General features: G+C 72.9%; 94 protein-coding genes, 1 tRNA gene and 2 pseudogenes. 35 read left to right on the forward strand and 62 right to left on the reverse strand.

The window, feature by feature from the left end; translation table 11 throughout:
- Positions 1-811 precede the first annotated feature (811 nt).
- A complete protein-coding gene (gene trpS, locus AC6I72_RS13950) occupies positions 812-1807 on the forward strand; it encodes a tryptophan--tRNA ligase (protein ID WP_498001075.1) in 996 nt (331 codons plus the stop codon).
- 33 nt (positions 1808-1840) lie between these two features.
- On the opposite strand, the gene proC is transcribed toward trpS, so the two are convergent.
- The 4 genes from proC to AC6I72_RS13970 all read right to left on the reverse strand — a co-directional run bounded on the left by proC (position 1841) and on the right by AC6I72_RS13970 (position 4679).
- The gene (proC, locus tag AC6I72_RS13955) at positions 1841-2650 is read right to left on the reverse strand and encodes a pyrroline-5-carboxylate reductase (RefSeq protein WP_037850395.1); all 810 of its coding nucleotides are present in this window, start codon (positions 2648-2650) and stop codon (positions 1841-1843) included.
- A gap of 89 nt (positions 2651-2739) precedes the next feature.
- Positions 2740-3531, reverse strand: a complete 792-nt coding sequence (locus AC6I72_RS13960; protein ID WP_498001077.1) for a class I SAM-dependent methyltransferase — start codon at positions 3529-3531, stop codon at positions 2740-2742.
- Positions 3532-3631: 100 nt separating this feature from the next.
- Positions 3632-4150, reverse strand: coding sequence for an EamA/RhaT family transporter (locus AC6I72_RS13965; RefSeq protein WP_498001080.1), 519 nt, complete (start codon positions 4148-4150; stop codon positions 3632-3634).
- Positions 4151-4358: 208 nt separating this feature from the next.
- A complete protein-coding gene (locus tag AC6I72_RS13970) occupies positions 4359-4679 on the reverse strand; it encodes an SH3 domain-containing protein (RefSeq protein ID WP_498001081.1) in 321 nt (106 codons plus the stop codon).
- 185 nt (positions 4680-4864) lie between these two features.
- Here AC6I72_RS13970 and AC6I72_RS13975 point away from each other — a divergent pair, with 185 nt between their 5' ends.
- Positions 4865-7045, forward strand: coding sequence for a serine/threonine-protein kinase (locus tag AC6I72_RS13975; protein WP_498001083.1), 2181 nt, complete (start codon positions 4865-4867; stop codon positions 7043-7045).
- Positions 7046-7202: 157 nt separating this feature from the next.
- Here the strand turns inward: AC6I72_RS13975 and ilvD are convergent, their stop codons facing one another.
- The 3 genes from ilvD to AC6I72_RS13990 form a co-directional block, all read right to left on the reverse strand.
- Positions 7203-9056 (reverse strand): dihydroxy-acid dehydratase, encoded by a 1854-nt coding sequence (gene ilvD / locus AC6I72_RS13980; RefSeq protein ID WP_498001084.1) that lies wholly within the window; start codon positions 9054-9056, stop codon positions 7203-7205.
- A 216-nt stretch (positions 9057-9272) separates the two neighbouring features.
- Complete coding sequence (locus AC6I72_RS13985; RefSeq protein ID WP_498001085.1) at positions 9273-10097, reverse strand: sugar phosphate isomerase/epimerase family protein; 825 nt, start codon at positions 10095-10097, stop codon at positions 9273-9275.
- A 108-nt stretch (positions 10098-10205) separates the two neighbouring features.
- Entirely contained in the window at positions 10206-11138 is a 933-nt protein-coding gene (locus AC6I72_RS13990) for a Ppx/GppA family phosphatase (RefSeq protein WP_498001086.1), read from the reverse strand.
- An 85-nt stretch (positions 11139-11223) separates the two neighbouring features.
- Between AC6I72_RS13990 and AC6I72_RS13995 the strand changes: the two genes are divergently transcribed.
- Positions 11224-12042: a DUF3109 family protein gene (locus AC6I72_RS13995; protein WP_498001088.1), complete on the forward strand. Its 819-nt coding sequence runs from the start codon at positions 11224-11226 to the stop codon at positions 12040-12042.
- 247 nt (positions 12043-12289) lie between these two features.
- Here AC6I72_RS13995 and AC6I72_RS14000 read toward each other — a convergent pair whose 3' ends face one another.
- On the reverse strand, positions 12290-14032 hold the full coding sequence (locus tag AC6I72_RS14000) for a BACON domain-containing protein (protein ID WP_498001089.1): 1743 nt from the start codon (positions 14030-14032) through the stop codon (positions 12290-12292).
- A 232-nt stretch (positions 14033-14264) separates the two neighbouring features.
- On the opposite strand from AC6I72_RS14000, the gene radA reads away from it, so the two are divergent.
- Together radA and disA are read left to right on the forward strand one after the other, a co-directional pair.
- Positions 14265-15674, forward strand: a complete 1410-nt coding sequence (radA, locus tag AC6I72_RS14005) for a DNA repair protein RadA (RefSeq protein WP_498001090.1) — start codon at positions 14265-14267, stop codon at positions 15672-15674.
- Between the two features lie 82 nt (positions 15675-15756).
- Complete coding sequence (gene disA, locus AC6I72_RS14010) at positions 15757-16881, forward strand: DNA integrity scanning diadenylate cyclase DisA (protein WP_037850414.1); 1125 nt, start codon at positions 15757-15759, stop codon at positions 16879-16881.
- Between the two features lie 189 nt (positions 16882-17070).
- Here the strand turns inward: disA and AC6I72_RS14015 are convergent, their stop codons facing one another.
- Positions 17071-17919, reverse strand: a complete 849-nt coding sequence (locus AC6I72_RS14015; protein ID WP_498001091.1) for a hypothetical protein — start codon at positions 17917-17919, stop codon at positions 17071-17073.
- A gap of 457 nt (positions 17920-18376) precedes the next feature.
- On the opposite strand from AC6I72_RS14015, the gene AC6I72_RS14020 reads away from it, so the two are divergent.
- From AC6I72_RS14020 to cseC, 5 genes are all read left to right on the forward strand, one after another.
- The gene (locus AC6I72_RS14020) at positions 18377-19306 is read left to right on the forward strand and encodes an iron-sulfur binding domain-containing protein (protein WP_498004686.1); all 930 of its coding nucleotides are present in this window, start codon (positions 18377-18379) and stop codon (positions 19304-19306) included.
- A gap of 326 nt (positions 19307-19632) precedes the next feature.
- Positions 19633-20172: a SigE family RNA polymerase sigma factor gene (locus AC6I72_RS14025; protein ID WP_037850418.1), complete on the forward strand. Its 540-nt coding sequence runs from the start codon at positions 19633-19635 to the stop codon at positions 20170-20172.
- Positions 20160-20846, forward strand: coding sequence for a hypothetical protein (locus AC6I72_RS14030; RefSeq protein WP_498001092.1), 687 nt, complete (start codon positions 20160-20162; stop codon positions 20844-20846). Before AC6I72_RS14025 ends, AC6I72_RS14030 begins: the two co-directional genes overlap by 13 nt.
- A 271-nt stretch (positions 20847-21117) precedes the next feature.
- Complete coding sequence (cseB, locus tag AC6I72_RS14035) at positions 21118-21819, forward strand: two-component system response regulator CseB (protein WP_037850421.1); 702 nt, start codon at positions 21118-21120, stop codon at positions 21817-21819.
- Positions 21708-23180, forward strand: a complete 1473-nt coding sequence (gene cseC, locus AC6I72_RS14040) for a two-component system sensor histidine kinase CseC (protein WP_498004688.1) — start codon at positions 21708-21710, stop codon at positions 23178-23180. The genes cseB and cseC overlap by 112 nt, the downstream gene beginning before the upstream one ends.
- A 111-nt stretch (positions 23181-23291) precedes the next feature.
- Here the strand turns inward: cseC and AC6I72_RS14045 are convergent, their stop codons facing one another.
- Complete coding sequence (locus tag AC6I72_RS14045) at positions 23292-24884, reverse strand: MDR family MFS transporter (RefSeq protein ID WP_498001093.1); 1593 nt, start codon at positions 24882-24884, stop codon at positions 23292-23294.
- Between the two features lie 154 nt (positions 24885-25038).
- Here AC6I72_RS14045 and AC6I72_RS14050 point away from each other — a divergent pair, with 154 nt between their 5' ends.
- Entirely contained in the window at positions 25039-25635 is a 597-nt protein-coding gene (locus AC6I72_RS14050) for a TetR/AcrR family transcriptional regulator (RefSeq protein ID WP_498001094.1), read from the forward strand.
- Positions 25636-25816: 181 nt separating this feature from the next.
- Here AC6I72_RS14050 and AC6I72_RS14055 read toward each other — a convergent pair whose 3' ends face one another.
- A complete protein-coding gene (locus AC6I72_RS14055) occupies positions 25817-26395 on the reverse strand; it encodes a M23 family metallopeptidase (protein ID WP_498001096.1) in 579 nt (192 codons plus the stop codon).
- Between the two features lie 504 nt (positions 26396-26899).
- On the opposite strand from AC6I72_RS14055, the gene AC6I72_RS14060 reads away from it, so the two are divergent.
- Complete coding sequence (locus AC6I72_RS14060; RefSeq protein ID WP_498001098.1) at positions 26900-29950, forward strand: NACHT domain-containing protein; 3051 nt, start codon at positions 26900-26902, stop codon at positions 29948-29950.
- A 101-nt stretch (positions 29951-30051) separates the two neighbouring features.
- Here the strand turns inward: AC6I72_RS14060 and AC6I72_RS14065 are convergent, their stop codons facing one another.
- On the reverse strand, positions 30052-32577 hold the full coding sequence (locus tag AC6I72_RS14065; protein ID WP_037850435.1) for an ATP-dependent Clp protease ATP-binding subunit: 2526 nt from the start codon (positions 32575-32577) through the stop codon (positions 30052-30054).
- A gap of 441 nt (positions 32578-33018) precedes the next feature.
- Here AC6I72_RS14065 and AC6I72_RS14070 point away from each other — a divergent pair, with 441 nt between their 5' ends.
- Entirely contained in the window at positions 33019-33651 is a 633-nt protein-coding gene (locus tag AC6I72_RS14070) for an SCO3374 family protein (protein ID WP_498001100.1), read from the forward strand.
- Between the two features lie 22 nt (positions 33652-33673).
- Here the strand turns inward: AC6I72_RS14070 and AC6I72_RS14075 are convergent, their stop codons facing one another.
- The 10 genes from AC6I72_RS14075 to AC6I72_RS14120 all read right to left on the reverse strand — a co-directional run bounded on the left by AC6I72_RS14075 (position 33674) and on the right by AC6I72_RS14120 (position 42592).
- Complete coding sequence (locus AC6I72_RS14075; protein ID WP_498001102.1) at positions 33674-34012, reverse strand: histone-like nucleoid-structuring protein Lsr2; 339 nt, start codon at positions 34010-34012, stop codon at positions 33674-33676.
- A gap of 263 nt (positions 34013-34275) precedes the next feature.
- Positions 34276-34833, reverse strand: a complete 558-nt coding sequence (locus AC6I72_RS14080; protein ID WP_051812175.1) for an amino-acid N-acetyltransferase — start codon at positions 34831-34833, stop codon at positions 34276-34278.
- 9 nt (positions 34834-34842) lie between these two features.
- Positions 34843-35397, reverse strand: a complete 555-nt coding sequence (locus tag AC6I72_RS14085; RefSeq protein ID WP_498004689.1) for a BlaI/MecI/CopY family transcriptional regulator — start codon at positions 35395-35397, stop codon at positions 34843-34845.
- A gap of 139 nt (positions 35398-35536) precedes the next feature.
- A complete protein-coding gene (locus AC6I72_RS14090; RefSeq protein ID WP_498001104.1) occupies positions 35537-35728 on the reverse strand; it encodes a hypothetical protein in 192 nt (63 codons plus the stop codon).
- A gap of 54 nt (positions 35729-35782) precedes the next feature.
- A complete protein-coding gene (locus AC6I72_RS14095) occupies positions 35783-36604 on the reverse strand; it encodes a hypothetical protein (protein WP_498001106.1) in 822 nt (273 codons plus the stop codon).
- 230 nt (positions 36605-36834) lie between these two features.
- The gene (locus AC6I72_RS14100) at positions 36835-37632 is read right to left on the reverse strand and encodes a type III pantothenate kinase (protein ID WP_366725354.1); all 798 of its coding nucleotides are present in this window, start codon (positions 37630-37632) and stop codon (positions 36835-36837) included.
- Between the two features lie 8 nt (positions 37633-37640).
- Positions 37641-38618 carry a carboxylating nicotinate-nucleotide diphosphorylase gene (nadC, locus tag AC6I72_RS14105; RefSeq protein WP_498001108.1) on the reverse strand — a complete coding sequence of 326 codons (978 nt, stop codon included), beginning with the start codon at positions 38616-38618 and terminating at the stop codon, positions 37641-37643.
- 5 nt (positions 38619-38623) lie between these two features.
- The gene (locus AC6I72_RS14110) at positions 38624-40357 is read right to left on the reverse strand and encodes an L-aspartate oxidase (protein WP_498001109.1); all 1734 of its coding nucleotides are present in this window, start codon (positions 40355-40357) and stop codon (positions 38624-38626) included.
- On the reverse strand, positions 40354-41382 hold the full coding sequence (gene panC / locus AC6I72_RS14115; RefSeq protein ID WP_498001111.1) for a pantoate--beta-alanine ligase: 1029 nt from the start codon (positions 41380-41382) through the stop codon (positions 40354-40356). Before panC ends, AC6I72_RS14110 begins: the two co-directional genes overlap by 4 nt.
- A gap of 253 nt (positions 41383-41635) precedes the next feature.
- On the reverse strand, positions 41636-42592 hold the full coding sequence (locus AC6I72_RS14120) for a Rossmann-like and DUF2520 domain-containing protein (protein ID WP_498001113.1): 957 nt from the start codon (positions 42590-42592) through the stop codon (positions 41636-41638).
- Between the two features lie 160 nt (positions 42593-42752).
- Between AC6I72_RS14120 and AC6I72_RS14125 the strand changes: the two genes are divergently transcribed.
- Positions 42753-44057 (forward strand): threonine aldolase family protein, encoded by a 1305-nt coding sequence (locus AC6I72_RS14125; protein ID WP_498001115.1) that lies wholly within the window; start codon positions 42753-42755, stop codon positions 44055-44057.
- A gap of 37 nt (positions 44058-44094) precedes the next feature.
- Here AC6I72_RS14125 and AC6I72_RS14130 read toward each other — a convergent pair whose 3' ends face one another.
- Entirely contained in the window at positions 44095-44358 is a 264-nt protein-coding gene (locus AC6I72_RS14130; protein WP_498001116.1) for a hypothetical protein, read from the reverse strand.
- Positions 44359-44539: 181 nt separating this feature from the next.
- On the opposite strand from AC6I72_RS14130, the gene AC6I72_RS14135 reads away from it, so the two are divergent.
- Both AC6I72_RS14135 and AC6I72_RS14140 read left to right on the forward strand, forming a co-directional pair.
- Positions 44540-45646 (forward strand): DUF5937 family protein, encoded by a 1107-nt coding sequence (locus tag AC6I72_RS14135; protein WP_037850464.1) that lies wholly within the window; start codon positions 44540-44542, stop codon positions 45644-45646.
- A gap of 73 nt (positions 45647-45719) precedes the next feature.
- Positions 45720-46723, forward strand: a pseudogene (locus AC6I72_RS14140) (IS5 family transposase).
- 81 nt (positions 46724-46804) lie between these two features.
- Here AC6I72_RS14140 and AC6I72_RS14145 read toward each other — a convergent pair.
- The 3 genes from AC6I72_RS14145 to AC6I72_RS14155 all read right to left on the reverse strand — a co-directional run bounded on the left by AC6I72_RS14145 (position 46805) and on the right by AC6I72_RS14155 (position 49487).
- Positions 46805-47437, reverse strand: coding sequence for an AAA family ATPase (locus AC6I72_RS14145; RefSeq protein WP_498001118.1), 633 nt, complete (start codon positions 47435-47437; stop codon positions 46805-46807).
- A 31-nt stretch (positions 47438-47468) separates the two neighbouring features.
- Positions 47469-48140 (reverse strand): response regulator, encoded by a 672-nt coding sequence (locus AC6I72_RS14150; RefSeq protein ID WP_037850468.1) that lies wholly within the window; start codon positions 48138-48140, stop codon positions 47469-47471.
- A 141-nt stretch (positions 48141-48281) separates the two neighbouring features.
- Positions 48282-49487 carry a sensor histidine kinase gene (locus AC6I72_RS14155; RefSeq protein ID WP_037850470.1) on the reverse strand — a complete coding sequence of 402 codons (1206 nt, stop codon included), beginning with the start codon at positions 49485-49487 and terminating at the stop codon, positions 48282-48284.
- Positions 49488-49605: 118 nt separating this feature from the next.
- On the opposite strand from AC6I72_RS14155, the gene AC6I72_RS14160 reads away from it, so the two are divergent.
- Complete coding sequence (locus AC6I72_RS14160; protein WP_498001119.1) at positions 49606-50685, forward strand: SAM-dependent methyltransferase; 1080 nt, start codon at positions 49606-49608, stop codon at positions 50683-50685.
- Here the strand turns inward: AC6I72_RS14160 and AC6I72_RS14165 are convergent.
- A complete protein-coding gene (locus tag AC6I72_RS14165; protein ID WP_366725343.1) occupies positions 50650-51801 on the reverse strand; it encodes an NADH-quinone oxidoreductase subunit D in 1152 nt (383 codons plus the stop codon). The two genes, AC6I72_RS14160 and AC6I72_RS14165, sit on opposite strands and share 36 nt — an antisense overlap.
- A 31-nt stretch (positions 51802-51832) precedes the next feature.
- Here AC6I72_RS14165 and AC6I72_RS14170 point away from each other — a divergent pair, with 31 nt between their 5' ends.
- Both AC6I72_RS14170 and AC6I72_RS14175 read left to right on the forward strand, forming a co-directional pair.
- Positions 51833-52336: a PH domain-containing protein gene (locus AC6I72_RS14170; protein WP_498001121.1), complete on the forward strand. Its 504-nt coding sequence runs from the start codon at positions 51833-51835 to the stop codon at positions 52334-52336.
- A gap of 86 nt (positions 52337-52422) precedes the next feature.
- Positions 52423-53958: a PH domain-containing protein gene (locus AC6I72_RS14175; RefSeq protein WP_498004690.1), complete on the forward strand. Its 1536-nt coding sequence runs from the start codon at positions 52423-52425 to the stop codon at positions 53956-53958.
- 255 nt (positions 53959-54213) lie between these two features.
- Here the strand turns inward: AC6I72_RS14175 and AC6I72_RS14180 are convergent, their stop codons facing one another.
- Positions 54214-55470: a coiled-coil domain-containing protein gene (locus AC6I72_RS14180; RefSeq protein ID WP_498001122.1), complete on the reverse strand. Its 1257-nt coding sequence runs from the start codon at positions 55468-55470 to the stop codon at positions 54214-54216.
- 235 nt (positions 55471-55705) lie between these two features.
- Complete coding sequence (locus tag AC6I72_RS14185; protein WP_498001123.1) at positions 55706-56830, reverse strand: alpha/beta hydrolase; 1125 nt, start codon at positions 56828-56830, stop codon at positions 55706-55708.
- 203 nt (positions 56831-57033) lie between these two features.
- On the opposite strand from AC6I72_RS14185, the gene AC6I72_RS14190 reads away from it, so the two are divergent.
- The 6 genes from AC6I72_RS14190 (at position 57034) to AC6I72_RS14215 (ending at position 62355) form a co-directional block, all read left to right on the forward strand.
- Positions 57034-58872: a phosphatidylglycerol lysyltransferase domain-containing protein gene (locus tag AC6I72_RS14190; RefSeq protein ID WP_498001125.1), complete on the forward strand. Its 1839-nt coding sequence runs from the start codon at positions 57034-57036 to the stop codon at positions 58870-58872.
- A 247-nt stretch (positions 58873-59119) separates the two neighbouring features.
- Positions 59120-60031 carry a dihydropteroate synthase gene (gene folP / locus AC6I72_RS14195; protein ID WP_498001126.1) on the forward strand — a complete coding sequence of 304 codons (912 nt, stop codon included), beginning with the start codon at positions 59120-59122 and terminating at the stop codon, positions 60029-60031.
- Complete coding sequence (locus AC6I72_RS14200) at positions 60028-60531, forward strand: nuclear transport factor 2 family protein (RefSeq protein WP_498001128.1); 504 nt, start codon at positions 60028-60030, stop codon at positions 60529-60531. Before folP ends, AC6I72_RS14200 begins: the two co-directional genes overlap by 4 nt.
- A gap of 248 nt (positions 60532-60779) precedes the next feature.
- On the forward strand, positions 60780-61139 hold the full coding sequence (folB, locus tag AC6I72_RS14205; protein ID WP_037850491.1) for a dihydroneopterin aldolase: 360 nt from the start codon (positions 60780-60782) through the stop codon (positions 61137-61139).
- Complete coding sequence (gene folK, locus AC6I72_RS14210; RefSeq protein ID WP_037850493.1) at positions 61136-61747, forward strand: 2-amino-4-hydroxy-6-hydroxymethyldihydropteridine diphosphokinase; 612 nt, start codon at positions 61136-61138, stop codon at positions 61745-61747. The genes folB and folK overlap by 4 nt, the downstream gene beginning before the upstream one ends.
- Positions 61748-61866: 119 nt before the next feature.
- A complete protein-coding gene (locus AC6I72_RS14215) occupies positions 61867-62355 on the forward strand; it encodes a DUF3180 domain-containing protein (RefSeq protein ID WP_498001130.1) in 489 nt (162 codons plus the stop codon).
- Positions 62356-62398: 43 nt separating this feature from the next.
- On the opposite strand, the gene folE is transcribed toward AC6I72_RS14215, so the two are convergent.
- The 7 genes from folE to dacB form a co-directional block, all read right to left on the reverse strand.
- Positions 62399-63004 (reverse strand): GTP cyclohydrolase I FolE, encoded by a 606-nt coding sequence (gene folE / locus AC6I72_RS14220; protein ID WP_498001132.1) that lies wholly within the window; start codon positions 63002-63004, stop codon positions 62399-62401.
- A gap of 107 nt (positions 63005-63111) precedes the next feature.
- Complete coding sequence (ftsH, locus tag AC6I72_RS14225; protein WP_498001133.1) at positions 63112-65151, reverse strand: ATP-dependent zinc metalloprotease FtsH; 2040 nt, start codon at positions 65149-65151, stop codon at positions 63112-63114.
- Positions 65152-65347: 196 nt separating this feature from the next.
- The gene (gene hpt, locus AC6I72_RS14230) at positions 65348-65908 is read right to left on the reverse strand and encodes a hypoxanthine phosphoribosyltransferase (RefSeq protein ID WP_360971411.1); all 561 of its coding nucleotides are present in this window, start codon (positions 65906-65908) and stop codon (positions 65348-65350) included.
- Positions 65909-66028: 120 nt separating this feature from the next.
- On the reverse strand, positions 66029-67243 hold the full coding sequence (tilS, locus tag AC6I72_RS14235) for a tRNA lysidine(34) synthetase TilS (RefSeq protein WP_498001135.1): 1215 nt from the start codon (positions 67241-67243) through the stop codon (positions 66029-66031).
- A 193-nt stretch (positions 67244-67436) separates the two neighbouring features.
- Positions 67437-68570, reverse strand: a complete 1134-nt coding sequence (locus AC6I72_RS14240; RefSeq protein WP_498001136.1) for a zinc-dependent metalloprotease — start codon at positions 68568-68570, stop codon at positions 67437-67439.
- A gap of 3 nt (positions 68571-68573) precedes the next feature.
- On the reverse strand, positions 68574-68729 hold the full coding sequence (locus AC6I72_RS14245) for a hypothetical protein (RefSeq protein ID WP_498004879.1): 156 nt from the start codon (positions 68727-68729) through the stop codon (positions 68574-68576).
- Positions 68730-68821: 92 nt separating this feature from the next.
- On the reverse strand, positions 68822-70456 hold the full coding sequence (gene dacB, locus AC6I72_RS14250) for a D-alanyl-D-alanine carboxypeptidase/D-alanyl-D-alanine endopeptidase (protein WP_498001137.1): 1635 nt from the start codon (positions 70454-70456) through the stop codon (positions 68822-68824).
- A gap of 79 nt (positions 70457-70535) precedes the next feature.
- On the opposite strand from dacB, the gene AC6I72_RS14255 reads away from it, so the two are divergent.
- Both AC6I72_RS14255 and AC6I72_RS14260 read left to right on the forward strand, forming a co-directional pair.
- The gene (locus AC6I72_RS14255) at positions 70536-71027 is read left to right on the forward strand and encodes an inorganic diphosphatase (RefSeq protein ID WP_018568890.1); all 492 of its coding nucleotides are present in this window, start codon (positions 70536-70538) and stop codon (positions 71025-71027) included.
- Between the two features lie 120 nt (positions 71028-71147).
- A complete protein-coding gene (locus tag AC6I72_RS14260) occupies positions 71148-72944 on the forward strand; it encodes a threonine/serine exporter family protein (protein WP_498001139.1) in 1797 nt (598 codons plus the stop codon).
- A gap of 22 nt (positions 72945-72966) precedes the next feature.
- Here AC6I72_RS14260 and AC6I72_RS14265 read toward each other — a convergent pair whose 3' ends face one another.
- Both AC6I72_RS14265 and AC6I72_RS14270 read right to left on the reverse strand, forming a co-directional pair.
- Positions 72967-74040 (reverse strand): DedA family protein, encoded by a 1074-nt coding sequence (locus AC6I72_RS14265; protein WP_498001141.1) that lies wholly within the window; start codon positions 74038-74040, stop codon positions 72967-72969.
- A gap of 235 nt (positions 74041-74275) precedes the next feature.
- A complete protein-coding gene (locus AC6I72_RS14270) occupies positions 74276-75076 on the reverse strand; it encodes a MerR family transcriptional regulator (protein ID WP_498001143.1) in 801 nt (266 codons plus the stop codon).
- Between the two features lie 138 nt (positions 75077-75214).
- On the opposite strand from AC6I72_RS14270, the gene AC6I72_RS14275 reads away from it, so the two are divergent.
- Positions 75215-76498 carry an ion channel protein gene (locus AC6I72_RS14275; RefSeq protein ID WP_498001145.1) on the forward strand — a complete coding sequence of 428 codons (1284 nt, stop codon included), beginning with the start codon at positions 75215-75217 and terminating at the stop codon, positions 76496-76498.
- 95 nt (positions 76499-76593) lie between these two features.
- On the opposite strand, the gene AC6I72_RS14280 is transcribed toward AC6I72_RS14275, so the two are convergent.
- The 3 genes from AC6I72_RS14280 to AC6I72_RS14290 all read right to left on the reverse strand — a co-directional run bounded on the left by AC6I72_RS14280 (position 76594) and on the right by AC6I72_RS14290 (position 79933).
- A complete protein-coding gene (locus AC6I72_RS14280) occupies positions 76594-77235 on the reverse strand; it encodes a PadR family transcriptional regulator (RefSeq protein WP_498001146.1) in 642 nt (213 codons plus the stop codon).
- 82 nt (positions 77236-77317) lie between these two features.
- A complete protein-coding gene (locus AC6I72_RS14285; protein ID WP_498001148.1) occupies positions 77318-78778 on the reverse strand; it encodes an aldehyde dehydrogenase family protein in 1461 nt (486 codons plus the stop codon).
- Between the two features lie 330 nt (positions 78779-79108).
- Entirely contained in the window at positions 79109-79933 is an 825-nt protein-coding gene (locus AC6I72_RS14290) for a Sco1979 family transcriptional regulator (RefSeq protein WP_051812224.1), read from the reverse strand.
- A gap of 350 nt (positions 79934-80283) precedes the next feature.
- Here AC6I72_RS14290 and AC6I72_RS14295 point away from each other — a divergent pair, with 350 nt between their 5' ends.
- Positions 80284-80784: an ATP-binding protein gene (locus AC6I72_RS14295; RefSeq protein WP_498001150.1), complete on the forward strand. Its 501-nt coding sequence runs from the start codon at positions 80284-80286 to the stop codon at positions 80782-80784.
- 195 nt (positions 80785-80979) lie between these two features.
- On the opposite strand, the gene AC6I72_RS14300 is transcribed toward AC6I72_RS14295, so the two are convergent.
- Entirely contained in the window at positions 80980-81249 is a 270-nt protein-coding gene (locus AC6I72_RS14300; protein ID WP_037850527.1) for a DUF397 domain-containing protein, read from the reverse strand.
- Between the two features lie 382 nt (positions 81250-81631).
- Here AC6I72_RS14300 and AC6I72_RS14305 point away from each other — a divergent pair, with 382 nt between their 5' ends.
- Both AC6I72_RS14305 and AC6I72_RS14310 read left to right on the forward strand, forming a co-directional pair.
- Positions 81632-82168, forward strand: coding sequence for a hypothetical protein (locus AC6I72_RS14305; RefSeq protein WP_498001151.1), 537 nt, complete (start codon positions 81632-81634; stop codon positions 82166-82168).
- Between the two features lie 102 nt (positions 82169-82270).
- Complete coding sequence (locus AC6I72_RS14310) at positions 82271-82804, forward strand: DUF4232 domain-containing protein (RefSeq protein WP_498001152.1); 534 nt, start codon at positions 82271-82273, stop codon at positions 82802-82804.
- Between the two features lie 218 nt (positions 82805-83022).
- Here the strand turns inward: AC6I72_RS14310 and AC6I72_RS14315 are convergent, their stop codons facing one another.
- Positions 83023-84252: a DUF2786 domain-containing protein gene (locus AC6I72_RS14315; RefSeq protein WP_498001154.1), complete on the reverse strand. Its 1230-nt coding sequence runs from the start codon at positions 84250-84252 to the stop codon at positions 83023-83025.
- Between the two features lie 155 nt (positions 84253-84407).
- On the opposite strand from AC6I72_RS14315, the gene AC6I72_RS14320 reads away from it, so the two are divergent.
- Positions 84408-85172 carry a Clp protease N-terminal domain-containing protein gene (locus tag AC6I72_RS14320; RefSeq protein ID WP_498001155.1) on the forward strand — a complete coding sequence of 255 codons (765 nt, stop codon included), beginning with the start codon at positions 84408-84410 and terminating at the stop codon, positions 85170-85172.
- A gap of 55 nt (positions 85173-85227) precedes the next feature.
- On the forward strand, positions 85228-86922 hold the full coding sequence (locus tag AC6I72_RS14325) for a bifunctional 3'-5' exonuclease/DNA polymerase (protein WP_498001156.1): 1695 nt from the start codon (positions 85228-85230) through the stop codon (positions 86920-86922).
- A 132-nt stretch (positions 86923-87054) separates the two neighbouring features.
- Here AC6I72_RS14325 and AC6I72_RS14330 read toward each other — a convergent pair whose 3' ends face one another.
- On the reverse strand, positions 87055-87954 hold the full coding sequence (locus tag AC6I72_RS14330) for a glycosyltransferase family 2 protein (protein ID WP_498001157.1): 900 nt from the start codon (positions 87952-87954) through the stop codon (positions 87055-87057).
- Between the two features lie 260 nt (positions 87955-88214).
- Here AC6I72_RS14330 and AC6I72_RS14335 point away from each other — a divergent pair, with 260 nt between their 5' ends.
- A complete protein-coding gene (locus tag AC6I72_RS14335; RefSeq protein WP_498001159.1) occupies positions 88215-89174 on the forward strand; it encodes a D-2-hydroxyacid dehydrogenase family protein in 960 nt (319 codons plus the stop codon).
- A gap of 98 nt (positions 89175-89272) precedes the next feature.
- Here AC6I72_RS14335 and AC6I72_RS14340 read toward each other — a convergent pair.
- The 11 genes from AC6I72_RS14340 to bldG form a co-directional block, all read right to left on the reverse strand.
- Positions 89273-89346, reverse strand: a tRNA-Thr gene (locus tag AC6I72_RS14340).
- Between the two features lie 108 nt (positions 89347-89454).
- A complete protein-coding gene (locus AC6I72_RS14345; protein WP_498001161.1) occupies positions 89455-91128 on the reverse strand; it encodes an alpha/beta hydrolase in 1674 nt (557 codons plus the stop codon).
- A gap of 311 nt (positions 91129-91439) precedes the next feature.
- Positions 91440-92645 carry a DNA polymerase III subunit delta' gene (locus AC6I72_RS14350; RefSeq protein WP_498001162.1) on the reverse strand — a complete coding sequence of 402 codons (1206 nt, stop codon included), beginning with the start codon at positions 92643-92645 and terminating at the stop codon, positions 91440-91442.
- A 464-nt stretch (positions 92646-93109) separates the two neighbouring features.
- Positions 93110-96535 carry a dTMP kinase gene (gene tmk, locus AC6I72_RS14355; RefSeq protein WP_498001164.1) on the reverse strand — a complete coding sequence of 1142 codons (3426 nt, stop codon included), beginning with the start codon at positions 96533-96535 and terminating at the stop codon, positions 93110-93112.
- A gap of 179 nt (positions 96536-96714) precedes the next feature.
- Positions 96715-99552: a type I DNA topoisomerase gene (topA, locus tag AC6I72_RS14360; RefSeq protein ID WP_498001165.1), complete on the reverse strand. Its 2838-nt coding sequence runs from the start codon at positions 99550-99552 to the stop codon at positions 96715-96717.
- A gap of 267 nt (positions 99553-99819) precedes the next feature.
- On the reverse strand, positions 99820-100017 hold the full coding sequence (locus tag AC6I72_RS14365) for a hypothetical protein (RefSeq protein ID WP_498001167.1): 198 nt from the start codon (positions 100015-100017) through the stop codon (positions 99820-99822).
- 311 nt (positions 100018-100328) lie between these two features.
- Positions 100329-101873: a DUF7059 domain-containing protein gene (locus AC6I72_RS14370; protein ID WP_498001168.1), complete on the reverse strand. Its 1545-nt coding sequence runs from the start codon at positions 101871-101873 to the stop codon at positions 100329-100331.
- Positions 101874-102045: 172 nt separating this feature from the next.
- A complete protein-coding gene (locus AC6I72_RS14375) occupies positions 102046-102660 on the reverse strand; it encodes a small secreted protein (protein ID WP_498001170.1) in 615 nt (204 codons plus the stop codon).
- A gap of 317 nt (positions 102661-102977) precedes the next feature.
- On the reverse strand, positions 102978-105386 hold the full coding sequence (locus AC6I72_RS14380; protein WP_498001171.1) for a sodium-translocating pyrophosphatase: 2409 nt from the start codon (positions 105384-105386) through the stop codon (positions 102978-102980).
- A gap of 736 nt (positions 105387-106122) precedes the next feature.
- Entirely contained in the window at positions 106123-106548 is a 426-nt protein-coding gene (locus tag AC6I72_RS14385) for an ATP-binding protein (RefSeq protein WP_498001172.1), read from the reverse strand.
- Between the two features lie 106 nt (positions 106549-106654).
- Positions 106655-106996 carry an anti-sigma factor antagonist BldG gene (gene bldG, locus AC6I72_RS14390; RefSeq protein WP_009189842.1) on the reverse strand — a complete coding sequence of 114 codons (342 nt, stop codon included), beginning with the start codon at positions 106994-106996 and terminating at the stop codon, positions 106655-106657.
- 81 nt (positions 106997-107077) lie between these two features.
- Here bldG and AC6I72_RS14395 point away from each other — a divergent pair, with 81 nt between their 5' ends.
- A complete protein-coding gene (locus tag AC6I72_RS14395; RefSeq protein WP_498001174.1) occupies positions 107078-109564 on the forward strand; it encodes a DEAD/DEAH box helicase in 2487 nt (828 codons plus the stop codon).
- 24 nt (positions 109565-109588) lie between these two features.
- Here AC6I72_RS14395 and AC6I72_RS14400 read toward each other — a convergent pair.
- From AC6I72_RS14400 to ssd, 7 genes and pseudogenes are all read right to left on the reverse strand, one after another.
- Positions 109589-109933: pseudogene (locus AC6I72_RS14400) on the reverse strand (Rv3654c family TadE-like protein); the annotation flags it as partial.
- On the reverse strand, positions 109930-110304 hold the full coding sequence (locus AC6I72_RS14405) for a TadE family type IV pilus minor pilin (RefSeq protein WP_498004691.1): 375 nt from the start codon (positions 110302-110304) through the stop codon (positions 109930-109932). The pseudogene AC6I72_RS14400 and the gene AC6I72_RS14405, both read right to left, overlap by 4 nt.
- Before the next feature lie 52 nt (positions 110305-110356).
- A complete protein-coding gene (locus tag AC6I72_RS14410; protein ID WP_037850569.1) occupies positions 110357-110557 on the reverse strand; it encodes a DUF4244 domain-containing protein in 201 nt (66 codons plus the stop codon).
- Positions 110558-110731: 174 nt separating this feature from the next.
- On the reverse strand, positions 110732-111667 hold the full coding sequence (locus AC6I72_RS14415; protein WP_498001175.1) for a type II secretion system F family protein: 936 nt from the start codon (positions 111665-111667) through the stop codon (positions 110732-110734).
- Positions 111664-112557, reverse strand: a complete 894-nt coding sequence (locus AC6I72_RS14420; protein WP_498001176.1) for a type II secretion system F family protein — start codon at positions 112555-112557, stop codon at positions 111664-111666. The genes AC6I72_RS14415 and AC6I72_RS14420 overlap by 4 nt, the downstream gene beginning before the upstream one ends.
- 5 nt (positions 112558-112562) lie before the next feature.
- The gene (locus AC6I72_RS14425; RefSeq protein WP_498001177.1) at positions 112563-113828 is read right to left on the reverse strand and encodes a TadA family conjugal transfer-associated ATPase; all 1266 of its coding nucleotides are present in this window, start codon (positions 113826-113828) and stop codon (positions 112563-112565) included.
- Positions 113825-114928, reverse strand: a complete 1104-nt coding sequence (gene ssd / locus AC6I72_RS14430) for a septum site-determining protein Ssd (RefSeq protein WP_498001178.1) — start codon at positions 114926-114928, stop codon at positions 113825-113827. Before ssd ends, AC6I72_RS14425 begins: the two co-directional genes overlap by 4 nt.
- Positions 114929-115343 lie beyond the last annotated feature (415 nt).

The following is a 115343-nucleotide window of genomic DNA, read 5'->3' on the forward strand; positions in this document are numbered from 1 at the left end:
GAGAAGGAATGTTCTCCCGGTTCACAGCGTCCTCGCTGTGTTTTTTCAAAGGAACCTCGACCATCGGATGATTCCGACGGACGGGGTATCAACATATCTGGCGTTGACTTTTGGCACGCTGTTGAGTTCTCAAGGAACGGACGCTTCCTTTGTACTCACCCTCTCGGGCTTTCCTCCGGGCGCTTCCCTTCGGTCTTGCGTTTCCGACTCTATCAGATCTTTCCGATCCGATTTCCTCGGTGCTTTCCAGGTTCCCGCTCCGCTTTCGCTTCGCGTTTCCCTTTCCGGCGGTTCCGACTCTATCAGATCCTTTTCGGCCTGACCCCCAGTCAGCGGGGTTCGTCTTCCCGGCCCTTGGGCCGTTCTGACGAGTGAGACTTTAGCGGATTCCGTGCTCCCGAGCGAATCGGGGGCTGCGTTCTCGCGAACGCGGATTCCTCATTCCGTAAATACGCACGACAATGCACGACGGCAGACAGACTGAAACGACTGTCGTCGAGTAGTGAAGAGGACTTGCGGAGTGGCTGCCCGGGGACCGACCGGAGTCGGCTCTCACGTCGGACAACTCGAAGTACCTTACGGACCCCGGCGGGGCGTGTCAACTCATGGCCGCGGAGGCCCCGGGGGCGTACGCTGTTCGTCATGACTACGCGTACGTACAACCAGCAGTGGTGGCCCGCCTGACGGCGGCCGCGCTCACGTACGCAACACAACGGCCGCCGCCTCGGCGGCCGTTCTCGTTTCTCCCTCCAGGGGCTCCGGGGGCCGGGCCGGCCGGGGACGGCGGTCTCGACCGAGAGATGGAGTGGAGATGACACGGGTCTTCAGTGGGGTCAAGCCGACCGGGCACCTGACGCTCGGGAACTACCTGGGCGCCATGCGGCAGTGGGCCGAGGTCGACCAGCACCGGGCGGACGCGCTGTTCTGCGTCGTCGACCTGCACGCTCTGACCGTGGACCACGACCCCGCGCGCGTGCGCAGGCTGAGCCGGCAGGCGGCGACGCTGCTTCTGGCGACCGGCCTGGATCCCGAGCGGTGCACCGTGTTCGTGCAGAGCCACGTGGACGAGCACGCCCGGCTGTCCTACCTGCTGGAGTGCGTGGCCACCGACGGCGAGATGCGGCGGATGATCCAGTACAAGGAGAAGTCCGCGCGCGAGCAGGGGCGGGGCGGGAGCGTGCGGCTGTCGCTGCTGACGTACCCGGCGCTGATGGCCGCCGACATCCTGGCGTACGACACGGACGAGGTGCCGGTCGGCGACGACCAGACGCAGCACGTGGAACTGGCGCGGGACCTGGCCGTGCGCTTCAACCACCGCTACGGGCACACGTTCGTGGTGCCGAAGGCGACCCCGCCGAAGGTGGCGGCCCGGGTGATGAACCTGCAGGACCCGACGTCGAAGATGGGGAAGTCGGACGACTCCGGACCGGGCATCGTCTATCTGCTCGATGAGCCGGAGGTCGTGCGCAAGAAGGTCATGCGGGCGGTGACCGACAGCGGGCAGGACGTCGTCTACGACCGGCAGGAGCGGCCCGGGGTCGCGAACCTGCTGGAGATCCTGGCGGCTTGCGAGGGCGGGAACCCGCAGGACCTGAGCGGTGCGTACGAGTCGTACGGCGCCTTGAAGAAGGACACTGCGGAGGCTGTGGTCGAACTGCTCAGGCCCGTACAGCAGCGGCACAGGGAGCTGTGCGCGGATCCCGGTCATCTGGAGGGGGTGTTGCGGGCGGGCGCGGAGAAGGCGAGAGAGATGGCGCGGCCGACGGTGGACGCGGCGTACCGGGCGATCGGGCTGCTGCCCGCCTGAAGGGCTGGGGCCGGGCGGGCAGCGGGGCCGGGGTCAGTTGTTGCCGGAGGCCAGCTCGCGGCTGCGGTCGCGGGCGGCTTCCAGCGCTGCGATCAGTGCGGCGCGCACTCCGTGGTTCTCGAGTTCACGGATGGCGTTGATCGTCGTGCCGGCCGGCGAGGTGACGTTCTCGCGGAGCTTGACCGGGTGCTCGCCGCTGTCGCGGAGCATGACGGCGGCGCCGATGGCCGACTGGACGATCAGTTCGTGGGCCTTGTCGCGGGGCAGCCCGAGCAGGATGCCCGCGTCGGTCATGGCCTCGACCAGGTAGAAGAAGTAGGCGGGGCCCGAGCCGGAGAGAGCTGTGCAGGCGTCCTGCTGGGACTCGGGGACGCGCAGGGTCTTGCCGACGGCGCCGAAGATCTCCTCGGCGTGGGTGAGGTGGCCGGCGGTGGCATGGGTGCCTGCGGAGATCACGGACATGGCCTCGTCGACGAGGGCGGGCGTGTTCGTCATGACGCGGACGACCGGGGTGCCCGCGGCCAGGCGCTCCTCGAAGAAGGAGGTGGGGATGCCCGCCGCGCCGCTGATGATCAGGCGGTCGGCGGGGACGTGCGGAGCGAGTTCGTCGAGGAGGGTGCCCATGTCCTGGGGCTTGACCGTGAGGATCAGGGTGTCGGCGGTCTTCGCCGCCTCCGCGTTGGTCACCGGGGTGACTCCGTGGCGGGCGCGGAGTTCCTCGGCCCGCTCGGGGCGGCGGGCGGTGACCAGGAGGTCGGAGGGGGCCCAGCCGGCCCGGATCATTCCGCTGAGCAGGGCTTCGCCGATCTTGCCGGTGCCGAGGACTGCGACTTTCTGGCTCATGGGGTTCATCCTCGCACCGGCGGTCGGGGGTGCGGCGGGTTGTCCGGCAGGCGGGACGTACGGGGGCCGGGGGGGCCGGGCGGGGTGGGTCAGGGCTTGCCGGCGACCAGGAGGAGGACGTCGTAGGTCTCCTCGACGATGCCGTCGGGGAAGACCTTCAGCAGCTGGTCGCGCTCCTGGGCGAGGAAGGCGGTGCGGCGGTCCTCGGGGCAGACGAGGAGGAACGAGTGGCTGCCGATGTTGGCGAGGTGGCTGTCGACGGGGATCCGGCGGCTCCAGCGCACCTCGCGGCGGGTGAAGCGCAGGCGGCCGGTGGGGTCGGCCAGCTCGGTGCGGGCGGCGCGCTGTTTCTCGGCGGGGATGTCGATGCCGAAGAAGCGGCCGGCCCGGCGGCTCGCCTCGGCGATCCACTCGATGTCCGAGGCGTCCGTGTTCCACCACAGGGCGAGGGCGCCGCCGGACCGCAGCACGCGCAGGGCTTCCGGGACGGAGCGGTGCGGGTCGGTCCAGTGCCAGGACTGGGCGTAGGTGAGGAGGTCGGTGGAGTCGTCGGCGAGGGGGAGGGCGTTGCCGTTGCCGCGTACGAGGGGGATGCCGGGGTGGCTGCTGCGGAACTGGGCGGCCATGCCGTCGCCGGGTTCGACGGCCAGGACCCGGGCACCGCGCGCGTGCAGGAGGGCCGTCGAGATGCCCGTACCGGCGCCGACGTCCGCGACGCGCGCGCCGGCGAGCGGGCGGCCGGTGAGGTCTTCGACCGCGTCGAGGAGGGCCGCCGGGTAGGAGGGGCGGTGGGCGGCGTACTGGGCGGCGGCCGCGTCGAAGGAGCGGGCTCGGGTGGCGTGGTCGGCGGCGCCCTGGGCGGGCGAGAGAGGGGCGGTCATGTGCCCATGGTGGTGCAGGCGGGGCGCATGGCGGGCGGAGTTTTCCCGGTGAGGGCGGGCCGGTCCCTCGGGTGCGGGCCGGTCCGGACGGGACGGCGGGTCAGGAGTGGCGGCGCTTCCTGGAGGGATTGCCGGAGCGGCGGGTGGCGCGGCGCTCGAACTGTTCGCGGGCCTCTTCGTACTCCCGGCGGTGGAGTTTCTCGCCTGGGGCCTCGGTGAGGGAGCGGAAGAAGTAGGCGAGGAGGGAGCCGATGAAGCCGATGGCGAGCAGGCCGCGCAGGGAGGACTGGCGCTCGGGGTCGGGGCGCTTGGAGAAGCCGCCCCAGGTGTGACCGAAGGCGAGTGCGCTGCACACGGCGAACATGACGACGACGAGGAGCGTGACGAAGGCGCCCGAGTTCGCGATCTGGATGCCTTCGAAGGCGAAGCGGAGGACGAAGCAGGCCGCGGCGGCCGCCAGGAGTGAGCCGGCGGCGACGCCGGCGCGGCGCAGCGCGTAGCCGTCGTCGTGGTGCACCCAGGTCGTGCCGAAGAAGCGCAGGGGCTCGGGGCGCGGGCCGGTGGAGCCGGTGGCCGTGGAGCCCGCGGGGGTGGCCGGGGTGCCGTTCTCGTCGCTCACGCAACCGATTATGGCGCCCCGAGGGTCGCGGGCTCGGGGCGGGCTCAGAGCTGCGGACACCATGGGAGTCCGATCAGCTCGCGGCGTCCGGCACGTGCGGTCGCAAGGCGCCGAAAGGCCCTGGTAGGGAGCTACCAGGGCCTTCCGGCAACGCCGCGAGCGTGCGTGCCAGGCGTCGCGGGCCGGGCGCTCATTCTGTCCGCAGCTCTCAGGCGCAGCGCGGGGCGATGTAGCCGTCGGCGCCGGTGTAGATGTAGGCGTCGGAGACGTATTCGCCGTTGTCGATGTTGTCCCAGATGCTCGACGTGCCGTAGGGCCCGGTCACCTTGGTGCCGGTGGTCTGGCAGTAGACCGGGACCTTGGCGCCCGCCGGCAGGGTCCGCACGATCGGGTACCCGGTGCCGGGGCCGCTGCGGACGTTGAGGCTGACGCCCGGGGCGACCGAGTAGTAGTGCAGGGCCGCTGCCCGGGCCGTGACGCCCTGTGCGTCGTCCTGGCCCGGTGTCTCTTCGACGTGGTCGACCGACATGGAAGATCCTCCCCCGTTTATTTCCCCATGACTGTCATGGGGTCCCGTTGGTTCCCCTGGAGCGCGTTGTGGAACAGGCGTGCGCAACTCGCACGCGAACGCTAGCAAGCCGCCTCAGTCCCGTCCGCGTCATCGACTAGGGTCGGTGCGTCGCGCGCGCGGGACGAACAGCACGGGGGTGGTCCATGACGCCACAGCGCAACATCGGAGCGGGCGCGGAAGCGGAACTTCCGGAATACGCCGGTCACTATCGGCTCGAGTCGCGTCTGGGCTCCGGGGGCATGGGGGTCGTGCACCTGGCCCGCAGTACGTCGGGGCTGCGGCTCGCGGTGAAGGTGGTGCACGCGGAGTTCGCCAGGGATCCCGAGTTCCGGGGGCGTTTCCGGCAGGAGGTGGCGGCGGCCCGCAGGGTCAGCGGCGCGTTCACGGCGCCGGTCGTCGACGCCGACCCGGAAGCGGACCGGCCGTGGATGGCCACGTTGTTCATTCCGGGTCCCACGCTCGCGGAGGAAGTGAAGCGGAACGGGCCGATGGCCCCGGCACAGTTGCGGCGGCTGATGGCGGGCCTCGCCGAGGCGCTGCGCGACATCCATCGGGTGGGGGTCGTCCACCGTGACCTGAAGCCGAGCAACGTCCTGCTCGCCGAGGACGGGCCGAAGGTCATCGACTTCGGTATCTCCCGGCCGAAGGACAGTGAACTGCGCACCGAGACCGGGAAGTTGATCGGTACGCCGCCGTTCATGGCGCCCGAGCAGTTCCGGCGGCCGAGGGAGGTCGGGCCGGCCGCCGACATCTTCACGCTCGGGTCGGTGCTGGTGCACGCGGCGACGGGGCGCGGTCCGTTCGACTCCGACAGCCCGTACATCGTGGCCTACCAGGTCGTGCACGACGAGCCGGACCTGGGCGGTCTGCCGGAGGATCTGGCTCCGCTGGTGCTGCGCTGCCTGGCCAAGGAGCCCGAGGACCGGCCGACTCCGGACGAGCTGATGCGGGAGCTGCGGTCGGTGTCGGCCTCGTACGACACTCAGTTGTTCATACCGGAACAGCGCTCGGGCACGGCAGCGGTGCCGGGCGCCGCCGGGGACTGGGGCGAGGCGCGGGTCCCGGGCGGGGCGGGGGTGCCGGACGGATCCGAGGTGCCGGCCGCCGGGTCCGGTGGCGAGCGGCCGGTGCGGCGGGCCGGGTGGCGTCCCGGCCGACGGCTGGGCAGGCGGCTGGCGCTGGCCGCGGGTGTGTGCGGGCTGGCCGTGGGCGGGACGCTCGGGGCGGTGGAGGTGTTCGGCGGTCAGACGGCGCACCGGGACGCGGCACCGCGGACCGCCGCGGCCGCCTTCAGCGGGTGGCAGGCCCGGCCGGTGTCCGAGGACGGTCACATGCCGCAGTGCGCCGCCGCGTCCGGGCAGCTCCTGTGTGCCGGGCCCGGGCTGGTCTTCGCCCTCGACCCGGCCGACGGCAGGCTGCTGTGGCGTCGCTCGGCGGCGGCCGCCCCGGCCGGCGGCGCTCCGCGGGTGTCGGGCGGGCTCGTGCTGCCGCCGGCCGGGCAGGACGGCGTCGTGCGGGCGCTGGATCCCCGTTCGGGCGCGGTGCGCTGGCAGCGTGACGTGTCGGCGTACAAGGCGATGCGGTGCGCCGGGGACATGCTGCTGCTCACCGGTGCGGACGGCACGGTGACGGGGGTGGACAGCCGTTCGGGGGCAACGCGCTGGAGCCGGCGCGTGCCCGGCCTGACCGAGCCGTACTTCCTGTCGTTCGCCGGTGATCCGCTGGCGTACGCGGCGAGCCCCGCACGGGACGGGAAGGGCACACGGGTGACCGCTGTCGATCCCCGCACGGGTGCCGTGCGCTGGCAGACGCGGCTGAACGGGTCGCTGCGGCCCTTCGGGACGGCCGGCGGATCGCTGTTCCTCCAGTCCGTCGACGGGGTCTACGGCGACACGCGGGCGGTGGTCCGCTACTCCCCGGCGAGCGGGGCGGCCCGCCGGGTGGCGCTGCCGGTCCCGCTCCAGCAGGCGCACGCCGACGTCCGCGGCGAGGTGGTGCACCTGCTGTCGGCCGGTGGTTCGCTGACCGCCGTCGACATGGCCGCGGGCCGGCGGCTGTGGTCCCTGGAGACCTCCGTGAGCCGTGGTTCGGCGCCGGTCGCCGACGCGCGGCACGTGTACGTCCTGTCGGCGGACGGGCGGCTGCTGGCCGTGGACGCGGCCAGGGGTGTGCTGGTCGGTCAGACGCCGGCGCGGCTGGGCGCGGGGGCGGACCGGGTCGCCGCCTCGGTCCCGGATCCGGTGCCGGCCGCCGGCCATGTCTACGCCGGCGCTCCCGACGGCACCGTCTTCGCCGTGGACGCGGGCGCCCCGTCGGCGTGGTGACGCGCGAAGGACCGTCCGCCGGGTGAGGCGCGGAGGGGCACTCGCCGGGTGACGGGTGCGACGGCATCCCCCAGGTGACGCGTGAAAGGGGCCGCTCCCGGTGGGAGCGGCCCCTTTCAGGCGTCGGCCGGGGCCCGCGGACCGGCGGACCCGTGGGTCAGCCCAGCTTCGAGACGTCGCGGACGGCGCCCTTGTCGGCGCTGGTGGCCATCGCGGCGTAGGCGCGCAGGGCCACCGAGACCTTGCGGTCGCGGTCCTTGGGGGCGTACACGCCGTTCAGGGCCTGCTCGCGGCGGGACAGCTCGGCCTCGTCCACCAGGAGTTCGATGGTGCGGGCGGGGATGTCGATGCGGATGCGGTCGCCGTCCTCGACGAGGGCGATGGTGCCGCCGGAGGCCGCCTCGGGCGAGGCGTGCCCGATCGACAGGCCCGAGGTGCCGCCGGAGAAGCGGCCGTCGGTGATCAGCGCGCAGCTCTTGCCGAGGCCGCGGCCCTTCAGGTACGAGGTCGGGTAGAGCATCTCCTGCATGCCGGGGCCGCCCTTGGGACCCTCGTAGCGGATGACGACGACGTCACCCTTCTTGACCTGCTGGGTGAGGATCTTCTGGACGGCCTCCTCCTGCGACTCGCAGACGACGGCCGGGCCCTCGAAGGTCCAGATGGACTCGTCGACGCCGGCGGTCTTCACCACGCAGCCGTCCACGGCGAGGTTGCCCTTGAGGACGGCGAGGCCGCCGTCCTTGGAGTAGGCGTGCTCCAGGGAGCGGATGCAGCCGCCCTCGGCGTCGGTGTCCAGGGCCTCCCAGCGCTCGGACTGGGAGAAGGCCTCGGCGGAGCGGACGCAGCCGGGGGCCGCGTGCCACAGCTCGACGGCCTCGGGGGACGGGGAGCCGCCGCGCACGTCCCAGGTCTTGAGCCAGTCCGCCAGGGAGGGGCTGTGCACGGCGTGCACGTCCTCGTTGAGCAGGCCGGCCCGGTGCAGTTCGCCGAGCAGGGCGGGGATGCCGCCTGCGCGGTGCACATCCTCCATGTAGTACGTGCGGTCCTTGGCGACGTTCGGGGCGACCTTGGCCAGGCAGGGGACGCGGCGGGAGACCGCGTCGATCTCCTCCAGGCCGAAGGGCACGCCGGCCTCCTGGGCGGCGGCCAGCAGGTGCAGGATCGTGTTGGTCGAGCCGCCCATGGCGATGTCGAGGGCCATGGCGTTCTCGAAGGCCGCGAAGGTGGCGACGTTGCGCGGCAGGACCGTGTCGTCGTCCTGCTCGTAGTAGCGGCGGGTGATGTCCATCACCGTGCGGGCCGCGTTCTCGTACAGGGCGCGGCGGGCGGTGTGGGTGGCGAGGACCGAGCCGTTGCCGGGCAGGGAGAGGCCGATGGCCTCGGTCAGGCAGTTCATCGAGTTGGCGGTGAACATGCCGGAACAGCTGCCGCAGGTGGGGCAGGCGTTCTCCTCGATGCGGAGGATGTCCTCGTCGGAGATCTTCTCGTTGACGGCCTCGGACATCGCGTCGACCAGGTCGAGCGTGCGCACGGTGCCGTCGACCAGGGTGGCGCGGCCGGCCTCCATGGGGCCGCCGGAGACGAAGACCGTCGGGATGTTCAGCCGCAGGGCCGCCATCAGCATGCCCGGGGTGATCTTGTCGCAGTTGGAGATGCAGACCAGGGCGTCCGCGCAGTGCGCCTCGGCCATGTACTCCACGCTGTCGGCGATCAGGTCGCGCGAGGGCAGCGAGTACAGCATGCCGCCGTGGCCCATCGCGATGCCGTCGTCGACGGCGATGGTGTTGAACTCGCGCGGGATGCCGCCCGCCTCGCGGACCGCCTCGCTGACGATCCGGCCGACCGGCGCCAGGTGCGTGTGGCCGGGCACGAACTCGGTGAAGCTGTTGGCGATCGCGATGATCGGCTTCCGGCCGATGTCCGCGCCGGGTACACCGGAGGCGCGCATAAGGGCGCGGGCGCCCGCCATGTTGCGGCCGTGGGTGACTGTGCGGGACCTCAGCTCGGGCATCGTCGCTCGCTCCTTCGGAGAGTTCTGACTGTGTCGAGCGTACGCCGGTCATCCAGGGGGCGGGACGCGGTGTCCGTCATGCGGGACGGGCGTCTCGGGGTGACGGCGGGCTCGCGGGGGGTTCGGGGGTGCGGCGCGGCGCGCCCGGGAGGGCGTGCGCCGGCCGGTGCGCTCGGGCGCGGGGGGTGTCGGCGAGGGGGTGCCGGGGGCGGGGCGTCAGCGGCGGGGCAGGCCCGCCGTCGACGCCAGGTGGAGCCGGGTGAAGGCCAGGGCCTCGGCGAGGTCGGCCTCCCGCTCGGCGCCGGACATGGCACGTCGGGTGTTGACCTCGATGACGACATGGCCGTCGAAACCGGAGCCGGCCAGGCGTTCCAGCAGCTCGGCGCAGGGCTGTCCGCCGCGGCCGGGCACCAGGTGCTCGTCCTTCGCCGAGCCCTTGCCGTCGGCGAGGTGGACGTGACCGAGGCGGTCGCCCATGCGGTCGACCATCTGGAGCGCGTCGGTACGGGCCGTCGCCGCGTGGCTGAGATCGATCGTGAAGTGCCGGTAGTCGTCCTTGGTGACGTCCCAGTCGGGGGCGTAGGCGAGCATCTCGCGGTCCCGGTAGCGCCAGGGGTACATGTTCTCCACGGCGAACCGCACATCCGTCTCGTCCGCCATCCGCCAGATTCCGTTGACGAAGTCGCGGGCGTACTGGCGCTGCCAGCGGAACGGCGGGTGCACGACGACCGTGCTCGCGCCGAGCCGCTCCGCCGCCGCACGGGCGCGCTGGAGCTTGACCCAGGGGTCGGTGGACCACACCCGCTGGGTGATCAGCAGACAGGGGGCGTGCACGGCCAGGATCGGTATCCCGTGGTAGTCGCTGAGCCTGCGCAGCGCGTCGATGTCCTGGCTGACGGGGTCGGTCCAGACCATGACCTCGACGCCGTCGTAACCGAGGCGCGCGGCGATCTCGAAGGCCGTCGCCGTCGACTCCGGATACACGGAGGCCGTCGACAGGGCGACCTTCGCATCCGGGATGCGCACGACGGGTTCCACCACGAGTGACAGGTTACGGGGTGCTCGGGCACTCACGGCGTGAGCCCGCTCACCGTGACCGGTTCCAGGCCGTGCCCGTGCCCCTCGTACGCGTCGTCCGGACGCGAGGCCCTATGCCGAGCCCATGTGGTCCAGGCGCCGCAGGATCACGCCCTCGCGCAGGGCCCAGGGGCAGATCTCCAGGCGCTCCACGCCGAAGAGGTCCATCGCGCCCTCGGCGACCAGCGCACCGGCCAGCAGCTGGCTCGCGCGGCCGTCGGAGACACCCGGCAGCTCGGCGCGCTCCCCGGCCGTCATCGCGGCGAGGCGCGGCACCCACGCCTCCAGGGACTCGCGCTTCAGCTCGCGCTGCACGTACAGGCCCTCGGCGGAGCGCGCGGCCCCGGCGATGCGGGCGAGCTGCCGGAACGTCTTGGAGGTGGCGACCACGTGATCGGGGGCCCCGAAGCGGCTGAACTCGCCCACGGTCCGCGCGATCTCCGCCCGGACGTGGCGGCGCAGTGCCCTGACGTCCTGCGGGTCGGGCGGATCGCCCGGCAGCCAGCCCGCGGTGAGCCGGCCCGCGCCTAGCGGCAGCGACACGGCGGCGTCGGGCTCCTCGTCGATGCCGTAGGCGATCTCCAGAGAACCGCCGCCGATGTCCAGGACGAGCAGTTTCCCGGCGGACCAGCCGAACCAGCGGCGGGCGGCGAGGAAGGTGAGACGGGCCTCCTCCGCCCCGCTGAGCACCTGGAGCCGGACGCCCGTCCCGGCCTGCACGCGCGCGAGGACGTCGTCGGCGTTGCCGGCCTCGCGCACGGCGGAGGTCGCGAACGGGAGCAGGTCCTCGACGCCCTTGTCCTCGGCGGCCTGGATCGCGTCCCGGACCACGGCGATCAGCCGCTCGACCCCCTCGGAACCGATCGCTCCGTCCTCGTCGAGGAGTTGGGCCAGCCGCAGTTCCACCTTGTGCGAGTGGGCGGGCAGCGGGCGGGCACCGGGGTGCGCGTCGACCACCAGCAGATGCACCGTGTTCGAACCCACGTCGAGGACACCGAGTCTCATGTACGGAACGCTACTGCCACCGGGGCGGGACCGGCACGGGCCCGGCGGCCGCTCGGCGCCGGGCCCGGCGACTTACCCTGGACGCGTGCCAAAGACGAAGAAGGCGAAGACCGGTAAATCGGCGGGCCCCGTGCCCGAGCCGGACGAGAAGGGACTCGACTTCGCGCGCGCGTGGGTGGAGTTCCCCGACCCGGCGGACGACGAGCAGGTCTTCCGCTGCGATCTGACCTGGCTGACCTCCCGCTGGAGCTGCGTCTTCGGCAGCGGCTGCCAGGGCATCCAGGCGGGCCGCGCGGACGACGGGTGCTGCACGCTGGGCGCGCACTTCTCCGACGAGGACGACGAGCAGCGGGTGGCCGGGCACGTGGCCAGGCTCACTCCTGACATCTGGCAGAACCACGCCGAGGGCACGGAGAACGGCTGGGTGTCCGAGGACGAGGAGGGGTCGCGGCAGACCCGCCCCTTCCAGGGCTCCTGCATCTTCCAGAACCGTCCCGGGTTCGCCGGCGGCATGGGCTGCTCGCTGCACATCCTGGCGCTCAGGGAGGGCCGCGAGCCGCTGGAGACCAAGCCGGACGTGTGCTGGCAGCTGCCGATCCGGCGGACCTTCGAGTGGATCGACCGCCCCGACGACACCCGGGTGCTCCAGGTCTCGATCGGCGAGTACGACCGCCGGGGCTGGGGCCCGGGCGGCCACGACCTGCACTGGTGGTGCACGTCGGCCACGTCGGCGCACGGCGCGGGCGAGCCGGTGTACGTCTCCTACCGGGCCGAGCTGACCGAGCTGATGGGCAAGGCGGGCTACGACCGGCTGGTCGAGCTGTGCGAGGAACGCCTCGCCTCGGGACTGCCGCTGCTCGCCGCGCACCCTGCCGATCCGGCGGGTCCGGTGAAGCGGGGCTGACGGATCCGGAGGTTCCGGTGAGCCGGGGCCGGAGGTTCCGGTGGACCTGGGCTGACGGATCCGGCACCTGAGCCGGGCCGGTCCTACGCGCCGGGGCAGGCGGATCCGGCCGGCCCAGCCCCGGCCCGGCCCTCCGGGAGGCGGCAGCACCGCCCCGCCGGGCTTCCGGCCCCGCGGAACGGCCCAGGGTCTTTCGTCGGGATCGGGCCGGAAACGCCGCGGACGCGGCATGATCCGAACAACACACCTAGCTTCCCGCCGGGCTCGGTGTGCCACTGCCGTCCGCGGGCGGGGGCGAGCCGCCCGGGTCGGACGGGGACGGCGTGCCGGTGGGCGTCGGGGTCGGGTCGGTGGACGGCGGCGGGCCGGTCGGCGGGCCGGAGGGATCCGTGGAGCCGCCGGTGGGAGTCGGGGTGGGGCTGCGGGGGTCGTCGGTCGGTGTCGGGTCCGCTGGACGCGGAGGACGGGGCACGGACGGGCTGGGCGCACCGCCGAGGCCGTCGATGGAGACCACCGCTCCCGCCGGTGCGATCGCCACGCGCGCGCTCCAGGGACCGGACGGCTCGTGCAGGTGGTCGACGTACACCCTGACCGTCACCGACTCGCCGGGCTCCAGGGTTCCCGCGGAGCGGCTGAAGTAGAGCCAGGACGCCCGGGTGGACGCGGACCAGCGCACGGGTGCGGAGCCGGACGCGGTGAGGGTGACGAGGGTGGTGTCGCCGGTGCCCGTGGCGGTCACGGTCAGCCGGGCGTCCTGACGCCCGGCCCCCGCGACACCGAGGACCTCCACCGAGACGTCCGGCCGTGGGCCCTGGCCGATACGGGCACCGGGCCCCCGGCCCGTACCGGCGTCGGTGCCGGGGTAGCCGCCGGTGTCCTCGCCGACGAGGGCGCCGGAGTCGTGGTCCTCGCGCGCGGTGGCGGAGGGGCCGCCCCCGCCCTCGCCGGTCGGGGTGCCGCGGTAGGCGGCCCACAGGGCGAGCACCGGAGCGGCGACCACGGTGGCGACCACCGTCGTCGTGACGGCACGCGCGCGCAGCCGGTCCCTGCGGGCGGCGCGGTCCTTGGGGTCCATCGGGAATCCCCGCCGGTCGAGGCGCGGAGCGGTGCCCCGCGCGCGCGAGTGGTGCGCCATGGCCAGGCCCAGTGCCGTGCGGGGGGCCGGCAGGACGGGCAGTTCCGCGGGGGTGACGCAGGCGCCGGGCCAGCGGGCGGGATGCGCGCGCTCGGCGGTGCGGCGGCAGCGCGGGCAGTCGTCGACGTGCCGGACGAGTTCGCGGCGCAGCGCCGTGCCGAGCACGAACCGGCTGTCGCCGGTGAGGGCGGCCACGCCCGGGCAGCCGCCCGCCTCGGCGACGGCGAGCGCCGCGCGGGTGCGCTCCACCTCGCAGGCGGCCGCGGCGAGCAGTTCCCGGGCGGCCGTGAGGTTCATGCCGAGCACGGCGGCGACCTCGTGGGCGGTGAGGTGGTGGCGGACGGCGAGTTCGAGCGCCTCGCGCTGCTCGGGGGTGGTGCCGGCGGCCTCCGGCCAGGCCAGCAGGGCGAGTTCGCGGCGCCGCCGCTCCTGGACGTCCTCGGGCACGGGCGGGGCGGCGGCCCGCTCCGGGCTCCGCCGGGGTCCTCCGTGACGTCCGGCCGCGTGCGTGGCCTGACGTTTCTGCCTGGCCTCGGCCAGCGCGCGCAGACAGGCCCAGCGGGCCAGCGCGTACAGCCAGGCCCTGTGCTCCCCCGCGCTCTGCGGCACGCGCGGCGCCCGCCGCTCGGCGAACGCGAGGGCGTCACCGAGGGCGGTGGTCGCCGCGTCGTGGTCGCACAGCACGGACAGGCAGTAGGTGAACAGGCCGTCGAGGTGGGGCTCGTAGGCGGCGGGCGGATGCTGCGCCAGGGTGCGCGCGGCAGCGCGGTCGCGCGCCTCGTGGTGCGGCCGGTGCTCACCGGTCGTACGCGTCGTACGGTTCGTACGGGTCGAGGTCTGCGGACTGGTGCTCATCACCTGTGCGACCGTAGGCGGCGGAGGTTCGTCCGTTCTTCCCTGTTGCGCACTTTTAATCCGTACGGGTGAAACGATCCCTCATACGGGGACGGGGGCGGCCCGTTCCCTCCTTCGTGCGGGCGCGTTCGACCCCGTTCGGTCCCCTGAGCGGTCCCCGGGCCCGCGTCTGCTCCCGCGGTGAGCGGGCCGTGCGGGCGGCGCTGTCAGTGGCGGCGGTTACGGTTTCGTCATGGCTGCCCGTACGAAGACCACCAAGGACCGCCCGTCCTACCGCTGCACCGAATGCGGCTGGCAGACGGCGAAGTGGCTCGGCCGCTGCCCGGAGTGCCAGGCCTGGGGCACGGTCGAGGAGTACGGCACGCCCGCCGTCCGTACGACGGCACCGGGCCGGGTCACCAACTCGGCCCTGCCCATCGGCCAGGTCGACGGGCGCCAGGCCACCGCCCGCTCCACCGGTGTGCCCGAGCTGGACCGGGTGCTGGGCGGCGGGCTGGTCCCCGGTGCCGTCGTGCTGCTCGCCGGTGAGCCCGGCGTCGGCAAGTCCACACTGCTGCTGGACGTGGCGGCCAAGGCCGCGAGCGACGAGCACCGCACGCTGTATGTGACGGGCGAGGAGTCCGCGAGCCAGGTCCGGCTGCGTGCCGACCGCATCGGCGCCCTCGACGACCACCTCTATCTCGCTGCCGAGACCGATCTGGCCGCCGTGCTCGGCCACTTGGACGCGGTGAAGCCCTCCCTGCTGATCCTCGACTCGGTGCAGACGGTGGCGTCCCCCGAGATCGACGGCGCGCCCGGCGGCATGGCGCAGGTCCGGGAGGTGGCCGGCGCGCTGATCCGCGCCTCCAAGGAGCGCGGCATGTCCACACTGCTGGTGGGCCATGTCACCAAGGACGGTGCCATCGCGGGCCCGCGCCTGCTGGAGCACCTGGTGGACGTGGTGCTGCACTTCGAGGGCGACCGGCACGCGCGCCTGCGCCTGGTCCGCGGCGTCAAGAACCGCTACGGCGCCACCGACGAGGTCGGCTGCTTCGAGCTGCACGACGAGGGGATCACGGGCCTGGCCGACCCCAGCGGCCTGTTCCTGACCCGCCGCGCCGAGCCGGTGCCCGGCACCTGCCTGACCGTGACCCTGGAGGGCCGCCGCCCGCTGGTCGCCGAGGTCCAGGCACTGACCGTGGACTCCCAGATCCCCTCCCCGCGGCGGACGACGTCGGGCCTGGAGACCTCCCGGGTGTCGATGATGCTGGCCGTGCTGGAGCAGCGCGGCCGGATCAGCGCGCTGGGCAAGCGGGACATCTACTCGGCGACGGTCGGCGGGGTGAAGCTGTCCGAGCCCGCCGCCGACCTCGCCATCGCGCTCGCGCTGGCCTCGGCGGCGAGCGACACCCCCTTGCCGAAGAACCTCGTCGCGATCGGCGAGGTGGGCCTGGCCGGTGAGGTCAGACGGGTCACGGGCGTGCAGCGCCGGCTCTCGGAGGCGCACCGCCTGGGCTTCACGCACGCCCTGGTGCCGGGCGACCCGGGCAAGGTGCCGCCCGGGATGAAGGTCCTGGAAGTGGCCGACATGGGGGACGCGCTGCGGGTCCTGCCGCGCTCGCGTCGCCGGGAGGCCCCACGGGAGCAGGAGGACCGCCGGTAGACTTTGCGCTGGTCCCGCCCGTCCGTACGAACCGAGTGTGCGAAACGGGAGCGCCAGAAGAACCTGCGACCGGAGGAGTGCAGTGGCAGCCAACGACCGGGCAGCAGCTCCCGGAAAATCCGGTGGGAGTTCCGGCGCCGATGGCCTGATGCGCGCCTCCCTGAGCGCCGTGGCACCCGGCACGGCCCTGCGGGACGGGCTGGAGCGGGTGCTCCGCGGGAACACCGGCGGCCTGATCGTGCTGGGCTCCGACAAGACCGTGGAGACGATGTGCACGGGCGGCTTCGTCCTGGACGTCGAGTTCACGGCGACGCGGCTGCGGGAGCTGTGCAAGCTGGACGGCGGCATCGTGCTCTCCTCGGACCTGTCGAAGATCCTGCGGGCGGGCGTGCAGCTCGTCCCGGACCCGACGATCCCGACCGAGGAGACCGGCACCCGGCACCGCACGGCGGACCGGGTCAGCAAGCAGGTCGGCTTCCCGGTGGTCTCGGTCTCCCAGTCGATGCGCCTGATCGCCCTGTACGTCGACGGTCAGCGCCGCGTCCTGGAGGACTCCGCGGCGATCCTCTCCCGTGCCAACCAGGCCCTGGCGACACTGGAGCGCTACAAGCTCCGCCTGGACGAGGTCGCGGGCACCCTGTCCGCGCTGGAGATCGAGGACCTGGTCACGGTCCGGGACGTCTCGGCGGTGTCGCAGCGCCTGGAGATGGTCCGCCGGATCGCCACCGAGATCGCCGAGTACGTGGTGGAGCTGGGCACCGACGGGCGCCTGCTGGCACTCCAGCTGGACGAGCTGATCGCGGGCGTGGAGCCCGAGCGCGAGCTGGTCGTGCGGGACTACGTCCCCGAGCCCACGGCCAAGCGTTCCCGCACGGTCGACGAAGCCCTCGTGGAACTCGACAAGCTCTCCCACGCCGAGCTGCTGGAGATGTCCACGGTCGCGCGCGCCCTCGGTTACACCGGCTCGCCGGAGACCCTCGACTCCGCGGTCTCGCCGCGCGGCTTCCGGCTGCTGGCCAAGGTGCCGCGGCTGCCCGGCGCCATCATCGACCGCCTGGTCGAGCACTTCGGTGGCCTGCAGAAGCTGCTCGCGGCCAGCGTCGACGACCTCCAGACGGTGGACGGCGTGGGCGAGGCCCGCGCGCGCAGCGTCCGCGAGGGCCTGTCGCGGCTCGCGGAGTCGTCGATCCTGGAGCGGTACGTCTAGGCGTCCCGTCGGCAGAGCGTCCCCGCGAGCGGCGCCTCCCTCGGGGAGAGCGCGTCCCCGGGAGTAGTGGGCCGCGGGAGCCGGCTCGGCCGGCTCCGGGAACGGTACGTTCGCGGGCCGTGCGCACCCTGCGGCAGGTACCGGAGCGCGGTGCGGGCCGCTCGGCCGCGTCGGCCCGTGGGCGCTCGCTCAGTCCGCCGACAGCACGAACGACGTCTGCAGCTTCCCGTACCCCGGCACCGTCGCCTCCACCAGGTACGTCTTGCCCACCGCGGCGGAACCGGCGGGCGGGGTCGCGCACCCGGGCGCGCTGGGCCTGCGGTCCCAGCGCACGGTGGAGGTGATGCCGCTGCCGCCCGGCACCCGGTACAGCAGGCTCCCCGCGGTCTTCGGGCAGTCGGCCGACGACCAGTAGGTGTCGCTGCTGCCGGCCTGCGTGACCGTCACCACCGCGGTCTTCGGACCGAGGTCGGCCTTGCAGTCGGTGCCGGCGGAGTTCTTCGCGATCAGTTCGAAGGTGGGCGTCTCGGTGGGAGCGTAGGTGTTGCGCACGCTGCGCAGGCTCAACTTGACCGCCGAGGACGTGCAGTTGGGCAGCGTGCTCCCGGCCGGCAGCACCGCACCCGTGCCGCCGCCGCCCGCGCCGCCGCCCTTGGCGCCGTCGTCCGAACCGCCGGCGGACCCGCCGGAGGACGCACCGGAACCTCCCGTGCCGGGGCCGCCGCTGCCGGTGCTCCCGCTGCCGCCGCCGCTCGCCGGGGAACCCGCATCACCGGATCCGCCGGTGGACTCGTCGCGCCCGCCGGGGTGTTGGCTGATCGCGGGACCCGACTCGGAGGGACCGGGTCCGATGGTGGAGGGGGTGGGGTTCTTGCCGCCCGCCGCGCCACCGGTGTCCTTGTGTCCCCCGCCGCCGCCCGAGGTGGCGATCCAGAGGCCCAGCAGGGCCAACAGGGCGACCACGGACAGCAGTACGACCCTCCGTCGCCAGTAGATGGAGGAGGGAAGCGGCCCGACCGGATTGCGCAGAGATCCCACGCCCAAACTGTACGAGAGATCGTGGCCTTCCCCTGTCCCACCCGCCGCGCCGGTCACAACTTTTCCGGATCATCATTCCGGCAACCGCCTTGTCACCGGCCCGCCTTGCCGAGCCGGTGACGGTGCGGCGACGGTCGGTGACGAAACGGCCCGCGCCGGGTCACACGCGTGTCCGCCGCCACGTGGCAGGATCGGAAACGTCATGACTGCGCCCACACTGCCCCCACACAGCAGCCCCACAGCCCCGGCAACCCCACCCGAGACCGCGGCCGGGACCGACACCGCCCCCGCCGCCCCCACCCCGACCACCAGCGCACCCACCGGCACGGCCACCGTCACCGGACCCGCGGAAGCGGCCCCCGCCACCGCACAGCCCGTCACGGCCGCCACCGCTGCCACGGTCACCGCCCCCGCCACCACCGTTGCCACCGCGATCGTCGACGCCCCCACCGCCCCGGTGATCACCGACGCCGGTCCCGAGTCCGCCGCGGAACCCGCCGCCGCCCCGCGGCTCGGAGAGACCCTGCACACCCAGGTCATCAGCTGGTTCGACGGCAACGCCCGCGACCTGCCCTGGCGGCGCGCCGACGCCGGCGCCTGGGGCGTGATGGTCAGCGAGTTCATGCTCCAGCAGACGCCGGTGAGCCGGGTGCTCCCCGTCTACGAACAGTGGCTGGAGCGCTGGCCGCGCCCCGCCGACCTCGCCAAGGAGGCGCCCGGCGAGGCGGTGCGCGCCTGGGGCCGGCTCGGCTACCCGCGCCGCGCGCTGCGGCTGCACGGCGCCGCGGTCGCCATAACGGAACGGCACGGCGGCGACGTACCCACCGAGCACGCGCAGTTGCTGGCCCTGCCCGGTATCGGGGAGTACACGGCGGCGGCGGTCGCGTCGTTCGCGTACGGGCAGCGGCACGCCGTACTGGACACCAACGTCCGCCGGGTCCTGGCCCGCGCGGTCACCGGGGTGCAGTACCCGCCGAACGCGACCACCGCGGCCGAACGCAGGCTGGCGCGCACCCTGCTGCCCGAGGACGAGCGGACCGCCGCCCGCTGGGCCGCCGCCTCGATGGAGCTGGGCGCGCTGGTGTGCACGGCGAAGAACGAGTCGTGCCACCGCTGCCCGATCGCCACGCACTGCGCGTGGCGGCTGGCGGGCAAGCCGGAGCACGACGGCCCGCCGCGCCGCGGCCAGACGTACGCCGGTACGGACCGCCAGGTGCGGGGCAAGCTGCTCGCCGTGCTGCGGGAGGCGCACACGCCGGTGCCGCAGGCGGTGCTCGACCGGGTCTGGCACGAGCCGGTCCAGCGGGCGCGCGCCCTGGACGGACTCGTCGCGGACGGTCTGGTGGAGCCGCTGCCGGGCGGCCTGTACCGGCTGCCGCTGACCTGACCCACCGTCACTTCACAGCCGGATCACGGTCCCAGGGGGCGTCGCGGGCCTCTGTGTCACAGACCCGCGCGCCCTCCTGATGGGCAAATCCCCCTATACCAGGACCAATCGGAGCACTCCCTTACCCCGTTCCGTCGTCCGTTACACAACCGACGCACAGCCGAGGGCTAGCCGCAGGCTGCTTCGCACAGCGCCGTGACAACCCGTCCGTACCTTCATTTCCGTGCCCGACGGGCACCGGGCGGCTGCCGACCACAGTCCGCTCGCACACAGGCTCGGGGTCCGGCGCACACAGGCCGGAAAACGGGGAGCGGAGGCGGTTGATCATGGCGCAGGGTGAGGTGCTCGAGTTCGAGGAGTACGTGCGTACCCGGCAGGACGCGCTGCTGCGCAGCGCACGCCGGCTGGTGCCGGACCCGGTCGACGCCCAGGACCTGCTCCAGACCGCGCTGGTACGGACGTACGGCCGCTGGGACGGCATCGCCGACAAGCGGCTCGCGGACGCCTACCTGCGCCGGGTCATGATCAACACGCGGACCGAGTGGTGGCGGGCCCGGAAGCTGGAGGAGGTCCCGACCGAGCAGCTCCCGGACGCCTGCGTCGACGACTCCACCGAACAGCACGCCGACCGTGCGCTGCTCATGGACATCATGAAAGTTCTGGCTCCCAAGCAGCGCAGCGTCGTCGTGCTGCGACACTGGGAGCAGATGTCCACCGAAGAGACCGCCGCGGCACTCGGCATGTCCGCGGGAACGGTCAAGAGCACGCTGCACCGGGCGCTCGCCCGGCTCCGCGAGGAGCTGGAGGCCCGCGATCTGGACGCACGCGCGCTGGAGCGTGAGGAGCGGGAGCGTTGCGCGGCCTGACCGGCAGGGCTGGTGTGGGCCCTGAGCCCAGCGGGGCCCGAGGGACCTTCCAGGCGGTGAGTACGGCGGTGGCCGGGCTCGCCGCCCTCGCCCTTTTGGTGTCCGCCTGCGGCACGGGCGGCACCGGCGCCCGCGACGAGGGGCCCGCCGACGCCAGCTCGGTGGCGGGGACCCCGGCCGCACCGTCCCCCAGCCCCAGCGACACGCCCCGGCCGGTGGACGCGGTCCGGCTGGTCAAGGACGACCCGAAGGTCTCGGCCACGGTCAAGCGCGGGCTCAAGCCGTGTGTCGCCGACGAGTACCCTGTGGACGTGTCGTACGGCAAGCTGACCGGCAATTCCGCGGACGACATCGTCATCAACGTGCTGACCTGCGGAGACGCGGTGGGCCTCGGCGCGTACGTGTACCGGGAGCGGGGCGACCGGTACGAGAACGTGTTCGCGGCCGAGGAGCCCCCGGTGTACGCCGAGATCGACCGCGGGGACCTCGTCGTCACCAAACAGGTGTACGAGAGGGGTGATCCGGTCTCGAACCCCTCCGGTGAGGACGTCATCACCTACCGCTGGTCCGGCAGCCGGTTCGCCAAGGCGTTCAGCACGCGCAACGAGTACAGCAAGGCCGTCGGCGGGGGAACGGCGGCGCCTTCGGAGCCGGAACCGGAACCGGCCAACTGACCGGCCGGGTCCTCCCGGCGGCGTGAACCGTTCGGGCCCGCCGGTCCGAACCCCTGGTGTACACGGCACCGGCCGGGTAGGCGACGGACGGACGCACCACCCCACCGGCGGGCACGCCACCGGCGGACCACCGGCCGGCAGGCCGCAGGCCGGCGCCGTGTCCGACGGCGGGCCGGCGCACCGAGGAACGCGGCACGCGGCCCGCACCACCCGTCAGGCGCGTCCCCCGAGGGGCGCACCACCTGAGCACACGAGGACTGAGAGCACAGGGATGGCAGACCAGACCCACGTCCTGTTCGTCGAGGACGACGATGTCATCCGCGAGGCCACCCAGCTCGCCCTGGAGCGGGACGGCTTCGCGGTCACGGCGATGCCCGACGGGCTGTCCGGCCTGGAGGCGTTCCGGGCGCGGCGGCCCGACATCGCGCTGCTGGACGTCATGGTCCCCGGCCTCGACGGCGTCAGCCTGTGCCGCCGTATCCGCGACGAGTCGACGGTCCCGGTGATCATGCTGTCGGCGCGCGCGGACTCCATCGACGTCGTCCTCGGCCTGGAGGCGGGCGCCGACGACTACGTGACCAAGCCGTTCGACGGTGCCGTCCTCGTCGCCCGGATCCGCGCGGTGCTGCGCCGCTTCGGGCACGCCGGCGGCGACCGGTCCGAGGCGGGTCCCGCGGGGGCGGACGGCGCGGTGCTGACCTTCGGTGAGCTGGAGGTCGACACCGAGGGCATGGAGGTGCGCCGGGCCGGACGGCCGGTGGGCCTCACCCCGACCGAGATGCGGCTGCTCCTGGAGTTCTCCTCCGCGCCGGGCACGGTGCTGTCCCGCGACAAGCTCCTGGAACGGGTGTGGGACTACGGCTGGGGCGGCGACACCCGGGTCGTGGACGTCCATGTGCAGCGGCTGCGCGCCAAGATCGGCCAGGACCGCATCGAGACGGTCCGCGGCTTCGGCTACAAACTGAAGGCCTGAGCGGGGCACACATGCGGGGGAACACGCGGCGCCTGCTCCCCGGGCGCCTGGAGAACGCGGACATCCGTACGGGCCTGCGGTGGAAGCTCAGCGCGGCCATCGCCCTGGTGGGTGCGCTGATCGCCGTCGCGCTGAGCCTGGTGGTGCACAACGCCGCGCGGGTGTCGATGCTGGACAACGCGCGCGACCTCGCCGACTCGCGGCTCGTGTACGCCCAGCCGCTGTACGAGCGGCCCGGTCACCGGCCGACCTCCTCGATCATCAAGATCGACGATCCGCTGCTGCCGCCCGCGCTGCAGCAGAAGATCCGGGAGGGCCGGCGGGCCACGTACGTCACCGACCACCGGGGCGGGGTGCCGGACATCTGGGCGGCCATGCCGATCAAGGGCGGTCACGTGCTCTCCGTGCACACCCACTTCACGGACCGCAGCGCGAACATCCTCAGAGACCTCGACCAGGCCCTGGTCATCGGCTCCATCGCGGTCGTCCTCGGGGGCAGCGCGCTGGGAGTGCTCATCGGCGGCCAGCTCTCGCGCCGGCTCCGCAAGGCCGCCGCCGCCGCGAACCGGGTCGCCAACGGTGAGCCGGACGTCCGGGTCCGGGACGCCATCGGCGGTGTCGTACGCGACGAGACCGACGATCTCGCGCGCGCGGTGGACGCGATGGCGGACGCGCTCCAGCAGCGGCTGGAGGCCGAGCGGCGGGTCACCGCGGACATCGCGCACGAGCTGCGCACCCCGGTGACCGGGCTGCTGACGGCGGCCGAGCTGCTGCCGCCGGGCCGCCCCACGGAACTGGTCCTGGACCGCGCGAAGGCGATGCGCACCCTGGTGGAGGACGTCCTGGAGGTCGCCCGGCTCGACGGCGCCTCCGAGCGGGCCGAACTCCAGGACATCCTGCTCGGCGAGTTCGTCGCCCGGCGGGTGGCGGCCAAGGACCCGGACGTCGAGGTGCGGGTGGTGCACGAGTCGATGGTCACCACCGACCCGCGGCGCCTGGAGCGGGTGCTGTTCAACCTGATCACCAACGCCGCCCGGCACGGGAGGCCGCCGATCCAGGTGACCGTGGAGGGCCGGGTCATCCGGGTACGGGACCACGGCCCCGGTTTCCCGGAGGCGCTGCTCGCCGAGGGGCCGAGCCGCTTCCGCACCGGCAGCGCGGACCGCGCCGGCCGCGGTCACGGGCTCGGCCTGACCATCGCCGCCGGGCAGGCCCGCGTCCTGGGCGCCCGGCTGACCTTCCGCAACGTCCGTCCCGCGGGCGCCCCGGAACACGTCCCGGCCGAGGGCGCGGTCGCCGTGCTGTGGCTCCCCGAACACGCGCCGACCAGCACGGGCAGCTACCCGACCCTGCCGGCCTGAATGTCCCCACGGCGAAGGCCCCCGGCGGCAGCCGGGGGCCTTCGTGTCGTGCGTGCCGTGCCTACGGCGCGTGCCTGCCGTGCGTACGGTGCGTGCGCCGCGGCGGCGGGATCAGATCGCTTCCGCGAGGCCCTCGGCCCCCGCCTTGCCCTCTTCGTCGGCCTTCGCCGTGGCCGGACCGGCGCCCTTGAGGGGCACCTCCTTGACGAACACCGCGGCGACCAGGGCGACGATGCCCACCACCGCGCCGAGCAGGAACGCCGAGTGCGTACCGGCGGACACCGCGTGCTGGTAGGCCTCACGGGCGGCGGCCGGGAGCTTGGCCAGGCTCGCGGCGTCCAGCTGCGCGGACTTCTCGGTCATCTTGGAGCCCGACGCGCCGGCCCGCTCGGCCATGACGTCCTGGACCCGGTTGTTGAACAGCGCACCCATGATCGCCACGCCGAAGGACGAGCCGAGCGTACGGAAGAGGGTGGTGGACGAGGAGGCCACGCCCATGTCCTTCATCTGCACGCTGTTCTGCGCGACCAGCATGGTGATCTGCATCAGGCAGCCCATGCCCGCGCCGAGAACGGCCATGTACAGGCCGGAGGTGAGCCGGGTGGTCCCGGTGTCCATCAGGGACAGCAGGTACAGACCGACGACCATGAGGATGCTGCCGACCACCGGGAAGACCTTGTACCGGCCGCTGTTGGTGGTGACCCGGCCCGCGATCATCGACACGACCAGCATCGCGCCGAGCATGGGCAGCAGCAGCAGACCGGAGTTGGTCGCGGAGGCGCCCTGGACCGACTGCTGGTACAGCGGCAGGAAGAGCACCGCGCCGAACATCACGAAGCCGGTGATGAAACCGATGACCGACATCAGGGTGAAGTTGCGGCTGCGGAAGATGTGCAGCGGCACGATCGGCTCCGCGGCCCTGGTCTGCCAGAACACGAACCCGACGAGCGCGACCACGCCGATCGCGGTCAGCTCCATGATCCGCGCGGACGTCCACGCGTACTCCGAGCCGCCCCAGGTGGTGACGAGCACGATGGAGCTGATGCCGAGGGTGAGCAGCGCGGCGCCCAGGTAGTCGACGCGCGCCTGGGAGCGCTTCTTCGGCAGGTGCAGCACGGCGCTGACCGCGACGAGCGCCACGGCGCCGAGCGGCAGGTTGATGTAGAAGGCCCAGCGCCATCCCCAGTTGTCGGTGATGGTGCCGCCGACCAGCGGGCCGCCGATCATCGCCAGCGCCATGACGCCGGCCATCATGCCCTGGTACTTGCCGCGCTCCCGGGGCGGGATCAGGTCACCGATGATGGCCATCACGCCGACCATCAGACCGCCGGCGCCCAGGCCCTGCAGGGCACGGAAGCCGATCAGCTGCCCCATGTCCTGGGCCATGCCGCTCAGCGCGGACCCGACCAGGAAGAGCACGATGGACGTCATGAAGGCGCCCTTGCGGCCGTACATGTCGCCGAGCTTGCCCCACAGCGGGGTGGCCGCGGCGGTGGCGAGCGTATAGGCGGTCACCACCCAGGAGAGGTGCTGGAGGCCGCCCAGCTCGCCGACGATCGTCGGCATCGCGGTGCCCACGATCATGTTGTCCAGCATCGCGAGCATCATGGCGATCATGAGGGCGAGCAGGACGACCCGCACGCTCTTCGGCTGTTTTCCGGCGTCGGCACCCGCCGCCGCCTCGGCTATCGCTGTGTCCGCCATCGTTCCCCAGCTCCCCCAGGTGTACCTGTCCTGCTTACTTGCCGACCGGCAAGTCATTACACTCGGGAAGGTAGAGCTTTACTAGCCGGGCGTCAAGTAAGTTTTCACCGGCCTGCCGGCAGGTAAGTTTCCCGACAGCGCGAGGAGTACGAGGATGGGCGTCACGATGGACGGCACCAAGCAGCAGCGCCGCGGCAACACCCGCCAGCGCATCCAGGACGTGGCCCTCGAACTCTTCGCCGAGCAGGGCTACGAGAAGACATCCCTGCGCGAGATCGCCGAGCGCCTGGACGTCACGAAAGCCGCGCTCTACTACCACTTCAGGACCAAGGAAGAGATCATCGTCAGCCTCTTCGAGGACCTGACGCAGCCGATCCAGGACCTGATCGAGTGGGGCCGGGGACAGCCGCACACGCTGGAGACCAAGCAGGAGATCGTCCGCCGCTACAGCGACGCGCTGGCCGGCGCCTCCCCGCTGTTCCGCTTCATGCAGGAGAACCAGGCGACGGTCAGGGAACTGCGCATCGGTGACACCTTCAAGGACCGGATGCGCGGCCTGCGGGACATCATCATCGACCCGGAGGCGAGCCTGACCGACCAGGTGCGCTGCATCAGCGCCCTGTTCACGCTGCACGCCGGCATGTTCGTCATGCAGGACCTCGAAGGCGACCCCGAGGAACGGCGCAAGGCCGTGCTGGAGGTCTCCATCGACCTGGTGACCCAGGCCCACCGGGGCGCCCACGGAGACTGAGGGCCGGCACCGCGCCGACCCGCCGTGAACGCGGCACCGCGCCGCCCCCGAGACCACGGCACGCCGCCGCCGGGCCGAACGCACAGCACCGCGCCGCCCTGCTGCGGACGCAGCGGGGCGGCACGGTGGAGAATCGTTCAGCCTGGCTTCACCGGGGGTGCGACCCGGCTCCGGCGTGGGCTCAGACCTTCACGCCGTGGGCGCGCAGGAAGACGACCGGGTTGACGGCGGAGCCGTAGTTCGGGGTCGTGCGGATCTCGAAGTGCAGGTGCGGACCGGTGGTGTTGCCGGTGTTGCCGGACTTGGCTATGTGCTGCCCGGTGGCGAGGACCTGACCGACCTTCACGTCGATGCGCGAGAGGTGGGCGTACTGCGAGTAGAGCCCGTCGGCGTGCTTGATGACGATGGCGTTGCCGTAGGCGGGGCCGTCGCCGCCGCCGTTGGGACCGGCCTTGACGACCGTACCGCCGTGGGCGGCGACGACGTCGGTGCCGACCGGCACGGCGAAGTCCTGGCCGCTGTGCTTGTGCATCCAGTGGCTGCCGCCCTGGTTGAAGCTGGCGGTGAGGGTGTAGCTCTTCACCGGGTCGACCCAGGCCGCCGCCGACTTGGCGACGGTGGCGGTCGGAGCCGCCATCTCGGCGGCCGACGCGGCGCCCGCACCCAGCGCGGCGGTGACTCCCAGGCCTGCGGCCAGGACGGCGGCACGGGTACGGAGCTTGGTCGCACGGGAAGAACGGACGGTGGCGCGCTGGAACATCGAAACCTCTGGGGGTGGGGGACATGAGGACCACCCGGACTGGTGGTTCGCCGGGCTGGCCACACCTTGGTAACCCCGCCGGTCACCTGCCCTCAAACACCCCCACTACGACGCAAACTAGTAACAGGGGGCAGTGATTCAGATCTCTTGACACCTCGCCCATCTGGGACAAAAGCCCTGTAAAACCCCCACATCACCCCATCCAGGATGCCGAAATGTCCGATTTATTGACTCCTGTCCCCCACTAAGTGTCCTAGTACGGGATGAAACGTCTGTGCCCCATGTCACCGGCGACCCCCGTTGGCCCCCGCTTCCCTGTGACGGGGCTCATATGGCGCCCGTCTCAGTGGAGTTGCTGCCGAGTGATCGGCGACAGCGCCGGCGGCCTCTGCGGCGGCCCCGCCGAGGAGACCCTCGAATTCCCCGATCGTGACGGCCGGTTGCCCTGACCCGCCGGTCACGGCATAGGCTCCGGCCGTTCGCGACAACACGGGGGTGCGGCGGATGGAGCCCACGGTACTCGGCGGCAAACTGGCTTCCAGCCTGGTGGCGCCGCTGGTCAGAAAGCTGTTCGTGACCGACGGCCCGGGCGCCGGACTGGTCGGCAGGCCGGTGCGGATGAAGGACCTCGTGTCCTTCCACGGGGAGAAGCGCACCCTGGGCGAGAAAGAGGTGCGCAGGCTCGCCGGGCGGCTGGTCCGGGAGGCGGGCACCTCACCGGGCGAGCCGCCCTTCCCGCCCGGTGAACAGGACGCCGTCACCGGCGCCCTCGCCGACCGCCTGCTCGCCCTGGGCGAGCTGGACATGGACGACGTGCAGGCCGTACGGCTGGGTCACCGCGAGCTGGCCCGGCTGCTGGTCCGGCACGCCCCGGCCGCGCACGGACTGTCCGACGACGCCGCGTACTTCCTGGACAGCGCCACGGAGTGGGCCTGCCTGCAGATCCTGGAGTTCTTCACCCGCCGCTCCACCTTCGTGGCCCGCACCCTGGTGGAGCAGACCCGGGCCCAGTCCGAGCTGATCGCCAGGATCGACGAACTCATCACCCGCGTCCCCCGCCCCGACGCCCGCGACACCGCCTTCGAACGCCGCTACCTGCCCCACCTCGCCCAGCGGCACGACCACATCACCATCTACGGCCTCGACCTGCGCGACTCCCCCGACCGCTGGCCCCTGGAAGTGGCGTACCTCAGCCTGGAGGCGACCGGCGCGCGGCAGGACGCGCCCGGCCCGGCCCCCGACGGGGACGAACCCGCGGACAGCGGCCGGCTGCCCGCCGAGGAGGCGCTGCGCACCGCCTCCCGCGTCCTGCTGCGCGGCGACGCCGGATCGGGCAAGACCACGCTGGTGCAGTGGCTGGCGGTCACCGCCGCCCGGGACGGCGACCGCGTCCCCTACGTCCTGCCCCTGCGCACCCTGGTCCGCACCGGCCCGCTGCCCGCCCCCGCCGACTTCCTCAAGGCGGTCGGCTGCCCGCTCACCCCGCCGGACGGCTGGGCCGAGCGCGTCCTGGCGGCGGGCCGCGGCCTGGTCCTGGTGGACGGCCTGGACGAGATCCCGGCCGCCGACCGCCACCGCACCCGCGACTGGCTGTGCGCCCTGCTCGCCGCCTACCCCGGCAACCAGTGGCTCCTGACCTCCCGCCCCACGGCCGTACGACCCGACTGGCTGGCCCAGGCGGACTTCCGGGAGCTGGCGCTCGCCCCGATGCGCGCCCCCGAGGTCATGACCTTCGTACGCCGCTGGCACCAGGCCGCGCGGGCACCGGAGTACGAGGCCGCCCTCCTCGACTCCCTGCGCACCCAGCGCGACCTGGCGCGCCTGGCCACCAACCCCCTGATGTGCGGTTTGATCTGCGCACTGCACCGGGAGCGCCGCGGCTACCTCCCCGCGGGCCGCAAGGAGCTGTACGACGCCGCCCTCGCGATGCTGCTGAACCGCCGGGACCGCGAGCGCGGCCTGGACACCGCCGACGGCGTGGAACTGGGCGAGGAGGCTTCCCTGGAGCTGCTGCAACGCCTGGCCTACGCGCTGGTGCTCAGCGGTCGCACCGAGATGGCCGCCGAGACCGCCGAGGGCATCGTGGAGCGCTGCCTGCCGTCGATCGCCCTGCCCGCCGACCCCCGCACCGCGGCCGCGGTCCTGCGCACCCTGCTGCTGCGCAGCGGCCTGCTGCGCCGGCCCGCCGAGGGCGTCGTGGACTTCGTGCACCGCACCTTCCAGGACTACCTGGGCGCGCGCTGCGCCGTGGAGGAGGGCCACCTCGACGTCCTCACCCGTCACGCCGACGACACCCAGTGGGAGGACGTGGTCCGGATGGCGGTGGCGCACGCCCGGCCGCGCGAACGGGCCTCGGTGCTGCGGCAGCTCCTCGCCCGGGACACCGCGCGGCTGACGCTGCTGGCGCTGGCCTGCCTGGAGCACACGGCGGCCCTGGAACCGGCGGTGCGCGCCGAGGTGGAGGCGCGGGCCGCCGCGCTGATACCGCCGCGCACCCCCGAGGGCGCCAAGGAGCTGGCCAAGGCGGGACCCCTGGTGCTGGAGCTGCTGCCGGGGCCCGAGGGGCTGACCGACGCGGAGGCGCGGGGCGTCACCATCACGGCGTCGGTGCTCGGGACGGACGAGCCCGCGGGCGCCCTGGGGGTCCTGCGCCGCTACCGCTCCCACCCGGACCTCGACGTCCGGCGGCAGCTCGTGGGCACCTGGGGCCGCTTCCCCGCCGAGGAGTACGCGGCGGAGGTCCTGGACCACCTGGACCGCGACGGCCTCCTGATCACCTGCGAATCCGACGAGCAGCGGGCGGCACTGGCCCGGATGCGGCCCTGGCAGCGGGTGACCTTCCGGGGCGCGCACCCGGCCGGCCTGATGGCGGCGGCCGTCCCCGGGCGCGAGGACGTCCGCCTCCTCGACCTGTGCGACAACCCGCTGATCGACGACCTGGGCGCCCTGCTGCCGTTCTCCGGGCTCGACGGCCTGTGGCTGAGGGGCTGCGGCCGGGCCCGCGGCCTGGACCGGATCACGGAGCTGCCCGTCACCGACCTGGCCCTCGCGGGGATCGCCGACCTGACCGGACTCGCCTCGCTGCACTCGCTGCGACGGCTCTCGCTGGACCAGCGCCTGCCCCGCGACGGCGGCCTCCCCCGCGTCCTGCCGGCCGGTGCCGCGCTGGAGTACCTCTTCCTGGGCCCCCACGCCCTGCGGCACCGGCGCGCCCTGCACGGCCTGAGCGGCTGGGCGACGCTGGCGGCTCTCAGCCTCGGCACGCCCGCCGATCTCACCGCCGCCGACTGGGGCGAGGTGGCCGCGCTGCCGGCTCTGACCAGCCTGACCCTGCGCGCGCCGTCGAGCACGTACGCCTTCGAGGCGATGCCCGAACTTCCCGGTGTCCGCGACCTCAAGGTCAGCTTCCACTACAACATGGTTCTGCTCCGTGACCTGGCCCGGCGCCTGCCGAACGTGCGCCACGTGACGTTCCGTACGCCCGGAGACACTCCGCCGCACCCCCTGCACGCCGAGATCTTCCCGTCGGCCGAGATCACCTACACGCGATCCTGACCGCCCCCACGCGGAGACCGCGCCTGCGGAAACCGCGCACACGCGCGAGGGGCCGGTGCCCGAAGGCACCGGCCCCTCGTCTCACGCCCGGCCCCGAAGGGTCACGCGTCCTTGCTCAGGTTCGGACCGGCTCCGCCGGCCGCCTGCTCGATCGGCGGGACGTCGGGCAGCGCCGACTTCTCCTCACCCCGGAAGGTGAAGGTCTTCTCGTCGCCCTCGCCCTCGGTGTCCACGACCACGATGTGACCGGGGCGCAGCTCGCCGAAGAGGATCTTCTCCGACAGCGAGTCCTCGATCTCGCGCTGGATCGTCCGGCGCAGCGGCCGGGCGCCCAGAACGGGGTCGTAGCCCTTCTTGGACAGCAGCTCCTTGGCGGACTGGGACAGCTCGATGCCCATGTCCCGGTCCTTGAGGCGCTCGTCCACCTTGCCGATCATCAGGTCGACGATCCGCAGGATGTCCTCCTGCGTGAGCTGCGGGAAGACGACCACGTCGTCGACGCGGTTGAGGAACTCGGGCCGGAAGTGCTGCTTCAGCTCGTCCGAGACCTTGTTCTTCATGCGCTCGTAGTTGGTCTTCGTGTCGCCCGAGGCCGCGAAGCCCAGGTTGAAGCCCTTGGAGATGTCCCGGGTGCCGAGGTTGGTCGTCATGATGATGACCGTGTTCTTGAAGTCCACGACCCGGCCCTGGGAGTCGGTCAGGCGACCGTCCTCCAGGATCTGCAGCAGCGAGTTGAAGATGTCCGGGTGGGCCTTCTCGACCTCGTCGAACAGGACGACCGAGAACGGCTTGCGGCGCACCTTCTCCGTGAGCTGGCCGCCCTCCTCGTAGCCCACGTAGCCGGGGGGCGAACCGAAGAGGCGGGAGACCGTGTGCTTCTCGCTGAACTCCGACATGTCGAGGGAGATCAGCGCGTCCTCGTCACCGAAGAGGAACTCCGCCAGTGCCTTGGACAGCTCGGTCTTACCGACACCGGACGGACCGGCGAAGATGAACGAGCCACCGGGGCGCTTGGGGTCCTTCAGACCCGCACGCGTACGGCGGATCGCCTTGGACAGCGCCTTGACGGCGTCGACCTGGCCGATGACCCGCTTGTGCAGCTCGTCCTCCATGCGGAGCAGACGGCTGGACTCCTCCTCGGTCAGCTTGAAGACCGGGATGCCGGTGGCCGTGGCGAGGACCTCGGCGATCAGCTCGCCGTCGACCTCGGCGACGACGTCCATGTCGCCGGCCTTCCACTCCTTCTCGCGCTTGGCCTTGGCGGCCAGGAGCTGCTTCTCCTTGTCGCGCAGGGAGGCGGCCTTCTCGAAGTCCTGCGAGTCGATCGCGGACTCCTTGTCCCGGCGGACGCCGGCGATCTTCTCGTCGAACTCGCGCAGGTCCGGCGGCGCGGTCATCCGGCGGATGCGCATCCGCGAGCCCGCCTCGTCGATCAGGTCGATCGCCTTGTCCGGCAGGAAGCGGTCCGAGATGTACCGGTCGGCCAGGGTGGCGGCCTGGACCAGCGCCTCGTCGGTGATCGAGACACGGTGGTGCGCCTCGTACCGGTCGCGCAGGCCCTTGAGGATCTCGATGGTGTGCGGCAGGGACGGCTCGGCGACCTGGATGGGCTGGAAGCGGCGCTCCAGGGCCGCGTCCTTCTCCAGGTGCTTGCGGTACTCGTCCAGGGTGGTGGCACCGATGGTCTGCAGCTCACCGCGGGCCAGCATCGGCTTCAGGATCGAAGCGGCGTCGATGGCGCCCTCGGCGGCACCCGCACCGACCAGCGTGTGCAGCTCGTCGATGAACAGGATGATGTCGCCGCGGGTGCGGATCTCCTTGAGCACCTTCTTCAGGCGCTCCTCGAAGTCACCGCGGTAGCGGGAGCCGGCGACCAGGGCGCCGAGGTCGAGGGTGTAGAGGTGCTTGTCCTTGAGGGTCTCGGGCACCTCGCCCTTGACGATGGCCTGGGCGAGGCCCTCGACGACGGCGGTCTTGCCGACGCCGGGCTCACCGATCAGCACCGGGTTGTTCTTGGTGCGGCGGGACAGCACCTGCATGACCCGCTCGATCTCCTTCTCGCGCCCGATGACCGGGTCGAGCTTGGACTCGCGGGCGGCCTGCGTCAGGTTGCGGCCGAACTGGTCGAGGACCAGGGACGTCGAGGGGGTGCCCTCGGCAGGGCCGCCGGCGGTGGCGGTCTCCTTGCCCTGGTAACCGGAGAGCAGCTGGATCACCTGCTGCCGCACCCGGTTGAGGTCTGCGCCCAGCTTGACCAGGACCTGGGCGGCGACGCCCTCGCCCTCACGGATCAGGCCGAGCAGGATGTGCTCCGTGCCGATGTAGTTGTGGCCCAGCTGAAGGGCCTCGCGGAGCGACAGCTCCAGGACCTTCTTGGCACGGGGGGTGAAGGGAATGTGACCGGACGGGGCCTGCTGGCCCTGGCCGATGATCTCCTCCACCTGCTGGCGGACCGCCTCGAGCGAAATCCCGAGGCTCTCAAGGGCCTTGGCGGCGACACCCTCACCCTCGTGGATCAGGCCCAGGAGGATGTGCTCGGTGCCGATGTAGTTGTGGTTGAGCATCCGGGCTTCTTCCTGAGCCAGGACGACAACCCGCCGCGCGCGGTCGGTGAACCTCTCGAACATCGTTAATCGCTCCTCAGAGCGGTCAGGCAGTGGGGGGAACTTCCCCTCCCTGTCCTTCCGCAGCTTAGTCCCGCAAGCGGGGACCGCTCATTCCAACTGCCGACACCGTCGATGGCCTCCTGACCCCGAACGCCGACATCTGCTCCAACCCGATGGTGCGAGACGATGTTCCCGCAGGCCAGGCAGTTACCCCAGTCGCCAGTACGCCGATGGCGAACGTGAGACTCCTCTGCCCGGGTGCGGCCTGCGTGTCGCCCCCTCCCACTAGGCAATGTCTTACCCGCAGGGACTGACACTCCATGCGGCGCGCACCGGTTCCCTCCGCTATGGGCGAACAACCTTGCGCCCTTTACCGCCTCCGCGCGCCCCCGCTCCCGGCACGGTGTGCGCACGCGGAGCGACCCAGCGTAACCTCCGGCGCTTTCCGCAGGTTGCACTGTCATGGTCGGCAGCCTTTCCACGATCCCTCTCCCGGTCCCGCTTCCCCGTCGGCCGCTCGACCCCGGCGACCGGGCACGGCACTGGTACGAGAACGAACTGGGCTGGGCGACGGTGCCCGGGGCACCGGTACGACTTGTCGTGGGCGACCGCTTCGACGTCCTGGACGTGCCCCTGGAGGCCGGACGGGCGGCGCTGCGCCATCTGGGGTCCGGCCCGGCGGCGCCGGCGTTCCCGGTGGCGGTGCAGGCGGACCGGTTGCGGCTGCTGGTGGCCGCGGGCAGCGCTCAGGAGCTGCCGGGGCTGCTGCGCTGGCTGGAGTGGGACGCTCTGGACCTGGACCTGGTGGGGCTCGGCGCGGGGACGCTGATGGACGCTCCGCCGCCGCCCGGCACCGGTCCCGGGACGCGCCCGCAGGGCCGTCCCGGTCCGCAGGGGGCCGCCGAGTGGCTGCGGCCCCCCGTACCGGGACGCGAGGTCGAGGCCTCGCTGCCGACCATGTCGGCGATGGGGGGCGGCGGGGGTGCCCCCGATCTCGTACGGCTGGTGAACACGGCGGCGACGCAGTGCCACCGGACCCGGCTGCGGCGCGCGTGCGGCCGGCCGCCGGCGCCCGCTCGGGCCCCCCTGCCGTGAAAAAGCCTCGTGCCGGCCTCGGTCAGCCGTTGGCCTTCTCGTAGGCCTCGCGGATGGTCGCGGGGACACGGCCGCGGTCGTTGACCTCGTAGCCGTTCTCCTTCGCCCAGGCGCGGATCTGCGCGGTGTCCTGGCTGCCGCCGGACGCCGCCGCGCGCGCCTTTCCACGCCCGCCCGCAGCACGGCCACCGGTACGCCGGCCGCTCTTGACGTACGGCTCGAGAAGGCCGCGGAGCTTGTCCGCATTGGCGGTGGTGAGATCGATCTCGTATGTCTTGCCGTCCAGTGCGAACGTCACGGTCTCGTCCGCCTCGCCGCCGTCGAGGTCGTCGACAAGAAGGACCTGAACCTTCTGTGCCACCGGATTTCCTTTCATCGATAACGTCAGGGCCGGGGCTGGTCGGGCATCCGCCGTTTCGCCGTCCCCTGTTATATGCAGTACTGCAGTACGTCGGAAAGCAAACCGCTTTTGCGGGAAAAACACAAACCCCTGGGAGAGACCGGACCCTCATCACCGACCGGAAACGTGCGCGTTTCGGACATAGGGAACGCGGGCATGACCGGTCCGACGGAATGCGGCTTCCCCGGCTCGCCCCCGGACAGCTCTTCGCGCGCCTGTGCCGATCACAGATGCAGAAGCATCCGGCTGTTGCCCAAGGTGTTCGGTTTCACCCGTTCGAGACCGAGGAACTCCGCGACGCCCTCGTCATAGGAACGCATCAGCTCCGCGTAGACATCCGTGTCGACGGGCGTCTCCCCGATCTCCACGAAGCCGTGCTTCTGGAAGAAGTCGACTTCGAAGGTCAGACAGAAAACGCGGCGAACGCCGAGCCAGCGCGCGGTCTGCAGCAACTTCTCCAGCAGGTGGTGACCGACACCGGCACCCTTGAGTCCCGGCTTCACCGCCAGGGTGCGCACTTCCGCCAGGTCTTCCCACATCACGTGCAGTGCGCCGCAGCCGACGACCTCGGCGTTGTCGTCCCGTTCGGCGATCCAGAACTCCTGGATGTCCTCGTAAAGCGTGACCGTCGCTTTGTCGAGCAGGATGCGCTCGCGGGCGTAGTCGTCCAGCAGCCGGCGCACGGCCGGGACATCGCTGGTCCGGGCCCGCCGGACCGTGATGGCTTTTGCGGGGACTTCGGGATGTGCTGCCGGTCGCTCTACGGGATGCTCTGCGGGCATGAACGGACGCTATCGCCCGGTGCCGCGGGGTGCCGAGCCGGGGTTCCGGTCGCCGGAATCGGAGGCGGGCACGCCGGCGCCCCGGGCCGTATCCGTCACTTCTCCGGCGGCCGTCGCCGTTGTACCGGTTCCTTCGGCCCGTTCGGTCCGTTCGGGGCCTTCGGCCGCTTCCGCGGGGGCGCCTTGTGCGCGCAGGACCGTCGTACCGCCCTCGGGGGTGCCTTCGACGATCCGTACGGCATCCCGCAGGGCACGCCGCTGTTCCTCGCTCATCATCCCGAAGAAGGCGACGAGAGCTGCGGCGGCGTTGTCGCTCTGGGACCAGGCCTCGTTCATCAGCGCGGCGGCGTAGGCGGCCCGGGTGGAGACCGCCTCATATCGATAGGCACGGCCTTCCGCTTCCCGCCGCACCCAGCCCTTCTGATGGAGATTGTCCAAAACGGTCATCACCGTGGTGTAGGCGATGGACCGTTCCTGTTGGAGGTCTTCCAGGACTTCCCGAACGGTCACCGGGCGGTTCCACTTCCACACCCGCGTCATGACCGCGTCTTCGAGTTCTCCCAAGGGGCGAGGCACACTTCAGACCATAGTGGGAGATGAGGGCAATGGCGTGCCGAACCTTCACCATGACGCCATATGCGAACAAAAAGGGCGTACGGCGCGCAGCACGGCGGGGTGTCCGTGCCGGGGGCCGTACGCCCGGTCAGGCGTCGGTGGAGGCGGTGCCCGCGGGGGCGGCGGTCTGACCGGCGCGGGCGGAGGCCATGGCGGCGTCGACGGCCGCGTCCTCCTTGGCCTTGGCGGCCCCGCCCTGGGTCTTCACGATCACCCTGACCAGACCGATGAAGAAGGCGGCCATCACGATCGGCGGAACGAGTGCGGAGACGTAGTCCATGGATCCAGAGTAGCCAGGAGCGCGGGACAAACAGGGGCGGGGTGGCCCGGACCGCTACACGGCGGCGAGTCGCGCGGTCAGCCGCTGCTGCGGGTTCTGGGAGGGCGGGGCCGGTTTGCGCCGCGGGAAGACCTCACCCGGCGTGGGGACGGGACGGCGTACGGGCTTGTCACCCCCGGGGGCGGGCGCCGGGCCGGGCCGGGCGGGTGGGGGCTGCGCGGGGGCGGGCCGCGCCGGGGCGGGACGCTCACCGGGCTTGGGCGCCGGCCGCTTCACGGGCTCCTGGCCGGATCCGCCGCCCTGGTCCGTCCGGGCGCCGGGCACGGTGGGGACGGGAGCCGGGCCCGGGATCCGGGTGGGGCCGCTGGGGCGCCGCTGCGGCCCGAGAGCGTCCAGCGGCTCGCGCGGGCCGCGGGAGGCGGGCACCGACGGGACGGGCGCGGACGGGGTGGACGGGCTGTGCGGGGCCGGGGCGGACGACGCCGGGACGGGCGTCGCCGCGGCGGCGGGCCGGGGCCGGCAGCGGCGCAGGAGCGCCGCGGCGGCCGGGTTGCCGCGCAGGGCGCCCAGGGCGGCGAGGTCGTCGGAACCGGGCAGGTACCCGGCGCCGAGGGCCTCTTCGAGGAGTGCGAGGTAGCCGACGGCCGTGCCGGGCAGCGCGTCACGGTAGCGGGCCAGATCGGCCACCAGGAACGCGCGCAGCCGGGCACCCTCGCGCATCGCCTCGTCGAGCGACTCGGCGAGGCGGCGGCAGTCCTGCACGTCCTCGGCGCGGGCGGGACGGAGATGAAGGGCGACGGCGAGGGCGCGGCGGAGCACACGCAGCTCCTCCGCGCCGAACGCCATGCCGCCGCGGGTTCCGTATGGCGTGGGCATAGGGCCGACCATACGCGCTAATCAGACAAATTCGACATAAGGCGCGTACGTGGCGTCCGGTGTGGCGCGCGGAGTGTCGTGCACGACGTGCGCGCTGTGCAGGTCGCGCCGGGCGTGCACGGCTGCCTGCGTTGTGGACCGGTGCCGGGTGAGCCGCAGGTGGCGCGTGCTGCCACGCGCGCGTGCTGTGCGGGTGCGGTGCTGCACGCGCGCGTGGACGGGCGGCCGCGTCACATGCGGGACACGTTGCGCTCGTAGACCAGCCGCAGTCCGATCAGGGTCAGCCAGGGTTCGTGCTCGTCGATCACGGAGGACTCGCCGAGCACCATCGGGGCGAGCCCGCCGGTCGCGATCACGGTGACGTCGTCCGGGTCGTCGGACAGTTCCCGGGCCATGCGGCCCACGACACCGTCGACCTGTCCGGCGAACCCGTAGACGATGCCCGCCTGCATGGCCTCGACCGTGTTCTTGCCGATCACGCTGCGCGGCCGGGCCACCTCGATCTTGCGCAGCTGGGCGCCCTTGACTCCGAGGGCGTCCACGGAGATCTCGATACCGGGGGCGATGACGCCGCCGATGTACTCCCCACGCGCGGAGACCGCGTCGAACGTCGTCGCCGTGCCGAAGTCCACGACGATGGCCGGGCCCCCGTACAGCTCGACGGCCGCGACCGCGTTGATGATGCGGTCCGCGCCGACCTCCTTGGGGTTGTCGGTCAGGATCGGCACCCCGGTCTTGACGCCCGGCTCGACGAGCACGGCCGGCACGTCGCCGTAGTAGCGCCGGGTCACCTCGCGCAGCTCGTGGAGCACCGACGGCACGGTCGCGCAGATCGCGATGCCGTCGATGCCGTCGCCCAGCTCGTCGCCGAGCAGCGGGTGCATGCCCATCAGGCCCTGCAGGAGCACGGCCAGCTCGTCGGCCGTGCGGCGGGCGTCCGTGGAGATGCGCCAGTGCTCGACGATGTCCTCGCCGTCGAACAGGCCGAGGACGGTGTGCGTGTTGCCCACGTCGATGGTCAGGAGCATGGCCGGTCCTACTCCGCCTCGCGCAGATCCAGGCCGATGTCCAGGATCGGCGAGGAGTGGGTGAGGGCCCCGACGGCCAGGAAGTCGACACCGGTCTCCGCGTAGGCTCGGGCGTTGCCCAGGGTGAGCCGGCCCGAGGCCTCCAGGAGCGCGCGGCCGTCGACGATCGCCACGGCCTCCTCGCACTCACCGGGCGTGAAGTTGTCCAGCAGGATCAGGTCGGCGCCCGCGTCCACGACCTCCCGCAGCTGGTGCAGGGTGTCGACCTCGACCTCGATCGGCACGTCCGGGAAGGCCTCCCGTACGGCCTTGAAGGCCTGCCCGACGCCGCCGGCGGCCACCACGTGGTTGTCCTTGACCAGGGCGGCGTCCGAGAGGGACATGCGGTGGTTGACGCCGCCGCCGGCCCGGACGGCGAACTTCTCCAGGGACCGCAGACCCGGCGTCGTCTTGCGGGTGTCGCGCACCTTGGCCTTGGTGCCGTCCAGGGCGTCCGCCCACGCGCGCGTGGCGCTGGCGATGCCCGACAGGCGGCACAGCAGGTTGAGGGCGCTGCGCTCGGCGGTCAGCAGGTCGCGCGTGCGCGTGGTGACCGACAGCAGCTTCTGTCCGGCCTCGACGCGGTCGCCGTCCTCGACGTGCCGCTCGACCTCGAACTCGTCCGTGCACACCACCGAGAGCACCGCCTCGGCGACGCGCAGACCCGCCACCACGCCGGCCTCACGCGCGGTGAAGTCGCCGGTGGCCACGGCCTCCTCGGGGATGGTCGCGACCGTCGTCACGTCCACGCCGTGGGCGAGGTCCTCCTGGATGGCGACGTTGGCGATGTCCTCGACCTCCACGGGATCGAGTCCGGCAGCGGCCAGCAGCTCGGCGAGCGCGGGGTCCAGCCCGCACTCCAGGTACTCCTCGTCGGCGTCCGCGCCGCAGGCACAGCCGTCGCCGCAGCCTCCGTTCGAGGCGAGGGGAAGGTCTTCGGTGCTCACTTGTGTCACTGCTCCTGGGGACGGCGGGGCGCGGTGGCCCCGGGGCGGGTCGGGGGGAAGTCTGCGGTGTCCGTGGTGTGCACGAGGGGCGTACGCGCGGAGTTCAGCCGTACGACGATGTGGCGGCGCCAGCGGGCGTCGTCGCGGTCGGCGTGGTCCTCGCGCCAGTGGCAGCCGCGGGTCTCCTCCCGCAGCCGGGCGGCGGCGACCAGAACCCGGGCCACGCACAGGAGGTTGGTGGCCTCCCAGGTGTCGACGCCGGGCTCGGCGGTCTTGCCGTTCTCCTCCAGCGCGCCACGGGCCTCGGCGTGCAGTTGTTCGAGCCGCTCGGCGGCCGTGGCCAGGGACGCGGCGGAGCGCAGCACACCCGCGCCCTCGGTCATGACGCGCTGGATCGCGAACCGGGTCTCGGGGGCGAGCAGCGGGTGCGCGGGCTGCCCGGCGTGCGCGACGGGCTGCGGCACGCGCGCGTGCAGGCCGTTCTCGGACCGCTCCCGTGCGATGTCGGCGGCGATCCGTTCGGCGTAGACCAGCCCCTCGAGCAGGGAGTTGGAGGCGAGCCGGTTGGCGCCGTGGACGCCGGTACAGGCGACCTCTCCGCACGCGTACAGACCGGGCACGGTGGTCCTGCCGCAGGAGTCGGTGCGCACGCCCCCGGAGGCGTAGTGGGCGGCCGGGGCGACCGGGACCGGCTCGGTGACCGGGTCGATGCCGTGGGCGCGGCAGGCGGCCAGGATCGTCGGGAAGCGGTGCTCCCACATCGCGGCCCCGAAGTGCCGGGCGTCGAGGAACATGTGCGCGGCGCCCTGCTCCTGCATGCGGCGCGTGATGCCCTTGGCGACGATGTCCCGGGGCGCCAGCTCGGCCAGTTCGTGCTGCCCCACCATGAACCGCACGCCGTCGGCGTCGACCAGGTGGGCGCCCTCGCCGCGCACCGCCTCGGAGACGAGCGGCTGCTGGCCCTCGGCGTCCGCGCCGAGGAAGAGCACGGTGGGGTGGAACTGCACGAACTCCAGGTCGGAGACCTCCGCGCCCGCGCGCAGGGCGAGCGCCACGCCGTCGCCCGTGGACACGGACGGGTTGGTGGTCGCGGAGAAGACCTGGCCCATGCCGCCGGTGGCGAGGACCACGGCGGGCGCGTGCACGGCGCCCACGCCGTCGTGCTGGCCCTCGCCCATGACGTGCAGGGTCACGCCGGCGGTGCGGCCCTCGGCGTCGGTCAGCAGGTCCAGCACGAGCGCGTTCTCGACGGTGCGCACCCCGCGCGCGCGGACCGCGTCGACGAGCGCCCGGGAGACCTCGGCGCCGGTCGCGTCACCGCCCGCGTGCGCGATGCGGCGCCGGTGGTGGCCGCCCTCGCGGGTGAGCTGGATGCCGCCCTCGTCGTCGGTGTCGAACCGCGCCCCGGTGGAGATCAGGCGCCGTACGGCGTCGGGACCGTCGGTGACGAGGATCCGTACCGCCTCCTGGTCGCACAGGCCGGCGCCGGCCACCAGGGTGTCGTCCAGGTGCTGTTCGGGGGTGTCGCCCTCGCCGAGGGCCGCGGCGATGCCGCCCTGCGCCCAGCGGGTGGAGCCGTCGTCGAGGCGGGCCTTGGTGACGACGACGGTGGTCAGGCCCGCGGCCTCGCAGCGCAGGGCGGCGGTCAGGCCGGCGACACCGGAGCCGACGACCACGACGTCCGCGGCGATGGACCACCCGGGCGCGGGCGCGTGCAGTCGTATGCCTGTGCTGGTCACGAGGCGGCTCCAAGGGGTTCCCGGGGCCCGGGGGTCCCGGGGTTCTGGAAGGTGAGGGGCAGGTTGTCGATCAGGCGGGTCGCCCCGACCCGGGCGGCGACGGCGAGCACGGCCTCGCCGGTGAAGTCGTCCCCGATCTCGGTGAAGTCGGACGGGTCGACGAGGGCCAGGTAGTCGAGTTCGAGCGGCGGGTCCAGGCGCGCGGCCTCGTCGAGGACCAGCCGGGCCGCCGCGCGGACGGCGTCCGCCGCGCCGGGGGACGCCTTGGCGACGGCGGCCGCGTCGGCTGCCGCGCGGGACTCCCCCAGCGCGCTCAGCGCCTCGGCACGCGCGCGCGTGGAGGGCACTTCACGGGCCCGGGCGCGCAGGGCCTCCTGGGCGGCGTGCCGGTCGCGGCCGGCGAAGAGGGCCTGGGAGAGGGCGAGAGCGGTCTGCCGTTCCCGCGGGGAGAGGTAGCGGTTGCGGCTGGACAGGGCCAGTCCGTCGTCCTCGCGGACGGTGGGGACGGCGACGATCTCCACGCCGAAGTTCAGGTCGCGCACCATGCGGCGGATCAGGGCGAGCTGCTGGGCGTCCTTCTGGCCGTACAGGGCCGCGTCGGGGCGGGTCAGGTGCAGCAGCTTGGCGACGACGGTGAGCATGCCGTCGAAGTGACCGGGGCGCGAGGCGCCCTCCAGTCGCTCGCCCATGGGTCCGGCGGTGACCCGGACCTGCGGCTCGCCGCCGGGGTAGACCTCCTCGACGGAGGGCGCGAACACCACGTCGGCGCCCGCCTGCTCGGCGATCTTGAGGTCGGCGTCCAGGGTGCGCGGGTAGCGGTCGAGGTCCTCGCCCGCGCCGAACTGGAGCGGGTTGACGAAGACGGTGACGACCACCTCGCCGTCGCCGCCGGCGAGGGCGCGCGCGGCGCGGATCAGGGTGGCGTGGCCCTCGTGCAGGGCGCCCATGGTCATCACGACGGCACGGCGGCCGGTGCGCACGCGCGCGTGCAGCTCGTCGGAGGTGCGCAGCAGGGTGGTGGTCATCGGGCGTCTCCGTTCTCGGGCGCCGGGGTCACCGGGCGGCCTTCCTGTGCGTACTCCGGTGCTCTTGTCCGCGGTGCCGTGGGCCGCGGTGCGGTGGCCCCTGGTGCCGTGGCCCGCGGGGCCGCTCGGCCGGCCCGCGCCGTCGTGGGGCGCGGTGCCGTGGCCCCTGGCGGGGTGGTCCCTGGCGCCGCTCGGCCGGTCCGCGCAGTCGTGGGGCGCGGTGCCGTCCGGTTCGCCGAGTGCCCCGCGCGGGTCATCGGGCATCCCCTTCGCCGCCGCCGGTCCGGCCGGGGCCGCCGGCCGCGTCGGTTCCTCCGGCCAGGACGTCCAGCAGGTCCTCGGCCAGTTCCGGCTTCAGCAGGCCGTGGGCGAGGGCGCGGTCGGCGGTGGCGCGGGCCATCGCCAGGTAGCCGGAGACGGTCTGCGGGGCGTGCCGGCGCAGCTCGGCGACGTGCGCCGCGACCGTGCCCGCGTCGCCGCGCGCGACGGGGCCGGTGAGTGCCGCGTCGCCGGAGCGCAGGGCGTTGTCCAGGGCGGCGCCGAGCAGCGGGCCGAGCATCCGGTCGGGGGCCCCGACACCGGCGTCGCGCAGCAGCTCCATGGACTGCGCCACCAGCGTCACCAGGTGGTTGGCGCCCAGGGCGAGCGCCGCGTGGTAGAGCGGCCGCATGTCCTCGGCGACCCACTCGGGCTCGCCGCCCATCTCGATGACCAGGGCCTCGGCGGCCAGCCGCAGCTCCTCGGGGGCGGTGACGCCGAAGGAGCACCCGGCCAGCCGCTGCACGTCCACGGGGGTGCCGGTGAAGGTCATCGCCGGGTGCAGGGCGAGCGGCAGCGCGCCCGCGCGCAGGGCCGGGTCCAGCACCTTGGCGCCGTACCGACCGGAGGTGTGCACGAGCAGCTGGCCCGGCCGGACGGCGCCGGTCTCGGCGAGGCCCGCGACGAGAGCCGGCAGGGTGTCGTCGGGGACGGTCAGCAGGACCAGGTCGGCGCGCTGGAGCACCTCGGCGGGCGGCACCAGGGGGACACCGGGGAGCATCAGGTCGGCCCGGCGCCTGGAGGCGGCGGAGACGCCCGAGGCGGCCACCGGCCGGTGGCCCGCGAGCTGGAGGGAGGCGGCGAGCGCGGGGCCCACCCGCCCGGCGCCGACGACGCCGACGGTGAGCCGCGCGGGGCGGTCCCTGGGGTCTGGCTGTTGGCTTGTACTCACGCGGCAGTGGCCTTCCGTTCCAGTCCGCTCCGGGTACCGGACGATTTCTCGTCATGTTAACGCTATCGGTGCGGGAGGCGTCCGGTTGTCCACAGGCTGTGGGTTTCGCCACGGCGGCCCGGCGACGGAAACCGGGTACCCGCCGCGCTCGGCGCGCGGGATGATCCACGGCATGAGCGACAGCACGGAACAGGCAGGACAGGGTCCGGCGGGACAGGGCCGGGCGGGACACGACCCGGCAGGGCCCGGCGACGCGGGACGGGAGCGCACCGGGCGGGACGTACGCCCGGAGGAGCCGGTGTGGGACGAGGAACGGCGCAAGCGGCTGCGGGAGAGGCGCATAGCCGTGAGCCGGGGCGCGGAGCGCGTGCTCTCGCGCTCCGGGTACCTGGGCACGCTCCGGGAGCGGCTCGCGGACCTGGACCGGGCGCGGGACGTCTACGACCTCGACGAGCTGGGGGACTTCTACGGCAGCGGCGTCGTCGAGGCCCTGGAGGGCCGGGTCGCCGCGCTGCTCGGCAAGGACGCCGCCGCCTTCTTCCCGACCGGCACGATGGCACAGCAGGTCGCCCTGCGCTGCTGGGCGGCCCGTACCGGCAACCCGGCCGTGGCCCTGCACGCCCTCTCCCACCCCGAGGTGCACGAACGCCACGCCCTCAGCCAGGTCTCCGGGCTGCGCCCGGTGCGGGTGACGAACGAGCCGCGGCAGCCGACCGCCGACGAGGTGCGCGGCCTGGACGAGTCCTTCGGGACGCTGATGCTGGAGCTGCCCCTGAGAGACGCCGGTTTCGTGCTGCCCTCCTGGCAGGAGCTGACCGACATCGTCGCGGTGGCGCGCGAGCGGGAGGCGGTGGTGCACTTCGACGGGGCGCGCCTGTGGGAGTCCACCGAGCATCTCGGGCGGTCGCTGGCGGAGATCGCGGACCTGGCCGACAGCGTGTACGTGTCGCTCTACAAGTCCCTGGAGGGCCTCGGCGGCGCCGTGCTCGCCGGGCCCGGCGAGCTGATCGAGGAAGCGAAAGCCTGGCGGCACCGGTACGGCGGCACGGTCTTCCAGCAGTTCCCGACCGCCCTGTCGGCGCTGGCCGGGCTCGAACGGGAGCTGCCCCGGCTGCCCTCGTACGTGCGGCACGCGCGCGTGGTGGCCGCCGCGCTGCGCGAGGGCTTCACGGCGGCCGGGGTGCCCTGGTTCCGCGTGCATCCCGAGGTGCCGCACACGCACGAGTTCCAGGTCTGGCTGCCGTACGACGCGGACGTGCTCGCCGAGGCGGCGGTGCGCCAGGCCGAGGCGACGGGGACCCTGCTGTTGGCCCGCCCCTGGGACCGCGGCGGCCCCGGGCTCGCCTTCACCGAGGTCACCGTGCGTGCCGCCGGCCTGGAGTGGACGGCCGACGACGTGAGGGCGGCCGTCGCCGACTTCGTCGCACGGCTGCGGGAGGTGCGGGAGGAGCAGAAGGGGCAGTAGGTGCCTGGCGTGCCGGAGGCACGGCGGACGCGGAAGGTCAGCAACCGCTGGGGCGAGGCCGGTGCAGCCGCCGGCCGCGGAGCAGGGCCGGCCGTCGCCGTCCGGCCGGACGCGGCCGCCGGCGCAGCGCGAGGCGCAGCCGTCCGCGGGCCGGGCGCCCGGCGAGCACCGCGCGGAAGCGCCGTTCCTCGCGCAGTTCGCGGAGCGCCTTCCGGTCGTGCAGTCCCGGCGCGGGGGGCTCCGGCTCGCCGTGCTGCCGGGCGCGGTGGACGTCGAGGAAGTACTGCTCGGTGATGCTCATGGCGTATCGCCTTCTGGGGACGTGAGGGGGAGGAACGGGCACGGCAGGGAACGACCGGCGACGGGCTCCGCGGCTGCCCGGTCCGCTCCAGGTTGCGCCGGTGCCCGCGTGATGTCCCGCCGATTGACGTCGGCCGTCAATCGGGGACGGCGTTGTCGGTGGCGGCGTGCACCATGGGGGCATGAGCGTGCGCATCGACATCACGGGGCTGCGGCCGGAGAGGGCCGCAGCCGTGCCCTCGCCCCTGGCCGAGCTGGGCATGGCGCTGCACGCGCTGTCCGAGCCGGGGCACCACCCGGGCCTCCAGGGCTGGGCCACGGGCGTGACCGCCCGGCTCGACTCGCATCTCGCCGACCGCATGTGCGAGGCGGACTTCCTGTGGCGGACGACGTTCTCCGACCTGTTCCTGCCCTGCGCGGGCCTGCCGGGCCGGACGGCGCTGCCGGGCCAGTCCCTCGCCGAGGAGCTGGACCTGCTCGACAAGCTGTCCGACGAGCAGTTCGTGGACGCCGCCCTGGAGTTCACCTGCGCCCTGCCCTACGGCGAACCGGGCGCCGGCCCGCTCACCGACGCGGGGCTGCGCCGGCGGGCGCTGGAGCTGGCCGCGGCGCGCGGGCCGCAGCAGGTGCGCTTCAGCGAGCGCCTGCTGGCCGATCCGCCGCTCATCCGGGCGTGGCTGCGGCAGTTCCTCCAGGACTGCGACGAGGCGTTCTTCGCGGAGACCTGGTCCCGGCTGGGCCACCAGCTCGCGGCGGACGCCCGGCACAAGACGGAGCTGCTGCGCCGCCGGGGCCTGGCCGAGGCGCTGGCCGCGGTGTCCCCGGCGGTCGAGCTGGACGAGGCGGCCGGCCGGATCACCGTCGACAAACTCGGTGACGGCCGTACGGCCACCGCGGACGGCGGCCTGCTGCTGATACCGACGAGCCTGGGCTGGCCGCACCTGATGGTCCTGCACCGCCACGGCTGGCAGCCGGTGCTGCACTACCCGGCCGCCTCCCCCGAGCTGTCCGCCCCGCCCTCGGTGGAGCAGCTGACCCTGCGGATGTCCGCGCTGTCCCACCCGGTGCGGATGAGACTGTGCCGCAGCCTGGCCCGCAGCGCGTTCACCACCAGCGAGCTGACACAGGTGCACGGCATGACCGCGCCCGAGATATCCCGGCACCTGAGCGTGCTCAAGAAGGCGGGCCTGGTCACCACCCGGCGCCGCGGACGGTACGTCTACCACCAGCTCGACGTGGCGATGGTGGCCCGGCTCGGCAGCGACTTCCTGGAAGGGATACTCCGCTAGGGCACGTATCGAGTCGTGATCAATCTGCGGGATGTGCCTTCGTGGCATGGTCTGGTCCGGTAGACCGTCGTACGTGACACGAGTGCAACTGACTGACCCGGAGTGGGAGTTCATCGAGCCGTACCTGCCGATTGGCGAGTACGGCCCGTACCCCGAGCGGCTGCGGCAGCAGTTCGAGGGCGTGATCTGGCGGTTCAAGACGGGCGGCCAGTGGCGGGAGATGCCGACAGAATTCGGTGCATGGTCGACCGTCCACAACCGCTTCCGGCAGTGGCGTGACGCCGGGGTCTTCGAGGCGCTGCTGGAGGGCCTGATCGCGGAAGCCGCGAAGCGCGGTGAGGTGGACCTGTCCTTGGTCAGCATCGACTCCACCACCACCCGTGCCCACCACGACGCGGCCGGGATGCACCTCGGTGAGGACGTTGTCACTGCCCTGGAGAAAGCCGCCGCCGAGGAGGAGAAGGCCAGGTCAAAGGGGGCGGCCTCGAAGAACAAACAGGGCAGGAGACCGAAAGCGGTCCCGCGCGGGAAGAACGACGACGCGTCCGGCGTCGGCACAAACTCCGGCTGAAGGCCGCCCTCCTCGGACGCTCCAGGGGCGGACAGACCAGCAAGGTCCACCTCGCCGCCGACCGCAAGTGCCGCCCGCTGGCGTTCATCCTGACCGCGGGCCAGGCAGCCGACAGCCCACAGTTCATCCCCGTCCTGAAGAAGGTGCGGGTGCGCGGGCCCGTCGGCCGCCCCCGCACCCGGCCGGACGCAGTCGCCGGAGACAAGGCTTACTCGTCTCGCGGCAACCGCGCCTACCTGCGCAAACGCCGTATCAAGGCAGTCATCCCGGAAAAGAAGGACCAGGCCGCCAACCGGAAGAAGAAGGGCAGTGGAGGCGGTAGGCCCGTCAGTCACGACACCGGGCTCTACAAGGAACGGAACACCGTCGAGCGGGCGATCAACAGGATGAAAGCATGGCGAGGCATCGCCACCCGCTACGACAAGACCCCGGCGAGCTACCTCGCCGGACTCCACCTCCGGGCCTCCGTGATCTGGATCAAGGACCTCACACGAGCAGCCCCTTGATCACAACCGAATACGCGCCCTAGCCGTACGGAGACGGTCCGAACGGCCGGCACCGGACCGGTCGGGCCGGCCTGTCCGCGGTCAGTCGAACCGGATGTGCCGCATGCCGACCCCCGCCTGCCGCAGCCGGGTGCGCAGCGGGCCGCCGGTGTGGGGCCGCAGGGTCAGGCCCGCCAGGACGGCGATGCGGTCCGCGGTCTTCGGCACACTGGTGCGGTCGGTCCACAGGTGCTCGGCGAACTCCGGCTCCCGCAGCCGCTCCAGGCAGTGGTCGAGCCGCTGGACGGCCCAGCTCTCCCGGCGCGGGCCCGTGTTCTTCCCGGCGGCGTTCGGGAGCAGGTGGCCGAGGCCGCGCTCGCGCAGCCGCTTCAGGACCGTCCCGCGCTCCGCGAGCAGGGTGAAGTGCCGTACGTCGTGACCGAGTTCGCGCAGTCGTCCGACGGTCTCGGCGAAGTAACGCGGGTCCGTGACGGTCATGGGGGCGATCACCACCCCGTCGTGCCCGGTCAGGGCCAGGTCGAGCACCTCGACCACGCCCTGCCGCCAGGACACCAGGTCCTGGAAGTCCCCCCGTTGCGCGGGCGGCAGCATGCGGTGCAGGCCGAAGCCCAGGTGCTCGGGATCGCAGATGACGCTGCCCGCCAGGCGGCGGTGGATCTCATGTGCGGTCTGTGTCTTGCCGCCCCCGAAGGGGCCGTTGATCCACAGGAGCATGCGCAGACCCTACCGGCGCCCGGGCCGGCCCTCAGCCGTGACCGCCGGCCCGGACCAGACCCGTCTCGTAGGCGAGGACCACCACCTGTACGCGGTCGCGCAGGCCCAGTTTGGTGAGGATGCGGCCCACATGGGTCTTCACCGTGGCCTCGGACAGCACCAGCCGGGCGGCGATCTCTCCGTTGGACAGGCCCTGCGCGACCAGGATCATCACCTCGCGCTCGCGTTCGGTGAGCCGCTGCAGCTCCTTGTGCCGGGGCTCCTGCCCGCCCGCGGGCAGCATCGGCGCGAACCGGTCGAGCAGCCGGCGCGTGGTGGAGGGCGCCACCACGGCGTCACCGCTGTGCACGGCGCGGATCGCTGCGAGCAGGTCACCGGGCGGCACGTCCTTGAGCATGAACCCGGAGGCGCCCGCCTTCAGCCCGGAGAAGGCGTACTCGTCGAGGTCGAAGGTGGTCAGGATCAGCACCTTGGGCGGGTTGGGCTCCGAACAGATGCGGCGGGTGGTCTCCACCCCGTCCAGCTTCGGCATGCGCACGTCCATCAGCACCACGTCGACCGCGGTGGCCCGCAGCACCTGGAGGGCCTCCACGCCGTCACCCGCCTCGGCGACGACCTCCATGTCCGGCTGGGCGGCGAGCACCATCCGGAATCCGGTGCGCAGCAGCACCTGGTCGTCGACGAGCATCACGCGGATCGTCATGGGGGTCCTCTTCCGTCAGGTGTGGCCGCGGGCGGGCGGCGCAGGGCCGGGGCGGTGGCGGTGGCGGTGGGCGGGCGGGGCGGCTGGTAGGAGCGGGTGTGCGGCGCGCCGGCCGGGGCGCGCGTCGGCGTCGGTGCGCCGTCAGTGCGCCGGCTTGAGCGGCAACAGCGCACTGATACGGAAGCCTCCACCGGGGCGCGGGCCCGCGTCCAGCGTGCCGCCGACCATACCCACGCGCTCTCGCATCCCGATCAGGCCGTGCCCCTGTCCGTCGGCGCCGCCCTCCTCGTACAGCTCGTGCGGGGCGCCCTTGCCGTCGTCCTCGACGAGCAGCCCGAGGCCGTCGTCGAAGTACACCAGACGCACGCTCGCACCCGCGTTCGGGCCGCCGTGCTTGCGGGTGTTGGTGAGCGCCTCCTGCACGATGCGGTACGCGGTCAGCTCGACGCCGCTGGGCAGCGGGCGCGGCGTCCCCTCGACCCGGAAGTCGACCGGCAGGCCGGAGCCCCGGCACTGCTCGACCAGGTCCTCGATCTGCTCGGCGTTGGGCTGCGGGACGTACTCGCCGCCCTCCTGGTGCTCGCCGGTGCGCAGCACGCCCAGCAGGCGGCGCATCTCGGCGAGCGCCTGGCGGCCGGTGGAGGAGATGGTCTCCAGGGCCTTTCTTGCCTGGTCGGGCGCGGCGTCCATGACGTAGGCGGCGCCGTCGGCCTGCACCACCATCACCGACACGTTGTGGGCGACCACGTCGTGCAGCTCGCGCGCGATACGGGCGCGCTCGGCGGCGACCGCGACCTTGGCCTGCGCCTCGCGCTCCTTCTCCAGGCGGGCGGCCCGCTCCTCCAGTTGCGCGAAGTAGGCGCGACGGGTGCGCATGGAGTCGCCGAGCACCCAGGCCAGGACGAACGGCACGGTGGTGAAGATCGCTATCGCGACATTGCCCGCGGCGCTGGAGTGCTGCTCGGGCCAGCGGATCTGCGCGAGCGTCGCCGCGCTCATCCCGCCGGCCAGGGCGAACCGGGAGGCCCAGCGGGCACCGATGGCGGCGACCGTGTAGATGATCACCAGCATGGCGAAGTCGCCGACCGTCGTCTCGATGTCCAGCACCAGCTGCGCCGCGCCGGTCGCGGCCGCAAGCAGCACCATCTTCTCCGGCATGCGGCGGCGCAGCGCGACCACCACGCTCAGCACGGCGGACACCGCCAGCGCCGCGGGGACCGATCCGTGGTGGCCCGGCGTCCCGTCGACACTCACCGCGCCCAGGCCGGAGAACCCGAGCAGGACGAGGGCCCAGAAGCCGTCGACCCATGCCGGGTGCCTGCGGAGAAAGTCATAGAGACGCTGCACGTAACCCAGAGTAGGGAAGTGTGATAGGTGCATGGGTCAACCGGAGGGCCGATCCGCGCTCCCCGCGCGTACTCCGCAAGGTGGAGGCCGTGATCACCTGTACGCCTACTCTGGCGGGGTGGCGGACGACACGAGGGCGGACGAATGGCGCGGCTGGCGCGCGGCGGCCCAGGCCGCCCTGTACGGACCGGACGGCTTCTACCGGCGGCCCGAGGGGCCGGCCGGGCACTTCCGTACGTCGGTGCACGCCTCGCCGCTGTTCGCGACGGCCGTGGCGCGGCTGCTGTGCCGGGTCGACGAGGTGCTCGGGCACCCGGCGGTGCTCGGCTTCGTGGACATGGCGGCCGGGCGCGGGGAACTGGCCGCCGGGGTGCTGGCCGCGCTGCCCGCGCAGGTGGCCTCCCGCGCGCGTGTGCACGCCGTCGAGATCGCCGCACGGCCGCCCGGGCTCGATCACCGGATCGAGTGGCTGAGCGAACCGCCCCGGCGGGTCACCGGGCTGCTGTTCGCCAACGAGTGGCTGGACAACGTGCCGGTGGAGGTGGCGGAGGTGGACTCCGCGGGCGTGCCCCGGCGTGTGCTCGTACGCCGGGACGGGGCGCAGCGGCTCGGGGAGCCGGTGGCGGGCGCGGACGCCCGGTGGCTGGCCCGGTGGTGGCCGCTGCCCGCCGAGGAAGGACTGCGGGCGGAGATCGGCCGGCCCCGGGACGACGCCTGGGCCGGGGCCGTTTCGTGCGTGGAGCGGGGCCTGGCGGTCGCCGTGGACTACGCGCACGTGGCGGGCGCCCGGCCGCCGTTCGGCACCCTCACGGGGTTCCGCGAGGGACGGGAGACCGGGCCCGTGCCGGACGGTTCCTGCGACATCACGGCGCACGTCGCCCTGGACGCGTGCGCCGCGTGCACGCCCCCGGAGCCGGGCGGGTCCGACGGCGCTCGGTCGCCGCTCCCGCCCGCGCGCCTGCTCACGCAGCGCGCTGCACTGCGCGCCCTCGGCATCACCGGCGCACGCCCCCCGCTCACCCTTGCCTCCACGCGTCCCGCGGAGTACGTACGCGCCCTGGCGCGCGCCGGGGAGGCCGCGGAGCTCACCGCGGCGGGCGGTCTCGGCGACTTCGGCTGGCTGCTGCAGCCGGTGGGCCTCCCGGAGACGGACGCGGCGGCCCTACTTGTCGATGTCCCCGACCACGAAGAACATTGACCCGAGGATCGCCACCATGTCCGCCACCAGCGTGCCCGGCAGCAGCTCGGTGAGGGCCTGGATGTTGTTGTACGACGCCGAGCGCAGTTTCAGCCGGTACGGCGTCTTCTCACCCTTGCTGACCAGGTAGTAGCCGTTGATGCCGAGCGGGTTCTCGGTCCAGGCGTACGTGTGCCCCTCGGGGGCCTTGAGGACCTTGGGGAGCCGCTGGTTGACCGGCCCCGGCTCCAGGGCGGCCAGCCGGTCCAGACAGGCGTCGGCGAGGTCGAGGGCGTTGTGGGTCTGTTCCAGCAGGCACTCGAAGCGGGCCAGGCAGTCGCCCTCCTGCCGGGTGACCACCTTCAGGACGTCCGCCAGTTCCCCGTACGCCAGGTACGGCTCGTCGCGGCGCAGGTCGAGGTCGACCCCCGAGGCGCGCGCGATCGGCCCGCTCACTCCGTAGGCGTGCACGGCCTGCGGCGTCAGCGCGCCCACGCCCCGCGTGCGCCCCCGGAAGATCTCGTTGCCGAGCACCAGGTCGTCGAAGACGTCCATGCGCGAGCGCACGGCGGCCACGGCGGCACGCGCGCGCGTGGACCACCCGGCGGGCAGGTCCTCCTTCAGGCCCCCGACCCGGTTGAACATGTAGTGCATCCGGCCACCGGAGACCTCCTCCATGACGTTCTGCAGGACCTCGCGCTCCCGGAAGGCGTAGAAGACCGGCGTGATGCCGCCCAGTTCCAGCGGGTAGGAGCCGAGGAACATCAGGTGGTTCAGCACCCGGTTCAGCTCCGCGAGCAGCGTGCGCGTCCACACCGCGCGCGGGGGGACCTCCATACCGAGCATCCGCTCCACGGCGAGGACCACGCCCAGCTCGTTGGAGAACGCCGACAGCCAGTCGTGGCGGTTGGCGAGCATGATGATCTGCCGGTAGTCCCGCGCCTCGAACAGCTTCTCCGCGCCCCGGTGCATGTAGCCGATCACGGGCTCCGCGCGCATGATGCGCTCGCCGTCCAATACCAGCTTCAGCCGCAGCACACCGTGCGTGGACGGGTGCTGGGGCCCGATGTTGAGCACCATGTCGGTGCTCTCCGCGGCACCGCCGATCCCGACCATGGTCTCCGTCGTGGGAGTCATGGCCCCAGTCTCCCCTACGTACGCTTGCCCCATGGAAACGGGGAGCCCGCACGACGACCGGACGGCCGGGGACGAAACGGTGTGGAGCGCGCTGCCGCCCGGCCTGCTGCGCATGCGGCGGATGCTGCTGGTGGTGTGGCTGGGCACGGCCGCCGTGGCCGCCGCCGCGGTGCCCGGCGCCCTGGCCGGTCCGGTGTGGTCGGCGTTCGCGGTGCTGCCCCTCGCCGTGATGGCCTGGGGCTGGGTGCTGCTGGGGCGCAACTGGCGCTCCTGGCGGTACGCCGAGCGCGCCGACGACCTGCTGATCAGCCGGGGCGTGCTGTGGCGTGAGGAGACCGTCGTGCCGTACGGGCGGATGCAGCTGGTCGAGGTCACCTCCGGGCCCGTCGAACGGCGCTTCCGCCTGGCCACCGTGCAACTGCACACGGCCGCCGCCGCCACCGACGCGACCATCCCCGGCCTCGACCCGGCCGAGGCGGAGCGGCTGCGCGACCGGCTCACCGAGCTGGGCGAGGCCCGATCGGCGGGACTGTGACGGCGGCGGGGGGCGAGGAGCCCGGCAGCAGGGACCGGGCGGCCGCACCCGCGGACGAGCCCGCGGCCGCCGGTCCGGCCACCTCCATGGCCACACCCGCCGCCGGGTCCGTCGGCGGGCGAGGCGGCACGACGCTCGGAAAACCGGCCGGCGGATCCAGCGTCGGCGGCCCGGCCGGTGGACCGTCCGCCGGTGAGCGGCGGCTGCACCCCGTGACACCGCTGCGCCGTGCGTGGGCACCGGTCGCCGTGCTCGCCGGCTGGGCCGTGCACGACCCCGGACAGGCGCACCAGCAGCTGACCAGGCTCACGACCGCCTGGCTGCTGACGGGGCTCGCGGCACTCGTCGGAGCCGCCGCCCTCTACGGGTTCCTGTCCTGGTGGTTCACGCACTTCGCGGTGACCGACACCGAACTGCGCATACGCACCGGGCTGTTGTTCCGCCGCACCGCGCACATCCGGCTGGAGCGCATCCAGGCCGTCGACGTCACCCGGCCACTGCTCGCACGGGTCGCGGGCGTGGCCAAGCTGAAACTCGACGTCGTCGGGACCGACAAGAAGGACGAACTCGCCTTCCTCGGCGAGGAGGACGCCCGCGCCCTGCGCGCCGAACTCCTCGCCCGGGCCGCGGGCTTCACCCCCGAGGCCGCGCGGGAGGTCGGCGAGGCGCCCGCGCGGGAGCTCGTCCGTGTTCCCGCGCGCGTGATAGCGGTCTCGCTGCTGCTGGTCGGCGCGACCTGGGGCTCCCTGGTCGCCGCCCTCGTCGTGCCGTCCCTGCTGTGGCTGGCCACCCACAGCCTGTGGACCGTGCTGGCCACCGCCCTGCCCCTGTTCGGCGGGGCCGTGACGAGCAGCGTGGGGCGCTTCGTGGCCGCCTACGACTGGACGGTGAGCGAGTCGCCCGACGGGCTGCGCATCGACCGGGGTCTGCTGGACCGCACCCATGAGACGGTGCCGCCGGGACGGGTGCAGACCGTACGGATCGTGGAGCCGCTGCTGTGGCGGTGCTGGAGGTCGCCCGCGCCGGCCGGCGCGGGGCGCGGGCGCGGCTGGGTCCGGGTGGAACTGGACGTGGCGGGATCGTCGAACTCCGTGCTGCTGCCGGTGGCGCCGCGGGAGATCGCCGAGTCGGTGATCGCGCGGGTGCTGCCGGGCGTGACGGTGCCGGAGGCCGGCTCGCTGGCCAGGCCGCGCCGGAGCGCCCGCTGGTGCGCGCCGGTGCGGTGGAGGGGGTACGGAGTCGCCGTCACCGACGCGGTGTTCGCCGCCCGGCACGGAGTGCTGCGGCGCCGGCTCGCGCTGGTCCCGCACGCCAAGGTGCAGAGCGTACGGCTCACCCAGGGACCCTGGAAGCGGCTCTGGGGGGTCGCCGACGTGCACGTGGACACGGGCGCGAACAAGACCGTGACGGCACGGCTGCGGGACGTGCAGGAGGCGGCGGGGCTGCTGCGGGCGCAGGCCGAACGGTCACGCACGGGACGCCACGGCGCCCGGCCGGACCGCTGGATGACCCGGAGCACGGCAAGGACAGAGGCCGGAGCCGGGGCCGAGACCGAGGCCGAGGCTGGGGACGTGGCCGGGGCCGAGACCGGAATCCAGACCGGGACCGAGTCCCAGACCTAGACCAGGATCCAGACCGACACCGGGACTCAGACCGAGACCGGGGCCCAGAACGAGACCGAGACCGACACCGGCGCCGAGTTCCAGGCCGACACCGGGATCCAGACCGTCATCGCGACTCAGACCGGGATCCAGACCGAGACCAGGCAGCGGTAAGGGGCGCGGCCCCTTGTGCCACGCCCCTTACCGCTTCTCTCCTGCTCGCTCCCGCTCCCTGCGGCCGTGCGGCGTCCTCGCCGTCCGCGTCTCCCGGTCCTCTCAGGACACCGCGGTGCGCAGGTCCTGGAGGTCGATCTGTTCCGTCTCGTCGTGGGCGGTCAGGTCGATGACCTGACCGGCGGCGCGGGCCTCGGTGCCCTCGCCGGCCGGCTTGTCCGCGGTCTCCGCCCCGGCCTCGGCTTCTGCCTCGGCCTTGTGCAGCGCGAGGGCCTCCGGGCCGACGACGTCGGCGAGGTCCTCGTTCTGGACGGCTTCCAGGGCGGCGGGCGGCGCCCCCTTCTTCGCACCGAAGAAGTCGAACCCGCCCTCGGTCAGCGGACGCCGGGCGGGCGCGGGGGGCACGACGGCCACGGCGGTCGGCACGGCGTAGTGGCCGGCGGGCTGCCGGACCGAGGCGCCCGGCACGGCCCCCGCCGAGCCGCCCGCCTCGGACTTCCCCTGTGGATCGTCCTCCCGCGCGGGGGCCTCATCATGGCCGGCGGTCTCGGCGGACGCCGGCGTACGGGAGGCCCCGGCGGCCGCCTCCGTCTTCGCGGCCGCGTGTTCCGTGCGGCCGCCTTCCGTGCCGAACCGCGCCAGCGCGGCCACGGCCCGCGCGAACAGCTCCGAGCCCTCGGGGGAGAACACGGCGGGAGCCACGGCCGCCGGCACCTCCTCCGCGGAACCGGCCTCGGCGGACCCGTCCCGCACCGGCCCGCCCCCCGCCGGACCCGCCCCCGCCGGACCGGCGTCCGCAGACCCGCTCGGCGCGGACCCGGTCCCGGCGGATCCCGCCGCCACGGGCGCACCCTGCGCGGACGCGGTACGGCTCGGGGCCGCCGGCAGCGCGGGCAGGTCGGCCCCGGCCTCCAGCTCCAGCAGGCGGCGGCCCTCCAGCGCGCTCGCGCGCTCGGTCTCCGCCGTGGCGTACCGCCGCAGCAGCGCCGCGTGCTCGTTGCGCAGCCGCGCCAGTTCCGACCGCTTGGCGCGCAGCTTCTGATCCAGGCGCGCACGCAGTTCGCGCGACTCCTCCAGGTCCGACTCGAGTTCGGCGACGCGTTCCTCGAAGCGCCACTCGTCGCTCGCCCGCGCGCGCGCGAGGTCGGCCACCTTGCGGCCCGCCTGGGTGTCCCAGCGGCGCAGGACGACCGCACCGGCGATCGCCGTCACCGCGGCGGCCGCCGCGAGGGAGCGCAGGACCACCGGTGCCGTGAACACCCAGGGGCCCACGGCGCAGACGAGGGAGACGCCGGCGATCGCCGAGGGAGGCAACAGCCTGTGCAAGGGAGGGGAATGGCGGTGACGTCCACGTGGCATGGCCAGAAACTTACCGCGCGTAGGCGAATCGTGGTGGGCCGCCCCGCAAAAAGGCGGCCGTACCGAAACCTTCACAGGGCATCAGGAGTTCCCCTTCCGCATCCGCGCCCGTACACAGCCGAGTTCCGCCCGAGTACAACGCGGAGTCCGGCCGAACTCCGGACGCTTTTCAAGATCATTCCTGGCATCGTCCACTCCCTCGCGGAGATCTCGCGGGGATCGCTCCCGCCCGGGCTCAGCGCTCGGCCAGCCGCGCGCTGATCCACTGCAGGCTCGCCGGGATCTCCCGCTTCCAGGTGTTGAAGTTGTGACCGCCGCTGTCCAGGATGATCGACGAGATACGGGTCTTCTTCGTCGCCTTGACCGCGTCGATGAACTTCAGCGTGGACTTGTAGTTGGACTCGCCCTGCCTGCTGCTGGTGACGAGCAGGGAAGTGTCCGGCGCCGGCAGATGCTTGACGCTCCAGCCGAGGTCGGCGCGATTCTTCAGATTCTTGTCGCCCTGGAAGAGATCACCCGTCGTGGGGTCGATCGGCGCCTTGTAGTAAGGCGACAGACCCACACCCGCGCCGTACACCGCGGGATAGTGCATGGCGATTTTCAGCGCGCAGTAACCGCCCGTGGAATCACCGATGACACCCCAGCCGCCCGGCTTCCTGTCGACCCGGTAGTGGGCGCCCACGGCGTCCGGGAGGTCACGGCCGAAGAACTTCTCGGTCTGCGGGCCGCCCGGGATGTCCACGCACTCGGTGTCGCGCGGCGGCGCCACCGTCGGCCGCAGCATCACCAGGATCATCGGCTGCATCCGGCCCTCCTTGGCCAGCTCCTGCGCCGTGCGCGGGTAGTTCAGCTTGCTGATGAGCGCCTGGGCGGTGCCCGGGTAGCCGGTGAGGACGACGGTCGCGGGGAACGTGCGCGTGCGGTACTGCGGCTGGAAGTACTCCGGCGGCAGGTAGACGAAGGCGGGCGAGGCGATGTGGGACGTACGGCCCACGACGTCGACCTTCTGTATCTGCCCGGTCAGCTGCGGCCGGGATCCGCCGGCCAGCTGCACCTGCTGCGTGCCCACCACCCGCAGCGGGCCGGTCGAGCCGCTCGCGGCGTGGTCGACGACGACACCCTGGTCGGTCTCCTGGCCGAACAGGTCGGCCCAGCTCGCGTAGAAGCCGAAGGCCTGGTTGGCGGCCAGGCCGACGCAGGCGAAGATCGCCGCCTGCGTGACCAGCAGGATGCCGACCCGCCCGCTGACCGACGGCCAGCTGCGCCGCGCCAGGCGTGGCCACAGCCACACCGTGGCGACGAACAGCAGTACGGCGAACAGCACCGCCAGTACCAGCACCTTCTTGCTCGTGAGACCCATGAGCTCTTTCCTGCCTGCACTCGATGCCCGGCCCGCCGGCACCTCCTTGGCGCGAGCTTGCCCCGGGCTTTCCCTGGCCTTTGACCCGGATTCCGGGTGGGGAGTGAACCTTCCTCCCCCAGACACCGTCCTAGAGGGCGCAATGTCGCCGGATGCCCGGATCGGCACCGGATTCAAGGTCTCTCGCAGAACTATGGGATGCGATGTCTGTCAGGATAGATGGGGAAAAGCCGGGCGGGGTTCCGAGCCGATCGAGCCGGGTACAGCGCATACTGCGCGGTCCGCGCGCCGAGGCCGTCCCCACGCTGATCGGCAGGGCCTGCGCGGTCGTGGGCCTCCTGGACATCGCGGCGGGTGTCTTCCCGCGCTTCCGGCACAGCCGGATGCACGCCTGGGCCGAGGTACTGCCGGGCTCCTTCGGCCCGTTCGCCGCGGCCCTCTCCCTCAGCGCGGGCGTACTCCTGCTGCTCCTCGCGCACGGTCTGCGCCGGCGCAAGCGCCGCGCCTGGCGCGCCGCCGTGGTGCTGCTGCCGGCCGGCGCGGCCGCCGAGTTCGTCTACCGGCACTCCGTGGTCGGCGTCGTCATCGCCCTGGCGCTGCTCAGCCCGCTGCTGATGCACCGCAAGGAGTTCTCGGCCCTGCCCGACCCGCGCAGCAGGTGGCGGGCGCTGACCAACTTCGTGCTGATGAGCGCCGGTTCGCTGGCGCTGGGCATGCTCATCGTCAGCGTCCACACGCACCGCATGGTCGGCGACCCGAGCGTCGCGGACCGGCTCACCCACGTCGTGTACGGCCTCTTCGGCTTCGAGGGCCCCATCGACTACCAGGGCAACACCTCCTGGACGGTCGCCTTCTCCCTGGGCGCCCTGGGCTGGATCACCGCGGTCACCACCATCTACCTGGCCTTCCGCCCCGAGCACCCGGCCGCCCGCCTGACCGAGGAGGACGAGGTCCAGCTGCGCGCCCTGCTCGCCAAGCACGGCCGCCGCGACTCGCTCGGCCACTTCGCGCTCCGCCGCGACAAGGCGGTCGTGTTCTCCCCCAGCGGCAAGGCCGCGGTGACCTACCGCGTCGTCTCCGGTGTGATGCTCGCCAGCGGCGACCCGATCGGTGACGTCGAGGCGTGGCCGGGCGCCATCGAGCGCTTCATGGACGAGGCCAAGGCCCACTCCTGGACGCCCGCCGTGATGGGCTGCTCCGAGACCGGCGGCGAGGTGTGGACCCGCGAGACCGGCCTGGACGCCCTGGAGCTGGGCGACGAGGCGGTGGTCGACGTCGCGGATTTCTCCCTCGCCGGACGCGCGATGCGCAACGTCCGTCAGATGGTCAAGCGCATCGAACGGGCCGGCTACGAAACGCGGGTGCGGCGCATCCGTGACCTCGGCGACGCCGAACTGGAGCGCATCCGCAACGCCGCCGAGGACTGGCGCGGCACCGACACCGAACGCGGCTTCTCCATGGCGCTCGGCCGCATCGGCGATCCCGCCGACGGCGACTGCCTGATAGCCACCGCGCACAAGCAGGACGACGAGATCGGCGAGTACGGCGACCTGAAGGCGATCCTGCACTTCGTGCCGTGGGGCCAGGACGGCGTCTCCCTGGACCTGATGCGGCGCGACCGCTCCGCCGACCCCGGCATGAACGAACTGCTGATCGTGGCGGCGCTCCAGGCCGCCCCGAAGTTCGGCATCGCCCGGGTCTCGCTCAACTTCGCGATGTTCCGCTCGGCCCTGGCCCGCGGCGAGAAGATCGGGGCGGGCCCGGTGCTGCGCGCCTGGCGCGGGCTGCTGGTGTTCCTCTCCCGGTGGTTCCAGATCGAGTCGCTGTACAAGTTCAACGCCAAGTTCCAGCCCCGCTGGGAGCCGCGGTTCGTCGTCTACCGCTCCTCCTCCGACCTCGTCCGCATCGGCTTCGCCGCCATGCAGGCGGAGGGCTTCGTCAACCTGGCCCTGCCCATGCCGCGCTTCCTGCGCCGCCGCCGCTCCGCCGCCCAGCGCCCGTGCGCGCACGCGGTGGCAGAACGGGACGTCCGCGCGGCCTGACGTCCACCCGGCCCGGCATCCGCGGGGCCTGACACCGATCCGGCCTGCCGCCGGCGCGGCCCGTCCCCCGAGCGGGCCGCGCCCGGCACGGCCCGTCCCCGACGCGGCCCGGGCGACCGCCCGCCTCCCCGACCCGAGGCGGCGGCTGCCCGGGCCGCGTCCGTGCCCGTGGACCGCCTCGTCCGCGCCCGCGGCCTCTCCTCGGGTCAGCGGGGTCGCCGCCGGATGCGGGGCCTACGCTGAACGTATGAGCAACCAGAGCGGGCGCGGCCGAGTGGCGGGCCTACCGGCATGGGACCGCTGCGCGGTCATGGGGGTCGTGAACGTGACCCCCGACTCCTTCTCCGACGGCGGCCGCTGGTTCGACACGACGATCGCCGTCAAGCACGGCCTCGACCTGGTGGCACAGGGCGCCGACCTGGTCGACGTCGGCGGCGAGTCCACCCGCCCCGGCGCCACCCGCGTCGACGAGGACGAGGAGCTGCGGCGCGTCATACCCGTCGTCCGCGGTCTGGCCGCCGAGGGCGTCACGATCTCCGTCGACACCATGCGCGCGAAGGTCGCCGAGCAGGCGCTCGCGGCGGGCGCCGCCCTGGTCAACGACGTCAGCGGCGGCCTCGCCGACCCCGCCATGGTCCCCGTGGTCGCAGACGCGCAGGCGCCCTTCGTCGTCATGCACTGGCGCGGCTTCCTGCAGGGCGGCGCCGTCCAGGGCGTCTACGCCGACGTGGTCACCGAGGTCGTCGACGAGCTGCACGCGCGCGTGGAGGCCGTTCTGGAGGGCGGGATCGCCCCCGACCGCGTCGTCGTGGACCCCGGTCTCGGCTTCTCCAAGGACGCCGGGCACGACCTGACGCTCCTGGCCCACCTCGACCGCCTGCGCGGCCTGGGCCACCCCGTGCTGGTCGCCGCCTCCCGCAAGCGGTTCCTCGGCAGGGTGCTGGCCGGCCCGGAGGGCGCGCCGCCGCCCGCCCGGGAGCGGGACGCCGCCACGGCCGCCGTCTCCGCGCTCGCTGCGCACGCCGGCGCGTGGGCGGTGCGCGTGCACGAGGTGCGCGCCACGGCGGACGCGGTACGGGTGGCACGCGCCGTGGAAGAGGCGCGCACCGCGGGAGCCCGCCCGGCGGACCCGGCCCGCTCCCCAGAAGGAGCCCGGTGAGCGCCCCCCACACCGATGTCGAACAGGTCGAGGCGGCCAACACCGCCTTCTACGAGGCTCTGGAGCAGGGCGACTTCGAGGAGCTGACCTCCCTCTGGCTCACCCCCTCCCACCTGGGCGTCGACGAGGAGTACCACGACCCCGCCGACACCGGCGTGATCTCCTGCGTGCATCCCGGCTGGCCGGTCCTCACCGGCCGCGGCGAGGTGCTGCGCAGTTACGCGCTGATCATGGCGAACACGGACTACATCCAGTTCTTCCTGACCGACGTGCACGTCTCGGTCACCGGTGACACCGCCCTGGTGACGTGCACCGAGAACATCCTCAGCGGCGGTCCCGCGCCCGACGACGGCGACGAGCTGGGACCGCTGGTGGGACAGCTCGTGGTCGCCACGAACGTGTTCCGGCGCACCCCTCTCGGCTGGAAGCTCTGGTCCCACCACGCCTCCCCCGTTCTGGCCGAAAACGACGGTGACGAGGAGGACGGGTCACCGTCCTGAACGGGTAGGTGACGGGCACGGACGCAGAAGTGTCCGGAATCACGGGCCCGGGGCCACAGGCGGGCACCGGCCCGTGAGCGGCCCGGTTCGCCAGGGAAAACGCGGGACGGCACCTGCCCGGCCCGGCTCGCCCCGGCGCCCCCGTGTCCCGGCGATGTCGGTGCCCGCAGGTAGATTCGTCGAAAGGCCGGTGTACCGCCCGCACGCGGTACGAACCGACCGCACCGACGACTGCAGGAGTGATTCGCGTGGATCGTGTCGCGCTGCGCGGCCTGAAGGCCCGCGGGCACCACGGTGTGTTCCCCAAGGAGCGCGAGGACGGCCAGACCTTCCTCGTCGACCTCGTCCTGGGCGTGGACACCCGGCAGGCCGCGGCCGACGACGACCTGGCGAAGACGGTGCACTACGGCATCGTGGCCGAGGAGGTCGTGGCCGTGGTCGAGGGCGAGCCGGTGAACCTCATCGAGACGCTCGCCGAGCGCATCGCCCAGACCTGTCTGAAGCACGAAGGGGTCCAGGAGGTCGAGGTCTGCGTGCACAAGCCGGACGCCCCGATCACCGTCCCCTTCGACGACGTGACCGTCACCATCACCCGGAGCCGAGTATGACCCGACCTTTCCTCCAGGGTCACAGCGACCCGACCGTCCAGCCGGTGCCCGCCTCCGTCGTCGAGCAGGTCGACGCCGCCGACACCACGCTCAGCAACCCCAAACGGGCCGTGCTCTCCCTCGGCTCCAACCTGGGCAACCGCCTGGAGACCCTCCAGGGGGCCGTCGACGCCCTGGAGGACACCCCGGGCGTCCGCATCAAGGCCGTCTCCCCGGTCTACGAGACGGAGCCGTGGGGCGTGGAGCCCGGCACCCAGCCGTCGTACTTCAACGCGGTGGTGGTCCTCAAGACGACGCTGCCCCCGTCCTCCCTGCTGGAGCGGGCGCACGCCATCGAGGAGGCCTTCCACCGGGTCCGCGACGAGCGCTGGGGCCCGCGCACCATCGACGTCGACATCGTCTCCTACGCGGACGTGGTCTCTGACGACCCGGTCCTCACCCTCCCCCACCCCCGCGCGCACGAACGCGCCTTCGTCCTCGCGCCGTGGCACGACGTGGACCCCGAGGCCCTGCTCCCCGGCCGGGGCGCGGTGGCGGGCCTGCTGGCGGCGGTGACGCGCACGGGCGTGGCACCGCGCGCGGACCTGGAACTCCGGCTGCCCGAGTAGTCGTTAAGGTCGAGGAAGATCCAGACGCCCGGTCCAGGGACGGCACGGCCGGTCCGCGGCCGGGCCGCGACGAGTCGCCGGGACGCCCGACCACGGTCCGGGGGAGCTGAAGGGACACCGTGAAAGAGCTGCGCATCAGGGTGCTGGCGGGCGTGTTCGTCGTCGCCGGAGTGCTGTCCTGGGCGGGCGCCCGCCTGTGGAACGCGGTGGGGACCCTGCCCAGCGTCCCCCTGGCCGCCCCCATCGTCCTCGCCCTGATCGCCGTGGTCCTGCTGTCCACGGCGCTCTCGCTGCGCGCCCGTCTCAGGGCGCAGCGCGAGCGCCGCCCCGGTGCCAAGGGCGTCGACCCGCTGATGGCCGCCCGCGCGGTGGTTTTCGGCCAGGCCAGCGCCCTGGTCGCGGCCCTGGTCGCCGGGATGTACGGCGGGGCGGGCGTCTTCCTGCTGGAACTGCTCGACCTGCCCACCCGCCGCGACCAGGCCATCTACGCCGGCGCGTCGGTCCTGACAGGCCTCGCGGTGATAGCGGCCGCCCTCTTCCTCGAACGGGTCTGCAAGCTCCCCGAGGACGACGACGAGGACCACGGCGGCGCCGAGCCGGTGGCCTGAACCACCGGCCCTCAGCCGTACGGCGGCAGCGCGGCGCTGCCGCTCAGCGCGCCATGATGAGGCTCATCGCCTCGTTGCGCGTCGCCGCGTCCCGCAGCTGGCCGCGCACCGCCGAGGTGATGGTCTTCGCGCCGGGCTTGCGGATGCCCCGCATCGACATGCACATGTGCTCGCACTCGACGACGACGATGACGCCCCGCGGCTCCAGGATCTCCATCAGCGAGTCGGCGATCTGGGTGGTGAGTCGTTCCTGCACCTGCGGGCGGCGGGCGTAGACGTCCACGAGTCGGGCCAGCTTGGACAGGCCCGTGATCTTCCCGCTGCCGGCCGGGATGTAGCCGACGTGCGCGACCCCCCGGAACGGCACGAGGTGGTGCTCGCAGGTCGAGAACACCTCGATGTCCTTCACCAGCACCATCTCGTCGTGGCCGAGGTCGAACGTCGTCGTCAGGACGTCCTCCGGCTTCTGCCACAGCCCCGCGAATATCTCCCTGTACGCCCGCGCCACCCGCGCCGGGGTGTCCCGCAGGCCCTCGCGGTCCGGGTCCTCGCCGACCGCGATGAGGAGTTCGCGTACGGCGTTCTCGGCGCGCTTCTCGTCGAACTCGCCGATGGCTCCCTCGACGTCCAGCGTCACGGGGTCGGTCATGTGAAGCCTCGTTCCTGTCTGTCTCAGCTGCGGGCATGCGAAATGCCGCGCCCCCCAGGCTAGAACCTGGGGGGCGCGGCATACATTCCGGGGCCGGTGGGCTCCGGTCAGCTCTCCGGACGGTCCTCCGGGGCCTGCTCCGACGCCGGGGCGGGCTCCGTGGCCGTGGACTTCACGGTGCTGATCGCCGCCGTGGCGCCGTTCGCCCCGTTGGTGAGGGCCAGCTCCTTGGGGGAGAGCACCGGCGGCCGGGTGGAGGGGGTGCGGCGCGAGGAGCCGGTCCACGCGGGCCGCGGCGGGCGCTTGACGATGGGGGCGAAGATCTCGGCGATCTCCTCCTTGCCCAGCGTCTCCTTCTCCAGCAGGGCCAGGACGAGGTTGTCGAGCACGTCGCGGTTCTCGACCAGGATCTCCCAGGCCTCGTTGTGCGCGTTCTCGATGAGCTTCTTGACTTCCTCGTCCACCAGCGCGGCGACCTCTTCCGAGTAGTCGCGCTGGTGAGCCATCTCACGGCCGAGGAACGGCTCGGTGTTGTCGCCGCCGAACTTGATGGCGCCGAGACGCTCGGTCATGCCGTACTGCGTGACCATCGCGCGGGCCGTGGAGGTGGCCTTCTCGATGTCGTTCGCGGCACCGGTGGTCGGGTCGTGGAAGACCAGCTCCTCGGCCGCGCGGCCGCCGAGCATGTAGGCCAGCTGGTCCAGCATCTCGTTGCGCGTGGTCGAGTACTTGTCCTCGTCCGGCAGGACCATCGTGTAACCGAGGGCCCGGCCGCGGGACAGGATCGTGATCTTGTGGACCGGGTCGGAGTTCGGCGAGGCCGCCGCGACCAGGGCGTGTCCGCCCTCGTGGTACGCGGTGATCTTCTTCTCCTTGTCCGACATGATCCGGGTCCGCTTCTGCGGGCCCGCGACCACGCGGTCGATCGCCTCGTCCAGCATCTTGTTGTCGATCAGCTTCTGGTCGCTGCGGGCCGTGAGCAGCGCGGCCTCGTTCAGCACGTTGGAGAGATCGGCACCGGTGAAGCCGGGGGTGCGGCGGGCGACGGCGGCCAGGTCGACGTCCTTCGCGACCGGCTTGCCCTTCTGGTGGACCTTGAGGATCTCCAGACGGCCCTGCATGTCCGGACGGTCGACGGCGATCTGCCGGTCGAAGCGTCCGGGGCGCAGGAGGGCCGGGTCGAGGATGTCGGGCCGGTTGGTGGCGGCGATCAGGATCACGCCGCCCTTGACGTCGAAGCCGTCCATCTCGACGAGCAGCTGGTTCAGCGTCTGCTCGCGCTCGTCGTGACCGCCGCCGAGGCCGGCGCCGCGGTGGCGGCCGACCGCGTCGATCTCGTCGACGAAGACGATCGCCGGGGCGTTCGCCTTGGCCTGCTCGAACAGGTCACGCACACGGGAGGCACCGACACCGACGAACATCTCGACGAAGTCGGAACCGGAGATCGAGTAGAACGGGACCCCCGCCTCGCCCGCGACGGCACGCGCGAGCAGGGTCTTGCCGGTGCCGGGCGGACCGTAGAGCAGCACGCCCTTGGGGATCTTCGCCCCGACGGCCTGGAACTTGGCCGGCTCCTGGAGGAACTCCTTGATCTCGTGGAGTTCCTCGACGGCCTCGTCGGCGCCCGCGACGTCCGAGAACGTCGTCTTCGGGGTGTCCTTGGTGATGAGCTTGGCCTTGGACTTCCCGAAGTTCATGACCCGGGAGCCGCCGCCCTGCATCTGGTTCATCAGGAACAGGAAGACGACCACGATGAGGACGAAGGGCAGCAGGGAGAGCAGGACACCGAGGAACGGGTTCTGCTTGGACGGCGAGACCGTGTAGCCGTCCGGGATCTGCTTGTGCTGGTACTTGTCCTGCAGCGTGTTGGCGAGGGCTGCGCCCTGGTCGCCGATGTAGCTCGCCTGGATCTTCGAGCTGCCGGAGACCTTCTGGCCGTCCTTGAGCTCGACCTTGATGGTCTGCTCGTCGCCGGTGGTCAGCTTGGCCTGCTGGACCCGGTTGTCATTGATCGCTGCTACGACCTGGCCTGTGTCCACCGTCTTGTAGCCGCCGGACGAGCCGACGACCTGCATCAACACGACCACGGCAAGGACGGCCAGCACGATCCACATGACCGGCCCACGGAAGTATCGCTTCACGTCCATCCATACGGAGCGGTGCCGCCCCGTCCCTCCTGCCATAGTGAGTTTGATAAGACAGTTCTTCTGACGGTACCCCAGCATTGTGGCTCGAAGCCGCACGGGAGAGCTGGCGTTCCCGTCTGCATGCTCCAACGGCTCCGGGGCCGCAGGGGTTCCCGATCACGGTACGGGCTGCGCCCTTCCGGGTCAGCCCGGGCGGTCAGCCGCCGTAGACGTGGGGGGCGAGCGTACCGACGAACGGGAGGTTCCGGTACTTCTCGGCGTAGTCCAGGCCGTAGCCGACGACGAACTCGTTGGGGATGTCGAAGCCCACCCACTCCACGTCGATGGCGACCTTCGCGGCGTCGGGCTTGCGCAGCAGCGTGCACACCTTCAGGGAGGCCGGCTCGCGCGAACCCAGGTTCGACAGCAGCCACGAGAGGGTCAGGCCGGAGTCGATGATGTCCTCGACGATCAGGACGTGCTTGCCCTTGATGTCGGTGTCCAGGTCCTTGAGGATCCGCACGACACCGGAGGACTGGGTGCCCGCGCCGTAGGACGACACGGCCATCCAGTCCATGGTGAGGGGGGTGGACAGCGCCCGGGCCAGGTCGGCCATGACCATGACCGCGCCCTTGAGCACACCGACGATCAGCAGGTCCTTGCCCGCGTACTCCGCGTCGATCTTCGCGGCCAGCTCGGCCAGCTTCGCGTCGATCTCTTCCTTGGTGATGAGCACCTGCTGGAGGTCGGCACCCATGTCTTTCGCGTCCACCCGCATCACTTTCGGTCGGTCGTCCCGCATTGACGGCTCACGGCTGCTCCGGTCCTCCCGGCGGGGGGTCCGGCCGCCGGGAGTCTCCCCGGCGGGGAGACCGGCGCCTCCCTCGGGGGGAAGGTTTCAGCCTTGCCGAATCACCAGTCTGCCACCCTGGCGCCGGGCGACGACTTTGCCCGGGAGGTTGATGGCCCCCTGACCGCGCCAGCCGGTGATCAGCCGGTCGACCTCCTCGATGTGGCGGGCGAACAGGGAACCGGCCGGGGCCCCGGCGTCGATGGCGGCGCGGCGCAGCACCCGGCGGCGTACGGCGGGGGGCAGGTCGTGCAGCTTGGCGCACTCCAGGCAGCCGGCGTCGTCGCGGGCGGTGGCCTCGGCCTGACCGGCCCAGGCGTCCAGGGCGTCGGCGTCGTCGCGGGAGAGCTGGGCGGTGCGGGCCAGGGCCTCGACGACGCCCTTGCCCAGTGCCTTCTCCAGGGCGGGCAGGCCCTCGTGGCGCAGCCGGGAGCGGGTGTAGGCGGGGTCGGCGTTGTGCGGGTCGTCCCAGACGGGCAGCGACTGGACCATGCAGGCCTTGCGGGCGGTCTGCCGGTCGATGTGCAGGAAGGGCCGCCGGTAACGGCCGCCGGCCCCCGAGACCGCGGCCATGCCCGACAGGGAGCGGATGCCGGAGCCGCGGGCGAGGCCGAGCAGCACCGTCTCGGCCTGGTCGTCGCGGGTGTGGCCGAGCAGGACCGCGTGGGCGCCGTGGCGGTCGGCGGCGGCGTCCAGGGCGGCGTAGCGCGCGTCGCGGGCGGCGGCCTCGGGTCCGCCGTCGCGGCCCACGGTGACGGCGACGGCGTCGACGGGGTCGAGGCCCAGCTCGCGCAGCCGCTGGGCGACCTCGTCGGCGCGCAGGTCGGAGCCGGGCTGCAGACCGTGGTCGACGGTGATGCCGCCGGCGCGGATGCCGAGCTTGGGCGCCTCGAAGGCGAGGGCGGAGGCGAGCGCCATGGAGTCCGCGCCGCCGGAGCAGGCCACGAGGACGAGCGGCGAGGGGCGCCCGGGGCCGGGCGGGGCGTCGTGCGCGCCGCGTGCGGCGGCGCGCGGACCGCGGGCCGGCGTGCGGCTCGGGGTCGGGACGCCGAGCGGGGGGCGCCCGGGCAGCTGTGCGGGCCGCGGGCCGGGGGCGGTGTGCCGCTCGGGGGCGCCGTACGCCGTCTGCGCGGCGTGCGCGGTCTGGAGTTCGGGGCGGGGCAGCCCGGCGGGGGGCGGCGCCGGGGTCTGCTCGTCGAGGATGTCGTTCAGGACGCGGCGTACCGCCAGGCGTATCGCCGCGACCGCAGGATGGGGACCCATGTCCGGTTCCCTTCACGGAAGTTTTCGGGGGGTGAGCCCGAGATCGGTCACTCAGAGTGCGTCGATGGTGACAGAAACGGGCCGTTCCCCGAGCATTGCACGCCTATCCCTCGCTCACGGTCCCTCGGACGGGTGATTGGAGGGGCGTTCGCCTGCCGTCGGCCGGATTCGGTTCACCCCGTCCGCGCCGGGTTCACGATTCGGCCTTGCGGTGCACCCGCGCGACCCAGTCCGCCGGTTTGGCGATCTCCGCCTTGGTGGGCAGCGTGTTCGGGGAGGTCCACACGCGGTTGAAGCCGTCCATGCCGACCTGGTCGACGACCGCGCGGACGAACCGCTCCCCGTCACGGTACTGGCGCAGCTTGGCGTCCAGACCCAGCAGCTTGCGCAGCGCCGAGTCCAGCCGGGAGGCGCCCTTGGCGCGGCGCTGCTGGAACTTCTCGCGGATCTCCGCCACGGTCGGCACGACCTGGGGGCCCACCCCGTCCATCACGTAGTCGGCGTGGCCCTCCAGGAGGGACATCACTGCGGTGAGCCGGCCGAGGATCTCCCGCTGGGCGGGGGTCTGCACCAGCTCGACGAGGGAGCGCCCGCCGTCGTCCTCCTCGCCCTCGGGCCGCCCGCCGACGAGCGACTGCGCGGCCTCGCGGATGCGCTCCAGGAAGGCCATGGGGTCGACGTCGGTCTCCGACAGGAAAGACTGGATTTCACCCTCGAGGTGGTCGCGCAGCCAGGGCACCGCCGTGAACTGCGTGCGGTGGGTCTCCTCGTGCAGGCACACCCACAGGCGGAAGTCGTGCGGCTGTACGTCGAGTTCGCGTTCGACGTGGACGATGTTCGGGGCGACGAGCAGCAGCCGTCCGCCGCCGTTCGCCCCCGCGGGCAGGTCGCGGGCGGCCGGGGCGAATGTCTCGTACTGGCCGAGGACCCGGGAGGCGAGGAACGACAGCAGCATGCCGAGTTCCACGCCGGTGACCTTGCCGCCGACGGCGCCGAGCACCGCGTTGCCGGGGCTGGTGCCGCGCCGCTCCTGCATCTTGTCCAGCAGGGGCTTGAGCAGTTCCCGGAATCCCGCGACGTTCGCCCGGACCCAGCCCGGGCGGTCGACGACCAGCACGGGGGTGTCGTGGGTGTCCTCGGTGCCCAGGCGGGTGAACGCCCGCACGTGCTCCTCGGAGACCTTGGCGTGCCGGCGCAGTTCGGCGACGACGGCGCGGGCGTCCTCGCGGCTCACCTCGGGGCCCGGCCGGACCAGCCGGGTCGCGGTCGCCACCGCGAGATTCCAGTCGACCATCCCGGGACTTGCGGCACCACCGATGCTCGTCATGTGTCAACGGTACGTGAGCGCCGCCGCTCCGGGCAGGGCGGCGGCGCGGGCCCCGCGATCCGGGTTCCCGCCGGACCGCGCGGCGGAACGGCCGGAGCGGACACGCTCGATCAGCAGTCGCCTGCCGTGAACGGTCAGCCGGGCATTACGGTGGGACACGAAGACCTCCGTGCGGTGCAGTCCTAGACAGCTCCACCACACCGGAGGTCTTCGCCATCATCAGGCCCGACAGGCGTCGACGACGCTCATGGTCAATACACCTGGCCGCAGCCGCAGGCCGCGAGGGCCGTCGCCGTGCGGTCCAGGGCCGACTGGGCCGACTGCGGGTCGGTCGTGCCCTCGGTCAGGAAGGCGAAGGCCAGCAGGCGTCCGTCGCGGTCGACGGCGGTTCCCGCGAGGGTGTTCACACCGGTGAGCGTGCCCGTCTTGGCCCGGACGACCCCCGCGGCGCCGTCCTGGGCGTAGCGGTCGGCGAGGGTGCCGGTGAAACCGGCGACCGGCAGGCCGGTGAGGACCGGGCGGAGGCCGGGGCGGGCGGGATCGGCGGCCGTGCGCAGCAGGGCGGTCAGCAGGTTCGCGGTGAGCCGGTCGGTGCGGTCCAGGCCGCTGCCGTCGTGGAAGGCGGTGCCGGCCAGCGGCAGGCCGAGCCGCTTCAGCCGGGCGGCGATCGCCCGGGCGCCGCCGGCGAAGTCGGGCCGTTCACCGGTGGCCGCGGCGGTCTGCCGGGCCAGGGCCTCGGCGATGTCGTTGTCGCTGTTGGTGAGCATGCGTTCGACGACGTCGGACAGCGGCGGGGAGGACACGGTCGCGAGGGTCTGCGAGCGGCCGGTCGCCTTGGAGGGGCCGGGGGCGGTCGTCCGGACGCCGTGGTCCGCCAGGAAGCGGCCGAAGGCACGGGCGGCGTCGGCGGCCGGGTCGGCGGCGCGCGGCGCGGGACCGTGGTCCGAGCCGTCGGTGCGCGCCTCGTCGGCCGTCAGCGCGCTGACCCGGGCCAGGTTCTCGTTCACGCCGATGGGGTGCAGGCCGGAACCGGCGTACAGGGTGGTGTCGTACGACAGCGTGACCCGGTGCAGGCCGCGCGCGGCCAGGGCGGTGGCCGTGGCGTCGGCGAGGGTGCGCAGGCTCGCCGCGCCGCGGGCGTCCTCGCGGGCGGTGAGGGTGGGGTCGCCGCCGCCGACCAGCACGAGTTCCCCGGTGTCGGGTTCCAGGGCGGCGCGGGTGGTGAAGCGGTGGTCGGGGCCGAGGGCGGACAGGGCGGCGACGGCGGTGGCGATCTTGGTGGTGGAGGCGGGAGTGAGACCGTCGCCGCCGTCCTTGCCGTAGACCTGCCGGCCTGTGGTGACGTCGACGACCACGGCGGAGCGGCGGGCGCCGAGGGCCGGGTTCTCCAGGAGGGGGTCCAGGACGCCGGCGAGGGCCGGCGCGCCCGCGGCCGGTTCGACGGTGCCGCCCGTGCCGCCCAGGCCGATCAGCACCGGAGCGGCGCTGGGCGCGGGCCGGGGAGCGGACGCGGCGACTCCGCCGGACATATCGGAATCACGGCCGTGATCTGCGCCACCCGCACGCTCCAGGGCGGCGGCCCGATCCCGCTCGGCCGTACGCTGACCGGTGGAGTCCCAGGGGCCGGCGGCAGTCACCACCCCGGCGGCCAGCGCCAGCCCGGCGGTGGCGGCACCGGCGGTGTACTGCCACGTCCTCGGCCGCCCCGGCCGGTGCCCGGTGGCCTGCGTGAGCCGTGCGACCCACGGCCGTACGGACCGCACGGCCCCTGTCAGGCGCGGCTGCGCGGACCGTGCGACCCGTGCCAGACGCGGCCGCGCGGACCGTTCCAGGCGTGCCAGCCGCTTCCTCGCGGCCTGCCAGCCCCTCAGCTCCGGCATGACCACCAGCCCCTTTCGCGATCACACACCTGCGTGAGGGACACTTAATCACCAGAACTATGTGCTGATCATGGAGGAGCCACCGGTGGAGTTCGACGTCACGATCGAGATTCCGAAGGGTTCGCGGAACAAGTACGAGGTGGACCACGAGACCGGTCGTATCCGCCTGGACCGTCGACTCTTCACTTCGACCAGCTACCCGGCCGACTACGGCTTCGTCGAGGACACCCTCGGCGAGGACGGCGACCCGCTGGACGCGCTGGTCATCCTGGACGAGCCGACCTTCCCCGGCTGTCTCATCAAGTGCCGCGCCATCGGCATGTTCCGGATGACGGACGAGGCCGGCGGCGACGACAAGCTGCTGTGCGTGCCGGCGTCCGACCCGCGTGTGGAGCACCTGCGTGACATCCACCACGTGTCGGAGTTCGACCGCCTGGAGATCCAGCACTTCTTCGAGGTCTACAAGGACCTGGAGCCGGGCAAGTCGGTCGAGGGCGCCAACTGGGTGGGCCGTGCGGACGCCGAGGCGGAGATCGAGCGCTCCCGCAAGCGCTTCGAGGAGCACGGCGGTCACTGACCGCGCGAAACCCACGGGCCGCGTCCACCCCACCGGGTGTGACGCGGCCTTTGGCATGCGGGGGTGGGTACCCGCGCATACTGAGGCTTACGGAAGGTGTCGTTCAGGGAGCGTTGCCCAGTGACGGATGCGGAGGACCGCAAACCGCAGTCGGACGAGGCGAGGAGTGACTACACGTCGCGCGCCACCCCGCCCGCGGACTCTGCGGTGACGCAGGCGACGCAGGTGATTCCCGTGGTGTCTGTGACGCAGGTGATTCCTGCGGCGCCGGTGACACCTGTGACCTCCGGGACCGACAACGAGTCGTCGACGACGTCCGAGTTCGCCGTCCCGCAGGGGCTCGCGGTGCCCCGTACCGGCAGCGAGTCCGAGACGACGTCGGAGTTCGCCCTCCCGGACGGCCTGGAGGTGCCCGAGGCGGGCGCCTCGGAGTCCGGGGGATCGGCGTTCAGCCCGCCCAGCACCTACAACGCCCGCGAGGCGCCGTACGCCTTCACCCCGCCGAGCGGCACCCCTGCGGTCAGCCTGACCAAGGACGCCCCCTGGCAGGACCGGATGCGCACGATGCTGCGCATGTCGGTGACCGAGCGGCCGGCGCTGGAGTTCGTGCAGAAGACGGAGGAGGGCGGCCCGGCCGTCCCGCGCGTCCTCGACCTGACCCTCCGGATCGGCGAGCTGCTCCTCGCGGGCGGTGAGGGCGCCGAGGACGTGGAGACGGCGATGTTCGCCGTCTGCCGCTCCTACGGCCTGGACCGCTGCGAGCCGAACGTCACCTTCACCCTGCTGTCGATCTCCTACCAGCCGTCCCTCGTGGACGACCCGGTGACGGCCTCCCGCGTGGTGCGCCGCCGCGGCACCGACTACACGCGGCTCGCGGCCGTCTTCCAGCTCGTCGACGACCTCAGCGACCCGGAGTCCCACGTCTCCCTCGAAGAGGCCTACCGGCGGCTGGCGGAGATCCGCCGCAACCGGCACCCCTACCCCGGCTGGGCCCTGACCGGGGCCGCGGGACTGCTCGCGGGCGCCGCCTCCGTGCTCGTCGGCGGTGGTCCGCTGGTGTTCGTGGTGGCCGCGCTCGGCGCGATGCTCGGCGACCGGCTGGCGTGGCTGTGCGCCGGACGCGGGCTGCCGGAGTTCTACCAGTTCACGGTCGCGGCGATGCCGCCGGCCGCGATCGGAGTCGCCCTCACCGTGGCGGACGTCGACGTGAAGGCGTCCGCGGTCATCACCGGTGGTCTGTTCGCGCTGCTGCCGGGGCGGGCGCTGGTGGCCGGGGTGCAGGACGGCCTGACCGGCTTCTACATCACGGCCTCCGCGCGCCTGCTGGAGGTCATGTACTTCTTCGTCGGCATCGTCACCGGTGTGCTGCTGGTCCTGTACTTCGGCGTGAAGCTGGGCGCGCAGCTCAACCCGGACGCGGCGCTCGTGGGCAGCCAGCGGCCGGTGCTCCAGCTCGTCGCCTCGATGCTGCTGTCGCTGACCTTCGCCGTGCTGCTCCAGCAGGAGCGGTCCACCGTGCTGTGGGTGACGCTCAACGGCGGGGTGGCCTGGGCGGTGTACGGCGCGATGCACAACGTCGGCGACATCTCGCCGGTGGCCTCCACGGCGGCGGCGGCGGGCCTGGTGGGGCTGTTCGGGCAGTTGCTCTCCCGCTACCGGTTCGCCTCCGCGCTGCCGTACACGACCGCGGCGATCGGGCCGCTGCTGCCGGGCTCGGCGACGTACTTCGGTCTGCTGTCGATCGCCCAGAACCACGTCGACAAGGGACTCGTGTCCCTGGCCAAGGCGGTCTCCCTCGCCATGGCCATCGCCATCGGGGTGAACCTCGGCTCCGAGATCTCCCGGCTGTTCCTGCGGATGCCGGGAGCGGGCAGCGCGGCGGGGCGCCGGGCGGCGAAGCGCACCAGGGGCTTCTGAGCCGCCCGGTGCGCGGGCCGTCTCACGGGGCGCGGTAGTAGCCCTGGCCGTAGGGGCGCTGCTGCTGGTGCCGGTCGTGATCCTCCTGCTGGTGGCCGTACGGCTGGTCCTCCTGCGGAGTGCCGTACGGCTGCTGCTGGGGCTGAGGCTGAGACTGCGGGTGGTGGGGCTGCTGCTGGGGCTGCTGCTGCTGCGGGTACTGGCCGCCGGCGTACTGGCCCTGGTCGTAGCCGTACGGCTGCTGGTGGTGATGGGGCTGGTGCGGCTGGGCGGGGTGCTGCTGGGGCTGGGGCTGCTGCGGCCGCGGGCCCTGCTGGTGCGGCGGCTCGATGCGGCGCAGCTGGGTCGTCGCGTCGTCCATGACCGGCTGCTGGTACTGCTGGGGCTGCTGGTACGGCTGCGCGTACTGCTGCTGGTACCCGCCCGGGACGGCGTGCTCCGGCCCGGGCGCCGCGGGAGCGGACTCCGGCTCGTTCTTCGCCTTGGCGCGGGCGCGCAGGAACTCGATGGCGATCGGGACGACCGAGACGAGGACGATCAGGATGAGGATCGCCTCGATGTTGCTCTTGACGAAGTCGATCTTGCCGAGCCAGGAGCCGAGCAGCGTCACACCGGCGCCCCACAGGACACCGCCGATGACGTTGAAGGTCGCGAACGAGCGGTACCGCATGCCGCTGACGCCCGCGATGATCGGCGTGAACGTCCGCACGACGGGCACGAAGCGGGCCAGGACCAGGGACTTCGGGCCGTACTTCTCGAAGAACTCGTGCGCCTTGACCACGTTCTCCTGTTTGAACAGGCGGGAGTCGGGGCGGTTGAAGAGGGACGGGCCGACCTTCTTGCCGAACATGTAGCCCGCCTGGTCGCCGAGGACCGCCGCGAGGCAGATCAGGGCGATCGCCGCCCACAGCGGGAAGTCCAGCTGGTGCGAGGTGATCAGCAGGCCGCAGGTGAACAGCAGCGAGTCACCCGGCAGGAAGAAGCCGATCAGCAGGCCCGACTCGGCGAAGACGACGAGGAGCAGGCCCCAGATGCCGAAGGTGTCCAGCAGGTAGTTCGGATCCAGCCAGCTCGGGCCGAGGGCAAGCGTCATCACGGTTCCGGGCTCCTGATGGGGTGAGGACGGTCGGCGGCGGGTCGGCCTCCGGGTACTGCCGCACAAAGTATCAACGGATGGTGTACGGCTCAGGTTCCACCGGGGTGATCGGCGGGGAGCTGAAGGGGCTCACCAAGACGCTGGGTCCGTGCGTAAGGGGCGCCCACCTAGGTGGACGCCCCTTACTTCGTCGCTGCCGTCACCTCATCCCGGTCGCATCCCCACGGCCCGCGTCTTACCCGCCCACGGCCCCGCTGCCGTCCTCCCCGCCGACGTCATCCCCGTGACGGGCGGCGTTGGCGAGGATCGCCGCCTTGAGGTGCTCGGCCGTACCCGGCGCCATGGAGTCGTAGTAGGCCTTGAAGCGCTCGTCCGCGACGTACATCTCCCCAAGGGTGCGGTGCATCTCGTACGGGCATTCGAAGAACCACCTGCCGATGTGCCGTCGGTGCTCCTCGGCCAGGTCCATCGCCGCCCGGCCGGCCGGCGGCTCTCCCGCGGCCACCAGGGCCGCGTACCGCTCGCCCCACGCGTCCACCTCGGCCTGGATGCGCTTCCAGTCCTCCTTGGAGTAGCGGGCGGCGCGGCGCTGCGACTCGGCGTACGCCTCGGTGCCTCCCCAGCGCTGCTCGGCCTCCTCCGCGTACTGCTCCGGGTCCTTGTCCCCGAACACCTCGAAGCGCTCCTCGGGGGTGAGGTTGATTCCCATCCTGCGTGCCTCCATGGCCTGCTCCACGGCCGCGGCCATCTTCCGCAGCTTCTCGATCCGGGCGGTCAGCAGTTCGTGCCGACGGCGCAGGTGCGCGCGCGGATCCGCGTCCGGGTCGTCGAGCAGCGCCGCGACCTCGTCGAGCGGGAAGCCCAGCTCCCGGTAGAACAGGATCTGCTGCAGCCGGTCGAGGTCGGCGTCGCTGTAACGCCGGTGCCCCGCGTGGCTGCGCCCGCCCGGAACGAGCAGGCCGATGTCGTCGTAGTGGTGCAGGGTGCGCACCGTCACCGCGGCGAAACCGGCGACCTGGCCCACGGTGTAGCTCACTTTCCGCTCCTTTCTCCGTACGCGCTCCACGCTGCTTCCTCACGTCGCGTGAGGTGCAAGCCGGTTTCCGCCCCCGGTCCCGGTCGTTTCACGCGCGTTCACACCGGTACGCCGGATCAGTCCGTTTATCGTGTGCCGGTGGCCCAGGACACCGAGCAGCAGGCACGCGCCGTACCGGCGGCCCCGGCCCGCTCGCTGCTGCCCCTGATCCTGCCCGCTCTCGTCACCGGCGTCGGCTGCAGCCTGCTCCTGCTGGTGGTGAGCGGGGCGGCGGAGCGGCTGCAGGACGCGCTGTGGGGCGACCTGCCGGACGCGCTCGGGGTCGGCCGGTACTCCGTGGGGTGGATGCTGGCCGTGCTGACCGCGACCGGGGTCCTGGTGGGGCTCGTGGTGTGGAAGGCGCCGGGTCACGCGGGTCCCGACCCGGCCACGCTCGGCCTCTCGGCCGCCCCGATGGCGCCGGCCGTACTGCCGGGGCTGCTGCTGGCGACCATGCTGATGCTGGCCGGCGGGCCCAGTCTGGGCCCCGAGAACCCGATCATCGCGGTCAACGTGGCCCTGGCGTTCTGGTTCGGCCGCAGGCTGCTGCCCCGGCTGCCGGGCACGCTGTGGCCCGCGCTGGCGGAGGCGGCGACCATCGGGGCCCTGTTCGGGACGGCGGTGGCCGCCGCGCTGGTCATCTCCGAGGCGCTGGCCGGGCGGCCGATGAAGGGGGCGCTGTGGGACAACCTCTTCGCGCCACTGGCGGCGGGCGCCGCGGGCGCCATGACCACGACCCTCATCGCCCGTCCCGCCTTCGACCTCGGACTGCCGCCCTTCGGGCGCCCGCACGCGGGTGACGTGCTCGCCGCCCTGGTGATCTCGTCGGCGGGCGCGCTGCTCGGCCTCACCGCCGTGTACGCCTTCCCGTACGTCCACCGGGCCTTCGCCCGGCTCGGCCATCCGATGATCGCCCTGCCTGCCGGCGGGCTGGTCCTCGGTCTGCTGGGGGCGCTCGGCGGTCACCTCACCCTGTTCAAGGGGCTCGCGGAGGTCGCCGAGCTGGCCCGGCACCCCGAGGACCGGACGGCGGGGCAGTTCGCCGCGCTGGCCGTGGTGAAACTGGCGGCGCTGCTCGTGGCGGCGTCCTGCGGCTTCCGCGGCGGCCGGATCTTCCCGTCCGTCTTCATCGGCGCCGCGCTCGGGCTGGCCGCCCACGCCCTGGTGCCCTCGGTGCCGCCCGCGCTCGCTGTGGCGGCGGCCGTCCTGGGCATGCTGATGGCCGTCACCCGGCAGGGCTGGGTGAGTCTGTTCACGGCCGCGGTCCTCGTCTCCTCCCCGGCCGTGCTGTCCCTGCTGTGCCTCGCCTCGCTGCCGACCTGGCTGCTGGTGACCGGCAGGCCGCAGATGCAGCTGCGGGCGGACGGTACGGCGGTCCGCTGACCGCCGCCCCGCCCACGGGCGCCCTCCCCCGGCCGCCACGGACCGACCCGCCCGGTGACCCGCTCAGCGCGCGAGTCCCCGCTGCCCGCACTTGATCAGCGGGCGTCTCCCCGGTGCGGCCGGTCCGTGGCGTACGGGTTCTCCTGGCCTTCCTCCAGCACGCCGGAGAAGGGCTCGCCCTCACCGGCGAAGGTGTACGCCCCGCCGCGGACACGGTCGATCAGCCCCCGCGTCCACTCGGCGCCGGCGTCGGCGGAGTGCACCCAGAAGTTCATGATCTCGCCGATGTGGCCGAGCAGGCCGGGGCCGTCCTGGGGCGTGTAGTACTCGGTGACCGACCTGCGCCACTCCTCGATGCCGCGCACCCGCTCCTCGAGGAGGGCGAGAGCTTCCTCCCGCTCCAGGTCGACCATGAAGCCGAGGGCGGCGGTCAGCACGTCGGGGCGCTGGTCGTAGGCGGTGAGGTACTCGCGCAGCAGGGAGAAGTACTCCTCGGTGCCCCTGTCGGTGATCTCGTACTCGACGCGCGGCGGGCCGCCCGCCGTGGACGGCGCGATCTCGTGCGCGTGCAGCATCCCCTGCTTGGCCATCTGCTTCAGGGCGTGGTAGATCGATCCCGGCTTGGCGTTGGACCACTCATGGGCGCCCCAGTACTCCAGGTCGTTGCGCACCTGGTAGCCGTGGGCCCGCCCGTGCTGGCGGACGGCGCCGAGCACGAGGAGACGGATCGCTGACATGCGGTCCAGGTTATTGCCGGGGCCCCGGCGGCCCTCGCGAGGGCGGCCGGCCGGGGCCGGACCCAGGTCAGCTCGGCTCGGGTCAGAACGGGAACCCGCTCCGGCCGTGCTGGACGGAGATCCACTTGACCGTGGTGAAGGCGTCCACCGTCGTCTCGCCGTTCAGGCGGCCGATGCCGGAGTGCTTCTCGCCGCCGAAGGGCACCAGGGGCTCGTCGTGCACGGTGCCGTCGTTCACGTGGAACATGCCGGTGTCGATGCGCTTGGCGAAGGCCACGCCCCGCTCGATGTCGCCCGTGTGGACGGCGCCGCTGAGGCCGTAGGGGGTGTCGTTGACGATCCGGACCGCCTCCTCCTCGCCGTCGAAGGGGATGAGGAAGGCGACCGGTCCGAAGACCTCCTGCTGGAGCAGGGCCGAACCGGCCGGGACATCCGTCAGGACGGAGGGGGCGACCAGGTTGTCGGTGGTGGTGCCGCGCACCAGCGCGGTGGCGCCCTCGGCGAGGGCCTGCTCGACGACACCGGAGACGGCGTTGGCCTGGGCGGAGTTGATCACCGGCCCGATGACGGTCTGCGGGTCGCGGGGGTCGCCGACCTTCAGCGACTTCACCTTGGCGACGAACTTCTCGGTGAACGCGTCGGCGATCGAGCGGTCCACCAGGATCCGGTTCGCGGCCATGCACACCTGGCCCTGGTGGACGTAGCGGCTGAAGACGGCCGCGTCGACCGCGTAGTCCAGGTCGGCGTCGTCCAGGACCACGATCGCGCTGTTGCCGCCCAGTTCGAGGACCGTGCGCTTGAAGTGCGCGGCGCAGACGGTGGCCACGTGCCGGCCGACCTTGTCGGAGCCGGTGAAGGAGATCAGCTTGGGGATCGGGTGCTCGATGAAGGCGTCACCGATCTCGGCGATGTCCGTGACGACGACGTTGAGCAGGCCGCCGGGCAGGCCCGCGTCCTCGAAGATCCTCGCCACCAGGGTGCCGCCCGCGACCGGCGTGTTCTGGTGCGGCTTGAGCACCACGCCGTTGCCGAGCGCGAGCGCCGGGGCGACCGACTTGACCGACAGCAGGAAGGGGAAGTTGAAGGGGCTGATCACGCCGACGACGCCGACCGGGACGCGGTAGACGCGGTTCTCCTTGCCGTCCGAGGGGGAGGGCAGGATCCTGCCCTCCGGGGCCAGCGCCAGGTGGACCGACTCGCGCAGGAACTCCTTGACGAGGTGCAGTTCGAAGGCGGCCTTGAGGTGCGTACCGCCCAGCTCGGCGATGATCACCTCGGTGATCTCCTGCTCGCGTTCCTCGACCAGGCGCAGCGCCTTCTCGAAGACCGCGCGGCGCGCGTAGGGGTTGGTGGCGGCCCACTGCTTCTGGGCGCGCGCCGCCGCCCGGTACGCCTCGTCCACCTCGTCGGCCGTGGCTATGGTGATCGAGGCCAGCTTCTCGTCGTCGTACGGATTGAAGTCGATGATGTCCCAGGAACCGGTGCCCTGACGCCACTCGCCGTCGATGTACTGCCGGGCCAGGTCGGTGAAGTAGGACGACATGTGATCCCTCGAATCCCAGGCGCTCGCTGTCTGATCGAACGTCATCGTACGTGCGCGCCAAGGACGTTGGGGGCGTATTGCTACTTCCCGGTACGGACCCGAGAGGTCCTGGGCCGCGTCGGCGGCAGGGCCCGGGAGAGCCGGCGGAAGACCCTAGGTCCTGTCGTCACATTCCCGTCGTCCGCCCGGAGGGCGGGCCTCGCGGCGTCAGGTGCGTGCTCTCGGCGTGCCGGGCCCTGACCCTCGTACTGGACGTACTCGGGTCTGGGCCCGGTGCGGCGAGAGTGCGTGCATGGCGTCGCGAGGCAGGCGGGAATGTGACGACAGGGCCTAGGAGAGCTGGAGCAGGCCCCGCAGGACGTCGCGGCTCTCGTCCGGCCCGGGGCTGTCGTGCTGGAGCTCCTTGAGCGCCCTCTCGTACTGGGTGACGTCCTCGCGCTTGTCCAGGTAGAGCGCGCTGGTCAGCTGCTCCACGTAGACGACGTCCGACAGGTCGGACTCGGGGAAGCTGAGGATGGTGAACGCCCCGGACTCGCCGGCGTGCCCGCCGAAGCTGAACGGCATGACCTGGAGCCGCACGTTGGGCCGCTCGGAGAACTCGATCAGGTGCTGCAACTGGCCCCGCATGACCTCGCGGTCGCCGTACGGGCGGCGCAGGGCGGCCTCGTCGAGGACGATGTGCAGCTCCGGGGCGTTCTCGGAGACGAGGTACTTCTGCCGCTCCAGGCGCAGCGCCACCCGCCGCTCCACGTCCGCCTCGCTCGCGCCCTGCATGCCGCGCCGGACCACCGCGCGGGCGTACGCCTCGGTCTGCAGCAGCCCGTGCACGAACTGCACCTCGTAGACGCGGATGAGTGACGCGGCGCCCTCCAGGCCCACATAGGTGGGGAACCAGTTGGGCAGGACGTCGGAGTAACTGTGCCACCACCCCGCGACGTTGGCCTCCTTGGCGAGCGAGAGCAGCGAGGTGCGCTCCGCGTCGTCGGTGATGCCGTACAGCGTCAGCAGGTCTTCCACGTCACGCGTCTTGAAGCTCACCCGGCCCAGCTCCATGCGGCTGATCTTCGACTCCGAGGCGCGGATCGAGTACCCCGCCGCTTCCCGCGTGATCCCCCGCGCCTCTCGCAGTCGCCTCAGTTGCGAGCCGAGCAGCATGCGACGCACCACCGATCCGGGCTCTCCCGCGCTCACCTTCGCCAGCCTCCCCAGCCGTCCTCAAGGGCCGAAGTCTGCCACTAAAACACTTCGAGCAGTACTCGGGCGATTACGGAAATGGAAAGAGATCACAGAAAACGTGCAGCGTGAGGCAAGAAGGAGGCCGGCGGCGATCGAGAAGATGGCGGAAAAAATGACCAACAAGCGGTACGGGTAGGTCCAATTCGGTCGCGTGCACGTGCATCTGCCCTTGCATCTGCCCTGCGCATCCGAAACCATGGTCCCGCGCCACCGCTGCATCGCAACGACCAATGCATCGCAACGATCGCGATTTCCCGGGAGTGCCTCGCATGGGGACGAATGGATCGACCATGCTCCAGCCGTTACGGCAGGGCCTTCCGCCGCTGGACCCCTCGGCCGTGTGCGACGCCGCCTCCTGCGCCCTGCCCGCCCGCTACGAAGCCGTTCGCGAGGCCCGGCAGTTCACGCGTACCACGCTCGACCAGTGGGACCTGGGCGACCGCTTCGACGACGTCTGCCTCGTGGTCTCGGAACTCGTCACCAACGCCCTGCGGCACGCGCTGCCGGACGCTCCCGCCGCGTGCGGCCGCGAGCAGGGCCCCTCGGTGCGGCTGCACCTGATGCACTGGACCGAGCGGCTGGTGTGCGGCGTGCGCGACCCCAGCCAGGACAGCCCGGTCGCCCGCGACACCGACGACTTCTCGGCCGAGTCGGGCCGCGGCCTGTTCCTCGTCGAATCCTTCAGCGACGGCTGGGGCTGGCACCCGCTCGCCGGCACGCTCGGCGGCAAGGTCGTCTGGGCGCTGTTCCGGCTGCGCGCCAACGACTGAACGAACGTTCGGCCGGACGGAGTGCGCGACCCATCCGGGACGGCACTCCTTCGCCCCGGCTCCGGCCGGCCGTGACCGGTTGCGGCCGGGCGTGACGCCTCCCACCGGTGTTCTCCGCGGCCGCCCGTGCCCCCGGATCCCGCACCCCGAGGGGTTCCCGCACCCCGGCGGGTTCCCGTACCCCGGCCCGCGCCGTCAGCCGGCGATCAGGTGGTCGAACTCGCCGTCCTTGATCCCCAGCAGCATCGCCTCTATCTCCGCCCGGGTGTAGACGAGCGCCGGACCGTCGGGGAACCGGGAATTCCGGACGGCCACCTCTCCTCCCGGGAGCCGCGCGAACTCCACGCACGACCCCTGCGAGTTGCTGTGCCGGCTCTTCTGCCAGGCCACCCCGCGCAGGTGTGTGGCCGCCATGCCGTTGTGCACGTCGCACTCCCCGTACACGCCCTCGACGTCGTGGTTCACAGGTCGCTCCCCGGTGGTGCACTGGCTGGTATGGCCATTGATGCATCGGTCAACTGAACCGGATCATAACCTTGTTCATGTGCACGTGCATGAGCAGATGCACGTGCACGCGGAGTGCTTCGACGATTACAGCTTTGACGAGCCCTTTACCGAAGCTGTGGTGCGTTTGCCCCGGGAAGAGCTGGGCATGCGCAACACTTTCCGCGCACACGCCCGGAGGCCCGCCCACGCGCTCCCGGTGACACGTGCACGGAGGAAAGACGCACGGGGAGCCCACGGTGTTCCGTCCGCCGCCGAGGAGCTTCGCGCAAGTGACCCGATAACCTGCTCCGGTCGTACCGGCCGCCGGCCGGCCGGCCGGTTTCCAGGTGGGGGGATCTCAGTGACCAGGACGACCAAGGGAGCGCGGATCGCGGCCGCGGGCCTGCTCGGCGCACTCACGCTGACCGCGTGCGGCAGCGGCGGGGACCCGGATTCCGGCGGCGGCACGGGGAGCGGCGCCTCCGCCTCCGCGACCCCCTCGTCCGGCGGCAGTGCGGGTGCCGCGTCGGGCGGGGAGGCCGTGTCCGGCGGGAGCGGTACGGGTGATACGGGCGGTGCGGGCGCCAAGGACTCGCCGCTGAGCGGGAGTTGGCTCACCACCAGCGGCGGCAAGGCCGTCGTGCTCATCATCACCGGCCGGCAGGCGGCGCTGTTCTCGACGGACCGCACCACGTGCACCGGCACCGCGGCCGCGCAGGCGGGCAAGGGCACGATCCGCCTGGACTCGTGCAAGCAGCGTTCGGCAGGCACGGTCGACGCCGTCAACAAGACCACTCTCCAGGTGACCTGGGAGGGTGGACTCGGCAAGGAGACGTACACCCGGGCCGAGGGCGGGGCGCTACCGTCAGGGCTGCCCACGGCGAGCCCCGGCGCCTGAACGTCCGCGACGTCCGCCCGGTCCGGTGGCGGGGCGGGCAACCGCGCCGCACGCTCGTACGTGATGATCCTTGAGCATCGTCACGACCCGAGGAACCAGTACATGCGCGCCTTTCCGATCACCGTCACCGCCGTCGCCGCGGCCCTCCTCCTCGCCGCCTGCGACAGCGGTGACGGCAGCAGCGGCACCGACACCGGCAGCAAGAACACCGACCACGCCGCCTGCCGGATCGGCGAGGTCGGCCTCCAGGTGGGCCCGGCCAACGCCGCTCCCGCCGCGGGCGACACCGGCGACGTCCCGGTCACCCTGACCAACCGGGGCGACCGGTGCACCCTGAACGGTTTCCCGGGGGTCACCCTGTCCGCCGGGAGCACCTCCGCACGCGTCGCGGAGGACAAGACCGGCCGTCCGCAGGAACTCACCCTCGCCAAGGGCGACACCGCGTCCTTCACGCTCACCTACGTGCGGGGCAAGGAGGGCGACGCGAAGGCCCTGGGGGCGACCTCGCTCAGGATCGCCCTGCCCGGCGCGGGCGAGGACCGGACCTTCAAGTGGTCCTACGGCCCGGTGCAGGGCAAGAAGAGCGCGGCCGAACCGGACGCCTCGGTGACGGCCTTCCAGCAGGCCGGTGACTGAGCGGACCAGGAACTGACCGGAATCGGGAGCGAGCATTCCAGGGGCCAGGGCTGAGCAGCCAGGGAGTGAGCAGGCCCGGGTGCGGCGGGCGCTGTCGGCGTACGCCGGCGCGGGGCCTGGCCGGTGTGCGCCTGCACGGGCGTGTGCCTGCGCCGGGGCCGGGGGCGGCGGTCACGCCCCGGCCGGCGGCAGAGTGCTGCTCCCCACCCCAGTCCTCGTCACCCCAGTCTTCGTCGGGACTTCATCTGGGCCCGGTCGGCGGCCTGGGCGCCCTCCGTCCAGCCCGCGGCGTCACTGACGCCGCGCAGCCGGGTCGTGGTCGTCTCCGGGAACATGTGCTCCAGCCGGTCGGTGACCGCGAGGTCGCGGCCGGCGAGGACGGGCAGCAGGTCCTCGGTCACCTGGGTCTCGGCGGCCGCCGCGAGACGGATGCCGATGCGGTGGGCGTAGGCGGCGAGGAAGGACTGCCGAAACGTCTTCGTCCGTCTGCGCCCGCCGGCTCTCTGGGCCGCCTCGGCCCGCGTCATCGCGGTCGTGGCCTGCACGAGGAGTGAGGTGTACAGCAACTCGACCGCGTCCAGCTCGGCCTCGAAGCCGACGACGGTGGAGAAGCCCAGGGGTTCGTTCCACACGGCCCGGCAGTGGTTCGCGGTCGCGACCGCGTCCAGCAGTACGGCCTTGGCCTGTTCGTACGGCGGTTCGACGCCGATCCGGCAGGCGCCGGGCGTGTCGGGCGCGGGGGCGCGGGCGGCGAGCAGCGCCTCGTCGACGCTGTGCCGGGCCATCAGCTCCTGGGCCTTCGCGCTCAGCGCCTCCGCCTCCTCCGGGAACCCGGTGGCCTCCGCCTTGGCCAGCAGCGCCCGGATGCGGCCGAGCACGCGGGACTCACCGGCCGGGGCGGCGGACGGGCGCCCGGCGGACGGCTCCAGGTGTTCGAGGGCGGGCAGCCGCAGGAGCAGGCGGTACAGCTCCAGTACGGCGGTGGCGTAGGTGAAGCGGTCGGTCCGGGGCGGCGCGCCGGTGGGCAGTGCGTCGAGCTGGGCGGTCCAGCGCCGGCCGCGCGGAAGGTCGTGCGGGGCCTGCGCGCGGATCAGGTCGGCCACGAGCCCGGCGTGCGCCTCGCCCAGTTCCCGTCCCGCGATCCGCACGACGTCGGCGGGCTGCCAGCCGCGCTGCCACGCGGTCACCACGAACTCCCTGCCGCGCCGGTCGAGTTCGGCGTCGGCGGCGGGGTCGGCCGCGAGCAGGGAGGCGCCGGCGTCGAGGGCGTCGTCGGAGGCGGCGTAGAGGGCGGTCCGGAAGGCGCGGTCGACGGTCCCGGACTCGCCGGGCCCCCCGGACTCACCGGCGGTCTCGGAGGTGCGGGAGGAGCGCGAGCTTCCCGAGGAGCGGGAGTTCCCGGCGGAGCGGGAGTCTCCGGCGGAGCGGGACGTGCGGGACGTGGTCACGGATCGATCGTGCCACGAGGCCGAGAGAACGGGATTCTTCGTCCACAGCCTGTGGAAAACCTACGGTGGATCGGGTGGCCGATGTTCGGGGAAGCCGTCCAGATCAATGTCAACCCGAGGTTGACAGTCCTCGCCTGTCAACCTACGGTTGACACATGACGAACCCCAGCATCCGGTCGACGGTCCGTCTCGACGACCTCATCTCGGCCATCAAGCAGGTCCACCAGGAACCCCTCGAACAGCTCCAGGACGCCGTGCTCGCCGGCGAGCACCTCGGCGAGGTGGCCGACCACCTCATCGGTCACTTCGTGGACCAGGCCCGCCGCTCCGGCGCCTCCTGGACCGACATCGGCGCCAGCATGGGCGTCACCCGCCAGGCCGCGCAGAAGCGGTTCGTGCCCAAGGAGTCCGCCGACCTCGACCCCAGCCAGGGGTTCAGCCGCTACACACCCCGCGCGCGGAAGGTCGTCATGGCGGCCCACGAGGCCGCGAAGTCCGCGCGGAGCCCCGAGGGACTGCCCGCGCACCTCGTCCTCGGTCTGCTCGCCGAGCCCGAGGCCCTCGCCCCGCAGGCGATCCGGGAGCAAGGGGTCACCCTGGAAGCCGTCCGTGAGGCCGCGACCGCCGCGCTGCCGCCCGCGTCCCCCGACGCCCCGGACCTCGTCCCCTACGGCCCCGCCGCCAAGAAGGCCCTGGAACTCACCTTCCGCGAGGCCCTGCGCCTCGGCCACAACTACATCGGCACCGAACACATCCTGCTGGCCCTGCTGGAACTGGAGAACGGCGAGGGCCCGCTGAGCGGACTCGGCCTCGACAAGGCGCGCACCGAGGAGTACGTCACGCGCGCCCTGGAGAAGCTCACGGCCGGCCGCGAGGAGGGAGCGGCACCCTCGGAAACCCCCTCGGCCCCCTCCGAGTGATCCGGCGGGCCGCAGGTCACGGGCGATTGTCACAGGCGCCTGCGACACTCACGGCATGACCGACCGGTGGGCTCTCGCCCCGGCCGAGGACGGCGGCGCAGACGTCGTACCCCTCGGCCGGGACGGGCTGCCCGCCGGACCGGTGCGCCGGGAACCGGACCTCGCCGGGGCGGTGCGCAGCAGGCCGGACGTCACGCGGTGGGTGTGGCGGTCCACGGCCGAGGTCTACCCGCGCCTGCTCGCCGCGGGCGTGCGGGTCGAGCGCTGCTACGACATCGAGGACGCCGAGACGCTCCTGCTCGGCCACGAGGGACACCACGGCGAGCCGCGTTCGGCGGCGGCCGCCCTGGCCCGGCTGCGCGGCGGTCCCGTACCGCCCGACCCGCCTCTGCGGCCGGCCGCGCCCGGCGCGCAGTCCTCGCTCTTCGAACCGCAGGGCGCGCCCCTGCCCCTGACGGACCTGCTCGCGGTCTACGCCGAGCAGCAGCGGCGGCACGGGCGGACCGCCCACCCCGACCGCATGCACCTGCTGACCACCGCCGAGTCGGCCGGGATGCTGGTGGCGGCCGAGATGAACCGGGCGGGCCTGCCCTGGAGCGCGGACGTGCACCGCCGGGTGCTGCACGAACTGCTCGGCGAGCGGTACGCGGGCGGCGGTGAGCCGCGCCGCCTGGCCGAGCTGGCCGACGAGGTGTCGGCCGCCTTCGGCCGCCGGGTGCGGCCCGATCTGCCCGCCGAGGTCGTCAAGGCGTTCGCCCGGGCCGGGATCAAGGTCAGGTCCACCCGCCGGTGGGAGCTGCAGTCCGTGGACCACCCGGCGGTGGCGCCCCTGCTGGAGTACAAGAAGCTGTACCGGATCTGGGTGGCGCACGGCTGGGCCTGGTTGCAGGACTGGGTGCGCGAGGGCCGGTTCCGCCCGGAGTTCCTGGCCGGCGGCACGGTCACGGGGCGCTGGGTGACCAACGGCGGGGGCGCCCTGCAGATCCCGAAGGTGATCCGGCGGGCCGTGGTCGCCGATCCGGGCTGGCGGCTGGTGGTGGCGGACGCCGACCAGATGGAGCCGCGCGTGCTGGCGGCCGTCTCCCGCGACCCCGGCCTCATGGAAGTGGCCGGACGGCCGGACGACCTCTACCAGTCGGTGTCCGACCGCGCCTTCTCCGGCGACCGCGCCCAGGCCAAACTGGCCGTGCTCGGCGCGGTCTACGGCCAGACGTCCGGGGACGGCCTGAAGAACCTGGCCGCGCTGCGCCGCCGTTTCCCCCGCGCGGTGGCCTACGTCGACGAGGCCGCGCGGGCCGGCGAGGAAGGCCGGCTCGTACGGACGTGGCTGGGGCGCACCTGCCCGCCCGCGGCGGGGCCCGGGGAGGACGACGCGACGCAGGAGGCCGGCCTCCCGCAGGACGAGCCGGAGGAGCGGGCCGCCGGTCAGGGCTGGGCCCCGGGGTACGCCTCCGGCCCCGGGCGGGCCCGGGGCCGCTTCGCCCGGAACTTCGTCGTCCAGGGCAGCGCGGCCGACTGGGCCCTGCTGATGCTCGCCGCGCTGCGCCGCTCCTGCCGGGACCTGGCGGCGGAGCTGGTCTTCTTCCAGCACGACGAGGTGATCGTGCACTGCCCCGAGGAGGAGGCCGACACGGTCGTCGCCGCGATCCGGGAGGCGGCGGACCTGGCGGGACGCCTCACGTTCGGCCCGACACCGGTGCGGTTCCCGTTCACGACGGCGGTGGTCGAGTGCTACGCGGACGCCAAGTGACGCCCGGCGGCCAGGACGCGTTCCGCCCGGAACGGCCGTGCTCCGGCGGACCGGGCATCCGCCGGCACCGGCGAGCGGCGGCGGACGGCAACCGGACGGCGACGGGGTGGCACCTGGGCGGCGGTGCGGCCGTCAGATGATCGGCGGGCGGCCCAGCCGGATGAGCCGCCACACCGTGCGCCAGCGCATGGGCCGGCGTTCGCCCGCCGGCCGGCGCAGCCCCTCCGCAAAGCCGCCGAGCCACGCCCGCAGCCCGGCGGCCGACCGCGTCCGCAGGAGTGTGAGGAGCGTCCAGACGCCCAGGTGGACCGGGATGAGGACGAGCGGCAGCCGGCGGCGGACCAGCCAGACCCGGTTGCGGGCGGTGACGCGGTAGTAGATGGCGTGCCGCGCAGGGGAGGTCTTCGGGTGCTGGAGCAGCAGTTCGGGCGCGTAGAGGATCTTCCAGCCGGCGTCGGCGGCGCGCCAGGCCAGGTCCGTCTCCTCGTGCGCGAAGAAGAACTCCGCGGGCCAGTCGCCGGTCTGTTCGAGCATCCGCATGCTCAGGGCGTGCCCGCCGCCGAGGAATCCGGTGACGTACCCGCCCCGCATCGGGTCGGCGGAACCGAGCCGGGGCACGTGCCGCTGCTGGGTCTCGCCGTGCTCGTCGGCGATGCGGAAGCCGACGATGCCCAGGTGCGGATCGGCGGCGTACAGGTCCCGTACGCGGCGCAGCACGTCCGCGTCGACGAGCAGCCCGTCGTCGTCGAGTTCGACGACCACGTCGACGTCGCCGTACTCGCGCAGCCGGGCGAGGGCGACATTGCGGCCGCCGGGGCAGCCGAGGTTGTCGTCGACGTCGATGGCCGTGACCTCGCCGGGCAGCGAGAGCCGGCGGGCGAACTCGGGCAGCCGGCAGCCGTTGCCGACGATCACGATGCGGGCGGGCGCGAGATCCTGTTTGGCCACGGACTCCAGCAGGGCGTCGACCTCGGCGGGCCGGTTCCCCATGGTGACCACGGCAACGGCGATCCTCGGTTCCCTGGCTCCCACCGCTTCCACCACTCCCGCTCACCCCGTCCGGCGACGGCGGCGCCCGCGCTTGCCCGCGCGGCACCCCGCTCCCCGCCCGTCCGTCGTCGTCCAGCCGTCCTCGTTCACCAAGATGTTGCCTCATTTCCGCCGGTTGTCCCGACACGACATCGCTTTGCCTCCTCTTTCCGCCGCCCTGCCACGATTTACCGCACGGCCGCTCCTGCGGTACCCCTGGTGAGCCACCACCGGAACACCGAACCCGCAGGGGGACGACAGACATGCGACTGCGCTGCGCCGTGCTCGACGACTTCCAGAACGCCGCGCTCACCGCCGCCGACTGGTCAGCGGTGAGCGACCGGGTGGACGTCGTCCGGTACGCCGAGCACTTCACGACGCAGGACGCGCTGGCGAAGGCGCTCGCCGACGCCGACATCGTCGTGACCCTGCGCGAACGGGTCCGCTTCCCGGCCGCCCTCCTGGACCGGCTCCCGTGCCTGAAGCTGCTGATCGCCTCCGGGATGCGCAACTCGGCGATCGACCTCGCGGCGGCCCGGGCGAACGGCGTGACCGTGTGCGGCACCGAGTCGTCCGCCACGCCGCCGGTGGAACTGACCTGGGCCCTGCTGCTGGGCCTCGCGCGCGGGATCGTCCAGGAGAACAACGCGCTGCGCGGCGGCGGCCCCTGGCAGTCCACCGTCGGCGCCGACCTGCACGGCCGCCGTCTCGGCCTGCTCGGACTCGGCAGGATCGGCAGCCGGGTCGCACAGGTGGGGCTCGCCTTCGGGATGGAGGTCACGGCATGGAGCCGGAACCTCACCGCGGAGCGGGCGGACGAGGTGGGCGTGGCCCTGGCGCCGAGCAAGGAGGACCTGCTGTCTAACGCCGACTTCGTCTCGGTCCACCTCGCCCTGAGCGACCGCACCCGCGGCCTGCTCGGTCCCCGTGAACTGGCCCTCCTGAAGCCGACGGCCTACCTCGTCAACACCTCCCGCGCCGCCATTGTCGACCAGGAAGCGCTGCTCGCCGCGCTGCGCGAGGGACGGATCGCCGGGGCGGGCGTCGACGTCTTCGACACCGAGCCGCTGCCCGCGGACCACCCGATGCGCACCGCCCCGCGCCTGCTCGCCACCCCGCACCTCGGCTACGTCTCCCAGGCGAACTACGCGCGCTACTACGGACAGGCGGTGGAGGACATCGAGGCGTACCTGGCGGGCCGTCCGGTCCGGGTACTCGGCTGATCCGGGACACCGTCCCCTCGCCGGCAACGGCCGCACGAGAGGGAACCGGCCAAGCAAAAAGCCAGGTCACAAGGTAGGTGACCTGGCCTTTTCAAGAGAGCCGCTTTCGGGATTCGAACCCGAGACCTACGCATTACGAGTGCGTTGCTCTGGCCATCTGAGCTAAAGCGGCGTGCTGCTCGCACCAGGGTGCGGTCGGCAACGTCCGTAAGTCTACACAGTTTCCGGAGGTGGTTCGTACCCGCCCCGGAGGGGGTGCCCCCGGGGCGGGTGGCAGCGGCTACGAGCAGCGCTTTCCCTGGGCCGGCGGGGTGCCGCGGAGCAGGTAGGCGTCGATCGCGGAGTCGATGCAGCGGCTGCCCCGGCCGAAGGCGGTGTGCCCGTCGCCGTCGAAGGTCAGGAGGTGGGCCGAGGAGAGCTGGCGGGCGAGGGAATGGGCCCAGCGGTAGGGGGTCGCCGGGTCGCGCAGGGTGCCGACCACCACGATGGGCGCGGCGCCCTTCGCCTCGATGCGGTGCGGGGCGCCGGTGGGTTTCACCGGCCAGTACGCGCAGTTCAGGGAGGCCCAGGCCAGGCCCTTGCCGAAGACCGGGGACGCCTTCTCGAACGCGGGCAGGGCCTTCTCCACCTCGGCCGGGGTGTCGTACGCCGGGGGCAGGTCGAGGCAGTTCACGGCGGCGTTGGCGTACATCAGGTTCTTGTAGTGGCCGCCGGAGTCGCGCTCGTAGTAGCTGTCGGACAGCGCCAGCAGGGCGGCGCCGTCACCGTCCTTCATCGCCGAGGTCAGTGCCCCGCGCAGCTGCGGCCAGGCGGACTGGTCGTACATCGCCGCGATCACCCCGGTCGTGGCGAGCGCCTCGCCGAGCTTGCGGCCGCTCGTGTCACCGGTGGGGATCGGATGTGCGTCGAGCTTCCGGAAGAAGGCCGCGAGGTGGTCACCGGCCTGCCGCGGTGTCGTGTCCGTGCCGCCGAGCGGACAGTCGCTCTGGCGCACGCAGTCCTTGGCGAACGACTGGAACGCGGTCTCGAAGCCCGCCGTCTGGTCCAGGTTCATCCGCGCCGCGGACAGGGACGGGTCCAGCGCGCCGTCCAGCACGAGGCGGCCCGCCCGGTCCGGGAACAGCCCGGCGTACGTCGCGCCCAGGAACGTCCCGTACGACGCCCCCACATAGGTCAGCCGGCGGTCCCCGAGGACGGCCCGGAGGATGTCCATGTCACGGGCGGCCTCGACCGTGGAGACGTGCCGCAGCAGCCGGGGGGCGTGGGCACCGCACCCTTCCGCGAACTTCCGGTACGCGCCCACCAGCGCGTCGGTCTCCTCGCGGTCGTCAGGGGTGACGTCGGTCTGCGTGTACGTGTCCATGTCGCGGTCGCCGAGGCACTCGACGGGCTCGCTGCGGGCGACGCCGCGCGGGTCCATCGCCACCATGTCGTAGCGGGCGCGGACCTCGGCCGGGTAGCCGAGCCCGGCGTACTGCTGCAGGTACCCGATGGCCGAACCGCCGGGTCCGCCCGGGTTCACCAGGAGGGAGCCCAGCCTGCTGCCCGGGCCCGTGGCCTTCTTCCTGGCCACGGCCAGCCGCACGTCGCCAGCCGACGGCCTGGCGTAGTCGAGCGGCGCCTTCATCGTGGTGCACTGGAAGCCGGGTGCTCCGCAGTCGCGCCAGGTCAGCTTCTGGCCGTAGTACGGCGTCAGCGAGGACGGCGTGGACCGCGGCAGCGCCGCCAGCACCGCGTCCGCCGCGGGCGCGGCCTGGTGCCGGGTCTCCCGGGCGGAACAGGCCGGCACGAGCAGGGCTGCGGCGGAGAGCAGCGCGGCGAGGGCGATGCCGCGGCGGGAGCCCGCCGGGCTGGTCCTGGATCTGGCCCGCGGGACGGCCGGGGAGTCGCCCGGGGGGTCGTTCGGGTGGCGGTTCAAGGGGTCGCTCGGACGAGGGGCGCGCCTGAAGTACATCGAGCGAGCGTAACTCTCCGCGATCACGGACGTACGCTGCGCGCGCGTCGTGCCCCGTACGAGTGATGCCCGGGCGGCGGGGCCGGCACCGAGAGTGAGGACCGGGCGGGGCGGTCGGCGGACGCCGGGGCGGCTGCGGGACGACCAGGTGCCGCCAGGGCGGCCCCGGAGCGCCCACAGGCTGTCGGCAGCGCCGAGGGCGGGCGGGGGCGGGCCTCGGCTGCCAGGCGGGACCGCCGGACCGCGGGCTCGCCGGCTGCCCCGGCGGTGGCAGGCGGGCGGGGCAGCGGGCCCGGGACAGCCGGGCGGTGTCAGCCGGCTCTCAGTGCCATCGTCATCGCCTCCACCGCCAGCAACGGGGCCACATTGCGGTCGAGGGCGTCCCGGCAGGCGGCGATCGCTTCTATGCGGCGCAGCGTCGCTTCCGGGGAACTGCCCCGGGCGACCCGCTCGAGGGTGTCCTCGACGTCCGCGTTGGCGATCGCCACGCGGGAGCCGAGCTGGAGGGCCAGGACGTCGCGGTAGAGAGCGGTGAGGTCGGTCAGGGCGAGGTCGAGGCTGTCGCGCTGCGTACGCGTGCGGCGCCGCTTCTGTTTGTCCTCCAGGTCCTTCATCACGCCCGCCGTGCCGCGCGGCATCCGGCCGCCCTGGACCGCGCCCAGCGCCGCCTTCAGCTCCTCGGTCTCCTTCGCGTCCGTCTCCTCGGCGAGCGCCTTCGCGTCGTCCGCGGCCGCGTCGACGAGTTCCTGGGCCGCCTTGAGACAGCCGCCGATCTCGTCGAGGCGGAGCGGAAGCCTCAGCACGGCGGCGCGGCGCTCACGCGCGGCCGGGTCGGTGGCCAGGCGGCGGGCCCGGTCGACGTGCCCCTGGGTGGCGCGGGCGGCCGCCGCGGCGACGTCGGGGGCGACCCCGTCCCGGCGTACGAGCATGTCGGCCACCGCGCCCACGGACGGGGTGCTCAGGTTCAGGTGGCGGCAGCGGGAGCGGATCGTGGGCAGCACGTCCTCGATCGACGGGGCGCACAGCAGCCACACCGTGCGGGAGGCGGGCTCCTCGACGGCCTTCAGCACGGCGTTGGCCGACTTCTCGTTCAGCCGCTCGGCGTCCTCGACCAGGATCACCTGCCAGCGGCCGTTCGCCGGGGAGGTGAAGGACTTGCGGACGGTGTCCCGCATGTCGTCGACGAGGATCTGCGCGCCCACGGCGGCGACGGTGGAGACGTCGGCGTGCGTGCCGACCAGTGCCGTATGACAGCCGTCGCAGAAGCCGCAGCCGGGGGCGCCGCCGAGGGCACGGTCGGGGCTGACGCACTGCAGTGCGGCGGCGAAGGCCCGGGCCGTCTGCGTGATGCCCGCGCCCGGAGGGCCGGTGAACAGCCACGCGTGCGTCATCTTCGACGCCTCGGGCGGCGCGGCGCCGGTGGCGGCCGCCGTCACCAGGGCGTCGGCGTCCCGGGCAGCGGCGGCCAACTGCTCGCTGACCTTCTCCTGCCCGACGAGGTCGTCCCACACGCTCATGGGTCACGCCGCCCTTTCGTCATGGTTCGTGGTGCGGGATCCATTGTGCGGGGGCCCACTGACAACGGCGGACCACCGGCCGGCCCCGGGGGCCGCCCCGCGCTCAGAGGCCGGCGGTTCGGCGCGTTCCGGACGGGCCGGCGCCCGGGCGGCCCTGGGTCCTGCGAGCCGGGAGGGAACAGGGTCCGGCGGGCCGGGGACCAGGAGCCCGCCGGTTCGGCGGGGACCGACGATCCGGGAACCCGGTGGCCCCCACATTCCGTCCACTCCGGAACCGGCGATCCGCCACCCGGGACCGGCGGGATCCGGCGGTCCGCCGCCCAGGTCCGGCGGGGTCCGGTGGGCCGCCGCCCGGCTCCGGCGGCCGTGGCGTGGCCTGCCCGGTCAGGAGCACCGACCGGTCCCTCCCCCGGCGCACTCGCAGGCGCTGCGCGCCGACGACGCGCGCCGGCCACGGCCCGCCCTCAGCCCCGGCGTCCGCGGCCCCGGCCGTCGTCGTGCCCGTCCTCGTCCTGACGCGGTCCCAGCAGCTCGTCCGCCAGGGTCGGCAGGTCGTCCAGTGGGGTCTCCTCGGCCCAGTCCGGCCGCGGCCGGGCCGGACGGGCACCGCCGTCGGCCCCGACCTGCGGCAGCTCGCGCGTCCGGTCGTCAGAGCCGTCGGGCCGGACGGACGAGGGCCGCTCGTCCCGGAAGAAGCCCGGCGGAACCCGGTCCGTGATGTCCCCGCCACGCGCGTCCGCGGGGTCCGTGTCCCGCACCGGAGGCAGGACGGCGGTCTCGTCGGCCGCCCCGGCCAGGGCACCCGATCCCCTGCCGCCGTCGCCGCCGGTTCCGGCGCCGGCCCCCCTGCCACCGCCACCGCCGTCGCCGCTGCCGTCGGCGGGCACCAGCGGCAGGACCGCCGTCTCGTCGGCCGCCCCGGTGGGCGCCTCCGGTCCCTTCGGCGCCGACGGCCCGGACGGTCCCGGCCGCTCGGACGGCTGCGGCAGCTCGGCGGTGACCTCCGCGTCGGACTCCGGCCCGGCGTTCCGGCCGGAGCCACCGCCCGGACCACCGGAGCCCGGAGCCTCGCCCGGCTCGCCCCACCGACCGCTCCGGTCCGGGCGGCCCGTCTGGTCCCATGTGTCACGCACCGGCGGCAGGACCGTCGTCTCCTCCGCCGGGTCGGCGGCCGGCCCGGCCTCGGCGGGCGCCGGGTCCACCACGGGCGTGGGCACGGTCACCGCGTCCGACGGCGGGGCGGCAGCGGCGGGAGGCTCCGGCCGGCGGGGCCCCGACTGCGCCGCGGCAGCGGCCTGCTCGGCCGCCCGGCGCGCCTCCTCGGCGCGCAGCAGCGCCTCCTCGGCCTTCTTCTGCTTCTCCAGGCGCCGCGCCTCGGCCTCGGCCCGTACCCGGGCCTCCTCCTCGGCCTCCCGGCGCAGCCGTTCCTCCTCGGCCTTGCGCCGGGCCTCGGCCTCCGCGCGCGCCTGCTCCTCGGCGAGCAGCCGGGCGCGCTCCTCCTCTGCACGGCGGCGCGCTTCCTCGGCGCGCTGCCTGGCCTCCTCCGCCTGCCGTTCGGCCTCGCGCCGCTGCGCCTCCTCCAGCTCGCGCCGCTTGCGCTCCTCCTCCTCGGCGCGCAGCCGGGCGAGCTGCTCCTGGCGCTCCCGCTCCAGGCGCTCCTCCTCGGCCTTGCGCCGGGCCTCTTCCTCGGCCTTGCGCCGGGCCTCCTCCTCGGCCTGCCTGCGCGCTTCCTCCTGGGCCTTCACCTCGGCCTCGGACAGCGGCAGCATCTGGTCGAGCCGGTGCCGGACGACGGTGGTGACCGCCTCGGGCTCCTGCCCGGCGTCCACCACCAGATACCGTCCGGGGTCGGCGGCGGCCAGCGCCAGGAAACCGGACCGCACGCGCGCGTGGAACTCCGCCGGCTCCGACTCCAGGCGGTCGGGCGCCTCGGTGAACCGCTCCCGGGCGGTCTCCGGGGAGACGTCCAGCAGGACCGTGAGGTGCGGTACGAGTCCGTTGGTCGCCCAGCGGGAGATGCGGGCGATCTCGGTCGGGGACAGGTCACGGCCCGCGCCCTGGTAGGCGACGGACGAGTCGATGTACCGGTCGGTGATCACCACGGCACCGCGCTCCAGGGCGGGCCGTACGACGGTGTCGACGTGCTCGGCGCGGTCGGCGGCGTAGAGCAGTGCCTCGGCGCGGTGGGACAGTCCCTGCGAGGACACGTCCAGGAGGATCGAGCGCAGCCGCTTGCCCACGGGCGTGGCGCCCGGCTCGCGGGTGAGGACGACCTCGTGCCCCTTCTCCCGGATCCAGTCGGCGAGCGCCTCGGCCTGCGTGGACTTGCCCGCACCGTCGCCGCCCTCCAGGGCGATGAAGAAGCCGGACTCGGCGGGCGCCGTCAGGGGGTCGTCGCCGCCGCGCAGCGCGTCGAACAGGTCCTGCCGCAGCGGTACGCCGGAGCGGTCGTCGACCTTGGCCAGCACCAGCGCGGCCACCGGCAGCAGCAGCGCGCCGACGAGCATCAGGGTGAAGGCGGCGCCGCCGTGCGCGAAGACGAACCGGCCGTTCTCCAGCCGGTGCGGGCCGATCCCGGCCGCGACCACCGGGGCGCACAGGGCGCCGACGGCCACGAAGACCCGGACCACCGCGTGCAGGTGCTCGGTCATGCGCGGCCTGCGCTGGTCCTCGGTCTCCAGGTCGAGCAGGGTGTGCCCGGCGTTGGCGGCGATGCCGGCGCTCACCCCGGCCAGGGCGAGGAGCAGCAGGACGGTGGTGACGTCGGGGACGAGTCCGGCGGCGAGCAGGGCGATGCCGGTGACGGCGACGGCCAGCGCGAGCAGCCTGCGCCGCGACAGCGAGACGAGCACCTTGGGCGCCGTACGGATGCCGACGACGACCCCGCCGGTCAGGGCGAGCACCGCCAGTCCGTAGAGCACCGGGCCGCCGCCCAGGTCGCGGGCGTGCAGCGCGCAGACGGCGACCGCGGCGGCGATCGCCCCTGCGACGGCCGCGGAGGCGAGCACGAGCAGCGGCACCGCTCCGGTGCGGCCCCTGTCCGCTACGGTGCCCGCCTTGGGGCGGCGCAGCCCTTCCAGCGGCGAGCGCGCGCGGGGGGTGTGGGTGCCGGGCAGTTCCAGGTAGGTCAGCACGGACAGGGACGCGGCGAACAGACCCGCCGCGACGTACGCGCCGAGAGCCGCCTGGTGCTGGTCGAACCAGGCGACGCCGGTGCCCAGGAGGTTGTTGAACAGGGAGGCGACGACCAGGACGCAGGCCGCCAGCGGGATCGCCAGGAAGGACGTCCGCAGCGACAGCCGGCGCAGGGCGTCGAGGTGGTCGGGCAGCGGCCGGACGGTGGCGCCCTCGGGGGGCGGGGCGGGCAGCAGCGCGGGCGCCGCGCTCTCGCGGCACACCGTCCACAGCCGCTCGGCGACGCCGGTCACGAAGACGGTCACCAGGAGGAGCGCCGGTGCGTTGCCCGGGGTCCAGTCGATCCACAGCGGGGCGACGATCAGCAGCGCGGCGCGCACGCCGTCGGCGCCGGCCATGGTCCAGCGGCGGTCGAGCGGCCCGCCGGGCGCGGTCAGCGCGGAGAGCGGCCCCAGGAGCACCGCTCCGAAGAGCACGGTCGCCACGATGCGGGCGCCGAAGACGATCGCCACCGCGAACGCCGCGCCCCGGTAGCCGCCGCCGAAGGATCCCTGGGCGACCGCCGCCTGGAGCACCAGCACGACGAGGACGAGGAGCGCGAGGACGTCTCCCACACCCCCCAGCAGCTGGGCGCTCCACAGCCGCCTCAGCTGGGGTCGGCGCAGCAGCGCGCGTACGGCGCGCTCGCGGGAGTCCGCGACCAGTGCGTCGTCGGGGGCCGGTGTGTGGGCCGTTGGCTGCTCGGCTCGCGTCATGCGTTCAGCCTATCGGGACGCGCCGACAGCCCGTCGTGACCGCCCGAACGTCTGCGCGCCCCGGCAGGGATGTGCTGCCGGGGCGTACGAGGGGCGTGCGTCGTGTGAACAGATGTGAAGAACCGGGGCACGGTGCCGCGGTCCCCCGGGTACGGGGTACTCAGGGGCCGCGGTACCGCTCAGTCCTCGGCCGCCGCCTTGGAGGCGGTCGCCTTGGCCGCCGTCTTCTTGGCGGCCGTCTTCTTCGCCGTGGTGGTCTTCTTCGCCGTGGTCTTCTTGGCCGCCGTCTTCTTCGCGGCCGTGGACGCCGTCTTCTTCGCCGTCGTCTTCTTGGCGGCGGCCTTCTTCGCGGTCTTCTTGGCCGGGCCCTTGGCGCGCTTCTCCGCCAGCAGCTCGAACCCGCGCTCAGGGGTGATCGACTCGACGCTGTCGCCGGAACGCAGGGTCGCGTTGGTCTCGCCGTCGGTGACGTACGGGCCGAAGCGTCCGTCCTTGACCACGACCGGCTTCTCGCTGACCGGGTCGGTGCCCAGCTCCTTCAGCGGCGGCTTGGCCGCCGCGCGACCGCGCTGCTTGGGCTGGGCGTAGATCGCCAGCGCCTCTTCCAGCGTGATCGTGAAGAGCTGGTCCTCGGACTGCAGGGACCGCGAGTCCGTGCCCTTCTTCAGGTACGGCCCGTAGCGGCCGTTCTGCGCGGTGATCTCCACGCCCTCGGCGTCGGTGCCGACGACGCGCGGCAGCGACATCAGCTTCAACGCGTCGTCGAGGGTCACGGTGTCCAGGGACATCGACTTGAAGAGCGACGCCGTGCGCGGCTTGACCGCGTTCTTGCCCGTCTTCGGGGTGCCCTCGGGCAGGACCTCCGTGACGTACGGGCCGTAGCGGCCGTCCTTGGCGACGATCTGGTGGCCGGTCACCGGGTCGGCGCCCAGCTCGAAGTCGCCGCTCGGCTTGGCGAGCAGTTCCTCGGCGAGTTCGACGCTCAGCTCGTCCGGGGCGAGGTCGTCCGGGATGTCGGCGCGCTGGTGCTGCTCGGTGTCCTTCTCGCCGCGCTCGATGTACGGCCCGTAGCGGCCCACGCGCAGCACGATCCCGTTGCCGACCGGGAACGACGACACCTCACGCGCGTCGATCGCGCCCAGGTCGGTCACCAGTTCCTTGAGGCCGCCGAGGTGGTCCCCGTCGCCGTTGCCGGCGTCCGCGGCACCGCCCTCGCCCGTGCCTTCACCGAAGTAGAACCGCTTCAGCCACGGCACGGCCCGCGCCTCGCCGCGCGCGATGCGGTCGAGGTCGTCCTCCATGCGGGCGGTGAAGTCGTAGTCGACGAGCCGGCCGAAGTGCTTCTCCAGCAGGTTCACCACGGCGAAGGAGAGGAAGGACGGCACGAGCGCCGTGCCCTTCTTGAACACGTAGCCGCGGTCGAGGATCGTGCCGATGATCGACGCGTACGTCGACGGGCGGCCGATCTCGCGCTCCTCCAGCTCCTTGACCAGGCTGGCCTCGGTGTAGCGGGCCGGGGGCTTGGTGGCGTGCCCGTCGACCGTGATCTCCTCGGCGCCGAGCGCGTCGCCCTCGGTGACCTGCGGCAGACGGCGCTCACGGTCGTCCAGCTCGGCGTTCGGGTCGTCGGCGCCCTCGACGTAGGCCTTCAGGAAGCCGTGGAAGGTGATCGTCTTGCCGGAGGCGCTGAACTCCACGTCCCGGCCGTCGGCCGCCCGGCCGCCGATCTTCACGGTGACCGAGTTGCCGGTCGCGTCCTTCATCTGGGAGGCGACGGTCCGCTTCCAGATCAGCTCGTAGAGCTTGAACTGGTCGCCGGTCAGACCGGTCTCGGCGGGCGTGCGGAAGCGGTCGCCCGAGGGACGGATCGCCTCGTGCGCCTCCTGCGCGTTCTTGACCTTCCCCGCGTACGTGCGCGGCTGCGGCGGCAGGTAGTCGGCGCCGTACAGCTGCGTGACCTGGGCGCGGGCGGCGCTGATCGCCGTGTCGCTCAGGGTGGTGGAGTCCGTACGCATGTACGTGATGTAGCCGTTCTCGTACAGCTTCTGCGCGATCTGCATGGTGGCCTTGGCGCCGAAGCCGAGCTTGCGGCTGGCCTCCTGCTGCAGCGTCGTCGTACGGAACGGGGCGTACGGCGAGCGGCGGTAGGGCTTGGACTCGACGGAGCGGACGGAGAAGGACGTCTGCTCCAGGGCGGCGGCGAGCGCACGCGCGTTCGCCTCGTCGAGGTGGAGGGTGTTCGCGCTCTTCAGCTGCCCCAGCGAGTCGAAGTCACGGCCCTGCGCGACGCGTCGGCCGTCGACCGTCTGGAGCCGCGCGACCAGGGACGACGGGTCCGACGGGTCGCCCGCGCGGCCGGTCGCGAAGGTACCCGTCAGGTCCCAGTACTCGGCCGAGCGGAAGGCGATGCGCTCGCGCTCCCGTTCGACCACGAGCCGGGTCGCGACGGACTGGACGCGGCCTGCCGACAGCCGCGGCATGACCTTCTTCCACAGGACCGGCGAGACCTCGTAGCCGTAGAGGCGGTCGAGGATGCGGCGGGTCTCCTGGGCGTCGACGAGCTTCTGGTTGAGCTGGCGCGGATTGGCGACGGCCGCCCGGATCGCGTCCTTGGTGATCTCGTGGAAGACCATGCGCTTGACCGGGATCTTCGGCTTCAGCACTTCCTGGAGGTGCCACGCGATGGCCTCGCCCTCGCGGTCCTCATCGGTGGCGAGGAAGAGTTCGTCGGAGTCCTTCAGCAGGTCCTTGAGCTTCTTGACCTGGGCCTTCTTGTCGGCGTTGACCACATAGATCGGCTGGAAGTCATGTTCTACGTCCACACCGAGGCGGCGGACCTCGCCGGTGTACTTCTCGGGGACCTCCGCGGCCCCGTTGGGAAGGTCCCGGATGTGCCCGACGCTCGCTTCGACGACGTAGCCGGGGCCGAGATAGCCCTTGATCGTCTTCGCCTTGGCAGGCGACTCGACGATGACGAGTCGGCGGCCGCCCTGTGCGGTCTCGCTGGTCGGGGACAACTTCGCTCTTCTCTCCGGTCGACGCTTGGTCTCGCTGTGTCTCGCTGGATCTCCCCGGATGTGTGGATTCCCGGGGCCGGGCAGTGCTGACGCTGCGGAGTGTGACGGTACATCCCGCCCCCGTGTCAAACGGGAAAAGCCCGCAACGGCCACTCGAACGGTAACCCGACTACCGCCCTTCCTGCCGCCCGGAGTGCCGACGGGCCGGTCCGGGCAGATGCGGAAGGTGATCCACCGGATACGCGGAGCCGGGCGCCGCGACGGTTCTCACACGCCCGTCAGGCACCACGCCCCGAGCGCGAGACAGCCCAGGGCGATCACGGTCGCGAGGGTCACCGACACGGCCTGGTGCACCCCGAGGGCCACCGGCTCCCGACGCCGCGCCCGGAGCACCGTCCACCCCAGCAGGACCGCTCCGAACAGGGCGAACACCGTCCCCGTGAAGATCGCCGGACCGCTTTCCACGTACGTACCCTCCGCCCCGGATGCCCCCCGGTCGGGGAGGCTGGCACCCCCGGGCGACGGGCCGGCCAACCCGGCGTGAACGCCGGGCGGACGCGCGGACGCGCGGATCGCGGACGATCACCCGCGAACCGCCGGCGCTCGCTGGACGGATGACCGAAAAATGGTCGAAGGGACCGGCCGCGGGACGGCGGCGGGTCCGTTTCGGGCAGGTTCGGTCACGCGGAGGGGACCGCCTGGGGGCCGGCCTCGGCCCCCGGCCGGTCCGCCCGGAGCGGACCGGCCGGGGCCCAGGCCATACCGAGCGGGTGGTCTCAGCCCGCCGGGTTCCAGTCCGCCGGCTCCAGGAAGCCCTGCTCCACCAGCAGCCGGATCTGCGCCGGGGTGCGGTCGCGCAGCAGGACCGGGTCCTCGCCGACCAGCTGGGCGATGGCGTCCAGAATGCGGCCGGCACTCAGCGTGCCGTCGCAGACGCCCGCGAAACCGGCCCCGACCGTGTCCACCGTGGTGGCCCGGCGCATGCCGCGGTGCTGCCGCAGGACCACGTGCTCCGGGTCCTCGGCACCGGGCAGCCCGACCTGTTCCTGCACCACTTCCCGCACGAGCCGGAAGTGCGCGTCGAGCAGCGCCGCGTCGTCGTGCTCCCGCAGGTAGTCGAGGCGGTCGAAGTGCGCGCGCACGGTGTCGCCGAGCGGCTGTTCGACCGGGTGCGGCCATTCCTCGGCGGTGACCGAGGGAACGGCGGACCCCGTCCTGCGCAGGGTGATCCAGCCGAACCCGACGGCCTTCACCTTGCGCGCCTCGAACTCCTCCAGCCAGGCGTCGTACCGGGCCTGGTACTCCGCCGGGTCGCCGCGGTGGTCACCGGCGTCCCTCAGCCACAGCTCGGCGTACTGCGTGACGTCCTGCACCTCGCGCTGCACGATCCACGCGTCGCAGCCACGGGGCACCCACGACCTGAGTCTGTCCTGCCAGTCCTCCCCCTCCACGTGCTGCCAGTTGGCGAGGAACTGCGCGAACCCGCCCTCGCTCAGCCGCTCCCCCGACTGCTGAACGAGCGTGCGGCACAGATCGTCCCCGCTCATCCCGCCGTCCCGGTAGGTGAGCCGGGCGCCCGGCGAGATGACGAAGGGCGGGTTGGACACGATCAGGTCGAACGTCTCGTCCTCGCGGACCGGTTCGAACAGGGAGCCCTGCCGCAGATCGGCGGCCGGGGCCCCGGACAGGGCGAGGGTGAGGGCGGTGATGTGCAGCGCGCGCGGGTTGAGGTCGGTCGCGGTCACGCGCGTGGCGTGCCGGCTCGCGTGCAGCGCCTGGATCCCGGAACCGGTGCCGAGGTCGAGCGCGGAGCCGACGGGCGTACGGACCGTGAGACCGGCCAGGGTCGTGGAGGCGCCGCCCACACCGAGGACGACACCCTCCTCACGGCTGCCGATGCCGCCCGCGCCGCCGACCGCGCAGCCCAGGTCGGAGACGATGAACCAGTCCTCGCCGTCGAGTCCGCCGTACGGCCGTACGTCCACGGTCGCGGCCACCTCGTCGCCGCCGACCCGGGTCAGCCAGCCGGTCTCCAGGCAGGCGTCGACGGGCAGGACGTCCGCCACGCGCGCGTGCGGCACGGGCTGCTGCAGCAGGAAGAGCCGGACGAGCACTTCGATCGGCGTGTCCCCGCGCGTGGCCCGCAGCGCGGGCACGGTCTCGCTGCGGGCGAGCGCGGCGTAGGCGGGCGCACCGAGCAGTTCGAGCAGTCCGTCGGCGGTGAACGACGCGCCGAGCAGGGCGTCCCGGAGCCGGGCGGCGACCTCCGGACGGTCGGCGGCGGGCAGGGCGGTCGGGGCGGGCAGGCTGGAGTCACTCACGCACCCATTGTGTCGGCTCCCACCCACATCGCACACGCGCGCTCACCCCGGCTCCCGCACACGCGTACGACTGAGCGCGCGAACGGCCGGCACGCGCGCGCGTGCCGGCCGTTTCTCGTCAGGACGCCGACCCGCCCGGGTCAGCCGTGACCGCGCCGCAAGACGCGGGGCGTCAGCCGTTCGCGGGTGACGCCGTCGCGGAGGAGGCGCCGGTCGGGGCGGACTTGCAGCTCGGCTGGGTGGCCATCGCCTTGCCGACGTCGCCCTCCTCCAGGTTCTTGAGCGCGTCGTTCCCGGTCTTGCTCAGCTTGTCCAGCTGGGTGGCGATGTCCTTGAGCCCGTCCGCGAACTTGGCCTGGTCCTTGGTGTCGAGCTTGTCCACCTGCTCCTTGAGCGAGGCGTACGAGGCACCGAGGTCGTTCAGTTCCTTGACCGCGTCCTGCTGCTTCTTCTGGCCGCCGTCGACCTCGGGCGCGCCGGCCTTGTTCACGGCGGCGCCGATCGCCCTGTAGGCGTCGGACATGTCCTGGAAGGCCTGCGCGTCGGTCTCCTGGACCGTCTTCGTCGGGGTGTTGTCCGAGGTCTGCTTCTGGATCGCGGCGCTGGCGGCCTGGATCTTCTTCGCCTGCGGCTGGACGCCGTCGCACACCTGCTTGGCCCAGGTGTTCAGGGCGTCGTTCTTGCCGTCGTCGCTGCTGCCGGAGCATCCCGTCAGTGCCAGTGCCAGTACCGCACCGCCGGACAGTGCGGCCGCGAGCTTCTTGTTCACCGGATCGGTCCCTTCCATGGCTCTCGGCCCCGGAACATACACGCCGCGGGAACGCGGCCGGGGTCCGATCACCCCTTACATACCGTCTTGCAGCCATTTGCACCAAGCGAGAGAAGGCTCACGACACGCTCGCCACAGCGCACGCACACGACCCACCGGTCCCGACTCGGGGGTCGGGGGCTCACGGCTCACGGCTCACGGCTCACGGCTCACGGCTCACGGCTCACGGCCAACCGACGCGGGACACGGGAGACGGCCTCCCGGACACGCGACGGGCGGGCGGCGCGTCGCACGCACCGCCCGCCCGCTCCCGAGCCCGGCCTGTCGTACCGCCCCTACGAGACCACCGCGGGGTCGGCCGGCTTGGACACCCGTTCGGCGCTCTCCTCGTCGTCGCCGACGGCGATCCCGCGCCGCTTGGAGACGTAGACCGAGCCGACGATCACGAGCAGCGCCAGGATCGCGATCAGGACCCGTACGCCGATGCTCTTGTCGTGCCCGTAGGAGAACTTGATGACCGCGGGCGCGATGAGCAGCGACACGAGGTTCATCACCTTGAGCAGCGGGTTGATCGCCGGTCCCGCGGTGTCCTTGAACGGGTCGCCGACCGTGTCGCCGATCACCGTGGCGGCGTGGGCCTCGCTGCCCTTGCCGCCGTGGTGGCCGTCCTCGACCAGCTTCTTGGCGTTGTCCCAGGCACCGCCGGAGTTGGCGAGGAACACCGCCATGAGGGTGCCCGCGCCGATGGCGCCCGCCAGGTACGCGCCGAGCGCGCCGACCCCGAGCGTGAACCCGATGAAGATGGGCGCCATCACGGCGAGCAGTCCGGGCGTGGCGAGTTCACGCAGGGCGTCCTTGGTGCAGATGTCGACGACCTTGCCGTACTCCGGCTTCTCGCTGAAGTCCATGATCCCGGGCTTCTCACGGAACTGCCGCCGCACCTCGTAGACCACCGAACCCGCCGAACGCGACACCGCGTTGATCGCCAGCCCCGAGAACAGGAAGACGACCGCGGCACCGGCGATGAGCCCGACCAGGTTGTTGGGCTGTGAGATGTCCATGATCAGGGTCATCGGCGTGCCGGCACCGGAGAGCTTCGCCCCCACGTCCTGCGCGCCGGTGGTGATGGCGTCCCGGTAGGAACCGAAGAGCGCCGACGCCGCCAGGACCGCCGTGGCGATGGCGATGCCCTTGGTGATCGCCTTGGTGGTGTTGCCCACCGCGTCCAGGTTGGTGAGCACCTGGGCACCCGCCCCCTCGACGTCACCGGACATCTCGGCGATGCCCTGGGCGTTGTCGGAGACCGGACCGAAGGTGTCCATGGCGACGATCACGCCCACCGTGGTGAGCAGGCCGGTGCCGGCCAGCGCCACCGCGAAGAGCGCCAGCATGATCGACGTTCCGCCGAGCAGGAACGCCCCGTACACGCCGAGCCCGATCAGCAGCGCGGTGTAGACGGCCGACTCCAGGCCGACGGAGATGCCGGCGAGGACGACGGTGGCCGGGCCGGTGAGCGACGTCTTGCCGATGTCGCGGACCGGCCGCCTGGTGGTCTCGGTGAAGTAGCCGGTCAGCTGCTGGATCACGGCGGCCAGCAGGATGCCGATGGCCACCGCGACCAGGGCGAGGATCCGCGGATCGCCGTCCTTGCCGCGGATCGCCGCGTCGGTGACGCCGGTCAGGCCGGCGTAGGACGACGGCAGATAGGTGTAGACGGCCGCCGCGACCAGGGCGAGCGAGATCACCGCGGAGATGAAGAAGCCGCGGTTGATCGCGCTCATGCCGCTGCGGTCGGCGCGGCGCGGCGCCACCGCGAAGATGCCGATCATGGCGGTGATCACGCCGATCGCGGGCACCAGCAGGGGGAAGGCGAGTCCGTCGTTGCCGAAGGCCGCCTTGCCCAGGATGAGCGCGGCGACCAGCGTGACGGCGTACGACTCGAAGAGGTCGGCCGCCATGCCCGCGCAGTCGCCGACGTTGTCGCCCACGTTGTCGGCGATGGTCGCGGCATTGCGCGGATCGTCCTCCGGAATGCCCTGCTCGACCTTGCCGACCAGGTCGGCGCCCACGTCGGCGGCCTTGGTGAAGATGCCGCCACCGACACGCATGAACATGGCGATCAGCGCGGCGCCGAGGCCGAAGCCCTCCAGCACCTTCGGCGCGTCCGCCGCGTAGACCAGCACCACACAGGAGGCGCCCAGCAGGCCGAGCCCCACCGTGAACATGCCGACGACGCCGCCCGTACGGAAAGCGATCTTCATCGCTTTGTGCGAGACGGTGGTGAGATCCTTTTCCGGTTCGCCCTGGGCGGGAGTCGCTTCCCGGGCCGCGGCGGCGACGCGCACATTGCTGCGTACGGCGAGCCACATGCCGATATAACCCGTGGCGGCCGAGAAACCTGCGCCGATCAGGAAGAACACCGACCGGCCGGCACGCTGATTCCAGTCGTCGGCGGGCAGCAGCAGGAGCAGGAAGAACACCACGACGGCGAATACGCCGAGGGTGCGCAGCTGGCGGCCGAGATAGGCCTTGGCGCCTTCCTGGACCGCTTCCGCGATCTTCTTCATGCTGTCGGTGCCCTCGCCCGCGGCGAGTACCTGGCGCACCAGGACGCCCGCGACCACGAGCGCGGCCAGCGCGACGGCGGCGATCACCGCCACGATGATCCGATTGTCGTTGGTCAGCACCGCCGCTGCGAAAGTTGTGGGTTGACCCAACTGATGAGGGGTAGAAAGCCCCGCCATTCGTCCTCCTTGACGCTTGGGCTGAGCTCAAGATGTGGACGGATTGTAGGTAGCCGGACCTGATCTAAACAGTGTGCGGTAAATGGAATCAGCCTGCACAGGCCCCTCAGCAAATGATCGCGCGCCCGTCAGGGAACCCGAAAGCGGTAACGCCTCAAAAGCATTGACTCTTGATCCATTATCCGGCTATCGATCGTGAATGAATTCACGAAATCATGGCGGGTCTGCGGTCGGCGCGGCCGCGGCGGGCATGTCCGGCCCACCCTGGACACGCCGGAGGGCCCCGCGGGTGCGGGGCCCTCCGGACGGTGCTCACCGGACGCGCGGCGAAGGATGTCCAGCTCACGGGCGCGCGCGACGCACGGGAGCGCACGGCCTCACGAACGCACGCGGCTCACGAGCCGGCATGACTCGGGGAAGCGCACGGGCCCGCGCATCGGCATGACTCGGGGAAGCGCGGCCCGCGGATGGGCGCGCGGCACAGCCCCGCGCGGCGGACAGGCGGGCAACCCCCACACAGAGGCGCGCGGCTCTCAGACGTGCACGCACGCTTCACGGAAGCGCGCGGCTCACAGACGCCTCACAGAGGCGCGCAGCTGACGAGCAGGCACGCACGGACCGGCGTGAGGGCCACGCGGGACACCTGCGCGGCCTCGCATCGGATCGGTTCCGATCGTCTCGGTTCCGATCGCGTCGGATCCGATCGCGCCGAGGTGGGCCGTCGACTCGGCGAGGCTCAGGAAAGAACGACGTTCGGCGGCGCGGTCGGCCAGGTCATCTTGATCTGACCGCCGTCCTCCCCGGTCGAGACCTCCACGTCGTCGACGAGACCGCTGATGACCGCGAGGCCCATCTCGTCCTCCTCGGCCTCGGCCTCGTCCCCCGGGGCGTCCCCGGGGTGGCGCGGAGCGTGCCGCGCCTCGTCGCCGACCTCGATGGAGAACTGTTTCTCCTCCTCGGTCAGCACGACGGTCACCGGCGCGGCGATCCCACCGCTCTGGTGCAGCCCGACGGCCCGGGAGCAGGCTTCGCCCACGGCGAGCCGGACCTCGTCGAGGACGGCCTCGTCGACCCCGGCCCTGCGCGCCACCGCTGCCGCCACCAGACGGGCGGTCCTGACGTGCTCGGGCAGCGCGCTGAAGCGGAGTTCGACGGTGGCCATGCATCCCCCTAGGAGCTACGGGCGTGCTGTCAGGGGGCCGGGCCGCCGAGAGCCGGGCCCCCCGCATGAACTTCTTCCGCCCCGGACACCGGCCCGGGGCCGGCGGTCAGTCGGTGGCCGCCACCGCTTCGTCGACCGAGGTGTGGATGGGGAACACCTTGGTCAGACCGGTGATGCGGAAGATCTTGAGAATGCGCTCCTGGTTGCAGACCAGGCGCAGCGAGCCCTCATGGGCACGCACACGCTTCAAGCCGCCCACCAGCACGCCGAGACCGGTGGAGTCGAGGAAGTCCACGCCCTCCATGTCGACGACGAGGTGGAAATTCCCGTCGTTCACCAGCTCGACCAGCTGCTCGCGCAGCTTGGGCGCGGTATATACGTCGATTTCGCCACCGACCTCGACGACCGTACGATCGCCGACGGTACGGGTCGACAGGGACAGGTCCACGGATCCTCCAGCACCTTGCTATCGAGCGGTCGCCCCTCGGGCACCTCGGCTTGAAGCCCCCGGGACGGTTCGCCAGCCGCGATGGCATTCAATCACTTACCGGCAGGCGTGCACGACGCCTTGGCTCCATTGTCCGTCACGCCGGTGACACACTCGGTGCCAATGGCCAAGAATCACCGATCCGATCGAACCCCGACGGACCACACAACCCGCCTGTCGCCGGGCGCGGTTCTGGACCGGCTCGCCTCCGGGCCGAGCCGGGCTGCGCGCATCACTCATACGGAGCACTTGCCCCCGCGGGCGGGTCGCCATGCCGTCTGGCCCGACCGGATTCGGCCGGAGGTCATCGCGGCCGTCCAGGCGTGCGGAATCGAGCACCCCTGGGCCCATCAGGCGCGCGCCGCCGAGCACGCCCTGGACGGCGAGTCCGTGGTGGTCGCCACCGGCACCGCGTCCGGCAAGTCGCTCGCGTATCTGGTCCCGGTGCTGTCGGCGCTGCTGGAGGGTTCGCAGGCTCCCAACGGCCGGGGTGCCACCGCCCTCTACCTGGCCCCCACCAAGGCCCTGGCCGCCGACCAGTGCCGCGCGGTGCGGGAACTGGCCCGGCCGCTCGGCACCGGGGTGCGCCCCGCCGTGTACGACGGCGACACGCCGGTGGAGGAACGAGAGTGGATCCGTCAGTACGGCAACTACGTCCTGACCAACCCCGACATGCTGCACCGCGGGATCCTGCCCTCCCACCCGCGCTGGTCCTCCTTCCTGCGCGCCCTGAAGTACGTCGTCATCGACGAGTGCCACACCTACCGCGGCGTCTTCGGCTCCCACGTCGCCCAGGTCCTGCGCCGCCTGCGCCGGCTGTGCGCGCGCTACGGCGCCTCGCCCGTCTTCCTGCTGGCCTCGGCGACCGCGGCCGAGCCCTCGGTGGCCGCCCGCCGCCTCACCGGCCTGCCCGTGGTCGAGGTGGCCGACGACGCCTCCCCCCGAGGTGAACTGGTGTTCGCCCTCTGGGAGCCGCCGCTCACCGAACTGCACGGCGAGAAGGGCGCCCCGGTCCGCCGCACCGCCACCGCCGAGACCGCCGACCTGCTGACCGACCTGACCCTCCAGGGTGTGCGCTCGGTCGCCTTCGTACGCTCCCGGCGTGGCGCCGAGCTGATCGCGGTGATCGCCCAGGAACGGCTGGCGGAGATCGACCGGCCGCTGGCCCGTCGCGTCGCGGCCTACCGGGGCGGCTACCTCCCCGAGGAGCGCCGCGCTCTGGAACGGGCCCTGCACTCGGGCGACCTGCTGGGGCTGGCCGCCACCACCGCCCTGGAACTCGGCGTGGACGTGTCCGGCCTGGACGCCGTGGTGATCGCCGGTTACCCGGGGACCCGTGCGTCCCTGTGGCAGCAGGCGGGCCGTGCGGGCCGCGCCGGGCAGGGCGCCCTCGCCGTACTGGTCGCCCGCGACGACCCGCTGGACACCTTCCTCGTCCACCATCCGGAGGCGCTCTTCGACCAGCCGGTGGAATCCACCGTCCTCGACCCGGACAACCCGTACGTCCTGGCACCGCACCTGTGCGCCGCCGCGGCCGAGCTTCCGCTCACGGAGGAGGACGTCGAACTGTTCGGCCCGGCGTGTCCGGAGCTGCTGCCGCAGCTGGAGGCCGCGAAGCTGCTGCGCCGGCGGGCCACGGCCTGGCACTGGACGCGCCGGGAGCGTGCCGCGGACCTGACCGACATCCGCGGTGAGGGCGGAAGGCCGGTGCAGATCGTCGAGGCGGGCACCGGACGGCTGCTCGGCACGGTCGACGAGGCCGCCGCGCACACGAGCGTGCACGAGGGCGCGGTCCACCTGCACCAGGGCCGTACGTATCTGGTGCGCTCGCTCGACCTGGACGACTCGGTCGCCCTGGTCGAGGAGGCGAACCCGCCGTACACCACGGTCGCCCGCGACACGACGGCGATCTCCGTCCTGGAGACGGACGTCGAGGTCCCCTGGGGCAGCGGCCGGCTCTGCTACGGCTCCGTGGAGGTCACCAACCAGGTGGTGTCCTTCCTGCGTCGCCGGGTCATCACGGGCGAAGTGCTCGGTGAGACGAAGCTCGACCTCCCTCCTCGTACGCTGCGCACCCGCGCGGTGTGGTGGACGGTCACCGAGGACCAGCTCGACGAGGCCCGGATCAACCCGGAGATCCTCGGCGGCGCCCTGCACGCGGCCGAGCACGCGTCGATCGGCATGCTGCCGCTCTTCGCCACCTGCGACCGCTGGGACATCGGGGGTGTCTCCATCCCGCTGCACCCCGACACCCTCCTGCCGACCGTCTTCGTCTACGACGGCCATCCCGGCGGTGCGGGCTTCGCCGAGCGTGCCTTCCACACCGCCCGTGACTGGCTCACCGCCACCCGAGAGGCCATCGCCTCCTGCGAGTGCGACGCCGGGTGCCCGTCCTGCATCCAGTCCCCCAAGTGCGGCAACGGCAACGACCCGCTCCACAAGAGAGGCGCCGTACGGCTGCTGACGGTGCTGCTGAAGGGGGCGCCCGGCAAGCCCGCCGAGCGGGAAGAGGCCGGCCCGCACCGGTGAACGGGCGCCGGAGCCGGTGTCCGCGGGCCCCGGGGGACCCGCCCTCGCCCGGGACCGGGCCGCGAACGGTCCGCCTCCCGCGGCGGCCGTGACGTCCGAGACGGCACCGGTGACGACGCACCGGACGAGGCGGGCGTGCTGGGCCCGTGCCACCCGGTCCGCGCGGGCGCAGGCCGCGGCACCGCCCTCCGCCCAGTGGCCCGCGGCGGCCAGCGCCGCGAGGTCGGCCGCCCCGGCCGCACGGTGCCGGACGACCACGGCCTGCCCCAGCGCGAGCCCGACGCCGAACACCACACACAGCAGGGCGACGGCCCCGACGCTCCAGACGGTGGCGGAACCGCGGTCGCCCCCGGAGAAGCGGCGTTTCACGGCCCCACCTCCCCTCTCGGCGCCGTCCCCGCCCCCGCAGCCGCAAGCCCAGGCCCAGGCCCAGTCCCAGGCCCCGCCGTCTCCTCCGCCTCGGCCACGGCCTCCTCCCGCAGGGTGAAGGGCAGCAGGCCCAGCCCCGGTGGCGCGGCGGTGACGACCACATGGACCCGTTCCCCCTGCCGGGACACGGTGACCTTCGCTCCGTGCGGTGCCGTCTCACGCGCCGCCCGGACGACCGCCGTCTCCGGGTCCTGGCGGGCGGCCGCCCGGGCACCCACCCGGGCGGCGTCCACGCACTGGATCTGGGCGACCATGACGAGCAGCCCCCACACCAGCGCGGTCACCACCAGCACCAGCACGGGCAGGACCATGGCGGCCTCCGCCGTCACGAACCCCCGGTCGCCGCCGCGTCCGGCGCGCCGCTCACATCCGCGCACTGAGGGCTCGTTTCACGATGTTCTGCAGTTCCGTCTTGACCTGCCCGCTCGTCACCACCTCGTAGAGCAGCACGGCGAACGCCACCGCCGCGATGATGCCCATGGCGTACTCGGAAGTGACCATTCCGGCGTCCTTGCGCATGCGGTCCGCCAGGGCACGCAGCCGTGCCCGCACCTTCGTGTTCATCTCAACCCCCGTGAGGTCTCGTTCCGTTGTCAGTTGTCGTCCGATGTCGTCGCGCCGGCCGCCCGAGGTCGTGCCGTCGGCCGGCCGAAGCCCGTCTCGTCGGCCGGCCGATGACGTTCCGTCGGTCGGCCGGTCGCTCGTCGCCCGTTCTTGACGCGGGCGCTCCATGTGCCGTCAGCCACCACCGCCTCTCCACACCCCGCCCGCCAGGCCGATCACCACGGGCAGCACGCCGACCGCGACGAAGGCGGGCAGGAAGCACAGCCCCACCGGTGCGGTGACGAGCACCGCGGCCCGTCGCGCCCGGGCGGTGGCCGCGCGCCCGCGGTCGGCCCGGACGTCGGCGGCCAGCCGGGCGGCGGGTCCGGCGGCGGGAAGCCCGGTCTCACCCGCCCGTTCCAGCAACCGCGCCAGGGCCTGAGCGCCCGGGGTGGAGGCCAGACCGAGCCAGGCGTCGGCAGGCGCGCCGCCCAGCCGTACCTCCGCCGCTCCCCGGGCCAGCGCTTCCCCGACCGGCCCGCCCAGGGCCTCCCCCACCGCCTGGGCCGCGATCACCGGGCCCGCGCCGGACGCCAGGCAGGCGGCCAGCAGATCTGCGGCGAGCGGCAGTTGCCGGGCGGCTTCGACCGTGTCGTGCTCGGTTCCGGACCGCTTCAGGGCCCGGTCCCGCCACCGCAACAGCCCGGCCGCGCAGACCAGTCCGGCCGTGGCGCCCGCGAACCCGCCGAGCAGCACCCACCCGGCGCCCGCGATCCCCACCGCGGGAAGCCATCGCCGTACGGCATCCGGGACCGGCACCCGCTCCCGCGACCGGGCCCGCACCAGTGCCCGCGTGTGCCCTTGCCTCTGTGTCTGCGGCCGGGCCTGCACCAGTGCCCGCGTGTGCCCTTGCCTCTGTGTCTGCGGCCGGGCCTGCACCCGTACCTGCGACGGGAGATGCCGGACACCGGCGGGCTCCGCGCCGGGCACGGCCTCCCTCGCCAGCAGGGCGGCCGTACGCCGCCGTAGACGCCGCTCCCGGCGCGCCGCCCGCAGCCGCCGCGCCACCAGCGCGAGAAGTGCGGCCGCCCCCAGGAGCATCCCCAGCCTGTGGACAACGTCCGTGCTCATGCCGCCTCCGCCCGCCGCACGATCCCCAGGGCCCACCACAGCCCCACGGCTTCCAGCGCACCGCCCACGGCCAGGCAGCCCAGGCCCGCTCCGGTGTGCAGCAGCACGTGCAGCGGGCCGGCGCCCATGGCCGTGCCGAGCAGGAGTCCGAGGGCGGGCAGCGCGGCGAGCATCAACGCCGTGGCCCGCGCGCCCGCCAACTGGGCCCGCAGGTCGGCGCGCTGGTCCCGGTCCGCGCGCAGTGCTCCTTCCAGCCGGTCGAGCCCGGCCGCGAGGCCCGCGCCCTGGTCCACGGCCACCCGCCAGCAGGCGGCGAGCCCCCGCAGGCCCTCGGCTCCCGGTTCCCTGGCCGCGGCGGCGAGCGCGCCCGGGACGTCCCCGCCGAACCGCGCCGCCGCCAGCACGGCCGCCTGGGCGTCCCCGAAGCCACCCGAGTCACGCGCGGCACACAGCAGCGCCTGGCCCGGCTGCCGCCCGGCGCGCACCTCACCGGCGAGCGCCCCGCACAGGGCGATCACCGCGTCCACCCGCCCCTCCCGGGCCCGGCGCGCGGCCCGGGCCAGTCTGGTCCGGCGCAGGACCGGCACCCCGGCCGCCCCCGCGACGACCGGCAGCACCGAGGTGCCCAGCACCGCCAGCAGCAGCCCGGCGGCCAGCGCCCACCACTCGACCGGCACCCGCGCGCGCAACCGGACCAGTTCACCGAGGACCCGCGCCCCCGTCGGAGGGCCGGTGTCCACCGCGCCGCCGCCCGCGAGCAGCAGGCGTGCCCGGCGGGCACCGGAGTGCCACCCGCCCCGCAGCCGGGCGGCGGCCAGTGCGCACGCCAGGGCCGCCGCGGCGAACACCGGCTGGGTGAACGCCGTTGGTCCGAGGGCCCATTCGTGCATCCCGCTCACCGCGTCCTCGCCCCGCTCTCCGTGTCCGCCGGGCGAAGCAGTTCCCGCAGCCGCTCCCACCCCCGTTCCTCCACGAACGCCTGCGCGCCCCAGCGCAGCGCCGGGACCGTGCGCACCCACCCGCTCGCGTCCCGCTCCAGCACCCGCACCTCGGCGATGCGCCGCCGCCCCGTGCGGTCTCGGACCAGGTGCACCACCACCGACAGCGCGGCGGCCAACTGGCTGTGCAGCGCCGCCCGGTCCAGTCCGGCGGTGGTGCCCAGGGCCTCCAGCCTGGCGGGGACATCCGCCGCTGCGTTGGCGTGCACGGTGCCGCACCCGCCTTCGTGACCCGTGTTCAGCGCGGCGAGCAGGTGGACCACCTCCGCGCCGCGGACCTCGCCCACCACCAGCCGGTCCGGCCGCATCCGCAGCGCCTGCCGCACCAGGTCCTCGAGGGTGACCAGGCCCGCTCCCTCCTGGTTGGCGGGCCGGGTCTCCAGACGGACGACATGCGGATGGTCGGGGCGCAGCTCCGCCGAGTCCTCGGCGAGCACGATGCGCTCACCCGGTCCGACGAGCCCCAGCAGAGCACTGAGCAGCGTGGTCTTCCCGCTGCCGGTGCCGCCGCTGACGAGGAAGGACAACCGCGCCTCGACGAGCGCCCGCAGCACGTGCTCTCCACCCGGCGGAACGGTGCCCGCGGCGACGAGTTCGCCGAGCGTGAACGCGCGCGGCCGTACGACGCGCAGGGACAGGCACGTGCAGCCGACGGCGACCGGTGGCAGTACCGCGTGCAGCCGGGTCCCGTCGGGCAGGCGGGCGTCGGCCCAGGGCCGGGCGTCGTCCAGGCGTCGTCCGGCCACCGCGGCCAGACGCTGCGCGAGACGCCGCACGGCCGCCGCGTCGGGAAAGGTGACAGCGGCCCGCTCCAGACCGCCTCCGCGGTCCACCCAGACCTGGTCGGGGGCCGACACGAGGACGTCGGTCACCGAGGGGTCGGAGAGCAGCGGCTCCAGCGGGCCGCTGCCGATCAGCTCGGAGCGCAGCCGCTCGGCCGCTCCGAGCACCTCCGCGTCACCGAGCACCCGGCCCTGCTCCCGCAGCGCCTGCGCCACGCGCGCGGGTGTCGGCTCGGCGCCGCTCTCCGCCAGCCACTGGCGCACGCCGTCGAGCAACTGCGCCGGCACGACCGGCCGGCCGGAGGCTTCCTGCACGCGCGGGCCGCCCGCCGCGTCTGCCCGCTCCGCCGCCGGCCACCGCTGGCCGGTCCGCGCCCTCATGCGGCACCCGCTTCGATCAGCGCCCGCTCCCAGAAGGCCGTGCAGAAACGGGCCAGGGGTCCGCGGGCCGCGGCGCCGGGCGGTGTCCTGCCCTCGCCGGGGCGCCGCAGCGCGGACTCCACGGGCACCTCTCCCACCAGCGGCAGTCCGAGCAGCCGGGCCACCTCGTGGTCGTCGAGGCCGGGCGCGTACGGTCCGCGTACCGCCACCCGCAGATCGCGCAGGACCATGCCGGCCGCGGAGGCGACCCGTGCGGCGGCTGCCACGGCGCGCAGTTCGGCGGGGACCACGAGCAGTCCGATGTCGATCTGTGCCAGCGCCTCGGCCGCTCCTTCGTCGACCCGGCGGGGCAGGTCGACCACCACGGCCCCGCCACCGCGCCGGGCGGCGGCGAGCACCGCGCGGACGGCCTGCGGCGGGACGGCGACGCAGTCGCCGCGGTCCCAGCTGAGCACGCGCAGCGCGTGCAGTTCGGGCAGTGACTCCTCAAGCGCGCCACCGCCCACCCTGCCGCGCGAGGTGGCGAAGGCCGGCCAGCGCAGCCCCTCGGCCGCCTCCCCGCCGAGCAGCACGTCGAGTCCGCCGCCCAGCGGGTCGGCGTCCACGAGCAGGGTGCGAAGGCCCTCCCGCGCGGAGGTCACGGCGAGCGCGCAGGCCAGCGTGGAAGCTCCCGCGCCGCCGCGGCCGCCGATGACGCCCACGGTGAGCGCGGGCCGCCCGACGCCTTCGGCGACATCGGCGATCCGGTCGACCAGCCACTGCTCGCCGTCGGGCAGCACGAGCACGTGGTCGGCGCCGATCTCGACGGCACGCCGCCAGACCCCGGAGTCGTCCTGGTCGCGGCCGACGAGGACGACGCCCCGTCGGCGCAGTGCTCCGCGCACCCGCTGCGCGGCGTCGTCGCCGACCAGCACCAGCGGTGCCGCCTCCCAGCTGCCCCGTCGCTCGGGCACACCGTGGTGCACCTCCGGTGTGGCGCCCGCCGCCGCGCACAGCCGCAGCAGGTCGTCGAGGAGATCGGCGTCCTCGGTGACGATCAGTGGCCCGCCCTGCCGTCCTGCGGTGCCGGACGGCGGATCATGGGTGACAGTTCCGGCCATGGGCCGTTCCCCCTTCGCTGCATCTTCCGCGCGGCCCCCGCGGGCCCGCGAATCCCGTACATGTGGAGAACCGACGAGCGGCCCCATATGGGCGGCCGATAGGAACCGGCCATACGCGCCCGACAAACGGAACCGGCCATGAACTCCGCCGCGAGCGGTGCGCGCAGGAATCACGGTGCAGCGAACCGGAAAATGTTGTGGATCTTGGTCGAAATCTGTGGACAACTCAGCCGTTGTGAAAATGGCCATCACCCAAACCAGTGACCCCTGTACTGGTTCCCGTGCGACTTCCGCAGCGCAGCACTACAACTACAGAGAGTCACGAATCGAGGGGTGGATCGGTCGGTCGGGAGGAACCTGGGTCCTGCGCGCGGCAGCGGCCGCAAGGGGCACGGAGGGAGGGAAAACCCATCCG

The sequence above is a fragment of the Streptomyces sp. Xyl84 genome (genome assembly GCF_059731885.1).

Coding starts and splice junctions, on each gene's coding strand:
- trpS (WP_498001075.1), top strand. CDS start 812: ATGACACGGGTCTTCAGTGGGGTCAAGCCGACCGGGCACCTGACGCTC.
- proC (WP_037850395.1), bottom strand. CDS start 2,650: ATGAGCCAGAAAGTCGCAGTCCTCGGCACCGGCAAGATCGGCGAAGCC.
- AC6I72_RS13960 (WP_498001077.1), bottom strand. CDS start 3,531: ATGACCGCCCCTCTCTCGCCCGCCCAGGGCGCCGCCGACCACGCCACC.
- AC6I72_RS13970 (WP_498001081.1), bottom strand. CDS start 4,679: ATGTCGGTCGACCACGTCGAAGAGACACCGGGCCAGGACGACGCACAG.
- AC6I72_RS13975 (WP_498001083.1), top strand. CDS start 4,865: ATGACGCCACAGCGCAACATCGGAGCGGGCGCGGAAGCGGAACTTCCG.
- ilvD (WP_498001084.1), bottom strand. CDS start 9,056: ATGCCCGAGCTGAGGTCCCGCACAGTCACCCACGGCCGCAACATGGCG.
- AC6I72_RS13990 (WP_498001086.1), bottom strand. CDS start 11,138: ATGAGACTCGGTGTCCTCGACGTGGGTTCGAACACGGTGCATCTGCTG.
- AC6I72_RS14000 (WP_498001089.1), bottom strand. CDS start 14,032: ATGAGCACCAGTCCGCAGACCTCGACCCGTACGAACCGTACGACGCGT.
- radA (WP_498001090.1), top strand. CDS start 14,265: ATGGCTGCCCGTACGAAGACCACCAAGGACCGCCCGTCCTACCGCTGC.
- AC6I72_RS14025 (WP_037850418.1), top strand. CDS start 19,633: ATGGCGCAGGGTGAGGTGCTCGAGTTCGAGGAGTACGTGCGTACCCGG.
- cseB (WP_037850421.1), top strand. CDS start 21,118: ATGGCAGACCAGACCCACGTCCTGTTCGTCGAGGACGACGATGTCATC.
- AC6I72_RS14045 (WP_498001093.1), bottom strand. CDS start 24,884: ATGGCGGACACAGCGATAGCCGAGGCGGCGGCGGGTGCCGACGCCGGA.
- AC6I72_RS14050 (WP_498001094.1), top strand. CDS start 25,039: ATGGGCGTCACGATGGACGGCACCAAGCAGCAGCGCCGCGGCAACACC.
- AC6I72_RS14055 (WP_498001096.1), bottom strand. CDS start 26,395: ATGTTCCAGCGCGCCACCGTCCGTTCTTCCCGTGCGACCAAGCTCCGT.
- AC6I72_RS14060 (WP_498001098.1), top strand. CDS start 26,900: ATGGAGCCCACGGTACTCGGCGGCAAACTGGCTTCCAGCCTGGTGGCG.
- AC6I72_RS14065 (WP_037850435.1), bottom strand. CDS start 32,577: ATGTTCGAGAGGTTCACCGACCGCGCGCGGCGGGTTGTCGTCCTGGCT.
- AC6I72_RS14070 (WP_498001100.1), top strand. CDS start 33,019: ATGGTCGGCAGCCTTTCCACGATCCCTCTCCCGGTCCCGCTTCCCCGT.
- AC6I72_RS14080 (WP_051812175.1), bottom strand. CDS start 34,833: ATGCCCGCAGAGCATCCCGTAGAGCGACCGGCAGCACATCCCGAAGTC.
- AC6I72_RS14090 (WP_498001104.1), bottom strand. CDS start 35,728: ATGGACTACGTCTCCGCACTCGTTCCGCCGATCGTGATGGCCGCCTTC.
- AC6I72_RS14095 (WP_498001106.1), bottom strand. CDS start 36,604: ATGCCCACGCCATACGGAACCCGCGGCGGCATGGCGTTCGGCGCGGAG.
- AC6I72_RS14100 (WP_366725354.1), bottom strand. CDS start 37,632: ATGCTCCTGACCATCGACGTGGGCAACACGCACACCGTCCTCGGCCTG.
- panC (WP_498001111.1), bottom strand. CDS start 41,382: ATGACCACCACCCTGCTGCGCACCTCCGACGAGCTGCACGCGCGCGTG.
- AC6I72_RS14125 (WP_498001115.1), top strand. CDS start 42,753: ATGATCCACGGCATGAGCGACAGCACGGAACAGGCAGGACAGGGTCCG.
- AC6I72_RS14130 (WP_498001116.1), bottom strand. CDS start 44,358: ATGAGCATCACCGAGCAGTACTTCCTCGACGTCCACCGCGCCCGGCAG.
- AC6I72_RS14135 (WP_037850464.1), top strand. CDS start 44,540: ATGAGCGTGCGCATCGACATCACGGGGCTGCGGCCGGAGAGGGCCGCA.
- AC6I72_RS14145 (WP_498001118.1), bottom strand. CDS start 47,437: ATGCTCCTGTGGATCAACGGCCCCTTCGGGGGCGGCAAGACACAGACC.
- AC6I72_RS14150 (WP_037850468.1), bottom strand. CDS start 48,140: ATGACGATCCGCGTGATGCTCGTCGACGACCAGGTGCTGCTGCGCACC.
- AC6I72_RS14165 (WP_366725343.1), bottom strand. CDS start 51,801: ATGACTCCCACGACGGAGACCATGGTCGGGATCGGCGGTGCCGCGGAG.
- AC6I72_RS14170 (WP_498001121.1), top strand. CDS start 51,833: ATGGAAACGGGGAGCCCGCACGACGACCGGACGGCCGGGGACGAAACG.
- AC6I72_RS14175 (WP_498004690.1), top strand. CDS start 52,423: ATGGCCACACCCGCCGCCGGGTCCGTCGGCGGGCGAGGCGGCACGACG.
- AC6I72_RS14180 (WP_498001122.1), bottom strand. CDS start 55,470: ATGCCACGTGGACGTCACCGCCATTCCCCTCCCTTGCACAGGCTGTTG.
- AC6I72_RS14185 (WP_498001123.1), bottom strand. CDS start 56,830: ATGGGTCTCACGAGCAAGAAGGTGCTGGTACTGGCGGTGCTGTTCGCC.
- AC6I72_RS14190 (WP_498001125.1), top strand. CDS start 57,034: ATGTCTGTCAGGATAGATGGGGAAAAGCCGGGCGGGGTTCCGAGCCGA.
- folP (WP_498001126.1), top strand. CDS start 59,120: ATGAGCAACCAGAGCGGGCGCGGCCGAGTGGCGGGCCTACCGGCATGG.
- folK (WP_037850493.1), top strand. CDS start 61,136: ATGACCCGACCTTTCCTCCAGGGTCACAGCGACCCGACCGTCCAGCCG.
- folE (WP_498001132.1), bottom strand. CDS start 63,004: ATGACCGACCCCGTGACGCTGGACGTCGAGGGAGCCATCGGCGAGTTC.
- ftsH (WP_498001133.1), bottom strand. CDS start 65,151: ATGGACGTGAAGCGATACTTCCGTGGGCCGGTCATGTGGATCGTGCTG.
- hpt (WP_360971411.1), bottom strand. CDS start 65,908: ATGCGGGTGGACGCGAAAGACATGGGTGCCGACCTCCAGCAGGTGCTC.
- tilS (WP_498001135.1), bottom strand. CDS start 67,243: ATGGGTCCCCATCCTGCGGTCGCGGCGATACGCCTGGCGGTACGCCGC.
- AC6I72_RS14240 (WP_498001136.1), bottom strand. CDS start 68,570: ATGACGAGCATCGGTGGTGCCGCAAGTCCCGGGATGGTCGACTGGAAT.
- AC6I72_RS14280 (WP_498001146.1), bottom strand. CDS start 77,235: ATGTCAGCGATCCGTCTCCTCGTGCTCGGCGCCGTCCGCCAGCACGGG.
- AC6I72_RS14285 (WP_498001148.1), bottom strand. CDS start 78,778: ATGTCGTCCTACTTCACCGACCTGGCCCGGCAGTACATCGACGGCGAG.
- AC6I72_RS14290 (WP_051812224.1), bottom strand. CDS start 79,933: ATGCTGCTCGGCTCGCAACTGAGGCGACTGCGAGAGGCGCGGGGGATC.
- AC6I72_RS14295 (WP_498001150.1), top strand. CDS start 80,284: ATGGGGACGAATGGATCGACCATGCTCCAGCCGTTACGGCAGGGCCTT.
- AC6I72_RS14310 (WP_498001152.1), top strand. CDS start 82,271: ATGCGCGCCTTTCCGATCACCGTCACCGCCGTCGCCGCGGCCCTCCTC.
- AC6I72_RS14320 (WP_498001155.1), top strand. CDS start 84,408: ATGACGAACCCCAGCATCCGGTCGACGGTCCGTCTCGACGACCTCATC.
- AC6I72_RS14325 (WP_498001156.1), top strand. CDS start 85,228: ATGACCGACCGGTGGGCTCTCGCCCCGGCCGAGGACGGCGGCGCAGAC.
- AC6I72_RS14335 (WP_498001159.1), top strand. CDS start 88,215: ATGCGACTGCGCTGCGCCGTGCTCGACGACTTCCAGAACGCCGCGCTC.
- AC6I72_RS14345 (WP_498001161.1), bottom strand. CDS start 91,128: ATGTACTTCAGGCGCGCCCCTCGTCCGAGCGACCCCTTGAACCGCCAC.
- AC6I72_RS14350 (WP_498001162.1), bottom strand. CDS start 92,645: ATGAGCGTGTGGGACGACCTCGTCGGGCAGGAGAAGGTCAGCGAGCAG.
- tmk (WP_498001164.1), bottom strand. CDS start 96,535: ATGACGCGAGCCGAGCAGCCAACGGCCCACACACCGGCCCCCGACGAC.
- AC6I72_RS14375 (WP_498001170.1), bottom strand. CDS start 102,660: ATGGAAGGGACCGATCCGGTGAACAAGAAGCTCGCGGCCGCACTGTCC.
- AC6I72_RS14380 (WP_498001171.1), bottom strand. CDS start 105,386: ATGGCGGGGCTTTCTACCCCTCATCAGTTGGGTCAACCCACAACTTTC.
- AC6I72_RS14385 (WP_498001172.1), bottom strand. CDS start 106,548: ATGGCCACCGTCGAACTCCGCTTCAGCGCGCTGCCCGAGCACGTCAGG.
- AC6I72_RS14395 (WP_498001174.1), top strand. CDS start 107,078: ATGGCATTCAATCACTTACCGGCAGGCGTGCACGACGCCTTGGCTCCA.
- AC6I72_RS14405 (WP_498004691.1), bottom strand. CDS start 110,304: ATGGTCCTGCCCGTGCTGGTGCTGGTGGTGACCGCGCTGGTGTGGGGG.
- AC6I72_RS14410 (WP_037850569.1), bottom strand. CDS start 110,557: ATGAACACGAAGGTGCGGGCACGGCTGCGTGCCCTGGCGGACCGCATG.
- AC6I72_RS14415 (WP_498001175.1), bottom strand. CDS start 111,667: ATGAGCACGGACGTTGTCCACAGGCTGGGGATGCTCCTGGGGGCGGCC.
- AC6I72_RS14420 (WP_498001176.1), bottom strand. CDS start 112,557: ATGCACGAATGGGCCCTCGGACCAACGGCGTTCACCCAGCCGGTGTTC.
- AC6I72_RS14425 (WP_498001177.1), bottom strand. CDS start 113,828: ATGAGGGCGCGGACCGGCCAGCGGTGGCCGGCGGCGGAGCGGGCAGAC.
- ssd (WP_498001178.1), bottom strand. CDS start 114,928: ATGGCCGGAACTGTCACCCATGATCCGCCGTCCGGCACCGCAGGACGG.